This window comes from Bradyrhizobium sp. CCBAU 51753 (assembly GCF_015291565.1).
Lineage (GTDB): Bacteria > Pseudomonadota > Alphaproteobacteria > Rhizobiales > Xanthobacteraceae > Bradyrhizobium > Bradyrhizobium ivorense.
This window is the reverse complement of record NZ_CP030037.1, coordinates 6,547,000-6,662,342: the sequence shown is the minus strand read 5'-3', so window position 1 is coordinate 6,662,342 and position 115,343 is coordinate 6,547,000. Positions and strand designations below refer to the sequence as shown.

The 115,343-nt window shown below is 62.2% G+C and carries 101 protein-coding genes and 1 tRNA gene (2 of these 102 only partly in view); 47 read left to right on the top strand and 55 right to left on the bottom strand.

What is annotated here, in order from left to right:
- The 4 genes from XH93_RS30540 to XH93_RS30525 all read left to right on the top strand — a co-directional run.
- Positions 1 to 153 carry the 3' portion of an ABC transporter ATP-binding protein gene (locus tag XH93_RS30540; RefSeq protein WP_139485649.1) on the top strand. 669 nt of this gene lie to the left of the window's left edge, so only the last 153 of its 822 coding nucleotides appear in the window; its start codon lies off the left edge, out of view; its stop codon occupies positions 151 to 153.
- The gene (locus XH93_RS30535; protein WP_194470308.1) at positions 153 to 938 is read left to right on the top strand and encodes an ABC transporter permease; all 786 of its coding nucleotides are present in this window, start codon (positions 153 to 155) and stop codon (positions 936 to 938) included. Before XH93_RS30540 ends, XH93_RS30535 begins: the two co-directional genes overlap by 1 nt.
- 226 nt (positions 939 to 1,164) lie before the next feature.
- Positions 1,165 to 1,596 carry a hypothetical protein gene (locus tag XH93_RS30530; protein WP_194475385.1) on the top strand — a complete coding sequence of 144 codons (432 nt, stop codon included), beginning with the start codon at positions 1,165 to 1,167 and terminating at the stop codon, positions 1,594 to 1,596.
- A 35-nt stretch (positions 1,597 to 1,631) separates the two neighbouring features.
- Positions 1,632 to 2,450, top strand: coding sequence for a Crp/Fnr family transcriptional regulator (locus tag XH93_RS30525; RefSeq protein WP_194470307.1), 819 nt, complete (start codon positions 1,632 to 1,634; stop codon positions 2,448 to 2,450).
- Between the two features lie 178 nt (positions 2,451 to 2,628).
- Here XH93_RS30525 and XH93_RS30520 read toward each other — a convergent pair whose 3' ends face one another.
- Positions 2,629 to 3,462, bottom strand: coding sequence for a helix-turn-helix transcriptional regulator (locus XH93_RS30520; protein ID WP_194470306.1), 834 nt, complete (start codon positions 3,460 to 3,462; stop codon positions 2,629 to 2,631).
- A gap of 92 nt (positions 3,463 to 3,554) precedes the next feature.
- Here XH93_RS30520 and XH93_RS30515 point away from each other — a divergent pair, with 92 nt between their 5' ends.
- Positions 3,555 to 4,448 carry an SDR family oxidoreductase gene (locus XH93_RS30515; protein ID WP_194470305.1) on the top strand — a complete coding sequence of 298 codons (894 nt, stop codon included), beginning with the start codon at positions 3,555 to 3,557 and terminating at the stop codon, positions 4,446 to 4,448.
- Between the two features lie 307 nt (positions 4,449 to 4,755).
- Here XH93_RS30515 and XH93_RS30510 read toward each other — a convergent pair whose 3' ends face one another.
- Both XH93_RS30510 and XH93_RS30505 read right to left on the bottom strand, forming a co-directional pair.
- Positions 4,756 to 6,078 carry a 4Fe-4S binding protein gene (locus XH93_RS30510; RefSeq protein WP_194470304.1) on the bottom strand — a complete coding sequence of 441 codons (1,323 nt, stop codon included), beginning with the start codon at positions 6,076 to 6,078 and terminating at the stop codon, positions 4,756 to 4,758.
- Between the two features lie 276 nt (positions 6,079 to 6,354).
- Positions 6,355 to 6,804 (bottom strand): cupin domain-containing protein, encoded by a 450-nt coding sequence (locus XH93_RS30505; RefSeq protein ID WP_194470303.1) that lies wholly within the window; start codon positions 6,802 to 6,804, stop codon positions 6,355 to 6,357.
- 238 nt (positions 6,805 to 7,042) lie between these two features.
- Between XH93_RS30505 and XH93_RS30500 the strand changes: the two genes are divergently transcribed.
- A complete protein-coding gene (locus XH93_RS30500; RefSeq protein WP_194470302.1) occupies positions 7,043 to 8,068 on the top strand; it encodes an ABC transporter substrate-binding protein in 1,026 nt (341 codons plus the stop codon).
- A gap of 9 nt (positions 8,069 to 8,077) precedes the next feature.
- Positions 8,078 to 8,788: an NUDIX hydrolase gene (locus XH93_RS30495; RefSeq protein WP_194470301.1), complete on the top strand. Its 711-nt coding sequence runs from the start codon at positions 8,078 to 8,080 to the stop codon at positions 8,786 to 8,788.
- A gap of 36 nt (positions 8,789 to 8,824) precedes the next feature.
- Here the strand turns inward: XH93_RS30495 and XH93_RS30490 are convergent, their stop codons facing one another.
- The 5 genes from XH93_RS30490 to XH93_RS30470 all read right to left on the bottom strand — a co-directional run bounded on the left by XH93_RS30490 (position 8,825) and on the right by XH93_RS30470 (position 11,989).
- Complete coding sequence (locus tag XH93_RS30490; protein WP_194470300.1) at positions 8,825 to 9,595, bottom strand: SDR family NAD(P)-dependent oxidoreductase; 771 nt, start codon at positions 9,593 to 9,595, stop codon at positions 8,825 to 8,827.
- Between the two features lie 48 nt (positions 9,596 to 9,643).
- A complete protein-coding gene (locus XH93_RS30485) occupies positions 9,644 to 10,039 on the bottom strand; it encodes a cupin domain-containing protein (protein WP_210340522.1) in 396 nt (131 codons plus the stop codon).
- 121 nt (positions 10,040 to 10,160) lie between these two features.
- Entirely contained in the window at positions 10,161 to 10,391 is a 231-nt protein-coding gene (locus XH93_RS30480; protein ID WP_194470299.1) for a tautomerase family protein, read from the bottom strand.
- A 22-nt stretch (positions 10,392 to 10,413) separates the two neighbouring features.
- Positions 10,414 to 11,199, bottom strand: a complete 786-nt coding sequence (locus XH93_RS30475) for a carboxymuconolactone decarboxylase family protein (RefSeq protein ID WP_194470298.1) — start codon at positions 11,197 to 11,199, stop codon at positions 10,414 to 10,416.
- Between the two features lie 22 nt (positions 11,200 to 11,221).
- Positions 11,222 to 11,989, bottom strand: a complete 768-nt coding sequence (locus XH93_RS30470; protein ID WP_194470297.1) for an SDR family NAD(P)-dependent oxidoreductase — start codon at positions 11,987 to 11,989, stop codon at positions 11,222 to 11,224.
- A 146-nt stretch (positions 11,990 to 12,135) separates the two neighbouring features.
- Here XH93_RS30470 and XH93_RS30465 point away from each other — a divergent pair, with 146 nt between their 5' ends.
- The 12 genes from XH93_RS30465 to XH93_RS30410 all read left to right on the top strand — a co-directional run bounded on the left by XH93_RS30465 (position 12,136) and on the right by XH93_RS30410 (position 25,876).
- The gene (locus XH93_RS30465) at positions 12,136 to 13,035 is read left to right on the top strand and encodes a LysR family transcriptional regulator (RefSeq protein WP_194470296.1); all 900 of its coding nucleotides are present in this window, start codon (positions 12,136 to 12,138) and stop codon (positions 13,033 to 13,035) included.
- Between the two features lie 66 nt (positions 13,036 to 13,101).
- Complete coding sequence (locus XH93_RS30460) at positions 13,102 to 13,842, top strand: substrate-binding domain-containing protein (RefSeq protein WP_194470295.1); 741 nt, start codon at positions 13,102 to 13,104, stop codon at positions 13,840 to 13,842.
- 154 nt (positions 13,843 to 13,996) lie between these two features.
- Entirely contained in the window at positions 13,997 to 15,307 is a 1,311-nt protein-coding gene (locus tag XH93_RS30455) for an ABC transporter substrate-binding protein (RefSeq protein ID WP_194470294.1), read from the top strand.
- Between the two features lie 242 nt (positions 15,308 to 15,549).
- A complete protein-coding gene (locus tag XH93_RS30450) occupies positions 15,550 to 16,323 on the top strand; it encodes an ABC transporter ATP-binding protein (protein WP_194470293.1) in 774 nt (257 codons plus the stop codon).
- Positions 16,324 to 16,326: 3 nt separating this feature from the next.
- Entirely contained in the window at positions 16,327 to 17,031 is a 705-nt protein-coding gene (locus tag XH93_RS30445) for an ABC transporter ATP-binding protein (protein WP_139863043.1), read from the top strand.
- Between the two features lie 212 nt (positions 17,032 to 17,243).
- Complete coding sequence (locus XH93_RS30440) at positions 17,244 to 18,125, top strand: branched-chain amino acid ABC transporter permease (protein ID WP_194470292.1); 882 nt, start codon at positions 17,244 to 17,246, stop codon at positions 18,123 to 18,125.
- A complete protein-coding gene (locus tag XH93_RS30435) occupies positions 18,122 to 19,132 on the top strand; it encodes a branched-chain amino acid ABC transporter permease (protein ID WP_194470291.1) in 1,011 nt (336 codons plus the stop codon). Before XH93_RS30440 ends, XH93_RS30435 begins: the two co-directional genes overlap by 4 nt.
- A complete protein-coding gene (locus XH93_RS30430) occupies positions 19,098 to 20,045 on the top strand; it encodes a polyphosphate kinase 2 family protein (RefSeq protein WP_194470290.1) in 948 nt (315 codons plus the stop codon). Before XH93_RS30435 ends, XH93_RS30430 begins: the two co-directional genes overlap by 35 nt.
- A 299-nt stretch (positions 20,046 to 20,344) precedes the next feature.
- A complete protein-coding gene (locus XH93_RS30425) occupies positions 20,345 to 21,445 on the top strand; it encodes an ISAs1 family transposase (RefSeq protein ID WP_139480423.1) in 1,101 nt (366 codons plus the stop codon).
- 629 nt (positions 21,446 to 22,074) lie between these two features.
- Positions 22,075 to 23,637: a 2-isopropylmalate synthase gene (locus XH93_RS30420; RefSeq protein WP_194470289.1), complete on the top strand. Its 1,563-nt coding sequence runs from the start codon at positions 22,075 to 22,077 to the stop codon at positions 23,635 to 23,637.
- A gap of 151 nt (positions 23,638 to 23,788) precedes the next feature.
- Positions 23,789 to 24,205 carry a cupin domain-containing protein gene (locus XH93_RS30415; RefSeq protein ID WP_139863048.1) on the top strand — a complete coding sequence of 139 codons (417 nt, stop codon included), beginning with the start codon at positions 23,789 to 23,791 and terminating at the stop codon, positions 24,203 to 24,205.
- Positions 24,206 to 24,895: 690 nt separating this feature from the next.
- Positions 24,896 to 25,876: a LysR substrate-binding domain-containing protein gene (locus XH93_RS30410; RefSeq protein ID WP_194470288.1), complete on the top strand. Its 981-nt coding sequence runs from the start codon at positions 24,896 to 24,898 to the stop codon at positions 25,874 to 25,876.
- Here the strand turns inward: XH93_RS30410 and ccoS are convergent.
- From ccoS to XH93_RS30365, 9 genes are all read right to left on the bottom strand, one after another.
- Positions 25,866 to 26,060, bottom strand: coding sequence for a cbb3-type cytochrome oxidase assembly protein CcoS (gene ccoS / locus XH93_RS30405; protein ID WP_139863050.1), 195 nt, complete (start codon positions 26,058 to 26,060; stop codon positions 25,866 to 25,868). The genes XH93_RS30410 and ccoS overlap by 11 nt on opposite strands.
- Entirely contained in the window at positions 26,057 to 28,303 is a 2,247-nt protein-coding gene (locus XH93_RS30400) for a heavy metal translocating P-type ATPase (protein WP_194470287.1), read from the bottom strand. Before XH93_RS30400 ends, ccoS begins: the two co-directional genes overlap by 4 nt.
- A 32-nt stretch (positions 28,304 to 28,335) precedes the next feature.
- Positions 28,336 to 29,130: a DUF2189 domain-containing protein gene (locus tag XH93_RS30395; protein WP_194470286.1), complete on the bottom strand. Its 795-nt coding sequence runs from the start codon at positions 29,128 to 29,130 to the stop codon at positions 28,336 to 28,338.
- A gap of 4 nt (positions 29,131 to 29,134) precedes the next feature.
- Positions 29,135 to 29,389 carry a hypothetical protein gene (locus tag XH93_RS30390; protein WP_246799337.1) on the bottom strand — a complete coding sequence of 85 codons (255 nt, stop codon included), beginning with the start codon at positions 29,387 to 29,389 and terminating at the stop codon, positions 29,135 to 29,137.
- Complete coding sequence (gene ccoP, locus XH93_RS30385) at positions 29,386 to 30,264, bottom strand: cytochrome-c oxidase, cbb3-type subunit III (protein WP_194470285.1); 879 nt, start codon at positions 30,262 to 30,264, stop codon at positions 29,386 to 29,388. The genes XH93_RS30390 and ccoP overlap by 4 nt, the downstream gene beginning before the upstream one ends.
- Positions 30,255 to 30,425 (bottom strand): cbb3-type cytochrome c oxidase subunit 3, encoded by a 171-nt coding sequence (locus XH93_RS30380; RefSeq protein ID WP_139863054.1) that lies wholly within the window; start codon positions 30,423 to 30,425, stop codon positions 30,255 to 30,257. The genes ccoP and XH93_RS30380 overlap by 10 nt, the downstream gene beginning before the upstream one ends.
- A complete protein-coding gene (ccoO, locus tag XH93_RS30375; protein WP_194470284.1) occupies positions 30,422 to 31,165 on the bottom strand; it encodes a cytochrome-c oxidase, cbb3-type subunit II in 744 nt (247 codons plus the stop codon). The genes XH93_RS30380 and ccoO overlap by 4 nt, the downstream gene beginning before the upstream one ends.
- A 6-nt stretch (positions 31,166 to 31,171) precedes the next feature.
- The gene (ccoN, locus tag XH93_RS30370; RefSeq protein WP_194470283.1) at positions 31,172 to 32,827 is read right to left on the bottom strand and encodes a cytochrome-c oxidase, cbb3-type subunit I; all 1,656 of its coding nucleotides are present in this window, start codon (positions 32,825 to 32,827) and stop codon (positions 31,172 to 31,174) included.
- 193 nt (positions 32,828 to 33,020) lie between these two features.
- Positions 33,021 to 34,172, bottom strand: coding sequence for an AraC family transcriptional regulator (locus tag XH93_RS30365; protein WP_246799336.1), 1,152 nt, complete (start codon positions 34,170 to 34,172; stop codon positions 33,021 to 33,023).
- A 338-nt stretch (positions 34,173 to 34,510) separates the two neighbouring features.
- On the opposite strand from XH93_RS30365, the gene XH93_RS30360 reads away from it, so the two are divergent.
- From XH93_RS30360 to XH93_RS30325, 8 genes are all read left to right on the top strand, one after another.
- A complete protein-coding gene (locus tag XH93_RS30360) occupies positions 34,511 to 34,729 on the top strand; it encodes a hypothetical protein (protein ID WP_139485553.1) in 219 nt (72 codons plus the stop codon).
- Between the two features lie 121 nt (positions 34,730 to 34,850).
- Positions 34,851 to 36,098 carry an OpgC family protein gene (locus tag XH93_RS30355; RefSeq protein WP_194470282.1) on the top strand — a complete coding sequence of 416 codons (1,248 nt, stop codon included), beginning with the start codon at positions 34,851 to 34,853 and terminating at the stop codon, positions 36,096 to 36,098.
- 321 nt (positions 36,099 to 36,419) lie between these two features.
- A complete protein-coding gene (locus XH93_RS30350; RefSeq protein WP_194470281.1) occupies positions 36,420 to 37,424 on the top strand; it encodes a TRAP transporter substrate-binding protein in 1,005 nt (334 codons plus the stop codon).
- A gap of 101 nt (positions 37,425 to 37,525) precedes the next feature.
- Positions 37,526 to 38,101 carry a TRAP transporter small permease gene (locus tag XH93_RS30345; RefSeq protein WP_194475381.1) on the top strand — a complete coding sequence of 192 codons (576 nt, stop codon included), beginning with the start codon at positions 37,526 to 37,528 and terminating at the stop codon, positions 38,099 to 38,101.
- Positions 38,098 to 39,423: a TRAP transporter large permease gene (locus XH93_RS30340; protein WP_194470280.1), complete on the top strand. Its 1,326-nt coding sequence runs from the start codon at positions 38,098 to 38,100 to the stop codon at positions 39,421 to 39,423. Before XH93_RS30345 ends, XH93_RS30340 begins: the two co-directional genes overlap by 4 nt.
- A gap of 122 nt (positions 39,424 to 39,545) precedes the next feature.
- Positions 39,546 to 40,136, top strand: a complete 591-nt coding sequence (locus tag XH93_RS30335) for a Spy/CpxP family protein refolding chaperone (protein ID WP_139485548.1) — start codon at positions 39,546 to 39,548, stop codon at positions 40,134 to 40,136.
- A gap of 186 nt (positions 40,137 to 40,322) precedes the next feature.
- A tRNA-Lys gene (locus XH93_RS30330) sits at positions 40,323 to 40,398 on the top strand.
- 436 nt (positions 40,399 to 40,834) lie between these two features.
- Positions 40,835 to 41,335, top strand: a complete 501-nt coding sequence (locus XH93_RS30325; RefSeq protein WP_139485547.1) for a hypothetical protein — start codon at positions 40,835 to 40,837, stop codon at positions 41,333 to 41,335.
- 126 nt (positions 41,336 to 41,461) lie between these two features.
- Here XH93_RS30325 and XH93_RS30320 read toward each other — a convergent pair whose 3' ends face one another.
- The 7 genes from XH93_RS30320 to XH93_RS30295 form a co-directional block, all read right to left on the bottom strand.
- Complete coding sequence (locus XH93_RS30320) at positions 41,462 to 44,146, bottom strand: adenylate/guanylate cyclase domain-containing protein (RefSeq protein ID WP_194470279.1); 2,685 nt, start codon at positions 44,144 to 44,146, stop codon at positions 41,462 to 41,464.
- On the bottom strand, positions 44,143 to 44,265 hold the full coding sequence (locus XH93_RS42810; protein WP_256436492.1) for a hypothetical protein: 123 nt from the start codon (positions 44,263 to 44,265) through the stop codon (positions 44,143 to 44,145). The genes XH93_RS30320 and XH93_RS42810 overlap by 4 nt, the downstream gene beginning before the upstream one ends.
- Positions 44,266 to 44,400: 135 nt before the next feature.
- On the bottom strand, positions 44,401 to 45,114 hold the full coding sequence (locus XH93_RS30315) for a hypothetical protein (protein WP_194470278.1): 714 nt from the start codon (positions 45,112 to 45,114) through the stop codon (positions 44,401 to 44,403).
- Between the two features lie 108 nt (positions 45,115 to 45,222).
- Positions 45,223 to 45,954, bottom strand: a complete 732-nt coding sequence (locus tag XH93_RS30310; protein WP_194470277.1) for a DUF4384 domain-containing protein — start codon at positions 45,952 to 45,954, stop codon at positions 45,223 to 45,225.
- A 35-nt stretch (positions 45,955 to 45,989) separates the two neighbouring features.
- Entirely contained in the window at positions 45,990 to 47,678 is a 1,689-nt protein-coding gene (locus XH93_RS30305; RefSeq protein WP_194470276.1) for a caspase family protein, read from the bottom strand.
- A 19-nt stretch (positions 47,679 to 47,697) separates the two neighbouring features.
- Positions 47,698 to 48,660: an OmpA family protein gene (locus tag XH93_RS30300; RefSeq protein ID WP_139485542.1), complete on the bottom strand. Its 963-nt coding sequence runs from the start codon at positions 48,658 to 48,660 to the stop codon at positions 47,698 to 47,700.
- A 224-nt stretch (positions 48,661 to 48,884) separates the two neighbouring features.
- A complete protein-coding gene (locus tag XH93_RS30295; protein WP_371814819.1) occupies positions 48,885 to 50,708 on the bottom strand; it encodes a hypothetical protein in 1,824 nt (607 codons plus the stop codon).
- Positions 50,709 to 51,115: 407 nt separating this feature from the next.
- Here XH93_RS30295 and XH93_RS30290 point away from each other — a divergent pair, with 407 nt between their 5' ends.
- Complete coding sequence (locus XH93_RS30290; protein WP_139485541.1) at positions 51,116 to 53,068, top strand: autotransporter domain-containing protein; 1,953 nt, start codon at positions 51,116 to 51,118, stop codon at positions 53,066 to 53,068.
- 1,015 nt (positions 53,069 to 54,083) lie between these two features.
- Here XH93_RS30290 and XH93_RS30285 read toward each other — a convergent pair.
- Complete coding sequence (locus XH93_RS30285; protein ID WP_246799335.1) at positions 54,084 to 56,939, bottom strand: caspase family protein; 2,856 nt, start codon at positions 56,937 to 56,939, stop codon at positions 54,084 to 54,086.
- A gap of 327 nt (positions 56,940 to 57,266) precedes the next feature.
- Here XH93_RS30285 and XH93_RS30280 point away from each other — a divergent pair, with 327 nt between their 5' ends.
- On the top strand, positions 57,267 to 58,340 hold the full coding sequence (locus XH93_RS30280) for a DUF4424 family protein (RefSeq protein WP_371814818.1): 1,074 nt from the start codon (positions 57,267 to 57,269) through the stop codon (positions 58,338 to 58,340).
- A 62-nt stretch (positions 58,341 to 58,402) separates the two neighbouring features.
- On the opposite strand, the gene XH93_RS30275 is transcribed toward XH93_RS30280, so the two are convergent.
- From XH93_RS30275 to XH93_RS30235, 9 genes are all read right to left on the bottom strand, one after another.
- The gene (locus XH93_RS30275) at positions 58,403 to 60,178 is read right to left on the bottom strand and encodes a serine/threonine-protein kinase (RefSeq protein WP_244622423.1); all 1,776 of its coding nucleotides are present in this window, start codon (positions 60,176 to 60,178) and stop codon (positions 58,403 to 58,405) included.
- A 4-nt stretch (positions 60,179 to 60,182) separates the two neighbouring features.
- A complete protein-coding gene (locus XH93_RS30270; protein ID WP_139485539.1) occupies positions 60,183 to 60,977 on the bottom strand; it encodes a PP2C family serine/threonine-protein phosphatase in 795 nt (264 codons plus the stop codon).
- A gap of 19 nt (positions 60,978 to 60,996) precedes the next feature.
- Positions 60,997 to 61,683 carry a type VI secretion system-associated protein TagF gene (gene tagF, locus XH93_RS30265; RefSeq protein ID WP_246799334.1) on the bottom strand — a complete coding sequence of 229 codons (687 nt, stop codon included), beginning with the start codon at positions 61,681 to 61,683 and terminating at the stop codon, positions 60,997 to 60,999.
- 18 nt (positions 61,684 to 61,701) lie between these two features.
- Positions 61,702 to 65,244: a type VI secretion system membrane subunit TssM gene (gene tssM / locus XH93_RS30260; RefSeq protein ID WP_194470273.1), complete on the bottom strand. Its 3,543-nt coding sequence runs from the start codon at positions 65,242 to 65,244 to the stop codon at positions 61,702 to 61,704.
- Between the two features lie 25 nt (positions 65,245 to 65,269).
- Complete coding sequence (gene tssL, locus XH93_RS30255) at positions 65,270 to 66,490, bottom strand: type VI secretion system protein TssL, long form (RefSeq protein WP_244622421.1); 1,221 nt, start codon at positions 66,488 to 66,490, stop codon at positions 65,270 to 65,272.
- 341 nt (positions 66,491 to 66,831) lie between these two features.
- Entirely contained in the window at positions 66,832 to 68,169 is a 1,338-nt protein-coding gene (gene tssK, locus XH93_RS30250) for a type VI secretion system baseplate subunit TssK (RefSeq protein WP_139863072.1), read from the bottom strand.
- A 141-nt stretch (positions 68,170 to 68,310) separates the two neighbouring features.
- Positions 68,311 to 69,717, bottom strand: a complete 1,407-nt coding sequence (gene tagH, locus XH93_RS30245; protein ID WP_194470271.1) for a type VI secretion system-associated FHA domain protein TagH — start codon at positions 69,715 to 69,717, stop codon at positions 68,311 to 68,313.
- Positions 69,718 to 69,831: 114 nt separating this feature from the next.
- A complete protein-coding gene (locus XH93_RS30240) occupies positions 69,832 to 70,392 on the bottom strand; it encodes a hypothetical protein (protein WP_194470270.1) in 561 nt (186 codons plus the stop codon).
- A 121-nt stretch (positions 70,393 to 70,513) separates the two neighbouring features.
- Positions 70,514 to 72,439: a type VI secretion system Vgr family protein gene (locus tag XH93_RS30235; RefSeq protein ID WP_139863075.1), complete on the bottom strand. Its 1,926-nt coding sequence runs from the start codon at positions 72,437 to 72,439 to the stop codon at positions 70,514 to 70,516.
- On the opposite strand from XH93_RS30235, the gene XH93_RS30230 reads away from it, so the two are divergent.
- The 11 genes from XH93_RS30230 to XH93_RS30180 all read left to right on the top strand — a co-directional run bounded on the left by XH93_RS30230 (position 72,433) and on the right by XH93_RS30180 (position 85,408).
- A complete protein-coding gene (locus XH93_RS30230; protein WP_194470269.1) occupies positions 72,433 to 73,650 on the top strand; it encodes a hypothetical protein in 1,218 nt (405 codons plus the stop codon). The genes XH93_RS30235 and XH93_RS30230 overlap by 7 nt on opposite strands.
- A gap of 415 nt (positions 73,651 to 74,065) precedes the next feature.
- On the top strand, positions 74,066 to 75,487 hold the full coding sequence (locus XH93_RS30225; protein WP_194470268.1) for an ImpA family type VI secretion system protein: 1,422 nt from the start codon (positions 74,066 to 74,068) through the stop codon (positions 75,485 to 75,487).
- 160 nt (positions 75,488 to 75,647) lie between these two features.
- Complete coding sequence (gene tssB, locus XH93_RS30220; protein ID WP_139485529.1) at positions 75,648 to 76,187, top strand: type VI secretion system contractile sheath small subunit; 540 nt, start codon at positions 75,648 to 75,650, stop codon at positions 76,185 to 76,187.
- 14 nt (positions 76,188 to 76,201) lie between these two features.
- Positions 76,202 to 77,701, top strand: a complete 1,500-nt coding sequence (gene tssC / locus XH93_RS30215; protein WP_139863078.1) for a type VI secretion system contractile sheath large subunit — start codon at positions 76,202 to 76,204, stop codon at positions 77,699 to 77,701.
- A 116-nt stretch (positions 77,702 to 77,817) separates the two neighbouring features.
- Entirely contained in the window at positions 77,818 to 78,321 is a 504-nt protein-coding gene (locus XH93_RS30210) for a type VI secretion system tube protein Hcp (protein WP_172627061.1), read from the top strand.
- A gap of 126 nt (positions 78,322 to 78,447) precedes the next feature.
- On the top strand, positions 78,448 to 78,993 hold the full coding sequence (gene tssE / locus XH93_RS30205) for a type VI secretion system baseplate subunit TssE (protein WP_244626750.1): 546 nt from the start codon (positions 78,448 to 78,450) through the stop codon (positions 78,991 to 78,993).
- 5 nt (positions 78,994 to 78,998) lie between these two features.
- On the top strand, positions 78,999 to 80,963 hold the full coding sequence (gene tssF / locus XH93_RS30200) for a type VI secretion system baseplate subunit TssF (RefSeq protein ID WP_194470267.1): 1,965 nt from the start codon (positions 78,999 to 79,001) through the stop codon (positions 80,961 to 80,963).
- Positions 80,964 to 80,982: 19 nt separating this feature from the next.
- Positions 80,983 to 82,005: a type VI secretion system baseplate subunit TssG gene (gene tssG / locus XH93_RS30195; RefSeq protein ID WP_139485525.1), complete on the top strand. Its 1,023-nt coding sequence runs from the start codon at positions 80,983 to 80,985 to the stop codon at positions 82,003 to 82,005.
- The gene (gene tssH, locus XH93_RS30190) at positions 82,005 to 84,686 is read left to right on the top strand and encodes a type VI secretion system ATPase TssH (RefSeq protein WP_194470266.1); all 2,682 of its coding nucleotides are present in this window, start codon (positions 82,005 to 82,007) and stop codon (positions 84,684 to 84,686) included. The genes tssG and tssH overlap by 1 nt, the downstream gene beginning before the upstream one ends.
- A 65-nt stretch (positions 84,687 to 84,751) precedes the next feature.
- Entirely contained in the window at positions 84,752 to 85,039 is a 288-nt protein-coding gene (locus tag XH93_RS30185; protein ID WP_139485523.1) for a hypothetical protein, read from the top strand.
- A 186-nt stretch (positions 85,040 to 85,225) separates the two neighbouring features.
- Positions 85,226 to 85,408 (top strand): hypothetical protein, encoded by a 183-nt coding sequence (locus XH93_RS30180; RefSeq protein WP_194470265.1) that lies wholly within the window; start codon positions 85,226 to 85,228, stop codon positions 85,406 to 85,408.
- A gap of 217 nt (positions 85,409 to 85,625) precedes the next feature.
- Here XH93_RS30180 and XH93_RS30175 read toward each other — a convergent pair whose 3' ends face one another.
- The 9 genes from XH93_RS30175 to XH93_RS30135 all read right to left on the bottom strand — a co-directional run bounded on the left by XH93_RS30175 (position 85,626) and on the right by XH93_RS30135 (position 96,744).
- On the bottom strand, positions 85,626 to 87,683 hold the full coding sequence (locus XH93_RS30175; RefSeq protein ID WP_194470264.1) for a hypothetical protein: 2,058 nt from the start codon (positions 87,681 to 87,683) through the stop codon (positions 85,626 to 85,628).
- Between the two features lie 239 nt (positions 87,684 to 87,922).
- Entirely contained in the window at positions 87,923 to 88,780 is an 858-nt protein-coding gene (locus XH93_RS30170) for a class I SAM-dependent methyltransferase (protein ID WP_194470263.1), read from the bottom strand.
- A gap of 60 nt (positions 88,781 to 88,840) precedes the next feature.
- Complete coding sequence (locus XH93_RS30165; protein WP_194475378.1) at positions 88,841 to 90,673, bottom strand: caspase domain-containing protein; 1,833 nt, start codon at positions 90,671 to 90,673, stop codon at positions 88,841 to 88,843.
- A gap of 625 nt (positions 90,674 to 91,298) precedes the next feature.
- Complete coding sequence (locus tag XH93_RS30160) at positions 91,299 to 92,657, bottom strand: dicarboxylate/amino acid:cation symporter (protein WP_194470262.1); 1,359 nt, start codon at positions 92,655 to 92,657, stop codon at positions 91,299 to 91,301.
- A 22-nt stretch (positions 92,658 to 92,679) separates the two neighbouring features.
- Entirely contained in the window at positions 92,680 to 93,039 is a 360-nt protein-coding gene (locus XH93_RS30155; RefSeq protein WP_194470261.1) for a cupin domain-containing protein, read from the bottom strand.
- Positions 93,040 to 93,041: 2 nt separating this feature from the next.
- Positions 93,042 to 94,055, bottom strand: a complete 1,014-nt coding sequence (locus tag XH93_RS30150; protein WP_194475377.1) for a zinc-binding alcohol dehydrogenase family protein — start codon at positions 94,053 to 94,055, stop codon at positions 93,042 to 93,044.
- Positions 94,056 to 94,073: 18 nt separating this feature from the next.
- On the bottom strand, positions 94,074 to 94,979 hold the full coding sequence (locus XH93_RS30145; protein WP_194470260.1) for a 3-keto-5-aminohexanoate cleavage protein: 906 nt from the start codon (positions 94,977 to 94,979) through the stop codon (positions 94,074 to 94,076).
- A gap of 98 nt (positions 94,980 to 95,077) precedes the next feature.
- Entirely contained in the window at positions 95,078 to 95,833 is a 756-nt protein-coding gene (locus XH93_RS30140; protein ID WP_194470259.1) for an SDR family NAD(P)-dependent oxidoreductase, read from the bottom strand.
- An 8-nt stretch (positions 95,834 to 95,841) separates the two neighbouring features.
- A complete protein-coding gene (locus XH93_RS30135) occupies positions 95,842 to 96,744 on the bottom strand; it encodes a dioxygenase (RefSeq protein WP_194470258.1) in 903 nt (300 codons plus the stop codon).
- A gap of 131 nt (positions 96,745 to 96,875) precedes the next feature.
- On the opposite strand from XH93_RS30135, the gene XH93_RS30130 reads away from it, so the two are divergent.
- On the top strand, positions 96,876 to 97,904 hold the full coding sequence (locus XH93_RS30130; protein ID WP_194470257.1) for a LacI family DNA-binding transcriptional regulator: 1,029 nt from the start codon (positions 96,876 to 96,878) through the stop codon (positions 97,902 to 97,904).
- A 68-nt stretch (positions 97,905 to 97,972) separates the two neighbouring features.
- Here XH93_RS30130 and XH93_RS30125 read toward each other — a convergent pair whose 3' ends face one another.
- The 6 genes from XH93_RS30125 to XH93_RS30100 all read right to left on the bottom strand — a co-directional run bounded on the left by XH93_RS30125 (position 97,973) and on the right by XH93_RS30100 (position 105,001).
- Positions 97,973 to 98,587, bottom strand: coding sequence for a hypothetical protein (locus XH93_RS30125; RefSeq protein ID WP_194470256.1), 615 nt, complete (start codon positions 98,585 to 98,587; stop codon positions 97,973 to 97,975).
- Between the two features lie 196 nt (positions 98,588 to 98,783).
- Complete coding sequence (locus XH93_RS30120; RefSeq protein WP_194470255.1) at positions 98,784 to 99,608, bottom strand: ABC transporter permease; 825 nt, start codon at positions 99,606 to 99,608, stop codon at positions 98,784 to 98,786.
- Complete coding sequence (locus XH93_RS30115; RefSeq protein WP_194470254.1) at positions 99,598 to 100,326, bottom strand: ATP-binding cassette domain-containing protein; 729 nt, start codon at positions 100,324 to 100,326, stop codon at positions 99,598 to 99,600. Before XH93_RS30115 ends, XH93_RS30120 begins: the two co-directional genes overlap by 11 nt.
- Positions 100,304 to 100,519, bottom strand: a complete 216-nt coding sequence (locus XH93_RS30110; protein WP_194470253.1) for a hypothetical protein — start codon at positions 100,517 to 100,519, stop codon at positions 100,304 to 100,306. The genes XH93_RS30115 and XH93_RS30110 overlap by 23 nt, the downstream gene beginning before the upstream one ends.
- A 199-nt stretch (positions 100,520 to 100,718) precedes the next feature.
- The gene (locus tag XH93_RS30105) at positions 100,719 to 103,826 is read right to left on the bottom strand and encodes an efflux RND transporter permease subunit (protein WP_194470252.1); all 3,108 of its coding nucleotides are present in this window, start codon (positions 103,824 to 103,826) and stop codon (positions 100,719 to 100,721) included.
- Positions 103,823 to 105,001, bottom strand: a complete 1,179-nt coding sequence (locus XH93_RS30100; protein WP_194470251.1) for an efflux RND transporter periplasmic adaptor subunit — start codon at positions 104,999 to 105,001, stop codon at positions 103,823 to 103,825. Before XH93_RS30100 ends, XH93_RS30105 begins: the two co-directional genes overlap by 4 nt.
- A 41-nt stretch (positions 105,002 to 105,042) precedes the next feature.
- Between XH93_RS30100 and XH93_RS30095 the strand changes: the two genes are divergently transcribed.
- Positions 105,043 to 105,789 carry a hypothetical protein gene (locus tag XH93_RS30095; protein ID WP_194470250.1) on the top strand — a complete coding sequence of 249 codons (747 nt, stop codon included), beginning with the start codon at positions 105,043 to 105,045 and terminating at the stop codon, positions 105,787 to 105,789.
- 172 nt (positions 105,790 to 105,961) lie between these two features.
- Here XH93_RS30095 and XH93_RS30090 read toward each other — a convergent pair whose 3' ends face one another.
- The 3 genes from XH93_RS30090 to XH93_RS30080 form a co-directional block, all read right to left on the bottom strand.
- Positions 105,962 to 106,165 carry a hypothetical protein gene (locus XH93_RS30090; RefSeq protein WP_194470249.1) on the bottom strand — a complete coding sequence of 68 codons (204 nt, stop codon included), beginning with the start codon at positions 106,163 to 106,165 and terminating at the stop codon, positions 105,962 to 105,964.
- Between the two features lie 236 nt (positions 106,166 to 106,401).
- Positions 106,402 to 106,812, bottom strand: a complete 411-nt coding sequence (locus tag XH93_RS30085; RefSeq protein WP_194470248.1) for a hypothetical protein — start codon at positions 106,810 to 106,812, stop codon at positions 106,402 to 106,404.
- A gap of 338 nt (positions 106,813 to 107,150) precedes the next feature.
- A complete protein-coding gene (locus tag XH93_RS30080; protein ID WP_194470247.1) occupies positions 107,151 to 107,399 on the bottom strand; it encodes a hypothetical protein in 249 nt (82 codons plus the stop codon).
- Positions 107,400 to 108,080: 681 nt separating this feature from the next.
- Between XH93_RS30080 and XH93_RS30075 the strand changes: the two genes are divergently transcribed.
- Both XH93_RS30075 and XH93_RS30070 read left to right on the top strand, forming a co-directional pair.
- Complete coding sequence (locus XH93_RS30075) at positions 108,081 to 108,761, top strand: response regulator transcription factor (RefSeq protein ID WP_139485504.1); 681 nt, start codon at positions 108,081 to 108,083, stop codon at positions 108,759 to 108,761.
- 56 nt (positions 108,762 to 108,817) lie between these two features.
- Complete coding sequence (locus XH93_RS30070) at positions 108,818 to 110,185, top strand: ATP-binding protein (protein ID WP_194470246.1); 1,368 nt, start codon at positions 108,818 to 108,820, stop codon at positions 110,183 to 110,185.
- A 46-nt stretch (positions 110,186 to 110,231) separates the two neighbouring features.
- Here XH93_RS30070 and XH93_RS30065 read toward each other — a convergent pair whose 3' ends face one another.
- Entirely contained in the window at positions 110,232 to 110,531 is a 300-nt protein-coding gene (locus XH93_RS30065) for a hypothetical protein (protein ID WP_194470245.1), read from the bottom strand.
- A 471-nt stretch (positions 110,532 to 111,002) separates the two neighbouring features.
- Between XH93_RS30065 and XH93_RS30060 the strand changes: the two genes are divergently transcribed.
- Positions 111,003 to 111,365 (top strand): hypothetical protein, encoded by a 363-nt coding sequence (locus XH93_RS30060; RefSeq protein ID WP_194470244.1) that lies wholly within the window; start codon positions 111,003 to 111,005, stop codon positions 111,363 to 111,365.
- A 271-nt stretch (positions 111,366 to 111,636) separates the two neighbouring features.
- On the top strand, positions 111,637 to 112,134 hold the full coding sequence (locus XH93_RS30055; protein ID WP_139485500.1) for a hypothetical protein: 498 nt from the start codon (positions 111,637 to 111,639) through the stop codon (positions 112,132 to 112,134).
- A 214-nt stretch (positions 112,135 to 112,348) separates the two neighbouring features.
- Here the strand turns inward: XH93_RS30055 and XH93_RS42805 are convergent, their stop codons facing one another.
- Positions 112,349 to 112,477 (bottom strand): hypothetical protein, encoded by a 129-nt coding sequence (locus tag XH93_RS42805; protein WP_256436490.1) that lies wholly within the window; start codon positions 112,475 to 112,477, stop codon positions 112,349 to 112,351.
- A gap of 378 nt (positions 112,478 to 112,855) precedes the next feature.
- Positions 112,856 to 114,319 (bottom strand): catalase, encoded by a 1,464-nt coding sequence (locus tag XH93_RS30050; protein WP_194470243.1) that lies wholly within the window; start codon positions 114,317 to 114,319, stop codon positions 112,856 to 112,858.
- A gap of 423 nt (positions 114,320 to 114,742) precedes the next feature.
- Between XH93_RS30050 and XH93_RS30045 the strand changes: the two genes are divergently transcribed.
- On the top strand, positions 114,743 to 115,343 hold the 5' portion of the coding sequence (locus XH93_RS30045) for a LysR substrate-binding domain-containing protein (protein WP_194470242.1). Its footprint extends 308 nt past the window's final position; 601 of the gene's 909 nt are visible here — the first part of the coding sequence; the start codon lies at positions 114,743 to 114,745; its stop codon lies beyond the right edge, outside the window.

Below are 115,343 nucleotides of genomic sequence, written 5' to 3'. Positions count from 1 at the left end.
GGCGACTGGCGCATCACGCTGCCGCGGCCGCGCGACATTTCGGAAATCCGCATGGAGAAGGATTTCCATGCCCTGCACCGGGAGATCTGGAGCGTGCTGAAGGACGAGGTGATGAAGGGCTATGTGCAGTCGACCCAGGCGGGGGCTGCCTGATGTCGCGCATCACGCTGCTCGCGCTTCAAATCCTGGTCGCCGTTGTTGTGCTCGGACTGTGGCAGTTCTTCGCCAGCGTGCCGGTGTTCGGCAAGATATTGTTGCCGCCGTTTTTCTTCTCCAATCCCGTCGACGTCTTCAGCCAGATCATAAAATGGTTCTCGACCGGGGTGATCTGGAAGCACCTTGCGATCACGCTGTGGGAATCGATCCTCGCCTTCGTGATCGGCTCGGCCGGCGGCATTCTGGTCGGCTTCTGGTTCGCGCGGCAACCGCGCGTCGCCGCAGTGTTCGATCCCTATGTCAAGATGGTCAACGCGCTGCCCCGCGTGGTGCTGGCGCCGATCTTCGCGCTGTGGTTCGGGCTCGGCGTCTGGTCCAAGGTCGCGCTCGGCGTCACCTTGGTGTTCTTCATTGTGTTCTTCAACGTCTACCAGGGCGTCAAGGAGGTGCCGACCACGGTGCTCGACAACGGCCGCATGCTCGGCATGAGCGAGCGGCAATTGATGCGGCACGTCTACTGGCCATCGGCGCTGTCTTGGATGTTCTCCTCGCTGCACACCTCGGTCGGCTTCGCGGTGGTCGGCGCCGTGGTCGGCGAATATCTCGGCGCCGCCGCCGGCCTCGGCTATCTGATCCAGCAGGCCGAGGGCGTGTTCGACGTCGCCGGCGTGTTCGCCGGCATGTTCGTGCTGTCCGCCTTCGTGATCCTGATCGACATGGTCGTGACCATGGTGGAGAAGCGGCTATTGGTGTGGCGGCCGACGGCGGTGCGCCAGGATTAGGGTCGACCATACCCGTTGGCCGGACGTTGCATAGATGTTTTCAAGACGGCTGTTACGGCAACGTTATAGGAAAGTAGTAGGCGTGGGCGCTCACGTGAGAGCTGCGCAGGAGGCGAATCACCACGCGGTACTTGACGCCAGCCTGGATAGCTCGCACACCTAGGCGAACCGTTCAGCGTACGTCATGAAATGCCGCGATTTTGCATTGCAAGTCGATCAGATAATGATGGCCTCACGCCCGAGCATCAGGATCGCCCGAAAAGCCCACTTCAAAGCTGAGGCGGACTTTGCCACATGGCTCATGATGGCGAAGCTCGGAAGCTTCGATGACCTGCCCGCGAATGCGCAGGCGGTTTTGCTTGATTATAGAGCGAGGCTCGAGGGGATGAGCGAGGCCGAGTCGAAAGTAGCGGCAGTTCGCGAGGTTTACACCAGTTATTATCGCGAGATGGGAGGCCTTGGCACGGCGCCGGACCTGGAAGCCGCCGCGGCATCGGCGGCTAAAGGTGCCGCACGGTCTCCACCGCGTATGACTCCGCCGGCTCGGCTGGCCGCGGCCGCTCCCGACAGGCCCGCCGGCCGGAAATCCGTGCCGGCCCTGCTGATCTTCGCTGCCATGGTGGCTCTGATCGTCGCCTACACGTTTCTCAAGAATTGAACAGTTTTTAATCAGCTTCGCGAAGAGAAGATCCAATGGAGCTCAACAGCGCAGATATTTCGACGATACTCAACCGTATCCTCGATACCGCCGCGGACAATCTCAGGGTCGCAAAGATTCTGGTTCAGCTCGGACTCGATCCCAATAACGTGACCTACGATGCGCTGTTCAATCGGCTGCTCGAGATTGGATTGGCCAACATAACACTTGCCAACATGTTTGCATTGATCGGCGCGATCTTCTTTGTCGCGACCTTGCTGATGCAGACGATGGTGCCGCTGCGCGTCGCCAATATGGCTGGCTGCACATTCTTCGCGACCTTCGGCGCGCTGACAGGAAACGTCAGCACTTTTCTGCTCTATCTGTTGTTGCTGCCGATCAATGCCGTTCGCCTTCGTCAAATGCTCAGGCTGGTGAAGAAGGCGCGTACCGCGGCGCAGGGTGACATGTCGATGGAATGGCTCAGGCCATTCATGACCGAACGCCGATACCAGCGGGGCGACCGACTGTTCAAGAAGGGTGACGTAGCGACGGAAATGTTTCTGACCGTCACCGGACGATTCCTGGTCAAGGAAATCGACGTCGAGCTTCCGCCAGGGCGTCTCATGGGAGAATTAGGCTTCCTGACGCCGAATAACCGGCGAACCGGAACGGTCGAATGCATAGAGGACGGACAAGTTCTCACCATCACCTATGACAGGCTGCTTGAGCTCTACTTTCAAAGCCCGCAATTCGGCTATTATTTTCTCGTCCTGACCAGCCAGCGCCTGCTGGAAAACATCGCCCGGCTGGAAAAAACCGTCGCGCAGCAGAATGCCGGATCGCAGACGGTGGCTGTCAGTGATCCGCCTTGAGATTGTGGTCGATGCACGTCGTAGAATGACCAACGCGACCTGATGCGCGGCTGAAGCGCGCTGAGATTGGGTCGAATCGTCATCGCGCTTTAGCTCTTTGTTTGAGCATGATCTCCGCGCAAACGCGTTCCGCGTTTGTCGCGAGGGAAAACCGCTTCACACTTTTCCGGATCATGCTCTAGCGCGCCGCGTCGATCAGCCCGCGGATCTTGTCGACGACCTCGGCGTCCACGGGATTGTAGACCACCATGCTGAGATCCGGCCGGCCATCGACCGCGAATGCGGAGTACTCGAACGCGATCGGGCCGAGCAGGGGATGCCGCAGGTGCTTGACCCCATCGCCATGGCTGCGGACGTCATTGTCGCGCCACAGCGCCGCGAATTCGGGGCTGAGCCGGCACAGTTCGTCGACGAACGGTTGCACCACGGCGGCGGCGCCGGCGCGCGCCGCGTCCGCCCTGAACGCGCCGACCACGAAGCGCGCCACGCTCTGCCAGTCATGCTGGGCGGCGCGAACGCGCGGATCGAGGAAGATGAAGCGCAGGATGTTGCGCTCCGTCGGCGGCAGCGCGCCGTAATCCGTCAGCATCACGGTCGCCGCCCGGTTCCAGGCGACGATGTCCCATGTCGCGGTCCTGATCACGGCGGGGCTCGGCGACAGCGCGTCGAGCACGCGCTGCAGCCGCGGCGTCACGCCTTCGCTGCGCTGGTAGCGCACTTCGGGCGTGCGGCCGAGGCCGAGCAGGAACAGGTGCTCGCGCTCGATGCTCGTCAGCATCAGCGCCCGCGCGATGCGGTCGAGCACGTCGGCCGACGGCGCGCCGCCGCGGCCCTGCTCGAGCCAGGTGTACCAGGTCGGGCTGATATTGGCGCGCTGCGCCACCTCCTCGCGGCGCAGCCCCGGCGTGCGGCGCCGCTCGGCGGGAAAGCCGAACGCGGCCGGATCGAGCTTGCTGCGGCGGTCCTTCAGATAGGCGCCGAGCAGGTTTTCCTGCGGGGTGGGTTCGCTCATCCTGTTAGTTATTATACCATGATAATGTCACTACTTTACCAGGATAGCTCAAGCGGTGAGATTTGTCTCCAACGAAACCTGGAGAGACCTGCATGCGCGTGTTTGTCACTGGAGCCACCGGCTGGGTCGGCTCGGCCGTCACCAAGGAATTGATCCCCGCCGGCCATCAGGTGCTCGGCATGACCCGTTCGGACCAGGGTGCGGCAGCGCTCGCCGCCGCCGGCGCCGAGGTTCACTACGGCACGCTCGAAGACCTCGACAGCCTCAGCAGCGGCGCGGCACGGTCGGATGCGGTGATCCATTGCGCCTTCAATCACGACTTCTCGAAATTCGCCAAGAATTGCGAAGATGACCGCCGCGCCATCGAGACGCTCGGCGCCGTGCTCGAAGGCTCACAACGCCCGTTGATCACGACGTCCGGCGTGGCCCGCGTGGCGCAGGGCCGCGTCGCGACCGAGCAGGATCCGCCGATCCCGGTCTCCGAATCCTACCCGCGCGCGTCGGAGGCGACGACGATGGCAATGGCAGCGCGCGGCGTGCGCGCCGCCGTGGTGCGGCTACCGCCGTCGGTGCACGGTCATGGCGACCATGGCTTCGTGCCGCGCCTCGTCGCGATTGCGCGCGAGAAGGGCGCCTCCGCCTATATCGGGGACGGGCAAAACCGCTGGCCCGGCGTGCACCGCCTCGACGCGGCGCGCGTCTATCGCCTCGCGCTCGAACGCGGCGTCGAAGGCGGGCCGTTCCATGCCGTGGCCGACGAGGGCGTGCCGTTCAAGTCGATCGCCGAGGTGATCGCCCGCCGCCTCGACATTCCCTTGGTGTCGAAGTCGCCCGAGGCGGCGGCCGAGCATTTTGGCTTGTTCGGCCGCTTTGCAAGCTTCGATGTGCCGACCTCGAGCGCGCGCACCCGCGCGCGGCTCGACTGGCAGCCGCAACAACCCGGGCTGCTCGCCGATATCGATCATCCGGCGTATTTCGCGGTGTAGCGCGTGGCGCGGACAAGAGCGTAATCGGGCACAATGCCAGGGTTCCCTCTCCGCTTGCGGGAGAGGGTTAGGGAGAGGGGTGCCACACGGCGTGCTCTCTCGATATGCGTATCGATGCATGCATGACCTTGGTTGCGAAAGCAGCGGCTCCATCCGCGATCTCGCCCGGGGCTTACCCCTCTGCCCAACCTTCGCCGCAAGGGGTGAGGGAGCCTCGCCAATGTGCTCACCTCACCAAGGTATAGCGCGCGTTAGCTGGTAATCGTGGCAAAGCGAACCACGCAGCTAATCCGCATACGCAGCTCATTCAGAGCGGGAAGCACCGCATGAAGGCCACGAACAATTTTTCATCGCTCGGGCTCACGAGGCCCGCGTTGATCGCGTCGGCAAGCTCAACGTCGCGGTTGAGAACGCCGAGCCATGCCTTGGTGTCGGCCGTGATGCGCAGGGACGCCTCTCCGACGTGACGGCCCGGCACCACCTGGAGGTCCTTTCCCTTGATGGTCACCGTTGCATCGAGCGTGGTTGCGCCGGTGAAGCTCAGATGAGCTACCAGATCGAGGCCCCTTGCCCGGCCGCGCTGAAATCCGAGCGAGAGCGAGAACAGGTAGCCCTGAATGCTGCCGGTGTGGCGCCCGGACTCGACGTGTTGCACCTTCTTGTGCGGAAAGCGCCGCGTCACCGTGTCTTCGGCGTCGGTATCGGGGATCACGTAGACGAACTCGTCCTTGTCGATCAGCGGCTTCACCACGTCGGCGAAATGGGCGTCGCGATCGTGCAGGAACGGGCCGATCACGTCTTCGCCGGCCGGGCAGGCGGAGATGCAATAGGCCGCCTTGTAGCCCGGCTTGAACGACAGCGACTGCCAGACGTTCATGGTCTCGCTGCGGGGCACGCGGGCGCGATAATCCTTGGCGTCCTTGGCGTCCGCGACCTTTTCCACCCACTGTGAGAAGTTGCCGAGAAAGTCGTGATAATTGTGGGTGAAGCAGGACATGAAATCGAAGCCGCCATCCGGCTTGATGGCGCCGACCGGGCAGGCCGCGACGCACAGCTTGCATTCGAGGCAGGGATTGTAGTCGAGCGGCCGGTCATAGGCGTCGACCTCGCGCCCGAGCAGGATGGTGCCGAGCAGGACGAAGCTGCCGAATTTCGGGTGGATGATGCTGCGATGGATGCCCATCCGTCCGAGGCCGGCTTCCACCGCGATCGGCTTGTGCTGGACCATGAATATCTTGGGCAGGTCCATTTCCATCGGGAACGCGGCGACCGAATTGCAGGACGGGATGCCGTGCTCGTCGAGCGCGCGAACGATGGCGCGTGCGGTCTCGTTGACGTGATCGTAGGTGCCGTGAAATTCCTCGTTGGCGACCGAGCGGGTGGGGGAGCGCACCGGCTCCCGGTTCATGTGGCAGGCGATCGCCAGCAGCGCGCGGGTCCGGCCATAGACCTTCCGGATCGAGTCCCGCTGCGGCGCGATCGCCGCCCGATCGAACTCGATGATGCCGACGTCGTCGGCGCCGCAGTCCCGGGCGATCTGCTTGATGAATTCCGAGGAGATCGGAGTGTCGTGGACCGTGTGGCTGCGGGCGCGCACGGCCCTGACCGTGGGATGATCGTCCAAGCTCATGGCGTTGCCCTGTATAAGATGTCGATCGTAATCTTATGAGGGAGCGCGGTCCGGAGCAAGTCAATTATATGCTACGTGTCATCTAACGATGGAACCGCAGGCCGTACGCGGCCGTGTCTAACCGGACCGGTTCATCTTGCCGTCGTTGCGAGGGGCGAAGCGACGAAGCAATCCATCGGCCCGCGTATGTGGAGGGATGGATTGCTTCGCGGAGCCTGTCATCGGGCGCGCGTTCGCGCGACCCGTTGGCTTGCAATGACGTGGAGAGGCCGCCTCTCAATCCAGCATCTTGGTATCATCCGGCGCCTGGGGCGGCGTCTTGATCGCGATCGCTTTCAGCGGCCGGCCGTTCGGCTTGGTGCCGCCATGCGGCGTGCCCTTCGGGATCACGACGAGATCGCCCGGCTTCACCGTCACTTCCTTGTCGCCGAGCCAGATCGTGCCGGTGCCTTCGAGAATGTACTGCAGCTCGTTGGTGTTGGGATGCAGGTGCTTCGGCACGTTGCCGTCCTGGAGCGAGACGGTGGCGCCGTCGGCCGACACGAACATCTTTGAGCGGAAGCCGACCTTGTTGGCATCGCCGAGCTTGTCGCCTTCCATCTCGCCGGTGTGGATGATCTGCGCGCTGATGTTTTCGGCAGCGAGCGCCGGCCGCAGCACGTGGGTGACGGCGCAGCCGGCGGCGAAAGCGGCAACGATCGACAGCGTCGTGGCGATGCGATTCATGGAAATCCTCCCCTGGTGTTTTTTTGTGACGGCGATGCTATGCGGCGGCGCCGGCCTTGGCCAGTACTCGGGCGCGCCCGATGTGCTCGATGCGACGAAAAGATCGCATGGCGCGCGCGGAATAAACCGTCACCGGCCGAACATGGCAGCCATTCCTTCGCCGAACCTTGGCACCAAAGTCGCCTTCTCAAGCCGGGCTCGCTCCTCTATCTTGCCGGCCAGTCGAACGGAGGACGTCATGAACAAACTGCTTGGCAAGCTGGCCGGAACGCTGCTGGCGCTCGCAATGTCCACGGGCCTTGCCGCAGCGCAAACCAAGATCACGGTCGCGGTCGGCGGCGGCGCCTGCCTGTGCTATTTGCCGACGGTGCTGGCCAAGCAGCTCGGCGAGTATGACAAGGCCGGGCTCGCGGTCGAGCTGGTCGATCTCAAGGGCGGCTCGGATGCGTTGAAAGCCGTGCTCGGCGGCAGCGCCGACGTCGTCTCCGGCTATTTCGACCACTGCGTCAATCTCGCGGCCAAGAAGCAGGAACTGCAGTCCTTCGTGGTCTATGACCGCTATCCCGGCCTGGTGCTGGTGGTCTCGCCGAAGCACACAAGCGAGATCAACTCGATCAAGGACCTCGCCGGCAAGAAGGTCGGCGTCAGCGCGCCGGGCTCCTCGACCGATTTCTTCCTGAAGTATCTGTTGAAGAAGAACGGCGTCGATCCGATGAACACCGCCGTAATCGGCGTCGGCCTCGGCGCCACCGCGGTCGCCGCGATGGAGCAGGGCCAGATCGATGCGGCCGTGATGCTCGATCCGTCCGTCACCGTGCTGCAGGGCAGCTACAAGGACCTCAAGATCCTCAGCGACACCCGCACCCAGCACGATACGCTCGAAGTGTTCGGCGGCGAATATCCTGGCGGCGCGCTCTATTCGACCACAGCCTGGATCAACGGCCACGAGAAGGAAGTGCAGGCGCTGACGAACGCCATCATGGCGACGCTCAACTGGATCCATTCGCACTCGGCCGAGGAGATCATGGCCAAGATGCCGGACGAGCTCGTCGGCAAGAACAGGGATCTCTATCTCGCCGCGCTGAAGAACACGATCCCGATGTATTCGCAGACCGGCAAGATGGACCCGAAGGGGGCGGAAGCCGTGCTCGCGGTGTTCAGCACCGGCTCGCCCGACGTCGCCAAGGCCGGCATCGACGTGACCAAGACCTACACCAACAAGTATGTCGATCAGGTCAAGAAGACGACCGGAAACGCGAAGTAGCCAAGCACGATGAGTGGCACGCAGGCTCCGGTCATTCATCGCGTCAGTGCGCTTGATCTGGCGTTGCAGCGGCGGCCGTGGCCGTTCGCGGACCAGCGGCGCGCCGACATCGATGCGCATTTCGAAGCCGAGCAGCGCGCCAAGCCGAGCCTGTGGAACGGCCGCGTGCTGCTCGGCCGCGATCCGGTGTTTTCGGACGGGCGGCTCAGCGCCAGCTATTTCGAGACCGACTTTGCGAGTTTCCTCGCCTGGCGCGATTGGGGCTTTCCCGACCGGGAGATCTTCAACGGCTTCGGCATGGGCGCGCTGCTCGCCGACGACGGCGCCTTCGTGCTCGGCGAGATGGGCGAGCACACCTCCAATCCCGGCCGGATCTATTTTCCTTCCGGCACGCCCGATCTCGACGACATCAGCGGCGAGACCGTCGATATCGCCGGGAGCGTGCTGCGGGAACTGGAGGAGGAGACGGGGTTGACGCCGGCGGATTGCCGCGCCGACGCCGACTGGCATTGCATCTACACCGGGCCCGCGCTCGCGATGATGCGGATCCTGCGCGTCGGCATGTCCGGCGAGGCCTTGCGTGAGCGGATCGAGGCCAACCTCGCGCAGCAGGACGATCCCGAGCTCGCCGCGATCCATTTGGTGCGCAGCCGCGCCGACCTCACCGCCGCTATGCCGCGTTTCGTCACCGCCTTCATCGAGGCGCAGCTGCCGGCGTAGGCGTGCGCTCGTGGCGGCCCGCCTCTGACGATGAAGCTACGCCGGTAGTTTAACTCCGGTCAGCTTGGCCAACTTGTCGATGAGCGCGTCCTGAAAACTCGGATCGGTCGCCTCATTGGCCGGCTCCTGCTGCCGGAGATGATGCCAGTAGCGGCCGCTGACCAGCGCGGCGGGATCGTCGCTCACCGCCAGCCAGGTTTGCGTCTTCTGACCCGTTTCGATATCGACCGGGGCGCCCGCGCCGCCCATCTTCGTGCGCGCCCAGCCGGGATCGACCGCATTGCTGAGGACCCGCGGCCAGCGTCGCGCCAGCACGGACGCCAACGCGACGATGTGCAGCTTGCTCTCGGCGTAGGCCTTGGCCGAATCCCAGGACCTTTTCGTCCAGTCGAGATCATCCAGCGAGCCTTCGCCGCCGCGGTGCAGCCCGCTGCTGAGATAGACCAACCTGGCGGGGCGCTCGATCAGTGCCGTCAGCATGTACGGCGCAATGGTATTGATCGCCAACGTGACGGCATGACCTTCCGGCGTTGAGCCGCGGCTGCGCTGCGTGTAGACGCCGGCATTATGGATGACCGCATCCATGCGCCCGATCGCGTTCACTTGATCAGCGATGCCTTTCGTCTCGGCGCCGCTCTGCAGGTCGCCGACCACAACTCCCTCGGAGCGCGAGGCCAACTCTCCGAGCGCAGCGGCGCGATCCGCCGAACGTGCGTGCAGCACCACCCGGTGCCCCTGATCGAGGAGCGACTGCGCCGCCGCCCGGCCGAGACCGTCCGTGCTGCCGGTGATGAATACGATCGCCATGCGCTGCTCCTCCGGATGTTTCGGAACGCACTCTACAGCGCCCGCGCATCACTTCCGATACTGCTCGTCGCTCACTTTCTCCAGCCAATCCACGTTCTTGCCGCCGGAGGATTCCTGGACCGCAATGTGAGTCATCGCCGTCGTCGGCGAAGCGCCATGCCAGTGCTTCAATCCGGGAGGAAACCAGACGACGTCGCCGGGGCGGACTTCCTCGACCGGACCGCCTTCCCGCTGCACCCAGCCGAGTCCTGCCGTAATGATCAGCGTCTGCCCGAGTGGATGCGTGTGCCAGGCGGTCCGGGCGCCGGGCTCGAACGTGACTTGACCGGCGCCGGCACGCGCCGGATCCTGCGGCTGAAATAGCGGGTCGATGCGAACGGTCCCGCTGAACCAATCTTGTGAGCCCTTCTGGGAAGGCCGAGACCCGTTTCTCTTGATGTCCATTTCCATGCGAAAACCTTTCGAACTGTCAGTCGTCTGCGCCGACGACCGGCCGACATCTGTCAGGGCGGCGGCGCAGCCGCCGATGAGCATGCCTCTGCGGGTGATCATCGCCTTGCTCCGCTCAGCGAGGATCGTAGCCGGGCTGCTTGAAGATGGTCTCGGGCTTGTCGACGATGTCCGGCTCGTAGACGCGGCTCGCCCAGTCCTTCGGCTCCACGTCTTCTATGCCGACTGATACGGACTCTCCGCCGGAGCCGAGCGTGCTCATCACCGCTTTGGTAATCGCCTGAGCGAGCGCCTGCTTCTGTTGATCTGATCGTCCCGGGTAAAGCTTGACGACGACGTGCGGCATGACGCTTTCCTTCCGCCTTCCTTCAATGCGCGCGCTTTTCGACGACGTCCTTGACGACCGGCGCCGCGGAGAATGCGTTGGGCCAGCCGGCGTAGAAGGCGAGATGGCCGAGCACCTCGCCGGCTTCCTCGCGCGTGAGCCCGTTGTCCATCGCGCGGTTCAGGTGATAAGTGATCTGGGCGACCTGGCCCGTCGCGATGAGAGCGCTCACGGTGACCAGGCTGCGATCACGCGGAGCCAGCGCCGGCCTGAGCCAGAGATCCCGGAACAGCACATCGGTCGTGTACTGGACGAGGCTCGGCGTGACCTGCCCGAACTGCTCTCCGACCCGCGTCGCCCGCTGCTTCTCCGCCGCCTCGTCGAGCGGAGGCTGGGGCCCGGAGGCCGGTGGAAGCTGATCGGCTCCGATGTTGCGGCTCGCAAACGCGTCCCGCGCCGCCGGGATCGCATCCATCGCATTCGCCCAGCCGGTGTAGAAGGCGAGATGCGTGATGATCTCCGAAATCTCCGACGGCTTCACGCCGTTGTCGAGCGCGAGGCCCAGATAGTATGGCAGTTCGACGGTCTGATCGCGGGCGATCAGCGCGGCGACGGTGACGATGCTCCTGTCGCGCGCCGATAATCCCGGCCGCTTCCAGAGATCGCCGAGCAGGACGTCTTTGCCATACTTTTCGAGGGCGGGCACGGTGGCGCGAATGTCTTCCATCGTTGGCATGACCTTGTTTCCTTCCATTCTGGTCGCTGCCGTCTGGGCAGAGGCCTGTAGCGCCAGGCAGAGCGAAAGGGCGATTGCTGCAACGACTCTCATTGGAAACGCCTTGCTATGATCTTCAGTGCGCGGTGAAGCCGCCATCGACCGGCAGGCCAACGCCGATCACGAAACTTGCGGCGGGACTACATAGCCACAAGACGGCGGCCGCGACCTCCTCGGCCCGGCCGAGGCGGCCGATCGGCTGCTGCTTCATGATTTCGGCCATCGCGGCGGCCTGGCCTTTGAGCATGTCGGCGACCATCGGCGTGTCGATGGTGCCGGGGCAGACCGCGTTGATGCGGATGCCGCGGGGGGCATATTCCACACCCGCGCTCTTGGTCATTCCAAGCACGGCGTGTTTGGTGCCGTGATAGGCCGCGCGTTGCGGGAGGCCGACGAGACCGCCCAACGAAGAGCAATTGACGATCGCGCCGCTCCCTTGATCGCGCATCACGCGCAGCTGATGCTTCATGCAGGCCCAGACGCCCCGCTGGTTTACCGCTGCGACGCGCTCGAAATGCTCAATCGGTTCCTCGGCGGCGTCCGATGGCGGCACCTGGATGCCGGCGTTGTTGAACGCCATGTCGAGCCGTCCGTACTCTGCGACCGCGCGGTCGACCATCGCTGCCACCTGCGCCTCGTCGGCGACGTCGCAGGCGAGGCCAATGGCCGTGCCGCCGTCCCGGACGATCCGCTCGGCCTCCGTCGCGGCGAGATCGCCGTCGAGGTCGGCCAGAACGACGGAGGCGCCGCTTTCGGCGAACATCCGTGCCGTCGCCAGTCCCATGCCCCTGGCGGCACCGGTGACCAGGGCCACCTGTCCTTTGAAGTCATAGATCGGGTTCATCCAACTCCTCGCTTCATGTTGCAGGATCATTCGATCCGTTCGGTCGTCACGCGTGCTGCGGATCGATGGCTGATCAGAACCTAGGTCTTCCGCGCCCGCGCGATTAGGTGATAGATTGTGAATGCAGTCATTAGTCAGGCTTATGAATGAATCGGGACAACGCCAGCGATCTCATCGCCTTCCTCGCGGTCGCGCGGGAGCGCAGCTTCACGCGCGCCGCGGCGAAGCTCGGCATGACGCAGTCCGCGCTCAGCCAGATCGTGCGGAATCTGGAGGAGCGGCTCGGGGTTCGATTGCTGAACCGGACGACGCGCAGCGTCACACCAACCCAGGCCGGAGAACGGCTGTTCCTGAGCGTCGGCCCCAAGTTCGCGGAGATGGATGCCGATCTCGCTGCACTCAGCGAGCTGCGCGAGAAGCCCGCCGGAACCGTCCGGCTGACGGCGACGGAGTTCGCCGCCGCCGAGATCCTGCTGCCGGCACTCGGGAAGATCCTGCCCAAGTACCCCGACATCCATGTCGAGGTGATCATCGATTACGGGCTCACCAATATCGTGGCGCAGCAGGTCGATGCCGGCATCCGCCCCGGCGAGCTCGTCGCGAAGGACATGATCGCCGTGCGCATCAGCCCCGATCTCAGAATGGCCGTCGTCGGGTCGCCGTCCTACTTCGCCGACCGCAAGCGGCCGAAGACGCCTCAGGATCTAACCCAGCACAACTGCCTCAACCTTCGACTGCCGACCCATGGCGGCCGTCTCTATGCATGGGAGTTCGAGAAGAATGCGCGGGAGCTCAACGTTCGGGTGGAGGGACAGCTCGTGTTCAACAGCGCCGGCCTTCTTCTGGACGGGGCGCTGAAAGGCTTGGGCCTGGCCTACCTCACCGAGGGACACGTGCGGCCGTACGTCTCGGAAGGCCGGCTCATTCGCGTGCTGGCCGATTGGTGTCCGCCGTTTTCGGGCTATCACCTCTACTATCCGAGCCGTCGGCAAGCCTCACCGGCCTTCACGCTGCTGGTCGAGGCTCTGAGATACCGCGGCAAGTAGGACAACATGACCGCGTGGCCCTCAGGGGTCATGCTAGCTTCACCTCGAAGGCCAAGGAAATGCGCAATGACCGAGCAAGCCGCCACCGCCGATACCCCCAAAACCATCAAGGTCATCATCTCCGGCGGCTTCGCTGCGGTCTACCGCGAGGTGCTGCCTGAATTCGAGCGAAGCACCGGCATCGCGGTGGAGACCGGATCCGGCGCGTCGGAGGGCACCGGTCCGAAAACCATCAGGCACCAGCTTGCCAACGGAACCAAGGCGGATGTGGTGATCCTGTCACGCGAGGGACTGCAAAAACTGATCGAAGACGGACGGATTCGTGCGGGATCGGAAGCAGGGCTGGCGACGGCGGCTTTGGCCGCGGCGGTGCGGGCAGGCTGTCCCAAGCCTGATATCGGCGACGCAATCGCGCTCAGACAAGCCTTGATCGACGCAGGCCAGGTGGTGGCGCCGAGCAGCACGAGTGGGCAGTATTTTCGCGACGAGATTGTCCCAAGGCTGAACTTGCCCGACACGGTGACGCTCAGCTTCGAGGCGCGTGGAACCGAGGCGGTTGAAGCGCTGAGAGCAGGCAAGGCAAATCTCTCGATTGGGCCGACCAGCGAGCTGGTGCAGGAGAGTGGCATCGAGGTCGTTGGCCTGCTGCCGCCAAACTTCCAGCTCGTCCAAACCTTCACAGCCGCGGTTGTCAGCGACTCCAGGGCGCCTGAGGCAGCCAGGCGCCTGATCGACTTCCTCTCCGCCGACACCGACCTCATGCGCGCGGCAATCAAGCGAGCGGGGATGGAGCGGCCGCGCGGATAAACTGCGTCGCATCTGCGACCATCTGATGAAGCTTTGATCAGCCCTGCGCCGCGCGGACGCAGCCATGACGCTTGACATCATCGACGGCTCCCCCTGTGATAAGGCGGCACGACAAACAATAAAATGCAGTGCACAATCTCTGGGGAGGGATTTCATGCCGGTCATGAAGGCTGCCCGCTGGCTTGCGGGTCTGTCCGTCGCGGTTGCAGCGCTCGGCGCGACTGACACCGCGCAGGCGCAGGACAAGAAGATCAAGATCGGCGTGATCTTCGACCTCACCGGCCCGCTCGCCGGCGGTGGCTCCGAGCTGCAATATACCGGCGTCAAGATCATGCTCGACCATTACGCCAAGACCGGCGTCGAGGGTTACAAGGTCGAGGCGGTCTATGCCGACGCCCAGAGCAAGCCGGACATCGCGATCAACGAGTCGGTCCGTCTGCTCGAGCAGGAGAAGGTCGACCTGGTGATGGGCTTCTTCTCCTCGGCGCAGTGCGTGCCGGTCGCAGCCCGCGTCGAGCAGCTGAAGAAGTTCATGTGGATGACCACCTGCATCTCCTCGTCGGTGTTCGACGGCAAGAACTACAAATACGTGTTCCGCCCGCAGGCCAGCGGCGACCAATTCGGCCAGATGACGATGGATTTCATCGCCAACCAGGCGCAAGCCAAGTTCGGCAAGGAGCCGAAGGATCTGCGCGTCGCCATCATCCACGAGGACGGCGCCTATGGCGTCGACGTCGCCAAGGGCAACGAGGCCGGCGCCAAGAAGGCCGGCTTCAACATCGTGCTGAAGGAGGGCTATTCGGCGACCGCGCCGGACCTGTCGGCACTGGTAACCAAGCTGAAGCGCGCCCGGCCCGACGTGATCTTCCACACCGGCTACAATCCGGACATCACACTTATGTTCCGCCAGGCGCGCGAGCAGGGGCTGAAGTTCGGCGCCATCGTCGGTCACGGCGCCGGCTACGGCGTCTATGAAAAGCTGAAGGAAGGGCTTGGCGGCGACGCCAACTATCTCTTTAACACCGACCCGATCTCGATCTGGCTCGCCAACCAGAAGAACATGGATCCGAAGCTGCCGGCGGTCATCAAGATGGTCGGCGAAGAGTTCGACAAGCTCAAGCCCGGCGTGCCGATCCGCTCCGCCCATGTCGGCATCGGCGCGTCGAATGCCTTTGTGTTCATGGACGACGTGCTGCCGCGCGCGATCAAGAAGTATGGCGGCGTCGATCCGGACGCGCTGCGCAAGGCCGCGCTCGACACCGACATTCCCGAAGGCGGCACCATGCTCGGCTTCGGCGTCAAATTCTACGGCGAGGGCGAGCAGTTCGCCGGCCAGAATTCGCGCTCGTTCCCGGTGGTGCTGCAATATATCGACGACAAATCCTATGTGGTGTGGCCGAAGAGCCAGATGCAGCGCGAGACCGTGCTGCCGCTGCCGGCCGGCACCACCTACAGCTACAAGTAAGCAGCGTATAATGAGATCAGGTCGAACAGCAGCCGCGAAGAAACTGCGCTCCCTCTCCCGCTTGCGGGGGAGGGCTGGGGTGGGGGCTCTTTCCACGAGTCACATCGTGGAAAGAGCCCCCACCCGCATCGCATCTTTGATGCGATGCGACCTCCCCCGCAAGCGGGAGAGGTGCAGCCAGTCTGCGGCCAGGCTGATTCGGCCTAGTTTCATCCCGCTCTAGCGTTTCGGAAAGGATCGCCGTGCTCGCCGTCGAAGGCCTGGTCAAGCGGTTTGGCGGCTTCCGCGCCGTCAACAATGTCTCGTTCCGCGTCGAGCAGGGCGAGATCCTCGGCCTGATCGGTCCGAACGGCTCGGGCAAGAGCACGATCTTCAACATGCTCTCCGGCACGCTGCCGCCCACGTCAGGCTCGATCATGTTCGACGGCCGCGAGATCGCGGGGCTCGCGCCGCACCGGATCATCAATGGCGGCATCGGCCGCACCTTCCAGATTCCGCGGCCGTTCCATCGCCTCAGCATCTTCGACAACGTCTCGCTGGCCGGCTTCTACGGCCAGGGCCGCCACAGCCGCGCCAAGGCCGAAGAGGCCGCCGAGCGCGCGCTGGCGATGGTCGGCCTGCCGACCGATCGCGACGCCAGCGTCGAGGGCCTCGGCGCCGCCGGGCTGAAGAAGCTCGAGCTCGCCAAGGCGCTCGCCACCGGGCCAAAACTGTTGCTCGCCGACGAAAGCCTCGGCGGGCTCGACGAGCACGAGATGGACCAGGCCGCCGACATGCTGCGCCGGATCCGCGACGAGCTCGGCATCACCATCATCTGGGTCGAGCACATCATGGGCGTCTTGATGCGGGTGGTCGATCGCGTGATGGTGCTCGATCACGGCGAGAAGATCGCGGAAGGTCTGCCGGCCGATGTCGCCGGCGACCGCCGCGTCATCGAGGTCTATCTCGGGACCGATGCGGACGCGTCATTGGCGGCGGCCGCCGCGGCGCAGGCGCGCCGCCGGATCGGGGCCTGACGCATGCTGGAACTAAAATCGATCGATGCAGGTTACGGCAGTTTTCAGGCGCTGTTCGACGTCAGCCTCGACGTCAAGGCGGGCGAGGCGGTCGGCGTGATCGGCCCGAACGGCGCCGGCAAGACCACCCTGATGCGCCTGATCTCCGGCCTGATCCGCCCGCTCAAGGGCCGCATCGCGATGGAGGGCACCGACGTCGGTGCGACGCCGCCGCACCGCATCGTCAGCCTCGGCATCGCCCATGTGCCGGAGAACCGCCGGCTGTTTCCGCGGCTGACCGTATCAGACAATCTGAAGATGGGCGCCTACATGCAAGGCGCGCGCGCCAAATATGCCGAGCGGCTCGAGTTCGTGTTCGACCTGTTCCCGCGCATGAAGGAACGCCGCAACCAGATGGCCGGCACCATGTCCGGCGGCGAGCAGCAGATGTGCGCGATCGGCCGCGCGCTGATGTCGAATCCAAAATTGCTGTTGCTCGACGAGCCCTCGGCGGGGCTGGCGCCGGTCGTGGTGCAGCAGGTGTTCGAGCTGGTGAAGCGCATCCGCGCCAGCGGGCTCACCGTCTTGATCGTCGAGCAGAACGTGCAGCAGGTGCTGCGCGTGGTAGACCGCGCCTATCTCTTGGAAGCCGGCAGCATCCGCGCCGCCGGCACCGCCGCCGAGCTCGCCGCCAGCGACACCATCAAGCAGGCATATTTGGGGGTGTAGGGCATCATGAAAGCGGGCGCGCTCACACACAGTTCCGTCATCCTGAGGTGCGAGCCTAGCGGCGCGCCAGCGCCACTAGGCGAGCCTCGAAGGATGAATCGGCCACAGACAGGCCGTGCATCCTTCGAGGCGCGCAAGAGCGCGCACCTCAGGATGACGGTTCCGCTTATTCAGCTAGACGACGACGTCGCGATCTAAGGCAATGTGACAGCATGCAATCCTTCCTCGACGTCTTCGACATCTACCTGCTGGAGGCCGTGATCAACGGCATCCTGCTCGGCGGCGTGCTGGCGCTCTTGGCGCTCGGGCTCAACCTGATCTTCGGCGTCATCGACGTCACCTGGATCTGCTACGCCGAGCTCGTGATGATCGGCATGTACGGCATGTATTACCTCGTGCAGGTCTTCCATCTGCCGTACTGGGCCGCCGCGCCGCTCGTCATCCTGCTGGTGGCGCTGCTCGGCGCCGCGCTGCACTACCTCGTGATCGCGCCGCTGCTCACCGCGCCGCCGATTAACCAGCTGCTCGCCACCGGCGGCGTGCTGTTCATCCTGCAAAGCTTTGCCACCGTCGCCTTCGGCATCGATTTCCGCAATCTCGGCATCCGCATGCCGGTGCTGGCGCTCGGCGAGATGAACTTCTCCTACGCACGGCTGCTGTCGTTCGCGGCTGCGTTGCTCGGCATGATCGGCGTCTACCTGTTCCTGACCCGCACCTTCACCGGCACCGCGATCCGCGCCATCGCGCAGGACCGCCAGATCATGCCGCTGATGGGCGTCGATGCGAAACGGATCTACCTCGTCACCTCGGCGATCGGCGGCGGGCTCGCCGGCCTTGCCGCGTGCCTGCTGGTGCTGCAATACGACGTGCACCCCTTCGTCGGCCTGTCGTTCGGGCCGATTACCTTCCTGATCTGCGTGCTCGGCGGCCTCGGCAATTTCATCGGCGGCTTCATCGCCGCCTTCGTGTTCGCCGAGATCATCTCGCTCGGCGGCCTGTTCTCCGATCTGGAATGGGGCTACGTGCTGGCGTTCGCCTTCTTCATCATCATGATGTTCATCCGGCCCGCGGGCCTTTTGGCGAGGCGCTCGTGAACAGGCAACTGGCCGGCTGGATCATCGCGCTGATCGTGCTCGTCGCGGTGCCGTTCGTGCACCGCGATCCCTATCATCTGCACATCATGGTGCTGATCCTGATCTGGTCGTTCGCCTATACGTCGTGGTCGATCATGGGCCGCTTTGGCCTGGTCTCGCTCGGCCATGGCGGCTTCATGGGCATCGGCGCCTATGTCACCGCGCTGCTCTGGAATCACCTCGGCATCACGCCGTGGATCGGCATTCCGCTGAGCATGGTGACCGCGGGCGTGCTGGCGCTGATCGTCGCCTATCCCTGCTTCCGCTTCCGCATCACCGGCCATTACTTCGTGCTGGTGACCCTGGCGCTGTCGGGCATCGTGCTGCAGGTGATCACTGCGACGCGCGACTACACCGGCGGCTCGCTCGGCTACACGCCGCAGCGTGCACCGAGCGGCAGGGGCCTGATCGCGCTGCAGTTCGACGACAAGGCGACCTGGTACCTGATCGCGCTCGCGGTCTGGGTGGTCGGCCTCGTGGTCTGGCGCGCCATCGACCGCAGCATGAGCCGCCACGCCATGGAGGCGATCTCGGAGGATGAGGACGCCGCGGCCGCGGCCGGCGTCAACGTTACCGCCGAAAAGCTCAAGATCACGCTGATCTCAGCGCTGATGACGGCGCTATCAGGCGCGCTGTATTGCCAGTACCAGATGTTCATCTCGCCCGACACGGTCAGCGGCATCGCGGTCTCGCTGCAGATGGTGTTCGCGGCGATCGTCGGCGGCGTCTATGTCGCGCTCGGGCCGACGGTCGGCGCCGTCATCACCATCCTGCTCGCGGAGGTGCTGCGCATCTCGTTCGGCACCAAGGCGGTCGGCTGGGACAACCTCGTCTATGGTGTGCTGCTGGTGTTGTTCATCATCTTCCTGCCTAAGGGCATTCTTGGTAGCGTGATCGACCTGGTCAAATCGCCACGCAAGCAGCCGAGAGATCATGAGCAACAAACCGTCCCCATCGCTCGCCGATGAACTGAAGCCTTATGTCGCGCCGTTCCGCTATGACGGCGCGGGCGAATTCCACCTCAAATCGTTCCCGACCGCCGAGAAGGGCGGCATCGACAAGGACGCCGGCAGCAGGATCATCGAGGCCAACCGCAAGCGATTGTCCGATTTCCAGGAAAAGCTCTACGCCCAGGACCGCTGGTCGCTGCTGCTGATCTTTCAGGGCATGGATGCCGCCGGCAAGGACAGTGCGATCAAGAGCGTGTTCGAGGGCGTCAATCCGCAGGGCTGCGAGGTGTGGTCCTTCAAGCAGCCGTCGACCCGCGAGCTCGATCACGACTTCATGTGGCGCGCGATGATCGCGCTGCCGGAGCGCGGCCGCATCGGCATCTTCAACCGCTCCTATTACGAGGAGTGCCTGGTGGTGCGCGTGCATCCCGAGGTGCTCGCCAAGCAGAAGATGCCGAAGAAGCTGGTGACCAAGAACATCTGGCGCGAACGCTTCGAGGACATCTCCGCAATCGAGCGCTACCTCGCCCGCAACGGCACGGTGATCCTGAAATTCTTCCTCCACGTCTCCAAGGAGGAGCAGCGTCAGCGCTTCCTCGATCGCCTCGATGAGCCCGCGAAAAACTGGAAGTTCTCGATGGCCGACATCGCCGAGCGGAAGTTGTGGGCGAAGTACCAGGCCGCCTACCAGGACATGATTCACCACACGTCGACGAAAGAGGCGCCCTGGCACATCGTCCCTGCCGACCACAAATGGTTCGCCCGCGTCGTGATCGGCTCGACCATCGTCAACGCGCTCGACAGGTTCGACCTGAGATTCCCCGAAGTCGACAAGGCGGACTTGAGCGAGTTCAAGCGCGTCCGCGACGCGCTGCTGGCGGAAGGGAAGGGCGAGGCGGAGGGGAAGAAGACGGCGGCCAAGAAAAAGTAGCAAGCGATCAGTCCGTCGCGACGGACATGTAAGGTGAGCACGCTGTTCGGGCTCCCTCCCCCCTTGCGGGGGAGGGCTGGGGAGAGGGGTGGCCCGGGGCGAGATGATCGATGCAGCGCTGCGCTCGCAATCTCGCGGCTACTGCTCGTCGCGACGCACGATCGAGCGACCACCCGTGTGGTACCCCTCTCCCTAACCCTCCCCCGCAAGGGCAGGGGAATCGCATATGAGTAAAACGCGGCTTGCGGATCGCCGTTTGAGAGATTCTGTTGTGGCTTTCTCTTTGTGGAGAAGGCCCGATGCAGTCTTACATCTCGATATTGCGAGAAGTGCACGATCCTCGCGACATCAATGCCCGTCACCCGATCGGAACTATACTTTTTCTGACTTTGGCGGCGACGCTGTGCGGAGCCAAGAGCAGCGCCGAAGTGGCCGACTTCGTGGAAGCTCGTGTGGAAGAGCTTTCCGCGATCGTCGATCTGCCGCATGGGGCACCGAGCCACGATACTTTCAGTCGCCTGCTCCGCCTGCTCGATCCGGACGAACTGGCGAAGGCGTTTACGGCCTTTATGACGGCGCTGCGGGCGGAGCTCGGGTTAGGGCCGGCACCGGGGGTTGTGGCAATCGACGGCAAAAGCCTACGGCGCGGCTACGAGAAGGGGCGGGCCTACCTGCCGCCATTGATGGTGAGCATCTGGGACACCCAGACACGAGTGGCCATGGCCCAAGCGCGTGCGCCCGGCGGAAACGAGGTGGCCGCAACCCTGCAATTGCTGGGCAGCCTTGTCCTCAAGGGCTGCACCGTGACGGCGGATGCACTGCATTGCCACCCGGCGATGGCACAGGCGGTATTGGACGCCAAGGCCGATTATGCTCTCGGTCTCAAGGCCAACAACGGTCCGCTTTACGCGGAGGCCGGGCGCGCCTTCGCGAAGGCGGGCGAGGCCGTTCCTGCGCTGGCCACCGAGGAGAAGGCTCACGGCCGGATCGAGCGGCGCCGTGCGAGCGTGGTGCCAGCTCCGGCCGCAGCCCGCGCCTTGCTGCCTGGCCTCAAGGCGTTTGGTCGCATCGAAGCGGAACGCACGCTGGCCAGCGGCAAGCGCGAAACCGCCACGCGCTATATTGCGCTCTCGCGCAAGCTCCCGCCGGAAACACTGGCCCAAGTCGTGCGTGCACATTGGAGCATCGAGAACCAGTTGCATTGGATTCTCGACGTCGTATTCGACGAGGATGCCGCGCGCACTCGCAAGGATCATGGACCGGAAAACCTTGCTGTGATCCGCCGCCTTGCTCAGAACATCTTGCGAATGCATCCCTCCAAAGCATCCATCAGCAGCAAAATGCGCCGCGCCATGTGGAGCAAAGACTTCTTCTTCGAACTCTTTACTCATATGCGATAGCCCTGCCCGCAAGGGGGGAGGGAACCCTTCCGCCGGGGCTTCCTTACGCGAGCAAAGCGGCCGGCTTCCTCCTCATGTCCGCCGATTCCAAAAACCCGAAAAACAACCCCATGCAAAGTAGCCCGCCGGTATTCCGCAACCGCAGCTTGACACGTCGGGCAACTCACCGGTATTCTTCCAAAATTCCGAAATCGTGCAGACGCTGCTCACCGGACGTGGGAGCGCCGCAGATCACCGGGGGGCCAGTGGTCGCGCATGGGTTAGGTCAGCCCTGCTGCCCATCTTTCCCCATTGCGGCGGCTTGCCATAATCGTCTAGAACGAGCCCACCAAGGCGCGCCCCGGCAACCAACCGTCAACGGTTTTGCCCGAGGATCTGGCGCTCAAAGGGTCTGGCAATGCTGATTCGCGGCCAAATTGATGGGATTTTGCGGGAGGTGGCCTCGGCTACCGCCACGATCCCGGCTGCAGCGCCCACCCTCCTGATTGGCGGCCTGCTTCTTACCTGCCCCTGAGGGCCGGCTGGGCATTTGCGCCTGGGCACTCAGGGGTTTGACGAGACACCAGACCCTGACATCGCCCCAAAGGGACCGACCCGAACGGGCGCAAAGCTTTAAAGGAATTTCTGACATGGCCACCCAGAACAAGTCCGATAAGGACCGCGTCATCATTTTCGACACCACCTTGCGCGACGGCGAGCAGTGCCCCGGCGCCACCATGACCTTCGAGGAGAAGCTGGAGGTCGCCGAGCTCCTGGACGACATGGGCGTCGACGTCATCGAGGCGGGCTTTCCGATCACCTCGGAAGGTGATTTCCAGGCGGTCAGCGAGATCGCCCGCCGCTCGAAGAACTCCGTGATCGCCGGCCTGTCGCGTGCCCACCCCGCCGACATCGACCGCTGCGCCGAAGCGGTGAAGTTTGCAAAACGCGGCCGCGTCCACACCGTGATCGCGACTTCGCCGCTGCACATGCGGGTGAAGTTGAACAAGACCCCCGAGGAGGTCATCGAGACCTCGGTCGCGATGGTCGCCCGCGCCCGCAACCAGATCGACGACGTCGAATGGTCGGCCGAGGACGGCACCCGCAGCGACATGGACTATCTGTGCCGGATCGTCGAGGCCGTTATCAAGGCCGGCGCCACCACGGTGAACATCCCCGACACCGTCGGCTACACCGTGCCGGAGGAATACACCCACTTCATGCGGACGCTGATCGAGCGGGTGCCGAACTCCGACAAGGCGATCTTCTCGGTGCATTGCCACAACGACCTCGGCATGGCGGTGGCCAACTCGCTGGCCGGCATCATGGGTGGCGCGCGCCAGGTCGAGTGCACCATCAACGGCATCGGCGAGCGCGCCGGCAACGCCGCGCTGGAAGAGATCGTGATGGCGATCAACGTGCGCAACGACAGGTTTCCGTACTGGAACAAGATCGACACCACGCAGCTGACCCGCGCCTCGAAGGTGGTGTCGGCCGCGACTTCGTTCCCGGTGCAGTACAACAAGGCGATCGTCGGCCGTAACGCCTTCGCCCATGAGAGCGGCATCCATCAGGACGGTGTGCTGAAGGACGCCTCGACCTACGAGATCATGCGGCCCGAGATGGTCGGCTTGAAGCAGTCGTCGCTGGTGCTTGGCAAGCATTCCGGCCGCCACGCCTTCATCCACAAGCTGGAGGAGATGGGCTACAAGCTCGGCGCCAACCAGCTGGAGGACGCGTTCACGCGGATGAAGGCGCTGGCCGACCGCAAGAAGGACATCTACGACGAGGACATCGAGGCGCTGGTCGACCAGGAGATGGCGGCCGCGCATGACCGCATCAAGCTGACCTCGCTGACCGTGATCGCCGGCACCCACGGCCCGCAGCGCGCCACCATGAAGCTCGACGTCGACGGCCAGATCCGGATCGAGGAGGCTGAGGGCAACGGCCCGGTCGACGCCGTCTTCAACTGCATCAAGCGCCTGGTGCCGCATGAGGCAAAGCTCGAACTGTATCAGGTGCACGCGGTGACCGAAGGCACCGACGCGCAGGCCGAAGTCTCGGTCCGCCTCGCCCATGAGGGCCGCTCGATGACCGCCCGCGCCGCCGATCCGGACACACTGGTCGCGTCCGCAAAGGCCTATCTCGGCGCCCTGAACAAGATCGTGATGAAGCGCCAGCGCGACGTCCCCGCGGCGGCCGCTGCGAGCTGACGATTGGCTGCATGGATGCGACAGCAAACGCGGCGCCTCGGCGCCGCGTTTTTCGTTTGAGCCGCCCAGCTAAGGGGCAATTTGAGACATGGCAGGGGGCTGAAGATTTGATACTATTCCGCGTATTCTATTATGTATTTTGGAGGAAACGATGCTTGTCAAATTCTTGCTTTGCACTGCCGTAGTCACGTTGTCGATGACCGGTATCGCCGCGGCCCAGCAGAATTTGCCTGCGGCAACCCAGCAAACCGCGACGATAAAGCGGACGCCGCTACAAAAGTTTGACGTGCCCGGCACAAACTATGAGACGATCATTGGAATAGCTGAAGTCGGGCCCAACGTGAATATCGGGCGCCACACGCATCCCGGTCCGGAGTCAGGCTTTCTGCTGGAAGGCGAGATGGTGCTCATGGTCGATGGTCAAGCAGACAAGACCTTGAAGTCGGGTGAGAGCTATCAAATTCCGCCAGGTGCCGTTCACGACGCCAAAACTGGTCCGATCGGCGCGAAAGTAATTGCTACTTATGTTGTCGAGAAGGGAAAGCCGATCGCTTCTCCAGCCCAGTAGTGATGTCTGCATCGGGTCGGTCCCGGCTTTCGCCGGGACGACGCGTGGAGAAACGGTGCTGCCATCTCCGTCACCCCGAGGAGCGCGGCACGCGCGTCTCGAAGGATGCACGGCCCGGATGCTTCAGCGCACCCATCCGCTTTCTTGCGGAGAGAGTCGGGCCGTCGCCCTTCGAGGCTCGCCGAAGAGGCTCGCACCTCCTGCGACAAAGGCGAAGCCTTTGCGCGGGGGTGACGGATTGATTTGCTCAGCTTGCTCAGTGTCATCACCCGCGCATGCGGGTGATCCAGTATTCCAGAGGCCGCAGTGCTTGAGCCGAGGGGCCGCGGCGTACTGGATCGCCCGGTCCATGTGCGCAATTGCGCACAGGCCGGGCGATGACAGCGATGGATGAGGATATAGCCTCACATCCTCTCAGGGTGACGGTCGGGAAGGTTCGGGTATACAAAGGCGCCTTGCGCCATGTCCACATCACCAGCACGCCGGGAAGGGTGGGCACCTCCGCGGTCGTTTTTTCGACGGTAGGCTGCCTCACTGACGTGAGCGGGCCGCGTTGGAATCTGCCGCGCATTTTCGCGGCAATATTGGAATGGCGTCCCACACGGCGCTCCGGCCGGCGTCGCAATTGGGATTTTTTGCGCTCCCGCCGGCGCTAACCTTACTGGCGTCCGTGCCCGAAGGACGCCATCGATGTCGCTTGCCTCCATTGTCTCTGACCCCCAGCGCAGCCCGACGGCTGCGGAGACCGCGCTGACGCGGCGCGTCGATCTCACTACGCTGCGTCTGTTCATCGCCGTCTGCGATGAGCAGAACCTGACCCGCGCCGCGCAGCGCGAGGGCATTGCGGCGTCCGCCGTGTCGAAGCGGATGAACGATTTCGAGCTCGCCTTCGGCGTCACGCTGTTCAAGCGTCTCGCCAAAGGCATGGCGCTGACGCCGGCCGGCGAGGCGCTCTTGCATCACGCCCGCGTCACGCTGCTCAATGTCGAGAAGATCGCGGTCGAGCTGTCGGAATATTCGCAAGGCGTGCGCGGCCATGTCCGCATGCTCGCCAACCTGTCGGCGATCGTGCAGTATCTGCCGGAGGATCTGTCCGCCTTCTTTGCCGCGCATGAGCTATTGCGCGTCGATTTACAGGAGCGGCCGAGCGGGCAGGTGGTGCGCGGCATCGAGGAGGGCGCGGCCGAGATCGGCATCTGCTCGGCCGAGGCCGACAGCCGCGGGCTCGAAGCTTTCCATTACCGCTACGACAATCTGGTCGTGGTGATGCGGCCGGACCATCCGCTGGCCGGCCGCGACAATTTGCTGTTCACCGAGACGCTCGATTTCGATCACATCGGTCTGCACACCGCGAGCTCGATCTATCTGCGCTCGCAATATGCGGCGACCCAGGCCGGCAAGACGATGCGGCTGCGCATCAACGTGCCCGGCTTCGATGCGGTCTGCCGCATGGTGCAGGCCGATATGGGCCTCGGCCTGATCCCCGACCGCGCCTTCGAGGTGGTCGGCGCCGGCATGGGGCTGTCGGCAATTCCCTTGCGCGACGATTGGGGCCGTCGCGAACTCAAGATCGTGGTTCGCGACGCCGCGCATCTGTCGGCGAGCAGCCGCCTGATGCTCGACCATCTCTGTGCGATCGAAACCGGGCGGGTGGGCAGGATTACGTCCTGATGCCGGTGGGGGGCGCGGGACGTTTCTCCTCGACGACAGGCCCTTCATGACCCTCGAACAGGATGCGCTGGGCCGCGCCTTCGAGATCGTCGTATTGCCCGCTCTTCAGCGTCCACATGAACGAGGCGAGGCCCGCCAGCCCCATTCCGATCGCAATCGGGACCAGAAAGAAGAAATCGATCATGGCACCAATCCCGGCGTCAGAGGCGGCGTGAGCCCGGCGCGAACCGCTGCGGGCGGTCGCCACCGGCGTTCGCCGAGGCGCAAAGCGTTGGCGATGACGACGAGCGACGATGCCGACATCGCAACCGCCGCCATCAGCGGCGTGACCTGGCCGAGAACCGCAATCGGAATTGCCACCACATTATAGGCGATCGCCAGGCCAAAATTCTGCCGGACCAGTCGCGCGGCCTGGCGCGCGATCGCGACGGCGCGCGGCACCGCATGCAGGTCTTCGCGCAGGAATACGAGATCGGCGGCGTTGCGGCCGATATCGGCGGCCGACGCCGGCGCCATCGAAACATCGGCGGCGATCAGCGCCGGGGCGTCGTTCAAGCCGTCGCCGACCATCAGCACCTTGGCGCCGGTCTGCCTCAGCGCGGCGACGCGCGCGACCTTGTCGGCAGGCCGCGCATTGGCGGTGAAGCGCACGCCGAGCCGCCCCGCGATGTCGCCGACGCGCGCCTCGCTGTCACCCGACAGGATCTCGATGCCGAGGCCCGCCGCCGTCAGCGCGGCGATCGCCTCCGGCGCGCCGCTGCGCAATTGATCGTCGAGCCGGAAGGCGGCGAGGCAGGCGCCGTTGACCGACAGCACGACGGCGGCATCCGGGGGCACGGAAAGGGGAGCGGCGGCCCAGTCCGGCCGTCCCAGCCGATAGATGGTCTCGCCCGACTGCGCTTCCAGGCCGGCGCCCGGAACTTCCGCCACGGCATCAAGCGCGACTGGTGTCTGCGCCTCACCGAGCGCGGCCAGCGCCTGCGAATAAGGATGCCGCGAATGCGCGGCGATCGCGGCCGCCAGCGCGCGCGCCTCAGTGCGGCTCTCGGCCACCAGGGTGAGACGCGGCCGGCCGGCCGTCAGCGTGCCGGTCTTGTCGAGGACCACGGCATCGACATTGGCGAGCCGCTCCAGCGCGCTGCCGTCCTTGATCATGATGCCGTGTTCGAACAGGCGCCCGGCGGCGACGACATGGACCATCGGCACGGCGAGCCCGAGCGCGCAGGGACAGGTGATGATGAGCACGGCGATCGCGATGGTGATGGCGCGGTGGGCATCCCCGGTGGCGATCATCCAGCCGACGAAGCTCAAGAGCGCGGTGGCGTGGACCACCGGCGCGTAGAGTCGCGCCGCGCGGTCGGCGACGCGGCGATAGGCCGAGCGGCCGGCTTCGGCCGCCTCCATCATCCGCACCATGTCGGCGAGGAAGGAGTTTTTGGCCGCCGCCGTTGCGACCACCGTGAGCGGAGCGGTGAGGTTGAGGGTTCCTGCCTGCAATGCTGTGCCCTCGATGGCCAATTGCGGCGCGCTCTCGCCCGACACCAGCGAGCGATCGAGCTCGGAGCGGCCCTTGACCACGCGGCAATCCACCGGCACGCGCTCCCCTGCCGCCAGCAGGATGGTCATGTCAGGTTCGATCTCATCGACCGGCAGGTAGATCTGCGTGCCGTCCGGCCGGGCCACCAGCGCGCCGCGCGCGGAGAGCCGCGCCAGCCCCGCGACCGCTTGCCGCGCCCGCGCCCGCATCACATGGTCGAGCGTGCGCCCGATCAAGAGGAAGAACAGCAGCGACACCGATGCGTCGAAATAAGCGTGCCGGCCGTGCTGGGTCGTTTCATAGAGACTGAGGCCGAAGGCCAGCAATACGCCGATCGAGATCGGCACATCCATGTTGGTGCGGCCATTACGCAGGCTGCGCCAGGCCGTGTGGAAGAACACCTGGCCGGAATAGGCCAGCGTCGGCAGCGCGATCGCCGCCGAGATCCAGTGAAACAGGTCGCGCGTCTGCGCCTCCGCGCCCGACCAGACCGACGCCGACAGCAGCATGATGTTGCTGGAGGCAAATCCGGCGACCGCGAGCGCCAGCAACAATCTTGTCAGCTCGGGATCGCTGCGGTCGGCGGCGGCATCGTGGAGATGGGCCTGGTAGCCGATCTGCTTCAACGCTGCGATCAGCGGCGGCGGGCGGTCGCCGCGCCATTGCACGGAAACACGCCGGGTCGACAAATTCGCGCGCGCGAAGGCGACGCCGTCGAGCCTGCCGAGCACGGCCTCGATGCGTTGCAGGCAGGCGCCGCAGTGAATGCCGGGCACCGAGAGGTCGGTCTGGCGCAGGCCGTCGCGCAGCGTCCGGCTGGCCAGCAGCAGTTCCTCGTTCGAGGTGCCGGCGTCGGCGAGACATTCGGCGCCGGGTGCGCAGCAACTCATCGATCGGCTCCCTTTCGCAGCCGGCGCCGGCGCTAGCCGGCGGGCGGCTGCATCGCGCGATAGGCGTGCCAGGTGGCATGTCCGAGCAGGGGGTAGATCACGATCAGCCCAAGCATGCCGGTCGCAAGGCTCACCAGGAACAGCCCCAGCACGATCACCGCCCAGATCAACAGCACGCGCAGATTGGCCCATACCAGCGCCATGCTGCTGGCCATCGCGGTCAGCGCGTCGGTGTCCTCGTCGAGCAGCATGGGAATCGAAAACGCGCTGATCGCGAACGAGAACGCCGCGAACAACCCGCCGACCGCGGTGCCGACCACCAGCATCGCCCAGCCGGTCTGCGTTGTGAACAGCATCGGCACGATCCGGCCGAGGCCGGGGAACGGCACCAGGCCGAAGAACAGCGCGTAGATGATGACGGCCGCGCGCATCCACACCATCATCAGCAGGCAGAGCAGCACGCCGGTAAACAGGATCTGGCCGCCCGAGCGCGGCCTGACGAGGAAGATGTCGATCCAGTGCAGCGGTTGACCGGCTTCGATGCGGCGGCTCTTTTCGTAGAGGCCGATGGCCAGGATCGGCCCGACCACCATGAAGCCGGCGAAGGCCGGAAACAGGATGTAGTCGCCGCCGAGCGCGATCAGGCCGCCGACAAAGAACGCGGACACGAGGAAGACGAGGGCGCCGTAGGCGATGCTCATCGCCGGCTGGGTCATGAAATCGCGCCAGCCCAGGGCGAGCCACTTCATGGGATCGTCGGTCGCAAGCGGCCGCGCCCAGCGGTTGGGGATCGGGAGCGGCGATACGACCGGAGGGATTACCGGCATAGGGTCAATCCGTTGCTGGGGAGTGAGGGACGGCCGGCGGCGCGCATGACGACACCGCGGCGCTGAACTGCCCGCGCGCCGCATCGCCCTGGCCGTGCTTGAGATGGGTCACGCAGGCAGGCTGCGACATGGCGGCGACGTAGATCAGGTGGGCGTTGGCCGCGACGAAGACCAGGACGACGGCGGCAGCGAACAGCATCCAGAGCAGGAGAAGGGCCCGTCTGCGTGGTTGTCTGCCGGTCATGGCGAGCTCGTTCATGGTGCCTCGGTCCGCTTGTCGAGCAGATAGAGCGTGAGGATCTTGCGGTCGAGCTCGGACAGGCGGCCTTCCCAGCTCGGCATGTGCCCCTGCCGGCCGCCCCACACCGTGGTGTCGATGGCGTCGAGACTGCCGCCGTAGATCCAGAACTTGTCGGTCAGATCGGGCGCGCCGAGTTCGACATTGCCCTTGGCGTTGTCGCCGTGGCACGACGCGCAATTGTCGGCGAAGATCTTCTTGCCGGCCGCGACCGCGGCGGGATCGAGGCTCTTCGCGCCAGGGTTCGACAGCGAATAGACGAAGGTTGCCGCTTTCAGCACGTCGCCGCGCGGCAGCATCGCGTCGCGGCCGAACGCCGGCATCTGCGACACATGGGTGTCCTTGTGCGCGGCGTTGATGCCGACGCGGATGGTATTGAAGACGTCGTCCGGCTTGCCGCCCCAGAGCCACGACGACGTCGTCAGGTTCGGGAAACCGGGGCCGCCCTTGGCATCGCGGCCATGACATGCCGCGCAATTGTCGCCGAACAGCGGGCGGCCGACTTCGCGCACGATCGCCATCATTTTCGGATCGGCCAGCAGCGCGGCATAGCTTTCGGTTTGGATTTTGCTGGTCCAGACGCTGCGATCGGTCGCCGCCTGCTTCAGCGATTGCGCCACGATGTTGCGCTGGTCGATGCCGAGCAGTCCCTTGGTGTAGGTCACCCCCAGCGGCCACGCCGGCATCAGGATCCAGTAGCCGACCGAGAACAGGAAGGCGATGATCAGGAAGAAATACACCGCGCGCGGCACCGGCGTGTTCAATTCCTTGATGCCGTTCCATTCATGACCGGTGGTCAGATAGCCGGTGTAGCTGTCGCGTTCCTCTACCGCCATGGCGTGTCCCTGTCGTCGAGGATGGACTGCGCGGCGCGATCGAACCGCTGCTTGTTGGACGGCCAGCAGGCATAGATCACGACCGCGATCGACAGCGCGATCAGGTAGAACAGGCCGAAGGATTTGGAGAAGCCGACGAGCACGTCGTGTTCGATGGTCATTGCACCGCTCCTGCCTGCGCCACCGGCTTGCGGGCCGCGTCGGTGAGGCGACCCAGCACCTGCAAATAGGCGACCACCGCATCCATTTCGGTGAGCCGCCCGGGCAGCCCGTCGAACGGGCGCACCGTGGTCGCCTTGCCGTAACGCTTGGCAACGCCCTCGGCTCGCGCCGAATCCGGATTGGCCTGGCCGTAGGCGTCGAGCGCGGCATTGGCGATCATGTCGTCGGTATAGGGCACGCCGACCGCGCGCTGCGCCTTGAGGTGCGCGGACAGATCGTCGGTGCGCAGATCGGTCGACAGCAGCCAGTCATAGGCCGGCATCACCGACACCGGCACCACGTCGCGCGGATTCACCAGATGGGCGACCTGCCACTGGTCGGAGTATTTTTCGCCGATCCGCGCCAGGTCGGGGCCGGTGCGCTTGGAGCCCCACAGCATCGGGTGGTCGTATTTGGATTCGACCGCCAGCGAGTAGGGGCCGTAGCGGTCGACCTCGTCGCGCAACGTCCGGATCATCTGCGAATGGCAGGCATAGCAGCCCTCGCGGATGTAGATGTTGCGGCCGGCGAGCTCGAGCGGCGTGTAGAGCCGCATGTCCGGGGCGTCCTCGACGGTGCGGTGGATGGTGAACAGCGGCGCGATCTCGACCAGCCCGCCGATGCTGGCGACCAGCACGATCCCGAGCACGAGACCGATCGCCTTGCTTTCCAGCCGGTAATGAAATCCGAAGATCGACATGACGGTCTACTCCCCCGGCTGCGCGGCGAGCCTTGGCTCGGGCACCCTTGGCTCGGGCAGGTCACCGGCCCGCGCCGCCTCGCGGGGCTCCCTGATCGTCATCCAGATGTTGTAGGCGCCGATGCAGCCGCCGATCAGGAACAGCAGTCCGCCGAAGGCGCGGGCGATGTAATAGGGCCGCATCGCGATCAGGGAATCGACGAAGGAATAGGCCAGCGTCCCGCTATCGCTGTAGGTCCGCCACATCAGTCCCTGGATGATGCCGGAATTCCACATCGCAAAGACGTAGATCACGGTGCCCGACAGCGCGAGCCAGAAATGCGCTTCGATCAGCCGCGCCGAGTACAGGCCGGTGCGCTTCCAGAGCCAGGGGACGATGGCGTAAATCGAGCCGAAGGTGATCATCGCGACCCAGCCCAGCGCGCCGGCATGCACGTGCCCGACGGTCCAGTCGGTGTAGTGCGACAGCGAATTGACGGATCGGATCGCCATGAACGATCCCTCGAAGGTGCTTAAGCCATAGAACACCGCCGCGACCATCATGAAGCGCAAGGTCGCGTCGTCGCGAACCTTGTGCCAGGCGCCGTTGAGGGTCAGCAGGGCGTTGCCCGCGGATGCCCAGGACGGTATCAGCAGCATCAGCGAGAACGTCATGCCGAGCGTCTGCACCCATTGCGGCAACGCGGTGTAGTGCAGGTGATGCGATCCCGCCCACATGTAGAAGAAGGTGATGCCCCAGAACGAGATGATCGACAGCCGGTAGGAGAAGATCGGCCGGCCCGACACCACCGGCAGGAAGTAATACATCATGCCGAGGAAGCCGGCGGTGAGGAAGAACGCCACCGCATTGTGGCCGTACCACCATTGGGTCATGGCGTCCTGGACGCCGGAAAACGCGGAATAGCTCTTGGCGTGGCCGAGCGAGACCGGGATCGCGAGGTTGTTGACGATGTGCAGGATGGCCACGACCAGGATGAAGGCCATGTAGTACCAGTTGGCGACGTAGATGTGCGGCTCCTTGCGCCGCGCCAGGGTCCGCAGATAGATCAGGAAATACACCACCCAGACGACGACCAGCCAGAGGTCCGCGTACCATTCCGGCTCGGCATATTCCTTCGACTGGGTGATGCCCAGCATGTAGCCGGTGACGGCGAGCAGGCAGAACAGATTGTAGCCGATCAGCACGAACCAGGGACTGAGCTGGTCGGGCAGCCGTGCGCGCGAGGTTCGCTGCAGGACGTAGAGCGAGGTCGCGATCAGGGCGTTGCCGCCGAAGCCGAAGATGACGGCGGTGGTGTGGACCGGGCGGATCCGGCCGAAGCTCGACCAGCCGCCGCCGAAGGTCAGGTCCGGATAGACCAGTTGCCACGCCACCCAGTCGCCGAACGCAAGCCCGACCACGACCCATGCCATCGCCAGAACGATGCCCGCCTTGCTGGGATCGTCATAGTAATGGGTGAACCGTTCGGCCGACGGCTCAGGGGCGTAGTAATCCTTGCCGATGCGAAAGATGATGAGGACGCAGAATAAAAGGATCAGCGCACCGTGAATGCCGATCGGATCGTCCCGGCCGGCCACGCCAAGCAGAAATCCGAAGCTCGCGACCATGAGGCAAATCAGAATGGCGGTCTGCCGTTCGTTCCGGGTGAGTTGGGCGATCATGGCAGCCTGCGAGCGGTCAGGAATGGACGCATTTGCCTTCACTCCACGCGGTAAGACGCCTGCCCAGGCTGGCCAGGCGCAAGTCCTTCATTCAGCGATTTGAGGGAGTGCTTCGTTGACCTAGATCAAGGCGGCGACTTTCGTGCACACCGCGGATTGCCCGGCGATGCAGATCGGGCGCAACCTGCGCTTCTCAGATCGAATTCCGTCCGGCGGCGCGGACGCCGCTCGGCGAGTCGCCGAAGCGCGCCCGGAACAGGCGGTTGAAATGCGAAACGTCCGAGAAGCCGACCTCAAGCGCGATGTCGGAGATTCGCTGCGGACCGGACTTGAACTCGGACAGCAGCTTGAATGCTTGTTGAAGACGCAACTCGTTGACATGCCCGGTGAATGAGGATCCCGATGACGCCATCAGGCGCTGCAGGTAACGCGGCGAGATGCCCTGGCCGCGGGCCGCAGCCTGAACGCTGAGCCCCGGGTCCTGAAAGTGTGCGGCGATGTAGGCGAGCACGGCGCTGTGACGCGCGGCCACCACTGCGCTGGCACCGCTCTCGCCCAGGGGAGCATACTCGCCGATCGAGAGCGCCACGAGATCATGGATGTGAGCCACGACCGTGCCGCGCAGGTTGGGTGCGGCCAGCGCTCGCTGCTTGAACACCGACCTCAGATACGCCATCAGGAGTCGAAACGCTTCAGTCCTGCGCGAAATGGGCCGCATCGCGAGGCCTTCGACGTCGGTCACGCGCTGCGCAAGCGCGTCGCGCGGCACGGCTAGCCCGAGCAGCAAGCCGTCGACATAGGTAACAATGGCGGGCTCCGAATGCAGGATTGCGATTGCGTCGCCGCCGCGAAGCTCGACGTCCTGGCCGCGCTGCGCGAGCTGACTTCTGCTGCGGGAGCAGACGATGAATCCGATCGAATCGTCGCCATCGGTGATGTTCGGCCGCAAGCGCTTGAAGCGCATCGCGGAGCCTTTCAGTGCGAGCGTGCGCAGGCCCTGGATCGCCTGCAGCCTTGCTTCGGCCTGAAACGGTGCGCTCGATAACGGCTCGATATCGGCGTGAACGATCCCTCGCACAAAGCTCTCGCGCCATAGCGGGAGTCGCATTGGTCCCGGAAGCTCGCGCGTCGAGAATCGATGCGATACGAGATCGGCTGCGTTCGTAGACATCGGGGACCTCCCGCCTTGACAGGACAACGGGATGAACGCTTGCGACTGCTGTCTGGTATCCGCATTTGCAATTCGCGCACCGCCTCCCTCGCAATGTGCGCATGAGTCCAAGAAGCTACGCCTTTCGCCTGATAGTCTCAATGATCTGTGATCGTGCGGTGTGAGCTGGTTCACGTAGCCGGTCTGAAAATTCAGGCATACTGACTGTGCAAGTCGTGCCAAAAATCTCCTTTAAGAGGAGATGGTCGTGATGGCTCTATTTGTAATTGCTGCTTTGGAGGTCAATTTCGGCATCCCTTGCAGAATGCGAGCGCAAATGCAGCTTCACGACGCCGTTCGCGACTGATCGAACTCAACGATCTGCGGGCGGACTGTTCTGCACAACTTGGCTGGCCCCTGACACCGATTTCGTGTCGCATGGCCGCCACATCGTCATTTGAGAACTGCGGACACGCATTACTCCCGGCTCTGCTGCCGGGTGAAATCAGCAATTCTTGTCAGGTGCGACGTCAATGGTGATGATCAAGTGTGAGGGTTCGATCATGCCCACCATTTTGGACATACTGTACCGTGAGTTCTGCCGTGCTCGCCTCGCCGAAATGCGCAAGGCGCTTCTGATCCCGGTTGACAGCGACGACATCCTGCAAGCGCCTCGGGAGGACGGCGATCCTTGCGACGCCGGCGATCAGGCGAACGATTGGGCGACGAAAGAACTGCCAATCACCGGATAGGTGGGAACGTAACCGCATCCTCTTGGTCGGCGACCCGCGCGGCACGCAACTGCCGGCGCACCCAGACGCGTCATCGAAGCGCGCCTGATGAAGGCGTGCGGGCATACGGACAGGTCGACAGATGCATGATCGAACGCACGGCCCGCAGCGATTGCTCCGCGAAGCCCCGCCGGAGTTCGAAGGGGCTGGCCGCGACCTGCGCCTCGATGTCTGTCGCGGCATCGCGCTGTGGTGGATATTTCTCGATCATGTTCCCAACAACATCGGAAGCTGGCTGACGCCCCGCAACTACGGCTTCTGCGATGCCGCCGAAATATTCATGCTGATCTCGGGCGTGACCTGCGCGCTGGCTTACGGCAGGGCGCGCCAGCGCGAGGGCTGGAGGGGCATGATCGGACGATCGCTGCGGCGCGGATGGGACATCTATGCCGCGTTCCTGCTGCTCACGCTCGCTTGCGCCGTTCTCGTCTACTTCTCGGGCAGCGATGATCTTGCCGACGACAGCAACACGCGGATTCTGTTCGAGCAGCCAGGCGCGACGTTTGCGCATGCTGCGATGCTGCAATATCGCCCCGTCAACACCGACATCTTGCCGGTCTTCGTGCTCGGTCACGTGTTGTTCGCACCGCTGCTCTGGCTGCTGCTGCGGGCGCCGAACGCGACGCTTGGCGGGTCGCTGCTGCTCTATGCGCTCGTGCACCTGTTCGGCTGGAGCGTTCCAGCCTGGCCGAGCGGCACCTGGTACTTCAATCCGCTGGCCTGGCAACTGCTGTTCGTGATCGGCGCGTGGTGGGTCGTCGCGGGCGACAGAGTCCGGCCGTGGCTGACCTCGCGCGCGGCGCTTGTTCTCGCGGTTCTCTATCTGGCTCTCAGTCTGGTCCTTGCATTGAGCTGGGGCATCAAGTCCGTGGTCCCGCACGCGTTGACGGACCTGCTTTTCCCGCTGGACAAATCGAATCTCAGTCCGTTGCGGCTGCTGCATTTTCTGGCTCTCGCAATTGTCGCGCTACGGCTGGTCCCGCGGGATTGGCGAGGGCTGTCGACGCCGGTGCTTCGCTGGGCGAAGAGCTGCGGCGCGAACTCACTGCCGATCTACTGTCTCGGCGTTCTGCTGGCGCTCGCCAGCCACCTGACGCTGCTCGACATCTCGGACCGGCTCGCGATGCAGATCGCGCTGAGCCTTGCCGGAATCCTGGTGATGATCCTCGTCGCGATGCTGCTTGGCGCAATTGGCGGCAATCGTGAGCGAGGGTCCCGGCGGACGGAGTCGACCGAGAAGGTCAAACCGGCGTCTCCTGGCAGCGGCGACCGCGAAGGCGTCAACTCGGACAGGGTCGACCCGCGACTTCCCACAGCGCCGTGCCTTTGATGTGCGTGCGCCGATCGAGATCAATCCGGATGTTGTCTGCCTTCACACGGCAACCGCCGCGAGCGTTCGCGTTCCGCGAATTGGTCATTTCCGCACCCGTCATTGACCTCGCCGCCACGACCGGGCACAGCGGGGTGTCATCGAACGGTCGCAACGGCCGACGCAGATACCGTCGCGATGTATTGTGCGTCGCAGCAACGCGGCAAATCAGACCCTGCTAAAGGGGCAATGGCATTCGCCGCCGCTTCTCTGTAATGGTGCGGCCGGCATACAAAGTTTCGGGGCCGGCGGTTCGCGCTCCGCAATTACGCGGGAGGAAAGATGCGTAAGATCATTCTGGCTGCGGCTTCGATCGCAGCCTTGACTTTTGTGGGACCGGCCTCGGCCCAGTCGCCGATCGTGATCAAGTTCAGCCACGTGGTGGCCACCAACACGCCGAAGGGACAGGCGGCCGAAAAGTTCAAGGAACTTGCCGAGAAATACACCGCAGGCAAGGTCAAGGTCGAAGTCTACCCGAACTCGCAGCTGTACAAGGACAAGGAAGAGCTCGAGGCGCTGCAGCTTGGCGCCGTGCAGATGCTGGCGCCGTCGAACTCGAAGTTCGGCCCGATCGGCGTGAAGGAATTCGAGGTCTTCGATCTGCCCTATATTCTCCCCGACCTCAAGACGCTGCGCAAGGTTACCGACGGCCCGCTCGGCGCCAAGCTGCTCAAGCTCCTCGACGCCAAGGGCATGACCGGTCTTGCCTACTGGGACAACGGCTTCAAGCAGATGAGCGCGAACAAGAAGCTGGTCGCACCCTCCGACTACAAGGGCCTCAAGTTCCGCATCCAGTCGTCGAAGGTGCTGGAAGCCCAGTTCCGCTCGCTGGGTTCGATCCCGCAGGTGATGGCGTTCTCGGAAGTCTACCAGGCGCTGCAGACCGGCGTCGTTGACGGCCAGGAGAACACCTGGTCGAACATCTACACCCAGAAGATGCACGAGGTGCAGAAGTACATCACCGAGACCAACCACGGCTATATCGGCTACGTCGTGGTCGTGAACAAGAAGTTCTGGGACGGGCTGCCGGCCGACGTCCGCGAGCAGCTGAACAAGGCCATGAAGGAGGCCACCGACTATGGCAACGGCCAGTCGGCAAAGGAGAACGAGGACGCGCTCGCCGAGATCAAGAAGAGCGGCAAGAGCGAGATCGTCAAGCTGACGCCGGAGCAGGACGAGGCGATGCGCAAGTCGATGATGCCGGTCTACAAGGACGTTGCATCACGCGTCGGTCAGCCCTTGATCGACGAGTTCCTGAAGGAAACGGGCCGCGGCCCGATGAACTGAGCGGACGGCAGAAACCGTAATAGGGATGGCCAGCGGCCCGCAGGGCCGCTGGATGGGACACGGTGCGGCGCTCCGTCCGGCCGTGAGGGGGAGTTTTGATGCTGCTGCTGCGCATACTGGACCGGCTCGAAGAGATACTGATCGCGACGTTGATGGCGGCGGCGACGCTCCTGATCTTCCTCGCCGTCATGCATCGCTACCTGATCGGCATCCCCTTCCTCTATCCGATCCTGTTCCCGATCAACCTGTCCTGGGCGCAGGAGCTCTGCATTTACATGTTCGTGTGGGTTGCCAAATTCGGCGCCGCCTACGGCGTGCGGACCGGCATCCATGTCGGCGTCGACGTCGTGGTCAACCAGCTCAAATCACCCTGGAAGAACGCGATCGTGCTGTTCGGGCTGCTCTGCGGCGCGTTCTTCACAGCGGTGATCGGCACCATGGGCGCCAAGTTCGTCTGGGGCCTGATGCACACCGACCAGGTTTCGCCCGATCTCGAGATCCCGAGCTGGTTCGTCTATCTCTGCATTCCGCTCGGCTCCTACCTGATGTGCTTCCGCTTCCTGCAGGTGGCGTACGCCTATTTCCGCACCGGCGAGCTGCCGCATCATGATCACGCCCATGTCGAGGGCGTCGATATCGATGCGCCCGGCGCCGGCGCCGCGGAGGTGACGCGATGACCAGCCTCATCATCTTCGGCCTCCTGATCGCGCTGATGCTGACGGGTATGCCGATCTCGATCGCGCTCGGCCTCACCGTACTCACCTTCATCTACACGATGACCAACGTGCCAACCGAGTCGGTGGCGCTGAAGCTGTTCACCGGCATCGACAATTTCGAGATCATGGCGATCCCGTTCTTCATCCTCGCCGGCAATTTCCTGACTCATGGCGGCGTGGCAAGACGCATGATCAACTTCGCCACCTCCATGGTCGGGCACTGGTATGGCGGGCTCGGGCTCGCCGGCGTGATGGCCTGCGCGCTGTTCGCCGCGGTGTCGGGGTCGTCGCCCGCAACCGTGATCGCGATCGGTTCGATCATGATGCCGGCGATGGTCAGGCAGGGCTTTCCCAAGCGCTTCGGCGCCGGCGTCATCACCACATCGGGCGCGCTCGGCATCCTGATCCCGCCCTCGATCGTGATGGTGATCTACTGCGTTGCCACCGGCGGCAGCATTGCGCTCGATCCCGCCGGCCACCGGGTGTCGTCGGCCTCGGTCGGGCAGATGTTCATCGCTGGCGTGATCCCCGGCCTGATGCTGGCGACACTGCTCGGGATGACGACCTTCTATCGCGCCTGGCGCAATGACTATCCGCGGCTGCCGAAGGCGAGTTGGAGCGAGCGGTTCACCGCCTTCCGCAAATGCATGTGGGGCCTGCTGCTGATCCTGATCGTGCTCGGCGGCATCTATACCGGCATGTTCACGCCGACCGAGGCGGCCGCGGTCAGCGCTGTCTATGCCTTCGTCATCGCCGTGTTCGTCTATCGCGACATGTCGCTGAAGGACGTGCCGAAGGTGCTGCTCGGCTCGGCCAATATGAGCGCGATGATCCTCTACATCATCACCAACGCGGTGCTGTTCTCCTTCCTGATGGCAAACGAGAACATCCCGCAGCAGATCGCGACCTGGATCACCTCGGTCGGTGTCGACTGGATCATCTTCCTGTTGATCGTCAACGTGCTGCTGCTGATCGCCGGCAACGTGATGGAGGCATCCTCGATCGTGCTGATCATGGCGCCGATCCTGTTCCCGGTGGCGGTCAAGCTCGGCATCCATCCGGTGCATCTCGGCATCCTGATGGTGGTCAACATGGAGGTCGGCATGTGCCATCCGCCGGTCGGCCTCAACCTCTATGTCGCATCCGGTATCGCCAAGATGGGCATCACCGAACTGACGATCGCGGTGTGGCCGTGGCTGCTGACCATGCTGATCTTCCTCGGCGTCGTCACCTACGTGCCGGAGATCTCGCTGTGGCTGCCGCGATTGTTGGGAATGATTTAGAAATGTTTCTGAAGGCCATGAACGGCGTTACATCTTGGTAACAGAGGTCTGCCTGACCAATCTGTAAGTTGAAGACGGGGGCAAGACGCATCATCTTCGAGCAACCTTCAAAGGAGGTTGGTATGAAGAAAGCTCTGCTCGCCGGCGTCGCGGCGCTCACGATTGCCGGATCGACCGTGGTCTATGCCCAGCATCGTCCCTGGTTTCATGGTCCGATGCGGATGAGCCCGGAGGACCGGGCGGCCTTCCTCGACGCGCGGATCGCCGCCGTGCATGCCGGGCTGAAGCTCAGCCCGGATCAGGAGAAGCTGTGGCCGCCGGTCGAGGCCGCGGTGCGCGACTTCGCCAAGATGCGGATCGATCGGGCCAATGCGCGGATGGAAGCGGACAAGTCCGACGCCGGCAAGGCCGAGACGGGGGATAATCCGGTCGCCCGCCTGCGCGAGCGCGCCGACAGCATGGCGGCGACCGCGACGTCGCTGAAGCAGATCGCCGATGCCGCCGACCCGCTCTACAAGACGCTCGACGACGGCCAGAAGCGGCGGCTGAGCCTGCTCACCCATCTGGAGGGGCGGGGGTTCGGCGCCGAGGGCTGGCGCCGCCACCGTTTCGAGCGCGGTTTCGACCGCTGGGAGCGCGGCGGCCGCGGCTTCGACCATGACCGCTACGACCGCGACGGCGGCGGCGACCAGGAGCGTTCCGGCCGGCTCTGAGCAGCGGGTCGCGGCGGCCTCGCCAGGAGGTCGGTCAAGTGGCTGAAAGGTCGCCGAAATCCGGCGGCCTTCGGCGCGTCCGCAAGGCCGGTAAAAGTCAGGAAAAATCGTCCAGCTTGCTGGACATACCGGAATCGCTTTGCTAAACGACGGCCCTCTTGCGAGGGTCATTTCCGGACAAGTTCCGGGCGCATAGCTCAGTTGGTAGAGCAGCTGACTCTTAATCAGCGGGTCCCAGGTTCGAGCCCTGGTGCGCCCACCACTCGTAAAGGATTGGCCCTGCGGGGCTTTTTACATTTTAGCCGATGGAACAAACTGCGCTCATGCGACGCTTTTCGTGGTCGCACGGTGTGCGACGCGTCCTCGTCGAGAGAACATAAGCTGCCGCGCCAAGCCTGGTCGTGCTTCTGGTCAAGTTCGCCGGCACCATCGACGAACATTAACGACCGGCACGGCCTCAGGCGCCAGGCTCCGTCATCGCCATTGCTATCGCGCGCCGCTCCTGCGAAGGGGCGTGGCCGAGCCTGTCGGCTATTTTGCCTCGGGCCACGGACATGGGAATTGTCGCGACCACTGGGATAATCGCCCTCCGCTCGCATTATTGATACAGTCGCGGGGCGCTGTACCGGCCACACACGGATTACAGTGAAGTGCTGTTTGATGCATGAAACCAGACGGACAAATTTCGGAGTTCGCAGATGTTTCGGCCGGCTTTCGGTATTTTGACAATCAAGGGCAATTTCACGCTTTGGAAGTATCTGAAGGATCTCCATGATTTTTCTACCATCGAACGAACAATCGGCTTTCACCAGGGACGTTTGACCCACGGCTATCGACTGGTCGTTTTGGCCGCGGGCGAAAGAATTGACCCTGATGATATCGATTTGGGCGGTTCGACTCGGACGTCAGGAGGCACAAATATTTTGCCGACGTCTCCTGGGAGTTCAATTGAACTATTGCTGACTGAAAGAGGGCAGGACGTTCAGGAGCTGAAGAGAAAGGTCTGTACGTTCTTTGCCGCCGCTAGTGATAACCGCCCCGCGAAAATTCTCCCGAACCTGAGGCACAACGAGCATATGGAGTATCCTGACGCGGAAGCGCTGGCTCCGGGTGTGCGCAGCGGAGTGCCGCAATTCAATTTAAGCAATCCGAAGAAGTTCTCGGTGGTTCGCGAAGTCGGTTACCAGCATCGTGGGTAATGAGAAGACCGGGCATCGGCGGTGCTTGCGGGTGACCGTCGACCTCTGCGTGTCGCTCTGGCGCCATTATCAAACATCGGATGGCGACCGACTCAACCTTGGTTTGGGAATCGCCGCCAAAACGGATCAGCGAGTTGCTGATGCGGCGCTTAGCGGCTCCTTCAGCCGTCTTGGAAGTACAACCTGATCGTCGACGGCGTAGAGCCAGCACGGACCATCCTTGCCATCCCTTGAGGGATCACTATTGCAATCCGCAAGAGCCGCGACCTGGGCCGTGCGTTGCGAACTTGCGCCTGTCGCAATGAAAACTCGTCCCCACGGGTGAACGGCCACGGCCTTGGGATTGCTGCTTGTTCTATAATTGACAACGTCCTGGCGCTGACGCGTTGCTTCTCTCACAAATGGAATTTGTTGCGGATCAAATAGACCGTCATAGGCAACGCGCGGCATCGATCTCGGGCGTCGATACCCAGTCGATGACAAGTCTTGAACTTTTTCGTTGATTGCAACGAGAATGCACGGGTCGCCGTAGCGCATCTGACACGCTTCGAGCGTGTTCTGCTCGGCTGCCGCCTCGTTTGGCCAATCCGACGATCGCCAGCTGTCGGCGGGTGGGTGGACAGCAAGGGCTTTATGACTCGTCGCGGCATGGTAAAGCATGATCTGCTCGAGACGGCGATTATCCGGCATGGCAGGTGCCAGATCCTCCGTCAACGACGACAGTGCGGCTTGGAATATTTCGGCCGGACTCTTGCGAGGCACTGCGTCGGGTTTGACGCTGTTGCTCGATTGCGGAGCATCCGGGGCCGAGACCGCGGGCGTCATTGCTGATTGCAGACGCTTCCGTAGTACGACCTGATCGCCAACTGCGTAAAGCCAGCATCGCCCGTCTTGGCCTTTTCTCGTCGGATCAGAATTGCAATCTGCGAGCGCAGCGACCTCCGCATCGTGCTGCGAGGCTGCCCCCGTTGTGATAAAGATGCGCCTCCACGGGTGAACGGCGGCGGCCTTCGGACCGTCTTTCTTCCTGTAGTCGACAACGTCCTGGCGCTGACGCATCGCGTCCCTCAGAAGAGGAATTTGCTGCGGATCGAAGGGGCCATCATAAGCAACGCGCGGCATCGGCCGCGTCTGCCAGTAGCCGCCCGAAGGCTTACTCTGAATCCTGTCATCTACCGCCACCAGGACGCAGGGATCGCCGTATCGCAGCTGGCACGCTTCGAGCACGCCTTGCTCGGCCGCCGACTCGTTCGGCCAATCCGCCGATCGCCAACTATTGCCAGGGGGATGGACTGCGAGTGCCTTGTGACTGGTATCCGCGTGGTAACCTGTGACTGTGGCCAGTCGACCCTGCTCGGACATCGCGGGAGCAATGTCCGTTATTGCTGCGGACAATGCCGCTCGAAAAACATCGGCCGGGCTCTGGCGGGGGGAGATCACGGGATTGGCGGAAGCAACGTCAGCGGTCGGCGAAGGGGCTGCTGTTGAGTCAGGCGTCATTGGCGCTGTAAGCCTCAGCGGTAGCACGACCCTGTTTTGGACGGCATACAGATAGCATGGTCCACCCGGAGGATTGCGAGCGGGGTCGGCGTTGCAGTCCTTCAACGCCTTTTCCTCCGCCGCTCGTTGGCTCGCCGCTGCAGTCACCAGTATCAATATTCCAGTCGCATGAAACGCCGCAGCCTTTGGACCGGCGAGCGTCGTGTATTCGGCGACCTCCGGACGCAGCAAGGTTTCCTGGCGTAGAGCGGGAACACGCTCGGGATTAAACACTCCGGCATAACGGACACGCGGCGCATCGCGAACTGGCCAAATGCCATTGTCGGCCGGCGTAACGCCGTCATCTGCGGCGATCAAGGCGCAAGGCTCATCGTAGAATTGGAGGCATTTTTCCAGCACCTTTTCTTCAGCGATTTCGCGCGAGGGCCAATTGGCGGTATGCCAAACTCCCGACCGGCCGCGGGGCGCGGCAAGCGCGCGATGCAGCGGCGAGGCCGCATAGGCCGAAACCACGTCGGCATTCGCAGGACTTCCTGGACTGTGTCTCTGCAACGCCAAAAGCAGCTGGGAAGCCAGTGGCGAGGGTACCGTTGTTGCGGCTTCGCGACGTATCCACCACGCGCCGAGGCATGCTGCAAGAGTCACCAATGCTAAACCGGCGAAAGCCAAGCGGCGCCAGGGATAAGCAACGGGCGCAGCTGCAAAAACCGTCGACTTGCTCGGTCCGGCGGGAAGATTGCGATGAGATCCGCGAATTTTCGGTTCCGGCAACGCGGCAATATCCTTGGCTGCCAAGCCAAAAACGCCAATGGCGCGCGCGATATTCTTGACGGTATGCTCGCCAAGATCGGCGAACGAGAGGCGTAATTTATCGCGAATTTGTTCGTTGGCAGCGCGCGAAATACATACACCGCCGGGCTCGCACAGTGCTTCGAGCCGGGCGGCGACATTGACGCCGTCGCCCAGGATGTCATCACCGTCGATAATGATGTCGCCGATATTCACTCCGATGCGAAAGACGATTTGTTCGGTTGCGGGCACCGATGCGTTCCGCGCCAGCATGCCTTGCTGGATCGCTATCGCGCACCCGATAGCATCGACGATGCTCGCGAACTCAAGGAGGAGTCCGTCGCCGGTAGTCTTGACGACCCGTCCCCCGTTATCCTTTATCGTGGGATCGAGAAGCTCGGCACGATGGGCCTTGAGAGCCATCAGCGTGCCGACTTCGTCAACGCCCATCAAGCGGCTGTACCCGACCACATCCATGGCGATGATCGCTGCCAGTCGCCGTTCTACGATTGAAGAGCTCATGCGCAATGCGCAAGTGCTGGGCGTTGCCGGGCTGCGCGGATAGATTTGCTGCGTGTCGGATTGGCCGAGATTGCGTGGATGAACAGCGAGATAAAAAATGCTGCAATATAATCACTCATGAAATCTCTCCAGTTTGTCGAAAGCCTCTCTAACAAAATGGACTAGCTTATGTTGTTAAGCTGGCCGAAGCACAGCGCGGTCTAGCTTCACGGACGCCACGGTCTGCGCGGCTGCCGACAGGTGATGGGCCGAACCTACCCTCTGGCAGCAACACGCTCGAATCTGATGCCTTGCTCTTCCTCCATGACCTTATCGCTGATGCCGAGCAGTCCGCGATACGGTGCGATTTTTGGAAGATTGATGTCTTGAGTAAGTATATGCGTCTTGATGTCGGAAGGGAGTTGCGGAAAGTTTTTGTGCACCTTGAGAGCGTCTCTCAAGTGGCTGCTGGCGAGACTATCGACAATTCCGGCGCTGCTGACATGACCGCCCAGATTGAAATAGCTCGCTTTCGACGTGACTATGACCCGCCACTGGACGGGAACGGGACGTGGTTGCGGTTCAACGGCGGCCGGCTTGACTTCCAGAGCGGCCGATTTCGTTTCCTGTGCGACCGGCTTTGCCGTCTTGGGATCGCCGCGAGCTTCCACCTTCGCTGGAGCCGTTGAAGGAGACGTCTTCTTCGATTGCGTCGGCGGCGGGGGTGGATCAAGGGGAGGATTTCCGCCTTCGATCGAATAGGTGCGATCGGGATCTATCAATCGCATGAGCGGAAAACTTGGCGGCGGTTCGGTCGAACCGCCAGTGCCGAAGCCCGGAAGTTCATAGATCGATCGTTCGACGGGCCTTTCATACCGTGAAAGCTGGGGTTGTTTCCTGACCGGCTCCGTCCCGGACCTGATCAAACCACTCACTTCGAAGATCGCGAAGCCAGCAACGACCGTTAGCGCCGATACGGCGCCTATCATGGGCCAATCGAGGGGGCCCGCGAATTTGATACTCGGCAGTCTCATCTTCTTCGTGCCGTCCCGCCAAGTGTCCATCCGCTGTTGGCACCGGCCGTTGCGGCTTCGGGACTACTGAATACTGTACGGCTTTGCATTGAAGGACCAGCGATTTTCCCGCAACCGGCTTGTCGCGTCGTCCGGAATGCGTAGTTCGCTTGTCCGTTCGACAAGATAAGCCAGTACGTCGGATTGGCTGCGGGCTCCCGGCGGCGCGTCCGGCAAATCGAGAAGTTGAACCGGTTGAGCGCTCAAGACCGCGACGACCATGGCGTTACCCTTCGGCGGTGTAACCACGTATTCGGTTGCGCCATTCTGGCCGGTTGCAAGGGGTATGGTCAGCGTGCCCGCCTTCATGAAGTTTCCGTTGGGCTTGGAGGTTTGTACGAGCGAGGCGGTGGTCGGATAAATTTGCGACAGGTGTCCGTTGGCATCGATGTCGATGAGGACAAGATACCCGGGCCGCTTGCTGGTGATCCGGAAGGAGACGCGCGATCCGATGCTGACGGTCTGGCCAGGCAACATGTCGATGGCAATTTCGGCGGGGTTGGTCAGCTTCACCGTGCTGAGGTCGCTCGGGCTTGCCGGCGGGGGGGCGACCGCCTCAGTGGAGGGCGGCGCAGCTTCTACCGGAGCAGCCGCGGGTCTGAGGATTTCCTGGTTTGCTGGAACGGGCTCGCGCTGCGCGGGACTCGGCGTTGTCATGGCAGGGCCAGGGTTTGCTGGCTGCGGAGCCGCTCCCTCGAGGATGAGAACAGCCGCAACGGCGTTCTGCGCGAGGACCATCGCGACGAAGCCCGTCATGCACCTGAGAGAACTTAAGCCTCGCATAAGCCACCTCACGGTGCAGTGAAGAAACCAATTGATCCCACACGCGCGTCGGGGGAGAGATATGTGTTCAATATCTTGATGAGCTGGCCAGGGGCCTTTCGCCGATCCAGTTGAAGAATTGCCTGCTCGAGGTCGGGCAATCGCTTTGTCGATGTGACCGCAACGACCTGCTCCGCACCGAACGGTTCGCGCACCTTGAGCTGCAAACGCAGATTTCCGGTTTGAGAGATCGGAGCGTCCGAACCGAGCGGGTACAGCATCTGGATTGTACCATCCCCTGATATGTCGAACAGGATGATGGCCCGGCTTGTGACGTCGGAAAGTTCGATCTGAACCGTGCGGCCCTTGTGATACTGGCCATCATCGGGTGCAACGCGAAGGGTCTGCGGGGTCTTGGTCGCAATTCTCTTCAATTCCCTGATGGCGGCAGTCCGGTCGATGACCGACACGAGGTCGCGCTCATCAATCCCATAGGCGACCACATCACCCCAGGAAATGACATCGCGGGACTTCGAATCCCAAATGAGATCCGGATTGTCGACGGGCGGAACGATCTCGATCGCGGCATTCCGGGAGGTCAGCTTGGCAAGATTGTTGGTTCTGCTGCCGAGTGCGGCCAATCGTATCGGTGCAGAGATTTCCGTGGGGGCTGGAGCAACGGCAAGGTCACGCGACAGCGCAGCGGGCGGCGCGGGAATCATTGGTTTGGGAGGAACGGTCGGGCCGGGCGTCGCGGCCAAGGTCGGTCCCTGCGCCAGCTGGAATACGACGTCACTCTCGACTGAACGACCTGGGGAAGCCTTTGTCACCACGTTCTGGCGCTGGTCGGACAACTGGTAGACGACCTGTCGGACGTTGGCGAACAATTCCTTCAACGTAACCTTGCCGTCGTGATTGGCATCGGCACCGCCTTCGAATGCGCGCGCCACGGCGTAGCTCAACGCGCCGCGAAGTCCGTCGATTCCGGGTATCTTGACCTCGGGCGCCTTGGTGTTGCGATCGACGGCGGCAAGAAACGCCGTGCGGTCGAGATCAAGGTCACTGACCGGATCGGATTCGTTTGTCACCGGAACGAGCTTGTCGACGGGCAGCGTATATTTCGACACCTGTCTGAAGCTCATCTCTGCCGCGCGAGGATCGATGTCCCGCGCCATGCCGCCGCCGTGACACGTGTCGGCCACGAACAGAACCTTTGCACCGCGCAGTTCGAACTGCCGGATGAAGTGGTTGAACTCGCTGCCCAGAATGCGTTGCCGCGAACCTTCCGGAGTAGGCGCAAAACCGGGCAGCAGAAAAACGTCCTGAAGGCCGTCAGGTTCGGACCCTTTGATGGTTTCCGGCTCCTGAGCGCCGTGGCCGGCGATCGACAGAATGATGAGGTCGTTGGACGTGGTCCGTTGAACGAGATCGCTGATGTGTTGCAGCACGCTGCTGCGATTTGCCTGCGCATCGGTCAGCGTGATGACGTCGTTGGTTCCCATCTGCCGAAGCGACTGTTCAATATCCCTCGCATCCGCGACGGATCCCTTGAGGGGACGAACATGCTCATAGGCATCGATGCCGATGATGAGGCCTCGAATGGCCCCGCCGTCGGGATTTTGCAGGTGCAGGACGATGGGCGAGGCGGCCAGGCTCGCCTGCGTCGACAGCAACAACCAGGCCATCGCGACCAGGAGTATCGTATTTAAAGCGCGCATAGCTGGCACCCCGCATGCCCTACCTGCGGATGAACTCGACGCGACGGTTCAGCGCATAGATGTCCTCTTGGCTGAGCCCCCCGGAATCGAGAACCTTGAACGGTTCACTTGAGCCCACCCCTTTGGTTTCGATCGTTGTGCCAAGCCCGGTCTCCTTGAGATAAGCAGCAACCGCTTCCGCACGCGCCGCGGAGAGTTTCATGTTGGTTTCATCGCTGCCGCGGATATCCGTGTGGCCGACGAGAACAATGCGCTCCGGACGCTGCTCCTTGAGGGCATCGGCGAGTTCTCGGACCGCCCGTTCACCGATCGGGGTAAAAGTGGTCTTGGCATATTCAAAGGTGATTGGGATCGGAACGACTTGCGGCGTAATCCCGCGTACCGAGCGTGAATAGATGCCGCCGATCGTGCCATCGCGCTGGTCTCGTGCGGTTTCGACAAACCGTGTCGTTCCATCCGCCAGCTTCACGTTGGCGGCCAGCAATCGGGCCTGGGCCGAGCGGGCCAGCAGGCCCTCGATCTCGAATTTCTCGGGCTTGTCAGGTGTCAGGGTTTCGTTTTTGACGATCGCGATGGCCCGGTCATAGGCTTCTGCAGCTTCGGCAAAGCGACGCTCGCCGAACCTGACTTCGCCGAGCGTGGCGGAGGCCTGCCAGACGACTTCGGTTCGCTCGGCGCTGGTGATGAGCCGCTCGTATTCCGTGGTCGGCCGGCCCCGCGCCATCATGATCTGGGCTGCGGAGAGGCGGAGAACGGCCAGCCGCTGCTGAACCCGGGTCTGGAATTGGCCGCAATAGGGACTGCCAGCGATCTTGTCGATCATCGCCTGTGCATTGACTTCCTGCGCAGTATCGATCGCGTTATTGAACTGTTCGAGAAGAGCGCTGCAGTCGTCCGCGCGCGCCGGGCAGTTTGAAGCAAGCAAGAACGCCAACGTCACGGCGCCCCAGCGGTACTTTCTTTCAAAAATGATCCGGATCATCTTGGGCTCCGAACGACCGATCAATGGGTATTCATTCGCCAGGTGGCAAAAAGGCTTTATACTATACAGGTGAAACAGCGACAAATGCGGTAGTTCACATACCGACGGAAGATCTGGCCGTAAGCTGGTGTCGAAGCGCGCTGCGGCAAGCAAGTCACCCGGTAAACAAGCTGCCCGGGCAAACGGGTGCCCGAGATCGGGGTGCTCACCGAACTCGCGATCGTCTAGTTCCGTGCTTTGCTCGCCTTGGACGCCGTCTTCTCCTTCCCTGGCTTGTCCGTTTGACCGGACTTGTCCTTCTGACCTGGTTTGTCTTTTTGGGCCGACTTGCCTGAGGTGGCGGTCTCCGCTTCATAGCGGCCTTGCGCGACGACAGTCGTGTCGTCCGCCAGACCCTTGAAGCGCACCGGCTGGTATCCGCGAGCCAAAAGCGCTGCAAGAGGGTAGACATTTCGGCAGACTCTGCCGTTGCAACCGCCGGTGGATGATTCCATCACCTCGGCTTTGCGGTCAGGAGTGAAGCGCAGGAATAGCATCACATGCGAGCCGGGCTTGTTCAAAGCATCGCCTGGGCGCAAATCCCACGGATTTTCGACCGGCCTTGCGATCGCAGGAATCGCCGCAGTCGTGTAGTGGACCGAAAGACCCCAGGTGGCGCTGACGAATGCCGAGCAGTCCACGCCAGCAACGTCGTTGCGTGGCGCGTTGCGGGTGCAGACGTTTCCGGCCTTGACGCCGCGCCCCATTTGCGCCCTGAAATTCTCCAGAGAGCCGTGGCAGCCCCAGCAGTAAGGTACCCCGCGGACCTGCTGTCCGACCTTGCCCTGCAGATACCATGGTCGTCTGATCCGGCTGAAGCCGGAGCAGGCTGTGTCAGGGTCGCTGCCATAGTTCTGCGGCGTGAGCAGCCACTGAACTCCCTCGAATGCGAATGCGGTCTCGATCGCCTGCTGGCGGTTCGACGGGCGCACGGCAGCGATCGCGGTGAACTTGCTGTTCGGTGATGCCGCGGGATTCTGATTTCGCGGCGGGCGGACATCGATAAGCTTTGCGTTGCGAAGCGGCCGGAAGCCGACGCCGACGACGTCGACCCCGGAGCGTTCGGTGCGCAGGAAATAGACGTCGCCATCGCCTGAGATCGTTACAAAACGGCGGGTCAATGGCGTATTGGCCAGCGGAAGTTCATAGATGCCTTCCAGCTCACCGCTTGGCGAGAAACGCGCGACAAACGTCGCAGCGCGAGATGCTGCGTCCGGGATATTCTCGCCCAGGATATAGAGGCGGTTGCTATTATCTATTTCGAGAAATTCGACGGCCCCCAGTTTATCACGAACACGCAGGCGTATCTGGGCGACCACCGCATTGTCGTCCATCGAGCGGACTTCGACGAGGACGCTATTTTCCGCTTTCTCGGGAGTGATGTCGGCGATAACGGAGCCACGGCCTCGCGACGCGATATATTGCCGGCTCGGCTTGCGTCCTTGCTTGAGCGTGACCGCGCGCGTGTTCTGGTCGAGCAGTTCGAGCGCATTTCCCGGGGGCTGTGAGCCCATTTGCGCGAATGCGGACTGCGCAAACGTGTCGTCGACGGCGCGCGTACTAACCTCTTCCAGCTTGGTCGTCGTGCCGCCGACGCCGCGGGTCGATACCGGATCGCCGGACGCCTTGAGGGTGCGAATGCCGTTGTCCCATACCAATATCTCGTCTTTCCGAACCACCAGATCGTTCGGCTGCACGCTGTCCGGCAGCACGAGAATGCTTGGCTCTTCGGCAGGCCGCTTTGGATCGAAACGCACTATTCGCTGGTTGAGCTGATCGAGCATGAAGAGGTCGCCGCCGCCGTCGGTCGTCAAGGCCTGGGGGCCGGTCAATTCGACATCTTCGCTCGCCTCGGCGATTCCTACGGAGTTCGGCGAGTCTCCGCCACTGAAGCGCTTGACGACAAGGTCGTCAGCAAGAGCGGCGTACGGTAACAGCGCTGCCAAAATAGCCAGCAGATAATGCGCCGAAAAGCCATTCCGCGGCTGCAACATGATCTGGCCAACCAACTGATAAAAAATCAGCCGCCAGCTTACATCGCGCCCGAATAAAAGTCAGCAATCGGGGCGGACTAACGGCGATTTGAACGCCGCTTCGCGCAGGCGCCGTCAAGCCCGGTTTGCCGGTGGGAAAGCCTTCGGATAGCCAGAAGGGGCATCCTGGACGTCATTCAAATACAATTAACCATGTCCCGGTGGTGGATCGGTGTCGGGGGGCGTTCAGGCGCAAGGAAGGCAGGCCCGAGCGCGCGCCCGGCGCCGCTTCGGTCTGCTGCGAATTTCGGCTGTTTGGCTGTGGCTAGAAGAGCACATCGGCCGGCGAGTTTGCTGTCCGGGAGGTAAAACTGGACGATTCCTCGTTGCTCGAATCCGCAGGGAGGAGCTAACTAGAAGGAATTTTTGTAGGGGCAGGACGCATGCTTCGAAAAGCGATTTTAGTGCTTGTGGTAACGACAGCCTCGTCCGGGGCCTATGCTCAGTGTGTGCCGTCCTCCGTGACGGGCAATCAAGCGGTCGGTACGTTCCTCGCGGGGGTCCAGTCGACGGCTGGGCAGGCAGCGGGAGCGTTCTCGGGAGCAATCGGCAACGTCAACACCGCCTTTCTGACCCAGCAGGGAAGCGCCTTCGTTTCGGCGCCGGCGGATCCGGCACCGAACCAGCCAGGCGGCGGCGCATGGGTGCGCGGAGTGGGCGGCGAGGTCACCTTCAAGAACACGTCGAACTCGTCGAGCTCATTCACGGCGCCTCCGGGGCTTGGCCTGAATGCGGCCGTTACCACCCCGAATTGCGCGAGCAGCGTGCGCGAGACGTTCGCGGGTGTGCAGGTGGGGCAGGACATCGCTCGGCTCAATTGGGGCGGCTGGAATGTCCATGTCGGTGCAACGGCGGGCTATCTCGGATCGCATGCGACCGACAACAACGGTACGACCAGCGACTTTGAAGTCCCGTTCCTCGGCGGTTACCTTGTCGCAACCTACGGGCGCTTCTTCGCCGATGTCATGGTCCGCGGAGAGTTCTACAACATCAAGGTCAATGATCCCGGACTGGGATTCTACAACCAACCGCTGGGCGGGCGCGGCGTTTCAGTTTCCACGTCTGCTGGCTACAACTTCGCTCTTGCCAACAACTGGTTTATCGAGCCGTCGGCCGGATTCATCTGGGCCAGGACGAGCATCGATCCGTTCAATTTCGGGGGCGTTAACGGCATCGGGACCGGAGGGACGTTCACCGCAAACGACATCGAAAGCGAAATTGGTCGGCTAAGCGTACGCGTCGGAACGACCGCCACTTACGGCAATGTCGTTTGGCAGCCGTTCGCATCCGCCAGCGTGTTCCATGAGTTTGCTGGCAATGTGATCGCGTCCGCGACGAACCTTCCGAATGGCCTGTTTACGGTCACTGGGCAGGCCAGCACTTCGCGGGTCGGCACCTACGGGCAGTATTCTCTCGGACTGGCGGGACAGGTTGTGAACACCGGCTGGCTCGGCTTCGTCCGAGTTGACTACCGGAACGGCGAAAACATCGAGGGATGGACTGGTAATGCCGGTCTTCGCTACCAGTTTACGCCCGAGATGATTGCGGCCGTTATGCCGACAAAGGCTCCGGTCAAGGCCCGCGGCGCGGTTGTGGTGGGGCCGACCAACTGGACCGGCTTCTACGTCGGCGGCTTTGCGGGCGGGGCTTTCGGACGAACCGACATCGGTTTCGTGGGCGACCCAACCTCGGGCAACAAGCCGTATACGGTTGGCGCCTTGGGCGGAGGACAAATCGGCTACAACTACCAGGTCAACAACTGGGTGTTCGGCGCCGAAGGCGATGTTGGGGGAGCAAATGTCAATGGGGCGCGGCCGTGCGGCACCGCAAACGGTTTGGTGCCGACCCCGCCCTTCGGTCTCCCCGGCGCCGGTGGTGGCTTTAGCCCGGCTTACTTTACCTGCCAGGATCGTATGGACTGGATGGCGACCGCTGCCGCCCGTCTCGGATGGACCTACGAGCGAACCCTCTTCTTCGTCAAGGCCGGTGGCGCTTGGGCCCATGACACCGTGTCCGCCAACTGCATTCTGGGTCCGACGGCGACGGTCGCTGGCTTCCTTGGCAGCGCCGCCTGCGTCAACCAGGCGGGTGTCGTCACGCCCGGGTTCAGCACCGGAGGTACCCGTACTGGATGGTTGATCGGTGTTGGTACCGAGTTCGATCTCGGCAGCAACTGGTCCGCCAAGGCCGAATACAACTACATCTCCTTCGATCGCAATACGCGGCTGGCATCGGACGGGACCACACAGCTTACGGATCGGTCCGAGGTTAGTCAGATGAAGATCGGAATTAACTACAGGTTTGGTGCGCCGGCGCTCGTCGCGGCCAAGTATTAGTCGCCGCCGCCATATCGATCCAAGCAAGGACCCCGGGCGGTTATGCCCGGGGTCTTTTTACATCGGCTCATTGTTGCTCGGCATAATCAGGGTACGTGGCTTTCCTTGCTGACACGGGACCTCGCGTGATCCGGCTTTCTCCTTCGGCTCTACCTCTGAGGCCGGCTGAGGTCGGTCGATCTGTCGACCCAGACGGGCCGCGAACAGAGATCTCGCGGTCAAAGTGGGGATGCGGACAAAGTGACCGGCCGGCAAGCCCCAAAAGCATGATGAAGTTAGGTTGAACTGGCGCGCCATCGGAGGTTCACCTCTCGCTTGGGAGAGGCGTAGGCCGCCTTTGGCGGCCGTCCTCAGGAACGCCGAAGCGAAGCTTCGGCTATGGCGCAGCGCCGGGTGAGGGCTTACGTCCCTCGATCGCACCAGCCCCCACCCGATTTGCTGCGCAAATCGACCCCTTCCCGCCGGGGAGAGGTGAACCGGGAGCCAAACCAATTCAACCCGACTCCATCCCGCCTTAGTACGCGATGCCCACCATCAAGACGAACCTGACCGGGCTTCGCGAAAATGGAGCATCACTGGCTTGGCGATATCTGGGCAATCGCGCCGATGCGGACGGCTGCGAGCCGCGAGAGTGCCGGGCTGCAGTGCGGGTTTCCGCTGGCAAGGCGCGACTACCCAAGTCTGTCGCAGAGGAGGTTCGTTGCGGTTGCGGGGCTGGTTCCTCCTGAACGGAGGCGGTCGCAGACGGCGAGGGCTCCGAGAGGGAGGGGATGGTTATTGCGGAAGAACCCAAAGCCGCCTTCACGTCCTCTGCAGGTGCGGCCGTCATACTCTCGGCTGATCGAGCAGGTGCGATCAAGATCGCAGCCGCAATCGTGCTGCCCAGGAGGAGTCCTAGTAAACGCGCCGAAACCATGATCCACCTCTTCCTTGCCTGGTCAAAACCACACGCCTTAGCTTGCTGTTCGAGCATGATCGGTTCTGAAAACCGACCATGCCTTTCCGGTTCCTTGCTTTAGAACCCGACGCCGATCATGGTGCGCGCGCCTCCGCCGCCTCCACCTCCACCTCCGCTAAATTCACTCGGCGGGCGCGCAACAGCTTGTTGCCGCGCCTGAGGGGCTGGTGCAGCGCGCACTCGTTTTGGCGTTTCGGCCACGACCTTCGGCGCAGCTCGCCGCCTGGCTCTTGCGTCGTCGTCCTCGTCCTCGTGCTTGCGACGCGATGCGGTGGTGGGCTTGGCCGGCTTGTCCGCCGCGACGCAGATTTCACCCTTGGCTGTCTCTCCGGACTTGCATTCGAGCGGACAGATACGCCCGGTTTGCTTGGACAGGGTGGATACGACGTCTTCCGAGATTTCCGCGGGGCTCGGAGATGAGCCGGTTATCGCTGCGTAACGGCCGAGTGCCTTCTTGGCGGTCTCCAGCGAGCCATCGATCTTGCCCGACAAGCATCCGATCCTCGCAAGTTCGTTCTGCGCAGCCCGAACGAGCTCGGGCGAATTCGGAGAGGTCATCGCTCGCTTGGCGACCTCCGCCTTGAACCGATCGACCAGCGCCGCGACCTGGGAGCGCAGTGGATCACAAGTAACAGTCTTCGCAAAAGCCTGAACATCGGTGACGCCGGTGCCGCCGCTGCCCTTGGCATCCAGTTCTTCGAACCGGGTCTGTTCCTGCTTGCAAGCCTTGGCTTGGGCCGCGGCCAGCTCCGCCTTCTTCTGTTCCGCCTCGGCCTCTCGATCCTTCTGTTCGCGTGCGGCGCGCAGAGCGGCGGCTGCTGCACGCAGCGCCTCAGCCTCTTGCTCCGACTTCCTTCTCTCCGCTTCCTCAGCCGCCTTCTTGGCCTCCGCGGCCTTCATCTCGGCAGCCTTCTCCTTTGCAGCCCGCTCTGCCTCAGCGGCCTTGGCAAGGCGCTCTTCTTCTTCACGCTTCTTTGCGGCCGCGAGCTCGGCCTTCTTCTGTTCGGCCTGAATGCGCGCATCCTCCGCGGCCTTCTTGGCTGCCTCACGATCCGCGCGAGCCTTGGCTTCGCGCTCCTCGGCAGCCTTGGCAAGTTCTGCCTTCTTCTGCTCAGCCTGAACGCGCGCATCCTCGGCAGTCTTCTTGGCCGCCTCGCGATCTGCCTGTTCCTTTGCCTCACGCTCCTCAGCGGCCTTCTTGACGGCCGCTTCGCGGTCCGCGCGGGCCTTTGCTTCGCGTTCCTCAGCGGCTTTGGCAAGCTCTGCCTTTTTCTGCTCGGCCTGAAGGCGAGCTTCATCCGCAGCCTTCTTGGCCGCTTCGCGTTCTGCACGGGCCTTCGCTTCGCGCTCCTCAGCGGCCTTGGCAAGCTCTGCCTTTTTCTGCTCGGCCTGAAGGCGAGCTTCATCCGCTGCCTTCTTGGCCGCTTCGCGTTCTGCACGGGCCTTCGCTTCGCGCTCCTCGGCGGCCTTGGCAAGTTCTGCTTTTTTCTGCTCAGCCTGAATGCGCGCATCCTCGGCGGCCTTCTTGGCCGCTTCACGATCTGCGCGTTCCTTTGCCTCACGCTCCTCGGCGGCCTTCTTGATGGCCGCTTCGCGTTCCGCACGCGCCTTTGCTTCGCGCTCCTCTGCTGCTCTATTCAACGCATCCAGCCGCTGCCGGGCGGTTATCGATAGTGGCGAATTTGGATAGCGCCTTATGAAGGATTCCAGCGCGGATTGATCGGTGGTGTTCTTCACCGATTCCCAATCAACGACTTCCTTGGCCAAGGGCTCTCTGCCTGGCGCAATGACTTTGGGGCTGACGGCAATCTTGCTGTCGCCCGGCGCATCCTGCGCGGGGAGGGGGAGTTGATCCTTCAGGTTGGCAACCTTTAGCTTGCCCTGTCCGCCGTTCTCTTGTGAGGGGTCGATCGGCTGCTGAGCGGTCGCAGCTGCAGGAACGCGCCCCTTTTCCGAGAAGTCATTGCGCGCAGCGCCGGCGGCCAGCTTGTTGCGCTGAGCTTTGGCGAGATCCGAGTAAAATCCGCTCTTGTGCGCGGCGATAAAGTAGTCCCAAGCTTCTTCAGTGCCTACTCGCTCGGCAAGCTGGTAGTCTGCACGAACATCCGCCAGATTGTTGGAACTGAGGGTCGGCTCTACGATGGGGGCGGGTACCAAAGCCACGTCCGCGCCGCCCAGGGATCCGAAGACAAATGGCTCTTGGCGGTTGTTGGTGGAGCTCATCACCTCATCGCGAACCAGTCCAAGCGCCCGGCGCACGTCAAGCCCCGGGACAGTTAGATGTTTCAGCAGCGATGTTGTGAATGGACTGTGCTCGCCGACGCCATCCTCTGCCGTTGCCCCGGCTTTCGCGGCGAATGCGACGAGCGTATTGGGAGTATCGGGGTCGACGCGCGCCAGCCCGCGCGAAATTCCGCGGGCGGCAACCGATCTGCGCATGCTCTTCGTGAAGGGATTTTCGCGGCAAGCGTCCAGAATAACGAGACGAAGCTTTCTGGCAGGCTCAATCGATTGGACTATACGGTCGAGAGACACAGCCTCGTCGTATACGTCCCGGTCCCGTTCCAAAACAGCGTCGACCGGAATAATGTAGTTGGAGCCCTCGATCTCGATGCCGTGACCCGCAAAGTACACGACCGCAACATCCGCATCCCGAACGCTGTCGAAGAAGCTGTTGAGCGTCCGCCGCAGGGCTGAGTTTTTCAGGTCTTGATAGACCTGCACAACATCAAATCCCGCTCCCTTGAACAGGTCGGCCATGGCCGCGGCGTCATTGACGGGATTGGGGAGCACAGGCACGTTTTGATAGGCCGAATTGCCCACCACCATGGCAACGCGCTTTCCGGCCAACGCTTCGGGGCTGACGAGGAAAAAGAAGAAAAAAATAAGCGCTAAACGAATCTGAGAGCGCACCGCAGGAGCCCCTGAGACCGCAATCACAAGTAAACCCCGCAAAATTATCAATTCAGCCCGGCCCGGACAAGCATCCGCCGGAAGTATTTCGCAAGTATGCCAAAAAAACGCCGTTTAATCAATGTGTTGCCTGCAGGACACATCTTCGCGACGCCCGCTACTTTCCGATTGTCCGGCTCCGCTTTCCGCAGACGGGTCGCGGTAGCCGGCATCCCGTCGGAGTGAGCCTTAACCACAGAGCGTTTTGACGGTGCGAAAGCGGATACAGGTCGGATTGCCGATGCTGAGTCCTGAAGCCGGGCCGAATGCACAAGACGTCGCCCGCCGATGGGCCGATGTGCTATTGTAGGCGGCCGCACCGATTTCAGGCCCGCTCGCTTGTCGGGATCGATTATGACGCCAGCAATTTGGAAGGCCACGCTTGGAGCGCTTTCGATAGCAGCGACCATTAGTCCAGCGCTATCGAACGATACTGCGGCGGAACTCGCGGTCGGAGGCCTCCAGTTTACGCGTTCCGGAAGTGTTACGATGAAGAGCGAACTCCTTCAGATTTCGCTCGCGCGAGTAAGCGTTCGATACGAGTTTGCCAACAATGGGACCGCTCCTGTCCCTCTCACGATAGCCTTTCCTCTCCCCGACATTGATTTGTCGGAGGGGCAAAACATCGCGTTCCCTTCGAGCGATCCGGTCAATTTCGTCGATTTTGCAACCAAGATCGACGGCGTGCCCACGAGCTTCAAGATTGATCAGCGCGCATTTGTGGGCAAAGACGATGTCACCTCTCTTTTGAAAGAGCTGAACCTGCCGGTGTTGCCCATTGGCGCGCGCCAATTTCGGACCCAGGACCTGACCGAGGCGACGCGTAGCAAGCTCGTCAATCGTGGGCTTCTCATGCAGATGGGCAGCGACGAAAGGGGGCGTCCGCTCTATGAGACGGCATGGCTCGTCAAGACTGCAGTGCTTCGCGAACAGGAATTCCCGACCAATCGATCGGTTACGGTCGAGCACGTTTATCGACCAAGCGTTGGCAGCAATTCTGACACCATATTGCGCAAGGCACTGCGGCAAAATAAAGCGATGTCGAACGAGTTTGAGAGGTACCGAAAGGAATACTGCGTGACGGACTCGTTCCTGAGTCAGGTCGACAAGATTGCGGGTGGAGGTCAAGCCAGCAAGGCGCCAATTCAGGAGCGGCGCGTCAGTTATGTTCTCAAGACCGGCGCAAACTGGGCAGGACCGATCAAGAATTTCCGGCTTGTGATCGACAAGCCCGCCAAAGATCAACTGGTCAGTTTCTGCGCGGGCAATCTGAAGCAGTCGCCTGACGGGGCACTTGATTTCAGCGCGGCTGACTTCGTCCCGGATCGTGACATCAAGCTCCTCTTTGTCGGCCGCTTCTAAGCTGACCCAGGTTTCTCCTCGAGGTAGGCTGCGGAGCCGCGCGTCTCGGTCAAACGACCGGGTTACTTCTGAACCGTGATGTACCGCGCCGTTGCATTCATTGCGATGTTGGTTCGTTGCGCCTCGCTAAGCACCTGCAGGAAAAACTGGTCAGCAGGCGTCGGACGGGGCTGCCTGAGCGAGTCGAGGACACGAGGTGTTGTCACCGCCATGAGCAGCTGTGGTGAATTTGGACGCGACGCCTCGTCCGTGCGCGGAATCTCGCTTGAGAACGACAGGGCATCGGTGCCGGGCTTCAAGAGATAGGAGACATTCTGGACCTGCCCGTCGTCGCCGATCAGCAGGAGCTCAACGACGCGGTTGGCAAAGTTCTCGACGTTTCCGGCAAGCACTTCGCCCGGACGCAATTTCACCGAGCCTAGCGAGATTCGGGGGGTACGGGAGCTTTCTCCACGGAGCCGGCTCAGAAACGACACAGCTGGGCATTGTGCTGACGTAACGAGCCTGACTCCGATCGAGGGCTCAAAACCCTGGCTCTTCTTGAATGCCCTGTCCAACGCCTCGAAGGGCGCCGTCGAGGCGCCCATGCCCTCGAGAACGGCCGCGCTCGCGCCAATCGCGACGGGGATCACGAAGAAGCAATCACCACCGTCGTATTGCGCAACAAACTTGCGGACTGCATCGCTCCGGACCGGAGCATCATCCGGCGGTTTCGGCGGCGCCGTCTCTGCCTCCTTGCGCGTATCGGGCGGAGGCCGTTGCTCCGGAGCTGTCGTCTTCTCAGCCGATGGTCCTTTGAGCTCTGCTGGAGGAGGCGAGTCGACCTCAGTCGGAGCCAGCCAGATGTACTCGTAATAGGCCACACTGGATGCCACGATCACGCACAATGCAAGGGTAGCCAGCAAGCCATATCGAACTCCTGGCCGCATCGCTCGACTTGGCTTGTCTTCCGCGGCAATGCTTCCAGTCGGTGACCCCGGCATCGCTCTCGCTGGGCCAACGTTCCAGTTCTCGATTTCAGCCATCGTCGGTCGCGCAGCGGGATCAGGCTGAAGCATTCTCTCGAGCAGCGGGCGAATTCGAGCATCGACCGCGCCCAAATCCGGGACCCGGCGTCGCTTCTCCACGAGCTGAAACTGGGTTCCTCCCATATCGAGTTTCGTTCCGGTCAGGGCATGAAACAGCACCAATCCGAAGCTGTAGACGTCGGACTTGCCGGTGACGTCGCCCCCGAACAAGCCGACCTGCTCCGGCGAAACGTAGTTGTGTTTGCCGGCAAAGCCACTTCCAATGATCGTTGCATCATTGAGCTGCGTGGAACGGGCGATGCCGAAATCTATGATCTTGGCGCGGGCGACGTCGCTTCGTGGAACGATGATGTTATCCGGGGACACATCGCGATGCGTGATACCCCGCTCGTGGGCTGCGTTCAGTCCGGAAGCGACCCTGCGCATCAATCGACGCAGTGCCTCGAATGAGAGTGGCCCGCCGGACAGCATGTCGGCGAGTGACTGGCCATCGACGAATTCCATGGCCAGATAAGGCCGCTGCAAAGTCGGCTCGACCGTGAAGACGAAATACCGGACGATTGCGTCATGCATGAGATAGTGGAGTGCGGATGCCTCCCTCCGAAACAGCGCTAGCGCCGCCTCGTTCTCGGACATTTCCGGCAGCAACATCTTTATCGCGACCGCCGTGCCGGTCTGAATCTCGTGGCTCTTGTAGATTTCGCCCATGCCGCCGGCGCCAATCATACTGTCGATTTCGTAGATGCCGTTGAGCCGCGTCCCGGGCGACAGTCGGTAGTGCGGCAACCGAGTTGGTTCTTCCTGGTTCACGCGTTTACTCCCATACTTCTGCGGGAGGCGCCTGCAAAATTGCGGCTGGAATCGTGCGTTCCTGCTTTGGCGTCTGATTGGTCGTTCGAACAACGATGACGGTCACATTGTCGAGGCCGCCTCGTTCCAGCGCGAGGTGGACGAGGGCCGTGGATGAGGCTTGCGCGTCGCGGGTCGAAACGCACTCGAGAATTTCGTCGTCTGTCACATGCCTGGTAAGTCCGTCGCTGCACAGAACGAAAATGTCGCAAGCCTCGAACGCGCCACTCACGATCTCCAACTCGGGATTGTCGCGGACTCCCACCGCGCGCGTGATGACGTTGGTCGGCCAATCCCTGGCTTCGTCGATCGTGACGCCGCCGCTGGCGAGCAGTTCTTCAATCTCGGTGTGATCTCGCGATACTTGTCGGATAGCGCCGCGGCTTGCCAGGTACAGGCGACTATCTCCGGCCCACAGGCACGCGTAGTGGTTCTCCGAGATCAGCAGGACCGTGACGGTAGACCCGATGACAATGCCGCCGCGCTGACGCCTCAACTCGAGGATCTGGCGATTCGCAAGCAGTACCCGACTTTGGACCTGCTCCAGAAATTCGGCCGCGGATTTGGAGGTGGAGACGGTGTCGAGGGCCGCAACAACGAGCTCGCTTGCTACATTCCCGGCTTCGTGCCCACCCATGCCGTCGGCCACGGCCCAAAGGCCCGCATCGCTCCGCACGAGATGAGAATCTTCGTTTCTCACCCGAACCTTGCCCACGTGGGTGGCAGAGCCTGCATCAAAGGTGAAAAGCGGCTCGTTCATCGATCCTCCCCGCACCGGCCTAAGACGGTTGCTCGATTGCATCGACTCCGAACGGACCCGTCAGCATGACTGAACAACAGGACGGGTCCGGCATTCCCCGCGAACATAGCGCCATTGGAGGAAAGCTTCCGCCACCTTCCGTCCACCAGAAGCTCGCAGCTGCTGAAGCATCCGGATGGCTCTGACGCAGCAGGGGTAACGAATCTTCAAATGTCGTTCCGGCCGTAACGATGCCGCGTATCGTCTCGCTGATTGCGAACGTGTTGGCAGGATTGTCTGCCCTGGCGGCAATTTGCGGCAAAGGCATCGCGTCGAGAGCGGTCGAGATATCGTCGAACGATTTGGCTTGATCAAGGGTCGAAAGCAGAAACGTCTCCGCTGCCGCGAACCATTGCTCCTGCGTATCTTGGTCCGGTGGCGGAATGCAATACGACGGATCAGCCATCGTCAGTAACGCCAGCGGATAGTAACGTCCGACTCCATCCACCGATGGCATCATTGCGCCGAGCACCGTCGCACCGCAAATGTCGGCACCAAGCCAGAAGCGCCACACGGGTGCGGTGAGGAACGCGTTCTGCCACTCGGCTGCGAGCTGATGACGGCTGGCCGACATGCAAGCTTGAATCCAGGGTTCCCAGACCTTGAGAAAACTGTGCGGTGTTGCAAGCGCGATAAAATCGCGCTTGGCACTGAGTTTTCCGAACAAGCCACACCGCATGGCCTTTCATATTCCGCTGGGGCAGCGGAACTCCCTCAAAGCGCTGAGGTTCAGAGGGTTCTTGATCGATCCGGTCGTAAGCTGATACTTGAGCTCTCGTCCGGCTACAATGAACGTGCTGCTGGCGGTTTCGGCGCGAACAGTCATCGAACCAGCCTCCAATATCCTGAACATCGACCATGGTCCGGTGCGTTCAAGTACGGATGGTTGGCTCGCAGCGTCATTGGTGACGGAGATTGCCGTCCTCATCGATGGCCCGGGCCATAGCACATTCGTCGGAGCTGCGGTCTGCGGCTGGGCCGGCTGCGTCGATGAGGGGGGGCCGCTACCGGCCGCCGGCGTAACGGGGCTTACGACGGCGGTGCCGGCCAACTCGATCTTGGCACTGGCGCCGTCGCCGGTGAGGGCGGGAGGCAGAACGGAGAGCGCCACCATTGGTTGATTCCCTCCGTTCTGAAAAAACGCGTCGCGAATAAAGGCCGCGCGCTGGAACTGCTTCAACGTGTCGGCCGAAAGCGTATTGCCCACCGGGCTTTCCTTCCTCCATGCCCACTCGGATTTTGAGGTGTCGGCATAGGGGGTGAGGGACTGAGTGAAGAATTTGTCCAGAATGCCATTTGGGGCAAACAGTTTGGCAAAGTCTCCCAACGGCACGTCCTGATTGCTGCTGCGGGTAAATGGATAGCGATTGGTGATGATCTGCTGACAAATCGGCGTGACCTGATCGCGAAGCGCCACGAGCAATTGGCCCGCCGTCGAAGCTGCCATATCACCTTCGAACTCCGTCGCCGCGCCACGCAACATGTCCGAGAACGGCGGGGGCATCCTTGCCGCGTTGTTGCGGAGCGCCGCGACCTGAACCTGCAGGGCCGCATTCGCCTGCGCCGTCATTTGGGGATTCTCGACCATCAAGGTCAGGCTTTGAGCGATATCGTTCAGGTTCGCGACAATCGAATCGATGGGCCTTCGTGTGCTCTCGCCTTCGACAACGGCATGGAATGGCTTGAATTGGGCCTCGATCTTGGCGCCCGGGGGACCGTCCTGGGTATTGAACAGCAAGGCCTGTGACGGGGGCTTGGCCGGCGGAGAGGACGTGTTGCCGGTGTTTGCAGGCTTCGGCCGTTCGCGGGTCAAGACCGTTTCGTCACGGATCGATTCGAGTATCAGTCTAAGTGGCGAGTTTGGCGCCGAAACCGCACGCAAGGCCTGATATTTTGGCTTGTCGGCGAGCAGCTTCTTCATCTTCAGCTTTGTCAGAGCACTACGCCATGCTCCGATGAATTCGTTTCCGTATAGATCGAGGAGATTGCTAGCCAGATTTTCATACTGTTGATTGAGCGCCGCTTGTTGGCCCGCTTCGCCCAGGACCCATCGATCGCGCTTCATCCGCTCTGCCAAGTCGGCCAATTTGGCGATGAACTTGTCTTGAAAGCCGTTGTACGTAAAAAACGCGGGGACACTGATCGAATCGAGCGGCTGGCCCTGGTCCGCTTCGAATACGCTGGATGCATCAAGCCCACCCTTCCGCGATGCCACCCAGTCACCTTCTGCCGACCCTCGCGCTTCCGATTTCAATAGCTGGTAGGCTCGCTGGGCGACGCTCAAGCGAGCCAGGGTCTTCTGAGCCTCTTGGACGAGACGACCATCAAGCTCCACCAGTGGCGGCGCTTCGGTTTCGAGGTCCAATAGAGCTTCAAGGTGCTCTTCGAGCAGCCGCCGGCCTTCGGCGTTCGTCGGCCCAGGATAGAGATTCTCGGCCCAATCACGGTGCATCCACGATTTGATGAGCTCGCGGTCAGGCGGCTGAACTCCGCCGAGCATCATGTACACCTTCAGAGGCTCATAGACGAAGCCCGCGTCGGCAAGCCGGGGATTGAGCTGCTCTTCGAGACGATACAGGAGACGGGGTCGAAACAATCGCTCGAGCGCGACGTGGTAGGCGTTCTGCGCGGATGACTGCAGGCGATCGCGCTGGCTGAGGCCAAGCTTTGCCGAAGTCGGGGTGGACGAAGCCCGGTTGCCGTATCCGACCGGCGTGTTCCGGAGGCGGTGGAGCAGCGGCAGGACCTTGTGTAACTCGCGGTCATCGATGACGGTCTGCTGCACCAGAGGCCCTGCAGCCGTCGCATATTCCTGGTCGGCCTGCTCGTTTTGCGCGATCAGGTCGCGGTTGTATTTGAAGCTCGTGAGCCAGGCGATTGACAGGCCGACAGAGACGAGGCCGACGATCGTCAACGCGATGGTCTTGAGGATCAGGGCGCGCCTGATGGCGGCCCGGTCCGTCGAAACCCAGTCGGCTTCTCCGATGATCACCTTGGAGATCAGATCGGTCAGAAAGAAGCTCTTTCCGACGCCGGAATATCCAGCGCTCGCGACCTGTTCTGCCCCGAAGGTTCGAGCGAGCGAGCCGATCAGCTGGTCGATCGGAGTGCCCTGCTGGGTTCCGGAGGTAAAATAGAAGCCGCGCAAGGTCGCGTTCACATGATAGCGGGTCGGCTCGAAAATCTGGTTGAGAAAATTGAACACCACATGCTTGAGCCGGGCCATCTGGGTCGGAAAGCCGAACAGCAAGACCCGAAAGCCGGGCGATGGCTCTTCCTGGAGGCGATCGATCGTGCCCTCGTTGACCCATTCCAGTAGCTGATCGAACTGGTTGGGTACCTCGCTTACAAGGTTCTTCTTCTTTATCGCGGTCTGGAAGGTGGCTCCAAAAACCTGACGGCGGCCGATCTCGTCGAGATAACTGAAATACTCCGCGAAGCCTGCGATCAGATCGGTCTTGGTGAAAAGTGCATAGACGGGAAAATCGACCTTGAGACGCTGGTGCAACTCAAGCAGGCGAGCCCGGATCGCATTGGCATGCGCAGTTATTTCAGCCGCAGGCAAGGTCAGGAGATCTTCGACGCTGATAGCAACAATAACGCCGTTGATCGGCTGACGAGGACGGCTTTTCTTCAGAAGGTCGAGAAAGGACTGCCAGCTTTGCTTGTCTGAAGCTGCGTCGGAGTCCTGGGTGGTGTAACGGCCGGCGGTGTCGATCAGCACCGCTTCCTCGGTAAACCACCAGTCGCAGTATCGGGTGCCGCCAACGCCGGAGACAGCGGTTGGCGTCGCGCCGTGAGACAGCGGAAACTTCAACCCGGAGTTCACCAGCGCCGTGGTCTTCCCGGCGCCCGGCGGGCCGATGATGACATACCAGGGTAGATCGTAGAGATAGCCCGACTTACCGCCGCTGGCGGACTTGAGCGTCGCCAGGGCGTCCTTCATCCGCTCCTTGAGGATTGGCTCATCGTTGACTGGCGCACTCCCGCCGCCAGCTACCGCTTCGCCCATTTCTTTTGCGGCTTTGCGCTTCCGATAAAACGAGAAGCCGGCGAAGCTCGCCACTCCGGCCGTAAGCAACAGGAGCACGATGTCGCGAATGATCGGATTTCTGAGAGGCTGCCAGCCGCCGATCGCGACCAGCGGACCGGCGAAATAGACCAGGGACGCGAGCGACCCGAGGCCGATCCCGTAGAGGACGATGCGAGTGATGTCCTTGGCGATCATGACCCTCCGCCTTCCTTCATCCCCCTCAGTCCTCGCTTCGCGCGATGAAGATTTCGACGCGGCGATTGTTTGCGCGGCCTGCCGGAGTGGCATTCGTGTCGATCGGTGCGTCAGCTCCCTTTCCTTCGACCTCGACCCGGCTCCCGTCGGAAAGGCCACGCTTCAGCGTCGCCGCCGCGGCCTTTGCGCGCTCCAGCGAGAGTTCGAAGTTCGAAGGAAACCGCGCGCTTCTCATCGGAGTGTTGTCGGTATGACCGACCACGCGGATCTTCCCCGGTTCCTTGTCCAGCGTCACGGCAAGGCGGGCGGCCACAGGCTTGAATTGCTCCAGAACTGTCGCCTGCGCCGACTCGAACAGAATCAGGTTGCAGACCCGGATCACGATGAAGTTTCCGGCGTAGTCGGCGGTCATCTTGCAGGCCGTATTCTCGGCCGCCAGGGCGTTGCGAATTCGTTGCAGCTGCGTGATCCGCTCCGGTGGAGGCGGCGGAGGCGGCGGGGGAGGGGGCGCGATGATCTTTCGCTTCAGTTCGATCTTGTCGGTGGGGTGCAACGAGGAGGCGACCTGCGCGGCCTTCTCGGCGCTCGACGTCAACCAGGCGCGCAGTGTGATGAAGCCGGCAAATAGAAGCGCAGCAGCGACGGAAGCCACCAGCCAGGTCGGAATTCGAATCCGGAGCCGGCGGCCGGCCAATGCCTGGCCGCGCCAGTGCGGCGATAGATCGCGTATGACCTTCGGATGAACCTGGCGAAGCAGCTCATAAAGATTGCGCTGGATCGTTTGCAATCCGGCCACGCCGCCCGCTGTGCTGCGGTGCATGCCCTGGAAGCCGAGTGCGAGGCAGGCATGCTGGAGTTCGAGTATCGGATAGTTTGTCAGCGGGTCCAGTTTCAGGCGGTCCAGAATTTCAAAGAAGCGCACTCCGCCGACCCGTTCACCGAAGAACCGGCTCAGCATGCTGTACTGGGCCCAGACGTGCCGCTCGTCCGTTGGAATGTGCTGAACGATATCGTCGGCGGTCGCACACAGGATGTATTTGGCGGTGTTTGCCTGCTGTTCCGAGACGCCCGCTGATCTGATCTCCGTTTCGAAGAACTTCACCGCGTCCGCGACCTGATCCATCAGACTTGCGAATGACGCGCGCATCAGCGCCACGCGAAGCCGTCCCAGCAGTTGGAGGAGTGGCCCGGCGGCGCGCATGATCGGGTTGGAGTTCGGCGCAACGAGGTCGTCGACGCGCAGCACCGGGGCCGCCGGCAGATTCAGCTGGGACGATGGCTGGTTCTGCGAAGAGATCCACTCTTCCGGCTGGGGGCTTGTCGGAGCCGCAGCGAACGGCGAAGGCGTCGACAGTAGCGGCGCCACGGGTGGCGGGACTGGTTGGTGCTGCGGCGCAGGCGGCGGTGATCCAGGGTTGACGGGAAGCGGGGTTGGTGAGAACGGACTCCGGGGATCCGGAACGCTCGGTCTCGACTCGCCCGGCGACGGCAGTGGAGAGGGGGATTGCGGCAACCTTCCGCCCGGGTTGGGACGGATAACCGTCCGCTCCTCGCGCCCGAATGGGTTTACCGGTTTGTCCCTGTCGCTCATCGCCGGTCTTCTAGAATGGCCCAGAGGTACAATTCGAGCTCCGGCCAGTCTCCAGAAAAATGCATGCCTATGGAGGGAGCAGTGCTGAAATCAGGCCAGAGCAGTGACTTTCTGTCCAGATAAAAATACACGTGGTCGGTGATCGCGCGGATATGCGGCGGAGGGGTTGGCAAATGCACCAAGGGAACGCCTGGAAGATTGGCGTGAACAATTTCGTTCATCTTGGTGTTCGGTCCGACCTTGAACAGGTGCGGAAAGTCGTTCTGAATTTCGACGAGGGGACGCCGTGCGGCCACCTCGAGCACGAACGTTGCATTGCGAAACAGCGTTCGATCGCGGATTGGGGAAATAAAGGCGTTCGCGGCGCGCTCGATAATTTCAAGACGAATTGCCCTGCGCCCAAGACGAGCGCTCAGGAAATCCTGCAAATCCCGCATCACAGGTCCGAAGACGTTCTCAAGGTCGTCCTGGTCATAAGCCGGATAGGATCGCGCGCGACGCTCGGGCGTCGCAAATGTCGCGAGCTCGCCGACCAGACGCAAAAATTCCTCGAACAATCGTTCAGGGTGCAGATACCCGGAAGAGCTGAAATGCTTCAGGACTGCGATATGGCGGTTCAACAATTGCAGAACAAAATAATCGGCGCTCTGCAATCCTCCTCCGGCGGTCGGGTCGGCGGCATAGCGCGCCAATTCCTCGAGCTTGTTGTCAATCCATCCAATCGCGCGGTCGATCCAGCCATTGACCACCGGATGGGCGCTGCACAGCAGCACCGGTGGTACGTATTTTTCGTCAAATACGATCTGTTTGTCCCTGACCTCGAGAATGCGGCTCACGCCGAGCCCGACGTAGCCGGGCTTCGCGGATTTCCGGAGCTCGTAGCCCAATCTGGGAAACGCGATATCGATCTCTTCTTCGAGACGGAGGGCCGAGCTGGAATCAACGAACGTTTCGGCGTTCAAAACGAAACGAGATGCGCTTTCGACGTCTCGATCGTCGACCTCGCGGGTGTTCGCGGCCGCAACCGGAATCGATAGCCAGGCGATTTGTTGGGACGCAGTGTCCGGGATCACGATCGGCGGCGGCAGCGGACTGTCGGCCGGAATGTCGAACGGCGTACCATCCGGCATGACGCCGGCCGCCCGCCGCAACCCGAACTTGCTTTGCTGCGCCAGGTCCCGGTCGATCTCCAGGTAGGAGAACCCCCATGGATAAGGAGTGGCGTAGCGGACCCGCGATGTTAGGAGATGCTCATGGTAGCGGTCATTCTGCTGAAAATGCTGGGGCCGCAAGAACAGCCCCTCCGTCCATGCCACCTTGGTGTACCAGGACATTCTCGACCCATGTCAATTTCGCTAGGTCCAAGAAAATAGCGTGCTGGACCCGGTTTGCGTTATCGTCAGCTTACGCCAACATGCCATATTGAACTATCAGTCGCGTAAGTATCAATTCTCTCGGTGCTTGCTAAAACCAGTTTATCCTACATCGTTTCCGGCTCGGTCGTAACATTCTGCGAAGTAATCCATGAAGGCCCGGAGCATGCCGTCCTTATGATGCTGAGTCCGGGCCTGCCAACGCGCTACGTGAATGTCCCACAAGCGCGCCTTGTTGGAACTGACCATGGCGACCAAACCACGGTCGCTGGTGGATTTTGCTTCGATGTTGGCAGGGTCGAATTCCTCAATAACCAGCTTGAACGCCTGCTGCATGGCTATGTAGGTCTTGACCTGATGACGCTTCACGTCGTCAAAGCCTTGTGTCAGTGCGCCCCGGGCATCGAGGAAGCCGCGATTCTTCGAGCCGAACATGATGCGCAAGGCATCTTCGACCGTCGGGGCGAACTTGAGCGGATTGTTATCGAACGCCTGAACCGTGGTTTGGTCCGCACTCCGGGCAAGCCGCTTGGCTTGCTGACGCGCATCGAGAAGTTGTCTCATGTTTTCAATGACGAGAAGCGTCAATTGACCGAGCTGTTCGGCAAACTCGGCTGGATCACGCGCCGCGAACGGGTCATCGGACAGTCCCGCCCCGCGGGCAAACATTCGGTTGAAGTCCGCTCCTGCCCCTGAGGGTTTGCCGGTTCCCTTCTCGGCGACTGCTTCGCTATTTTCATTCGGAGCCGGCACTTCTCGCGGCTCCGGCCGCGTCGGTTGCGCCTGAATTCCGGAAGGCAGCGAAGCCGCTGACGGTTCGATCGACTCCGCACCCCACACGTTTGGTTCGGCGGGAGCGGGCGAGGCACGCCGCGGATTTGGCAGGGGATTGATGGCTGGTTCTGCCGGGGGCCGCTTTGCAGGGGCATCGGCCCAGCTCTCGGCCGGTTCTACTTGTGGCTGCGCTGGTTTCAGACCTCGTGGCGCGCCCTGCGGACTGGAAGGCGGAACTTGGGCCGAAGGCACGTCCACGGCCCAGTCGAGAAAGTCCGGCCCGACGGGCCGAAGGTCACGAGGTCCCCGCAACTCCTTGCGGTCTATGGGAGGCGCGGCATCCTCGGTTGAAGTCCATAGCCCACCGTAATCCACGGCTGGAGCGCCCGGTGCCGGCGTGCCGGCCGGCGTCGCGTCTTCATCGAGTTCGACCGCGATAATATAGTGCCCAATGGCAAATCGATCACCGTTGCGCAGCAGGTGCGGCTCCTTTAGCCGGTTGCTGTCGCCTTGCAGAAAGGTACCATTGGATGAGATATCGTGCAGCCAATAGCCGCCTTCCCGCCATCGCACCTCGCAGTGTCTTCCTGAAATGAGACGGCTCGGATCCGGGAGGGTCCAATCGAGATATTGGTTGCGACCGATATCAATGCCCCGCTTGCCCTGAATAGATATGCTGAGCGGACCGCCGTCCGGCAGACTCGTTTGGTTCTCTATCTTGAGCGTGAGTGCCATAACCGGCTTCTCTGCAGAGGATTAGTCTTTGGCATCGCGGCTAATTCTCGCCTGCCATTGACGATTTCGTCCAGTGGACTTTGAGCGCATGTGTCGTTGCCCATTGTCTGCCGCTCATCCGTCCTGAACAATTCCGGTTTCAGCCAGCTTGATTCCATCCGTGATACATGACCGCAAACGTGCCAGGCGTTCGGAACTTCCGATCCGCGCTGCGCTGAGCAAGATTGCGATGCGGACGGCTCGCGCCGTCATGTACTGCGGAGTGGGGACCTGCTGGTCTCCAAGCACCTGAAATCCGCCGGCCCATCCCGCCGCGCGCGCCAACCAGGTCGAAGGGTCGTTTTGGTCGCCATCGCTCCCAATCTCGAATGCCTTCTGCCTGTTCTGGTCGTCGGGCTGATAGGCCCACGCTTCGGCGGCCAGCAATCCGACGGCGGGCTCCCGTGCGATGCCGCTGGCCAGGGCCCTGACACTCGCGCAGGCCCACCAGACCGCCTCGCGCCGCGGCAAGAGGTAGGCGCAGAACGCCACCGCCTCCGGAAGCTTGTCGTGCGACGACAATGCTCTCGCGAAGTCGACGGGAGGCTGGTCGGTCGGTTTTACGCTGACCTTCTGCGATACTTCGGGAAATGCGTCGAACAAGGCCTGAGCGGTCGCGAAACGGACTCGGGACATCAATGACCTCTGGCGTCAGCTTCCGGAGGATACGCAAAAAAATCAATGTATAACAAGACATTCGCATATTGAGCCCGACGTCACAAGAGGCATCGGACCACTCGCGGCGCAAGGGACGGTTCTACAAGGGTATGCCGCTGACGACAGCGGCGCCTGCAACCAGAAGTGGTGTGTTGAGCGTGGCGCCGATGTTGACCGCAGGAGCCATGATGTTGACCGCGGCCTCTCCATTGATGTTGATCACGGGCGACAGCATCGAGATCGACGCCGGCGTGATTTGGATGCTGCTCATGCCGAAGCACACAGTGAGGTTGATCCCCATCATCGCGTCCACGGTCTGCTGCCCGATATCGAGAGTGATGGTTTGATTTCCCAGCAGGAGTTCCACGGTGTCGTTGCCCTTCTGGATCGTCCATGACCGGTTGCCGCCAACCGTCCAGGTCTGGTCGCCTCCCAGGGCAGGTGAATCCAGCTTGACCACGCCCACGGTACCGGTCTGGTTGGCATTGATGGTCACGAGGTGATCCGCCTGGGCATGCATGCGGATGAATTCGCCCCCCTTCTTGTCCTCGAACATGAATTCATTGTAGCCGTGGTCACCCTTTGAGGATTCCGATTTGGTCCCGGACTGCGTCTTCTTGCCCGGCAGATTGTAGGGCACTTTGTTGTCGCCGTTGTAGACGCATCCCGTAACCAGCGGCCTGTCAGGGTCGCCTTCAAGAAATTCCACAACCACCTCCATGCCGACCCTTGGAATAAACTGGGTCCCCCATTTCTTGCCCGACCAGGCATGAGCCACGCGAATCGGGCAGGACTTCTGCGGCTCGCGATCCCAGAAGAACTGAACCCAGATGTGCGCGTCCTCGTCGGTCGAGATTTCCTCGCTTTCCTCGCCTTTCTTGCCGACCACTTTGGCTGTCTGAATGCCGCAGATGACCGGCTTCGGGGTCACGGGGAGCATACGGAAGGGGCGATCGCTCGGCTGCAATTCATAATTCCCATAATAGACTTGCTCCTCGGGGGCCCCGCCTCCGAACCCGGTGCGGTAGTGCTGGGTGCCATATCGATGTGAACATCGGACTGCGAGGAATTCGCGATTCTCCGAAGCAATTGGATGTCGTTCGACGGTGAAGAGGGTGCCTGGAAACAGTGAAGCGGCGTCGCCATCGACATAGCGGCGGTGATCAAATGACTGTTCGGCCTCGAGCCTGAACTTCGAAAACTTGTTTCCCTTGCTCAGCTCGTCGTATTTTCCCGGATAGTCATAGACCTCGAGCTTTGAATGCTGGTACCGCTCCGATCCTTCATTGGGAGCTCGGAGCTTCTTGCTGGGCTTGGTCGGGTCGTAGTCATTGAATTCGATCTTGCCGGTGCGAAAGCGGCGCTCTGAAACCCAGGCGCCGAGCAATTGATCGAGGTGCAGTTCGGTCCCTTGCAAGGGCAGGTAGGGTAGCGTGGGAACGTCCGGGTTCTTCCGGTGCGAGGAGCGTGCATCAGCCATCACCATGGTGTGCTTGCCCTCACGGTGCTCGAAGAAATAGTAAATGCCGTACAGCTCCATCAGGCGGGAGCAGAATGCCAGATCGGACTCTCGATACTGAACGCAGTAGGGGATCTTGTCGTAGTCCGCGGTGAGACGGAATTCGAAGTCGGGAAATCCGCCCTTCGTGAAAACCTCTTCGATGATGTCCTTGACTTTCTTGTCGAGAAAAATGCGGCAATCGGCCTTGTAGCCCAACAGGTAGAACCACGGGCGCAGCACCAAACGGTAATGAAAGAAATCATCCGTCTTTCCGACCCATTGGGCTCGTGTGAGAATGCCATCGAAAAAGCGGAACTTGCCCTTATAGGCCTTGAGCTTGATCGTGCACGACTTGCCGAGCGCCGCGTCGAAGTTGATGTCGCCTTGCTCGCTTAGCGCGTCGATCTGGAATTCAAATAGTTCGCCAAGTCCTTCGACCCCGGTGAATTGGGTCAGCACTAGCTTGTCCTTGCCCAGCGGTGTGGTCAGTTCTGCGACGACGTCGGTTTGAGTAAGCGGTGCCATTGAAAAATCCTCGTCTCGTCTTCTGCGCCAATATCGGCGACGATATCGAACTGCCAATTAGTAGTCGAGCGGGCGTCAATCGCCGCGTCAAAACCGATCAAGGCAAAGCGGCGCGGCGGCTCGACTTTGTCGTCCACAAACTTGAACCAATCCTCAAGTTCGCCGACATAATTCAAGGTGATCTCTACGAGCTATCGCGAGACGTCGTGTTTCGCGCCTGTGGGGGAGCTATGGAGTTCCAGACACCCAAGGGACGCAAGCTTACCGAGCTTTGTATCGATTCGTCGGCAGACGGTTCAGGAAGGGGCAGGAGGATTGCATTGCGGTGCAAATTTCCGCCCGGCGACAAGAACCCTTCCTTGTCCTGCTCACCCAGCCTCAAGATCGTCAGTCAGAAAGTCCACCGGCACGGCATCATCGATTTCGTCATCGAGGTGGTTCTGCTCGGTGTGAACCAGCGTATCTCATACGTCATCATGCAGTACGATACGACGTCGTTCGGAACGAGCTATCGGGCGGACGAGACGTTGAGGATCACACTGGGACAGGTGAGCAAACACGCCAACTTTGAATCCGACCTGTTGGCTCAAATGCTTGGAATGAGCTCGGACGCGGACCATCTGCTTGCCTACTACCGTGTTTTGAATGCCAACAATAATCAGGAACTGCCAAGGGATCAGTGGGACGCGCTGAGCGACAATCCGCTGAAGCAGAACACTGGACCGGATCCAAAAAAGTGGAATTGTGGCGGCGCGCTGATGACGTTTGGGGCGGTGTATGCCCCGCGGCATTACGTCAGCGGCGCTCAATTATATTACAGGACCCCGAGTCCATCGAAGCTCTCGGCAGTTCATTTCAAGAAGGAAACGGTCGCTGCCGGGGCGAGGAAGATCAGGCAGCAATTGAAAAACGGCAATTTCGTGCAGGTGTTCGTCGGCCACAACGAGGACTTGACGGTCGAGGGTGGCATCATAAAGCCGAGCAGCAACACCCATTACATCACTCTGTTTGGGGCGAGCGCGAGTGGGAACGAATTCATCTTTTTTGATCCCTGGCCGACGGGCTCGATCATGACCTATCAAAGCGGCATCATGGGACCGGTTAAGTCGGTGTTTATGGGGACGATCAATTTCGTGGAAAGCGAGGGAAAGATCCGATCGCCAGACGTCGTTTCGGGCCGTCATAAATACGTGATACTCACCGGGCCCTAGCGTCAGCGTACCGGTCCGTTTGGCTCGTCGTCTTGCATCCATAGCCTCTGCGCTCGCGGACGTTGAGTCTCGAAATACGGAAGCTCTTGGCAATGTTCTGCATCGGGCAATCCGGCGTTGAGTGTTCGCCACGATGCACGGGTAATGTATTGAGGTGCTATTATACCTCTGCTGTTTGCTTGCGGTCTTCCGCCGAACCCAGGTCGAGCGTGCATGGACGTTACCGCCTCGCTCGAACTTTGGTGGAGGCGCTTAACCTGCGTTCTGTCGGAACGGCAATGACCCGTGGCAAATGTTTGTCGAAGAGGGTATTGGTAAGCAGTATTGCCGTTCTAAGATCATACGCGTTGGAATTATTGATTTCAGTTAGGTAGATTGCGTTTGCATCAAGCCAAAGCCCGATGGGGGCGCGCCGGTGTCGGAATTTGATTCTTCGGCCTTATTGGAGCGCGACGATGGCGCTGCGCCGTCGAGCGCCATACCGGCGGGAATGCCCATATCGACTTCGTCCGCTCCACTGGATCCCGCGGTCGCCGCGATCTGTCGGCCGATCTCGGCCGAGGACCCTTGCGGACCGGACTTGGACATCGCAGAGGATGCGGCATACCTCAACTACTTCGCCGCTGTCGAAGGGATCTTGCCGCCGTCGTTCTTCTCCAGCGAGGATGGCAAACCGTTTGACCGGACTACGGTCGACCTGCCCGGGCAAATCGATGCGCTTGAGCCGTTGTTGAGACGTACCCGCGATATCCGGTTGATGGTCACACGCGCTCGGTTGATGGTTCTCAACAGGGATCTGAAGGGTTTCGTAGTCAGCATAGCCGCCATAGCCGAGTCGCTCGATTTGTACTGGGATGCGGTGCATCCGAGGGTTGTGGACGGCGAAATGACCGCGCGACAATCGGCGCTGGCGGCGCTGGAACTGCCGACAGTGGTGTTCGCGCTGCAATATACGCCCCTGTTCGAGGCGCGTCGGATTGGACCAATCAGCTATCGCGCCTGGATGATCGCGAATGGGGGAGCCAAGGCGCGCGACGGCGAACCTGCCCTGAATCTGGCCAGCATCGTTTCGGCAAGAGGCGATGCCGAACCGGCGATGCTCGAGGAGACACGCGGGAACATTCGGCTGCTCAAGGCCTCCCTTAGCCGCATACGCGATGCATTCGCGAAGCAAGGCGGCTCCGCCGGCCTCGAGAATCTGCCATCACTGACCAACAATATCCTCGCGTTCGTGGATCCGCGCGCCGCGGAAAGTGCCAAACCGGCAACTGCCGATGGCGAAGAGCCGGAAATGGCGAGCGCATCATCCCAGTCATCGGGCTTCTCGGCGGGCTCGCTGACCGACGCAAAGGAAGCACTGGCCGCGATTGCCGATTACTACGCCAGGTCGGAGCCTTCGAGCCCCACGCTTCCGCTGGTTCGGCAGGCCCACCAGCTCGTCGGCAAGTCGTTCTTCGAGGTGATGAGCGTGTTGGTACCCACGCAAATCGAGAAGGCGGCGTTCCAGATAGGCGGCGACCAGGTCTTCGAATTGCCGCTTGGCAAGCTTCCCAAACCGCCAGAGTTGCACATGCCGGCCGAGAGCCCGAACCCACAGCCGGGCGAGGTCTTGGATGGTGCAGCAGACATGCCGCATACCCGCAACCGTATCGAATCGCGTTCAGAAGCGATCGGGCTGCTGGAACAGGTCGAGCGCCATTTTCGCCGCACCGAGCCCTCGAGCCCGGTGCCGTGGCTTTGCGAGCGCGCGCGGGCCTTGGCCGAACGGGATTTCATGGCAGTGCTTCGCGACGTATTGCCGAAGGCGGCGCTGAGGAACATCGGCGCCGAAAGGTAGAGTTTGGTTAAAACGGAAGGATGGCCGGATATGTTCTTGACGATTGACGGGATAACAAAAATTCCGTCTAATCTAGAGCATTAGTCGACCAATCCAACGGACTTGATCGGCTGTCGCGGTTTTTTGGTCGACGGCCTGCATTTTTAGATTGGGGCTGTATATGGCACGAGATAGCGGCCAGAAGTTTATTCGCCGAAATCGCCCGCCTAGGGTGCATATCACTTACGAGAATCCGTCGAACGCCGAGGAGAAGATCGAGCTCCCCTTTGTCATGGGAGTGTTGTCCGATTTGTCGGGCAACGCGCCGGGCGTCGAAAAGCCGGAACTCAAGGACCGCAAGTTCCTGGAGTTCGACATGGACAATCTCGACGCTCGAATGGCAGCGATTCAGCCTGGCGTCAGTTTCCGTGTCGAAAACAAGCTCTCCGAAAACTCCGACGAAAAAATGGGCGTGAGTTTGCGGTTCGACAAAATGGCGGATTTCGAGCCGGCGGCGGTCGCAAAGCAAATTCCGGCGTTGGCAAAGCTGCTGGAAGCGCGGCAGCAGTTGGCCAATCTGCAGCGTTACATGGACGGCAAGGTTGCCGCCGAAGCGCAGTTGCGCAAGCTCCTGTCGGACCCGCAACTCATGGCCGCGGTCAAGAACCGTGCTTCCGAGCAAGCCGGCCCGGACGACGACACGACTGAAAGCAAATCCTGATCGGAGACTGGGCCATGGCCACCGAAACCGCGGCGACGCGCACCGTCCAAGAAGGCGTCTCTGAAACTCGAGAGGTCGATGAATTCGCGGCGCTGCTTAAGCAAAGTTTCAGGCCGCGAACCGAACGAGCCGCCACCGAAGTTGAAAACGCGATCCAGACGCTGGTTTCACAGGCTCTGGCTGACACGAGCCTCATCAAGTCCGATGTGCTGGATACCATCGAGGAGATGATCGCCCAACTGGACAAGAAGCTGTCGGCGCAAATGAATGAGGTTCTTCATGCGCCCGAATTTCAGCAGATCGAGAGCGCGTGGCGAGGTCTGAAGTATCTGGTATTCCAATCTGAAACGGACGCGATGCTGAAAATTCGCGTTCTGAACACGTCCAAGAACGAGCTTTATCGACACTTGCGGCAGTATCCCAACGCCGCTTGGGACCAAAGTTCGCTATTCAAGAAAGTGTATGAAGAGGAATTCGGGCAACTGGGCGGTCACCCATACGGGTGTCTGATCGGCGATTTTTACTTTAGTCATTTGCCGACTGACGTGCAGTTGCTGCGAGATCTCAGCAAGATCGCCGGCGCCGCCCATGCGCCATTCTTCGCTGCCGCGGACTCGACCCTGATGGGAATGGATTCGTGGAACGAGTTGATGAATCCGCGGGATCTGAGCAAATTGTTCGACACTCCCGAATACGCGGCATGGAAGTCGTTGCGGGATTCTGACGATGCAAAATATGTCGGCCTGTGTTTGCCGCGGGTGCTTGCCCGTCTGCCGTACGGCGCCAAGACCGAGCCGGTCGACGAGTTTGCATTCGAGGAGGATACCGACGGCCACAAGGGCGAGAAATACGCCTGGATGAACGCGGCCTATGCCATGGCGGCCAACATCAATCGCGCCTTCAAGGAGTACGGATGGTGTGCGCGTATCCGCGGCGTTCAGTCGGGTGGCGAAGTTGAGGATTTGCCCTCCCACACCTTCCCAACCGACGATGGTGGCGTCGACCTGAAATGTCCGACCGAAATAGCGATCAGCGATCGCCGCGAGGCGGAACTCGCAAAATCAGGTTTGATTCCGCTGATTCATCGCAAGAACACCGATCGGGCCGCGTTCATAGGTGCGCAATCTCTCTGCAAGCCGAAGGCCTATCAGAACAATCCCGAGGCGACGGCCTCCAGCAATTTGGCGTCGCGCTTGCCCTACATGTTCGCGGTCAGCCGGTTCGCGCACTTCTTGAAGTGCATGGTGCGCGACAAGGTGGGCTCGTACTATGAGAAGGATCAACTGCAGAAGTGGCTGAATAACTGGATCATGGAATACGTTGATGGTGATCCGAAGAACTCCAGTGAGACCACCAAGTGCCGAAGGCCGCTGGCCGGCGCCAAGATCACGATCGTGGAGAACGAGGAGAATCCGGGATACTACTCTGCGACGTTTGAACTGCGGCCGCATTTCCAGCTCGAAGGGATGGATATCGGCCTGCGCCTGGTGTCACGATTACCTGTCGCGAAGTGAAATTGCATTGAACGGCTGAGGCCATACGAAGACAAATTTTACAGGGTGCCTTGTCTTGCGTCGGGTCATGGTGACCACCGCGTGCGATGGTGCCCAGCACCATGGAGGTAATTCAGATGGCTGGCGACATGTTTCTGAAGCTCGACGGAATTAAGGGCGAGTCCATAGATGACGCTAAACCCGCCCACAAGGACGAGATCGATATCATCGGTTGGTCCTTTGGAGTAAGCAATCCGGCCTCCTTTGCGCTGGGGCAGGGCGGTCAGCAAAGCAAGCCCACCTTCTCCGATTTTCACATCAGCAAGTACGTTGACAAGGCGAGCGCTGCTTTGATGAATGCTGCCGCAACCGGAAAGCACTTCAAGGACGGCAAGATTACGTGCCGCAAGGCTGCCGGCGAGAGCAAGCTCGAATACCTGATCATCAAGCTGGACGAAGTTCTGATAACGAGCGTGCAGCACAGCGGGTCGGGGTCCGAGCAATACGTTCACGAAAGTGTAACGCTGACCTGTGGCGCCATCGATTTCACCTACCAGGGTCAGGCAGACATCACCGGCGGCGCGGAAGGCAATTTCGAGTTCACATACGACCTGCAGAAGCAGACTTCCAATCTTAAATAGCGGCGCCTGATTCCTGCCATTCAACGTGCATCCTCATCGCAATCACGGCCTCGAGCCGTGTATTGCGGTCTGGATCGGAAGCGTTGGACTGCATTCTCGCAATGGGCTGCTGCGGAAAGCGAGGCGATGGCCGACCGAGACATCAAGACTCGTCTCAGCCCACCGCTGATGCACGTGTTCCGTTCGGCGCACCTCGCCAAGGACGCCCAGAAGACGGTGGACTTGCGCGATGAAGCCGGCGAACGCGTCATCGCGGGTCGCAGGCTGCGAGCCCGCCAGGTTATCACAGAGCCCGCGCTCCGCCGCGAGGTCGCCCGCGATCTGGATTCATTGCTCAATACGATCGCGATGGCATCGACAATCGATATGAGCGAGGTGCCACATGTGCGCAAATCGATCCTCAACTTCGGGATCGCGGATCTGGCCCGCCTCTCGATCGACGAGGCTGCGGTTGATGACATTCCGGAGGAGATCCGGACCGCGATCCTTAACTACGAACCTCGGCTAGCGCCGTCTTCGTTGCAGATTGAGCGCGATACGACCGTCAACGTGACCGAGCTCAAGGTGCGGTTCGTCGTTCGGGCCGAGTTGGTGTGTCATCCGGTGCACGTTCCGGTCGAGTTTATCGCCGACGTGATCGACGCCGGAAAAATCGTTATCAATCGTGTGTAGCTTCCATGGACCGAGAATTTCTCGATCTATATAATCGGGAACTTCAGCTGCTTAACGAGCAGGCGCGCGAATTCGCTGGCGAGTATCCGGGTATCGCAGAGCGGTTGGGCGGTCTCCTCGACGACCGCATTGACCCGATGATAGGCGGGTTGTTGGAGGGGGCTGCTTTTCTAGCAGCGCGTGTACAACTCAAGCTGAAGCACGAATTTCCGGAGTTTACCAACAACCTCCTGGAGCAACTGGCGCCACACTACCTTGCCCCAACACCGTCGATGATGCTGACGAAGGTCATCCCGGTGTTTGGTGACAAGGCGTTGCGCGACGGGCGTGCGATCGGCCGCGGAGCTTATCTCGACGCCACCTTTCGCCAGCTCGATCGTCAAATCGCGTGCCGTTACCGGCTTTGCAGCGATATCGTGGTGTGGCCGTTTGAGCTGACTGGTGCGGAATACTTTCCATCGCCAGCGCCGCTCCAGGCGCTCGGCCTTGCGGTTGGTGCCGAGGGGCTGGCAGGCATGCGGCTGACCTTGACGCATCGCACGACGCCGCGCCTGGAGGATGAGCCGCCCGACGCCGAGGGAATCCACAAGGACGAGATGCAGTTTGCAGGCTGTGGTACGTCGAATCTGCCGTTCTATTTCATCGGTCCCGAGGCCGATTCGATCGCCCTCTATGAACAGCTGTTTGCTCACTGCAAAGGTATCTATTTTCGGTGTCTTGACGAGTTCGGCGACCCGGTCATCCATCGCGCATCGGCGAACTGTCTCGAACAGATTGGTTTCGAACGCGACGAAAGGTTGTTTCCGAACGACCATCGCCTTTTCGAGGGATTTGATCTCCTTCGCGAGTACTTCATGTTTCCGCGAAAATTCCTCGGCTGCAATCTGACCGCCCTGCGCGAGGTATTGCCACTGCTGAAGGCCAAGACGGTCGACATCCTCTTTGTGTTCGGCGAAGTCAATGCGCGACTGACCGCCGCGATACGTCCCGAAATGTTCGCGATGTATGCAGCGCCCGCCATCAATCTGTTCGAAAAGACCACCGATCGCATCGCGCTCAAATCGAACCAGCACGAGTATCACGTGATACCGGACCGCAGTCACTACCTTGACTTCGAACCGCACCGGCTGCTCGATGTCTATGCTCATTTTCCGGGCGGCCAGGACAAGATTCCGGTCCAGCCACTCTATGCGGCATCGCTCGATGGGTCACAGCATGCGGCGGGTCTTCACTATACGACACGACGGCTGCCGCGGCGGCGTACGGTAGAAGAGAAGCGCATAGGCCTTTCTTCCGACTACGTCGGGACCGACATGTTCATCTCGCTGAGCGAGCCGAATGTGGACGACAAGCAGGCCTCCGTCGCGGAGCTAAGCGTGCGCGCGTTGTGTTCCAATCGGCATCTCACCGAGCATCTGCCGATCGGCGTTGGAGGCGCCGATTTTCGCTTACTCGATGATTTCAGCCTTGATCTTGTATGTGTGGCGGGACCTACGCCTCCACGCGAGCCCGTGGTGGCGCAATTGCGAAGCCGGAGCGAAACAGCACACACCGGCACGGTTACGTGGCGGCTCGTCAACTTGCTGAGCACCAATCACCTTGGCCTGGTCGAGCGCGGCGCTGGTCGCAATGCCCAGGCGCTGCGCGAAACCCTCGCGATGTTCGCGGACATGGCTGACAGCATCACCGAGCGCCGCATTCGCGGTGTCCGGGATGTTGACAGCCGGCCGATTGTTCGTCGCATTCGCGAGCGCACCGGTATTGGAGTTGCACGGGGTATTGAAATCAGCGTGACGATTGATGAGAGGCCGTTCGAAGGCGCTGGCATCTTCCTGCTCGGCGCGGTCCTCGACCGGTTCTTTGCGGAGTACTCCGGGTTCAATCATTTCACTCAGACCGTAGTCCGCTCCGTCGAGCGCGGTGAGGTCATGCGCTGGCCGCCCCGAATGGGAAAGCGCAGGTCGTTATGACGCCAGTACCGAGGTGGCCATGACCTTCCTCCGAGACCTGCAAGAAGAGCCCTGGCGATTCGACTACTTTGCCGTGTTGCGGCATCTCGAACGCAAGCACAGGGATCGGCCCCGGATCAGCGACAGTGCGGCGAGGCGGGATGAGTTCGTCGTCTTCGGGCAGGATCCATTCATGGACTTTCCCGCGTCCAACATTGCGCGCGTGGTACAGGACGAAGACAAGCCGCTGAAGATATTTGTCAAGTATCTTGGCCTGTTGGGGCCGCAAGGCGCGTTGCCGCTCGCCATTACCGAAGAAGCGCATCATAACGTGATCGCGCGGGATGACGCCTTTCCGCGCTTTCTCGATATCTTCAACCACCGTTTCATTCAGCTGTTCTTCCGGGCCTGGGCCGATTCCAGGCCGATCGCTCAGCATGACAGGCCCGAGCAGGACCGCTTCGTCGCCTATATTGGTTCCGCAATAGGTGTCGGATCGGCACCCTATGGTAACCTTGACAGCGTTCCAGACGCAGCAAAGCTCGGCCTTGCCGGTCTTCTGGGGGCAAAAGCCAAATCTGCCTCGCGTCTCGCCGCAGCGATCCGAGGCCTGTTCGGCGTCGAAACAGAAGTGGACGAATTCGTCGGTACGCGGCTGACGATCGAGTCGTCCGAATGGACCATGCTCGGGGCTCGGTATAACATTCTTGGCGGCGACGCACTGCTTGGTCAACGTATCTTCAGCGTGCAGGACAAGATCCGGATCAGGATCTTCACGAGAAACCTGGCGCAATACATGCGCTTCCTGCCGACCGGTGATCTGTGTGAGCCGCTGGCTGACCTCGTATTTTTCTACAATGGCGAGCAACTCGACTGGGACGCGGAGCTGGCGATACCGTCGGGCGCAGCGGAGCCGATCCGTTTGGGCCAGTTCGGCCAGCTCGGATGGACCACCTGGATGTCGCCAAACTGGACGTTGACGGATGCATTCCGCCGCGACGCGCGTTTTCATCCCGCCGAACGAATGCGACACAAGCGCGCGGGAAGGCGAAGGGGGAACTGATGGTCGATATCAGTATCGAGGCAGTCGCGGGCAAGCTCAACAGGCTTGGATATGAGGCGTTTTTCAAGGCGCTGCGCCAGGCTAAGGGCGCCGGCAACCGCAACGTCGAGCTCGCGCATTGGCTAGCCCATATCTTGCAAAGCGAGCGTACCGATATCGGGCTCACGGCGGATCATTTCAAGCTCGATCGCGGCAGGCTGTCCGCGGACATCACTTCGGTGGTGAACGGCTTCCGCAAGAACGAGACCGAGATGCCGGCGGTCTCGAATACGGTCATGGACACCCTTGACCGCGGGTGGCATTACGCGACCTTGTTCTTCGGGGAAACCCAGATCCGGACCGGCCACATCCTGGTCGGCGTATTGCAATCTCGCGAGCTCACGCGGGCGCTCGTCAACGTGTCGCCGGAATTCGCAAAGATCTCGGTTGATTTGTTGACCGCCGAGCACCGCAAGATCTGGGCCGGATCCGAAGAGGAAACCTTGCGCCCGATGGACGGTTCGGGAGCGGTGGCGTCAGGCACGCCGGGAGCCGAGCATGCGGCGGGCGCAAAAGGTACAACGGCTCTTGACCGGTTCTCCCAGGATCTCACCGCCAAGGCGCGGTCGGGCGAGATGGATCCAATTCTCGGGCGCGACGACGAGGTCCGGCAAATCATCGACATTCTGATGCGACGGCGTCAGAACAATCCAATCCTCACCGGCGAGGCGGGAGTTGGAAAAACCGCGGTGGTCGAAGGATTTGCCCAGCGCATCGCGGCGGGGCAGGTACCGCCGCCATTACGCAACGTCAGGCTCTGCGTGCTGGATGTCGGCCTTATGCAGGCGGGCGCCTCGATGAAGGGTGAGTTCGAGCAGCGGCTACGTTCGGTGATCGACGAAGTGCAGCAATCGCCAACTCCCATCATCCTCTTCATCGACGAAGCGCATACGCTGATTGGAGCCGGCGGGTCGGCGGGCACCGGTGATGCAGCCAATCTGCTCAAGCCGGCGTTGGCGCGGGGAACGCTCCGGACGATCGCGGCGACGACCTGGTCGGAATACCGGCAATACATCGAAAAAGATCCGGCGCTGACGCGGCGCTTTCAGCCCATTCTCATCAACGAGCCGGACGTCCAGAAATGCTGCGACATGTTGCGCGGCATCCTGGGTCCGATGGAGAAGCATCATAAGGTGCGGATTTCGGACGCGGCAATCGTCGCTGCTGTGAGACTGTCGCATCGCTACATTCCTTCGCGTCAGCTGCCGGATAAGGCCGTGAGCCTGCTCGACACCGCTGCGGCGCGCGTGGCCATCAGCCAGAGCGCAGTCCCCGCGATGATCGAAGATGTGACCTCTTCCGTCGCCGCGCTCGAAGGTGAGAAGGTTGCGTTGACCAGCGACGCCGAACTCGGTGTTCGCAGCGAAAGCCGAATTGCCGCAATCGACGCCGAGATCGCGGCGTTGCAGGAGAGATTGGCGGCTCTTGATTCAGGCTGGGCGGCAGAGAAGGGAATTGTCGACGAGATTGGCAGACTGCGAAGCAGTCTCGATTCGTCCAAAGATCCTGCCGCCGACAAACCCGCAGGGACCACGCCGGACACGCCATCCGACAAGGACGAGGTCCGAAAGCAGCTGCAGGACGCGTTCAGGCGGCTGGAGTCGCGGGATCCCGAAAAGCGGATGGTCTACGCACATGTCGATGAACATGTTGTTGCGTGCGTGGTCTCCGACTGGACGGGGATTCCCGTCGGGCGAATGCTGAAGGACGAAATCGAGAACGTGCTTCGATTGCCGGAAATTCTGAACCGCCGCGTGGTCGGGCAATCCCACGGGCTCGCGATGATCGCCCGGCGCATCGAGACCAACCGCGCGCGTCTCGACAATCCGAACAAGCCGATCGGTGTTTTCATGCTGTGCGGACCGTCGGGCGTAGGAAAGACCGAAACGGCGCTTGCCCTCGCCGAGGCGCTTTACGGCGGCGAGCAGAACATGATCACCATCAACATGTCGGAGTTTCAGGAGGCGCATACCGTCTCCTCATTGAAAGGTGCGCCTCCCGGTTATGTTGGCTTCGGGGAAGGTGGTCGCCTCACCGAGGCGGTTCGCAGGAAACCCTATAGTGTGATCCTGCTCGATGAAGTCGAGAAGGCTCATCCCGATGTTCATGAGATTTTTTTCCAGGTGTTTGACAAGGGGTTCATGGATGATGGCAATGGCCGGCGAATCGATTTCAAGAATACGCTGATCATCCTGACCACCAACGTCGGTACCGACCTGATCATGGGGCTCTCGGCTGACCCGAAATTCCGCGAGGATTCCGAAGCATTGGCGAAAGAGCTCAGGCCGGAGCTGCTGAAGGTGTTTCCGCCGGCATTGCTCGGCAGAATGGTCTCGATCCCGTACTATCCGCTGTCGAACAAGATGTTGAGTGGAATTGTGCAACTCGCCCTGGATCGGATCGGCCGACGGGTCAGCGAGAATCACGAGGCTGCGTTTAGCTACGATCCGGCTGTTGTCGATCACATCGTGTCGATGTGCAATGATCCCGATTCCGGCGGGCGCATGATCGACAACATCATCAACAACACCTTGCTGCCGGCGATGTCCCGCGAATTTCTCAAGCGATCGCTTTCCGGCGAGGAGGTAAAGGAGATTTCGGTCTCTATCGAGAATGACGAGTTTGCGTATGCATGGAAGTGACAGTCTTTCGCAACGGGCCGTGACGGCTGCATTTGCGCGATCGCGAGCCAAGCACCGGTGAACAGATGTCCAGAAACCGCTTCGAGCGAGTTGATGAAGTCCAGCCAGATGCAATCAGCTTGACGCTTTTCGACAAGGATGGATCCCACATGGGGATCGTGCATTGTCCAAAGACGGCGGCTCCGGATCGGTTGCCGGCGGACATGACAAGCCAGGAGGGGCCCGCCCTGCACGCGCTGGCGACGGCGATCCAACTCGCAAACTCGAAGAAAATACCGATAGTGGTTATCGATCCCGACAACCTGTGGAATGCCGAATGGGGTGATCTGTGGCGCTATGAGGAAGAGGCGTAGCATTCGACGGATGCCGCCGGGTACCCTGGCCAGCAACGAAAGCGGCGGGCGTGGACGAGGGATTATCTTCGCAATACGCACCGGAATCGAGACAAATGGAGGAGGAGCGCTGTGAGTGGTTACGTTATTGCGAGAGAGAATTTCAAGGAGGCTGCAAAGCATGTTTCCGCCGAGACGGATCCTGTCATGTTCAATCTGCTCTCTGGATTGCAGGGTCTGACCGATCAGATCGAGGAAGACTTGCGGTCGCTCCGGACCGAATTGCGCGGGCCGCAGCAGGCGCAACCGAGCAAGAGCGGAAAAAAGCCGGTGTCGAAGAAAAAGCCTGCCAAGGCGACCCGGAAGAACACCAAGAAGCGGGGTCGTTGAGCCAGAGATTGTGCTTCGAGGCGTTCTGTGCGCCGGTGCCCCGAACGGCGAGGCCCTACACGGCCAGTGTCTGGCCGGCTGTTTTCTTTCGACTTTAGCCGCGGTCGCCGCCATCGTCTCCGAAAGCGGCCGCGCAGTTGTCACAGCATAAGATCACTGAAAGTGTGACCCGGATATCCCGTTCCAAATAGGCCGCATCAAGTGCGACCTGACGTCATCATACTGCTGCCAATATTCGTCGCGCTATTTCGTTCATCACCTCATCGCGGACAATGTTTTGGACGGCAGTAAAATTCGGAAGGCCTTTCTGGATACGACCTAATGCTGCCTTGGAAAGCGACTTTTCTGCGGGCGTTACACCCATCCAGGCGGTCGAGTTTCGGTGCACGATAACGTCTCGTGGCTGGTACCAGTGTTCGCCAACTTTCGTGGGGACTTGCCGAAGTCTTTCAAAATCCCACTCGGCTTGTCCCAGGAACTCCGCTTTCCCGTCTACCCTCTTTGCGGCCAATTCGGCCATGTTCGACGGAGATTTCGACTCGACAACGCCAAGAATGTGTAACTTCCCGTCGCGCTCGGCAACGAACATGCCGTCCGTCAGTTCTCCAACTGATCCCATGCTCACGCGCGTCGGAGTGCGTCCACTGGCATCGCCCACGAAGCGAATGGCGTCCTCGGGGATGCCGCGCTGTTTGGCAAGTTGAAGAACCTGCTGTTTGAACTCTGCAAACTTATTGCTCACCCTGAATATTTCCTCTCCGATCTTACCTTTCACGGAGAACGGATTCTTGTTGCTTTTCGCGTAACCCTTGATTCGGTTCCAGGCAGCCTCATCCAGGGCCTCAACTGCTGCACGCTCGGTAGAGTTGATTCCGGTTATCGTTTCCAATTGGAGCGAGGCTGCGGTCCCTTTGGTAGCGGCGGCGGCAGCCACTGGTGCTTTCGCCTTTGCAGCTGCCGCTTCGGCAGCCTCTGCGGCGGACTTCGCCTTGGAAGCTGCCTCGGCGGCTTCCGCGGAGGTCTTCGCATTCCTCGCCGCCTCCGCGAACTTGAATGCTTCCGCTGCCTTCGCTGCGGCTTCAGCCGCCTCGGCCGTCCCTGCCGCAGCCTTTGCCGCTTCCGCGGCCTTGCTCGCGCGCGCCGCCGCTTCCGCGGCCTCTGTGACCACCTTGGCCAGAGCCGCGGCTTCTGCGGCGGATTTTGTTTTCGTCAGTGTCTTGACGAACTTTTCCAACGCCGGGAGGCTCTTGAGAACCTCCTGGATCTTTGAACGCACGCGCGCAAACAATTCGGCGGCTTCGCCTACCGCCTGAACGCCTTTTAATCCCTGGCCGCTAACACTTGCGCCCTTCACAACCTCGCCGATGCCTTCGGTTGCAAAAATCACAATGACCTCGAACGCGATGCGGCCGACTGCCCAGCCAATCCACTGGCCATACTCGATCGGTCCTCCCAGCCCGGTCTTTTTGTCGATCTCAGCAGCGAAAGCCTCCCCGATCTTGCGACCAGCATCTCTCGACGCATTTAGATACCTGGCAACCGATCCTGCCTTATCGTGGTTGAATTCCTCCACCACGCCTTTTGCGGCCTCGGCGACCGATCCAACCCATTCAGCTTTTTCCTTAGCCTTCTTCTGGAATTCAGGATCGGAAAGTTTCCATGCAATCACCGCCGCTCCAACACCAGGCACCATTGCCAGCCCTACGTACGGAGCGATCGCGCCCAGTGCGACGAGCCCATCGAAGAGATCCTTTACGCCAGCCCACAAGCCCGACACCGCACCATCAACATAGCCCGCGTAGAACTTCCCGGGGTTTGTCCTGATCGCCGTGATCAGGGCCTTAACGGCCGCCGTGCCATTGGCCGTCGATAATCCTTCGACAAAACCAATCTCAAAGTTCGCCAACGGATCGACAGCAAGAACTTTCGGTGGTGATGCGGCGGATTGTGGTTCCGTTACAAGGACCGACAGACTCGCCATGACCTGTTTGGAGGAAGGCTCACGTGCGTCTATGATCGTGCTTCCGACGTTTGCTCCGGTCAGCCGGAATACGCGAAGGTCTGGTGGTGCAGTGAGAAATGCGCGTTCGATCTTGACAACATTTGCGCCGGCGAGATCGACCTCGACTTCCAGTTCCCGATCGATCATTACGCCGCCGCGCAAAGCGACATGTACAGCATTCAATGGACCGGAGATTATCGAGAGCGATGCGTTGTTGCCACTCGACAAGAACGTCGGGTTTGGATCACGCGGAAACATTTCGAAGCTCGCCACGTCGCGACCTCCCAGAAGATTCCATGCAACCCTTGGTCATTTTCACCAAGCGCATTGCAGCATAGCAGGGTCGTCGAGATGCGTCCACAAGACCCGCATTCGAGTGGGGCCTGCTATGGCAGACGCCGGTTCTTGCTGGAGCGGCATGATGGGGTACACAACTTCAGCTCTTCGGCACGTGCGACATGGCATTCGAATCGAGCGCCTTGCCTGATGAAAAGCCTGGCAGACCCGGTTCGTCAGCCGGTCGCCGCGCGCATGATGTGGCAGCCGCTTAGAGAACCGCCACGACCCGCATCGGGAAACAAGCGGGCCGCAATTTGCTCGGGACCCATGTTCTCGACAGTTCGGAAGCTGGTCATGCTGAGCTTCGAGCAGAGGTCCGTCGTCTCAAGATAGCTCCGGATCTGTTGTCCCGTCGCTGGCGCTTCGGCGATTGCCCGCGGTGGCGCACAGGTGATCGGGCGAAGCGAACCGGTTGAACAGACATAGTCAAACACCACCTCAGCACCACCGCGCAGTTGCGCCACATAATCAAAAATTGCGAAGATTGCCTGTTCGGTGAGATAGGGCATCACGCCGAGGCAGCTGAAAAAGCTGCGTTCGGCGGCTTCGAAGCCGGCCGATTGAAGCGGGGCCGCGAGCGTTTGCTCTTCGAGGTCCATCGCGACGTAGGAAAGCGTTTCGGGCACTTCGATTGCGGCCATCGCCAATCGCTCGCGTTTGCGCGCCTGCGTCGCGGGATGGTCGACCTCGAAAATGCGTATATTGGACGAGCGCGGCATTCGATATGGCAGCGTATCGAAACCGGCGCCGAGCACCACCAGTTGGGTCGCCCCGTTGCTTATTGCAGTATGCAGGGCGTCTTCCGCAAGGCGCGAACGGGCGGCAATGAACCAGCGCAACAGCGGCCCGGACAATTCAGCGCGCGAGACCAATGCGGACAGGCGCGCGTAATCGAGCGAAAACCTGGCATCGGGTCCGAGAATACGTGCGGCCAAGGGGTCGGCCAGAATGGACGCTCCATCCAGCACCTGATGCGCCGCCCGCAAATGCGCGGCGCTCAGAGCTGTCAGACTTGGTCGCCCCGGTTGCATCGCTCCAATCGTTATAGCATTCCCGGCAAGGCGGGCAGGAAAGTGGGAAAAGAGCCTGTTCTAATTGCAGACCTCAACATTGCCGGTGCCGCCGCCCGGACCGCCGCCGCCGCGGTACTCGAGATGACATCCGTGACGGACCGGGCGGCAGAGATAGGCATCGCACATGATCTGACCACTGCCGCTCGGCGTCCTGGCGGTCGCCTGTCGTCGGGGAACATCCGCCTTCGGCTCGGATCTCTCGCGGACCGGACGGGCCGCTCGTACCGGGCGCTCGTCCGTGTCGCGCTTTGCGAGCGGCTTTCTCGCGCGGCGCTTCTCGCATTCGTTGTCATCGTTGAGAAACGAGCCCTCGGCGCAGGTGATCTTGCTGCACTGGTCGCCGTCTCGTTGGTAGCCATGCTCGCAGATCAGCGGACAGACGCGCGACGGCTTCAGCTTGATGGCATCGAGGGCATCGAGGGTGGCAAGTTCGACGGCGAATTTGGTTCCGGCGTGCCGGTTAAACAGTGTCAGTGAGCGGCGGGAAGCCGCGCCCCAGTCGCCATCGATCGTGCCGCTGAAGCAACCAACCCGGTTCAATTCGCTCTGAACCGCCTTGGCAAGATTGGCCTGCGGCGGCACTGCGCTCAAGGCGGCAACCTTCGTGCCCTCCGTATTCTGGGCAGGAGAAGCGACTTCGGAATTATTCGGCTTTGCGCCGTCAACGAGGGGTTCATTGGTGGAGGGCACGGCGACCGTTGAGGCGACGGCTGAAGTCCGCTTCCGTTCGGCGTCGGTCGCTGGTTCCTGCGCTGCCTGTTTTGCTTTTTCGGCAGCAATACGGGCGCCATCTGCAGCTTTCGCACCTGCAGCCGCATCCACCTGCTCGGCGCGCCGGGCGTTTTCCGACAACGGCTGGGATTCTTTCGGCTCGGCCTGCTGAGCTTTATCGATCGCCGCAACGCGTGCGTTCTCAGCGTCGATCTGATCGAGTCGAAGCTTGGCCAAATTCGCGTAATAGCCCTCAGGATATTGGGCGAGGAATGCGCTCATGGCGGCCTTATTGCCGACTTGCAGGGCCAGCTCGTAGTCGCGACGAATGTCAGAAGAGGCGTTTATAGGTGGCGCCGCTTCCTCTGGCTTGGGTACGAGTGCCACGTCGTCGCCGCCCAATGAGCCGTAGACATAGGGCTCCTGTCGATTGCCCGTGGCTTGCAAAACGTCATCGCGGACGAAGCCGAAGGCCCTGCGCAAGTCGAGCCCAGGCTTTGCGATATACTTTACAAGCGCCGTTGCGTATGGACTGTTCTTGCTATTGCCATCGAGTGCCGTCAATCCCGCCTTTGCGGCAAACGCGATCAGCGTATTGGACGCGGCGGGCTCGACACGGGCGAGCCCCCTGCTGATGGATCGGGAAGTGACCGTTCTTTTCATCGTGTCGGTGAAGGGATTATTGCGGCAGGCGTCGACTATCACGACACGCAGCCGCTTTGCGGGCTCGATCGCCAATAGGATCCGATCGAGCGAGAAAGCCTCGTCATAGATATCGGTGTCGCGTTCGAGCCTGGCATCTGTCGGGATCAAATAATTCGTGCCGTCAATTTCGATGCCATGACCTGCATAGTAGACGATGGCAATGTCGGCGTCGCGGACTTGATCGGCGAAATCCCTCAGTACCCGCCGCATGCCGCTCGAGGCCAGATCCAGCCGAGCGTCCACCACATCGAATCCAGCCTGTTTCAGAGTCGCGGCGATAGCGGCAGCATCATTGGCTGGATTTGTAAGTAATGGTGCGTTTTGATAGGTGGAGTTTCCGATCACCAGCGCGACTCGCTTGGTCGCCCACGCTGGCTGAGAAGCGAATAGAATTGAACCAATAAGGAGAATGAAAACTCTGAGGAGTCTATCCATGTCCATGGCGAACCTCCAACAAGATCACTTGCTTCGTTGAAAAGCGGCAAAATCCCACGCATCGAGCAATGGCGCCGGCCGCGTTTCACGAAGTGGCGATCTCGACCCCAATTTGTCAGTTATGAGGGGGCGGACGTTCAAGCCCATGGAAGATTTCGGGAATTTCTCGAGAATCCTTCTCGTGGTCATAACATATTGATATAGCTAATATATTCTCGAGGCGTGCGTCGTCGGACACGGTTATTTGTTGCGCGGCGATGCCCAAATCCCGGCGTGGCGGCGAAGCCGCAAGGCGTTCCGTCAATCGGGGAGAGGACGGCTAATCGCAGCCAGGTTTCGCTGTTTGGCCGAGGCTATAGGCGCGGCTATCGTGGACCGCGGTCAGGATCCAGTGAGCGCTGCCAGAGTCTGCGGAAGCGAACCGAAGCAGATGGGTGGACGACGATGTGTGGACCTCGCATCGAGGCACCGATCTCCTCCTGCTAACGCCGGAAAATTCGCGCGATCGCATACGTGCTCGGCAACGCCATGCCGGCTGGCTTGGAACCCACATCGCGAGCGCTGTCAGGCCCTGGCGGATTGGCGGATCGCGCCGGAGCAGATCGCCGCGCTGCTGGCGCAGCAGCTAGGCCTGGTTGCGGGCAGGCAGCGGGCTGTCATCGATCAGAGCCGCCGGAGCTTCCTCCGGTTCGGCGCCGGTCGCCCTGCCTTCCAGCACGGCGTTGACGCGGGCCAGATCGAGTTCGCCCTCGGTTCTGGAGATCACGATCGTTGCCACACCGTTGCCGATCACGTTGACCAGCGCGCGTGCCTCGCTCATGAAGCGGTCGATGCCGAGGATCAGCGCCATGCCTGCGACCGGGATGGTGGGGACGACCGAGAGCGTTCCGACCAGCGCGATGAACGACGCGCCGGTCACGCCGCTCGCGCCCTTCGAGGTCAGCATGGCGACGGCGAAGATCGCGATCTGCTGCGAGATCGAGAGGTCGGTGTTGGTGGCCTGTGCCACGAACAGGGCGGCGAGTGTCATGTAGATCGACGAGCCGTCGGTGTTGAACACATAGCCGGTCGGAACGACGAGCCCGACCACCGGCTTGGAGCAGCCCAGCCGTTCGAGCTTCTCCATCAGGCTCGGCAGCACCGGATCGGAGGACGAGGTTCCCAGCACGATCAGGATCTCTTCCTTGATGTAGACCAGGAACTTCCAGATGCTGAAGCCCGACCACCAGGCGATCGGGCCGAGAATGCCGAACACGAACACGGCCGAGGTCAGGTAGAACAGGCCGACCAGCTTGACCAGCGGGCCGAGCGAAGCGATGCCGTAGCGGCCCACCGTGAACGCCATGGCCCCGAACGCGCCGATCGGCGCAAAGCGCATGATCACGTTGATCGCGCCGAAGATCAGCATCGATCCGCCGTCGATCATGTCGCGGACCGGCCTCGCGCGCTCGCCGAGCCGCGACAGCACGCAGCCGAACAGGATCGAGATTAGCACCACGGGAAGAATGTCGCCGCGTGCGAAGGCGTCGATGACGGTATTCGGGATGATGTTGAGCAGGAACTCGACGATGGTCTGCTCTTTCGCCTTGCCGGCATATTGCGCGACGGCCTTGGCATCGAGCGTTGCCGGATCGACGTTGAAGCCGGCGCCGGGCGTCGCCACATGGGCGGCAATGAATCCGATCAGCAGCGCCAGGGTCGAGAGGACCTCGAAGTAGAGCAGCGCCTTGCCGCCGACCCGGCTCACCTTCCTCATGTCCGACATGCCGGCAATGCCGGTGACCACCGTGCAGAAAATCGCGAGCGCAATCACCATCTTGATCAGCTTGATGAAGCCATCGCCGAACGGCTTCATGCCGACCGCAAGACCCGGCCAGAAATGGCCGAGCGCGATCGCAACGGCGATCGCCGCCAGCACCTGCACGTACAGAATTGCGTAGAAGGGCTTCTTCTTCGGTGATCCCTGGCTTGCGATCGTGCGCATTGATGCCTCCCTGGCTATTGAGTTACTGGTCGCGCTGGCGCTCTTGCTCGGAGAGCGGCATCACTAGAAGAACGGTCACCGGCGAATTCGTTCGGTTGGTGAGGCGGCGGTCCTCGCCGCCCGCGATACGACAGGAATCCCATTGTCCGAGCTCGACCTCGGTCTCGCCGTTCGAGACGCTGAGCCTGCCGTCAAGCACCACGTACATCTTCTCTTGCGGCGACGCGGACTGGCTCGTGCCGCCGCCCGGCGCGATCACGGAAACGCCGATCCACAGGTCGGAGGAAGGACCGGCCTCGCGTCCCTGCACACGCACCATCGCCATGTCGTGATGCCCCGGCGCGGCGTAGGCCGGCGCCTCGGCGAAGCGGACGACGTGCATGATCAGGCTCCCGGGCGCAGCACGATGCGGTCGCGCGACGATCCGATCACGGCGTCGTAGGCCGCCTTGGCGTCGGCGAGAGCATAGATCGAGCGATCTGCGATCGGGTAAGGACGCAGCAAGCCGGCGGCGAAGCCGGGCAGTACGCTGCGCAGCACGTCGGCGCTCTCGACCGAGGAGAAGGCGAGGGTGTCGATGCCGAGGTAAGTGTGCCGTCCCCGGTAGAACTCGAGGATGTTGAACTGCACGATCTTGTGCACGGCCGCGATCAGGATCTGGCGCCCGCCTTTTGCCAGCGAGTGGTGGGCATCGTCGAAATAGGGATCGCCGACCGTGTTGAAGATGATGTCGGCGCCCTTGCCGTCGGTCAGTTCGCGGACGCGCTTTGCAACGTCGGTTGCGGCGGAGTTGACGATCTCGATCGGCGCGTTGGCGTGACCCTCGTAGCCTTCGTCCTTGCGCACCACGCCGATCACCTTGGCGCCCTGCCAGGTCGCAAGTTGCACCGCCGCCTGCCCAACCTTGCCGTTGACGCCCATGACGAGAACGTGCTCGCCCGGCTTCGGCATGCCAGATCTGCGGAAGCCCTCGATGGCGGTGACGAACGGCACGCCGATGCCGGCGGCCTCATTCATCGACATGCCGTCCGGCTTCTCCACCAGCGCCGCCGCTTCGACCACCAGATGCGAGGCGTGCGTGCCGTCGCGGCGGATGCCGAGGTCGCCGGAGGAGCCGAATACGGATTTGCCGATCCATTGCTGCGGGCCGTCGACCACCCGCCCGGCGAAATCGCGGCCCGGGGTTCGGGGGAATACCGCATAGGGCATCAGGCCGGTGGCGGCCTTCACGTCGGACGGGTTGACGCCGGCGGCCTCGATGGCGACCACGACCTCGTCCGGTCGTCGCGACAGCAGCTGCCGCTCGATGACGGGTTCAATCGATGCGGTATCGCTCGCCTTGGCATTGAGCCGCACGCTGGTCGCTTCGATGGTCAGGTTTGTGTTCGATCCGGTCATGATGTTCATCGGCCGCTCTTAGGCCGCACTCTTGGATGGATGCGGCACACCGACAATGCGGCGTGCCTCTTCGATCGTCGCGATCTCCCCTCCGAGGTCTTCGACGATGCGGCGCGCCTTGCTAACCATCTCGGCATTGGATGTCGCGAACCGTCCGCGGGAAAGATAGACCGCGTCCTCGAGCCCGACGCGCACGTGACCGCCGGCGAGATAGGATTGCGCCACCGACGTGAATGCCGCCTTGCCAATGCCGATGGCGGTGAACTCCGCATCGTGCGGCAGCAGATCGCGCGCGTAGAGCACGGTTTCGGGCGCCGGCTGAAAGCCGTAGCGCACGCCCATCACGAAGGAGCACAGGACCGGCCCCGTCAATGTGCCGTCGGCGAGCAGATCGCGCATCAGCGCGATGTCGCCGGAATCGAACAATTCGATCTCCGGCTTGACGCCGGCCTCAGCGATCACCTTGGCCATTCGCCGCACATTGGATGGGGTGTTGATCACGACCTCGCGGCCCGAATTCATGGTGTTGAGGTCCAGGGTGCAAATATCCGGCCGCAGCACGGCGATGTGCTCGACCCGCTTCTCCGGCACCATCAGGGTGGTGCCTTCGGCGGCGACCTTCGGGTCGTCCTTGGAGGGCACGAAGCGTCCGCCGGGCCCGGTCGTGATGTTGAGGATCAGCGCGGGATTGCGGGCCCGGATGCGCTGCACGACGTCGACATAGTGATCGAGCAGCATCGAGGGGCGCCCGGTCAGGGGATCGCGGACGTGGATATGGACGATGGCGGCGCCCGCATCCGCGGCGCCGAGGCAGGCCTCGGCGATTTGCTGCGGGGTGATCGGCAGATGGGGGGTCTGTTCGGGCGTCGTCAGATTGCCGGTCACGGCACAGGTGATGATGACCTTGTCGCGTGGAGATCGCATGGACTGTCCTTCCAGAGCGTTTTCGAGCGAAGTGGATACCGGTTCGCGTCAACACACGAATCCAGAGCTTCGGTTCTGATTCAATCAGAACCGAAGCTCTAGAGCGAGCGGCCGCCGTCGACCACGAAGGTCGTGCCGGTGGCGAAGCCAAGTTGCGTGGCGCAGGCGAGGATCGCCGAGGCGATGTCGTCCGCCGTTGCGATCCGCTTCAGCGGCGTCGTCGCCGCGGTTTTGGTATTGAAGTCGGCCCCGCGCCCGGGAACGAAGTTGGTGTCGACCACGCCGGGCGCGACCGCGAGCACCCGCACTTCCGGCGCAAGCACGCGGGCCAGCGACTTGGTCATCACATCGATGCCGGCCTTGGCCGCGCAATAGGCGATCGACGAACCGATGCCGTTGCTGCCGGCGATCGACGAGATCGAGACGATCAGGCCGTCGCCCGACGCTTTCAGCAGCGGAGCGAAGCTGCGGATGGTCGCGAACTGTCCGCGCCAGTTGACCGCAAACATCCGGTCAATTAGGTCGTCGTCCAGGGCGTCGAGATCGGCGTGGGGCACCGGCTTGGTGAAGCCGGCCGCGTTGACCAGAACATCGAGGCGTCCAAAGCGCCGTTCGATCTCGCTGCGCAACGCCGTCAACGTCTCGGTCCGCGACACGTCGGCGACGAGCGCCGCGTGGCCTTCTCCGGGCAGGGATTGCACCACCTTCGCGGCCGCCGCGGCTTCCTCCGGAACATCGCGATGACTGATCGCGATGCGGGCGCCAAGCTCGGCAAATTTTTGGGCGGATACGGCGCCGATGCTGCCGGCGCCGCCGACGACGAGGACGACCTTGCCGTCCATGGACTGCTTCATGGTTTTGCTCACTGGATCGGAGGTTTGGGGAGGATCGCTTCGCCGGATTCCATCGCGAAGCGGTAGTTCAGCGTGTACCAGGGCGCGCGAACGCCGGCCTCAGGCGGCTCGCCATCGTCATGCCGGCGATAGTCGCCGATCAGCGCCCGCGTCACACCGAACACGACGTCGCTTTCCAGGTGCTCGTCGTCGTCGACGAAGACTTGCGTGATCAGGGTTTTGTGGCCGGGCTTGAAGCCGAGGAAATGGATATGCGCGGGCCGGTAGGGATGCCGGTTCTGCGCCCGCAACATGTCGCCGACGGGGCCGTCGGTGGGGACGGGATAACCGGCAGGCTTGACCGATCGGAAGGCGAAGCGTCCGGCGGCGTCGGTGGTGAACTTGCCGCGCAGGTTCATGTCCGCCTGCGTATCATCCTGGTTTTCGTAGAGCCCGACCGGCGACGATTGCCAGACGTCGACCTCGACGCCGGCGAGCGGTCGCCCCGCGGCGTCCACGACCTCACAGCTCACGAACAGCTCGGGGCCCGGGGTCGGCGAGCGAACGATCGAGCCGCCATTCTTGGTTTTGGGGGAGTTGGCCCGCCAGAACGGGCCCAGCAGCGCCGCAGCGGTCTCGGTCGCGCCGGCGTTGCCGTTGTTCAACAGGCAGACGAGCGTCGAGAAGCCGACCGCGTCCGCGAACAGAATTCCTTCGTTGTGGCTGGCGTGGGTGGCCTGTCCGATCCGGTTGAGGAAGTCGATGCCGAGATCGTACTCGGCCTCGGTGAGCTTCACCTCGCGGGCGAAGGCGTGCAGGTGCCTGACGAACGCTTCCATGACCGTCCGGAGCCGGGCGTTGTCGGTCGCGCCCATCGCCCGCAACACGGTCGGGGTTACGTCCTCAAGTTTCTCGATGATGCCGTTGCCCATGGATTTCTGCCTCTGCAATCGATTGCTGAACTAGCTGCAATCGTTTGCAGTTGATATTGCAATCGATTGCAAAAAGTCAACCCATCCCATATCATGATCGCCTGAATCGGCTAACCGACGGGAATTGCTGCGTGAATCGGCCCATCACCACGATCAAGCAGATCGCTGACGCGACCGGGGTCCATCCGTCAACGGTGTCGCGCGCGCTCGACCCGAAGAAGCGGCACCTGGTTGCCGACGACGTCGCCAAGAGGATCGTGGCCCAGGCCGAGGCGCTCGACTATCAGCCCAATCGCCTGGCCGCCAATCTGCGCCTGGGCCGATCCGATCTCATCGGCGTGCTGCTGCCTGACATCGCCAACCCGGTGTTCGCGCCGATCCTCGGCGGCATCGCCGAGGTGCTTTCCGCGCAAGGCTATGCGCCGATCGTCGCCGATGCCGGCAATGCATCATCGCAACAGATCTGCTTCGTGGAGCGACTGCTCAGCCAGCGGGTCGATGGCTTGATCCTCGCCACCGTTTCGCAGGACGATGAACTGGTCGGCTTCTGCATCCAGCGCGGTCTGCCGGTGATCCTGGTCAACCGTTCCGAAGCGCGCGATCGGGTCTCCTCGGTTGTCTCCGACGACGACATGGGAATGCGCCTCGCGGTCGATCATCTCGTCGGCCTTGGACACCGGCGGATCGCGCATGTCGCCGGCCCATTATCCACATCGACCGGCGCGCTGCGGCGCGACGGCTTCGAACGCGCGATGTCGCATCATGGACTGCGCGGCGTCGTGCGCGAGGCGACGGGTTACACCCGCGAGGCGGGCGCGCAGGCAGCGGAGCACCTGCTCGCCGCGACGCACGACGTCACGGCCATCGTCGCCGCGAATGATCTGTTGGCTCTCGGTGTCCTCGATGTGCTGAAGCAGCGGGGATTGCGGTGTCCGGAGGACATCTCACTGGTCGGTCACAACGACATGCCGTTGATGGACGTCGTCTCGCCGCCGCTCACGACGGTGCGGATCGAGCACCGGGAGATGGGGCGGATCGCCGCCAAGATGCTCGCGGAGCGGATCAAGAGCGGATCGCCGGAAATCCGGCACGTCGTGCTGCGGCCGGAGCTTGTCGTTCGAGGATCGACCGCTCTCAGAGCAGTCGAAGCTGACGCCTGAAATCGCGCCACGACGGCGACCGTATCCCGGCGTCGATGGTGACCGCGGTAAGCCAAACGTGAGTTGGGTTATGTCGGCCGGCTGCCTACCTCCGACCGTAACAGTTGAACGCCGGAGATCGGAATGCGGACGCTGCTGGGCGTGATGGTGCTGCTGCTGTCGGGCAGCAGCTGCCTGGCGCAGGTGTCGACCATGGGTACGACGGCCATGGGGCTGCCGACAACGCCCGGCGCGATCGTGTCGTCGCAACTGACCGGACCGAGTCCGTTCACCAGCCAGTTTTCCGCCGCGACGGTGCCCGGCGCACCGGTCACCACACTGGCGTCGCCTGCGCTGGCAGACGATCCGACGATTCCGGGAACCAGTCTGAACTGCTCGCCGGTGACCGCCGAGTTTTCGCCATCGGTCATGACCGTGACTCCCGCAAGCCCGAGCGTATCGGTGAGCATGAGCGCGCCGACGACGAGCGCGAGCGCCACGCCGGCCTTGCCGACGGCCATGCCGGTCGCCATCCTGGGCTCGGTCACCGGCAGCACGACCGGGACGATCGCGCCGGCGCCGGCGCTCGGCAGCGCCACGCCGGGGAGCTCGTGCACCTCGGCGCCCGGCAATACGGTCACCGATGCCGCGGCCTTGCCGGTCTCGACGCCCGACGTCCCGGCAAACCCGTCGCCCGGAACCATTCAGCCGCCAACGGCCGACCTCGACACGACCGACACCAGCATCAGCGCGGCGCCGGCCACGATGCCGACGCCGAACACCGCCGCATGCAGCGAGAGCGTTTCGATGAATCTCGCCAACCCCGCCGCCATGGGTCCCTATGGCGCCTACGGTACCGCGACGCCGGGTTCGTCGCTGCCCGCCGGGTGCTAGGCAGGCTTAAGCGGTCGGGCCGCTCGAGGCCGCCGGGTCCGCCGGTCGAAGCAGCAGCTGTGCTGCCGGCGAGAAGGCGCGCGACCGCATCAAGGTGGTTGCGACCAGGCTCGTGATCCCGGACGACGCCAGGATCATCGCCACGATGATGAACTGGTAGATGCCGGCGTAGACCGGGCTCGCGCCTGATACCACCATGCCCGCCATCACGCCGGGGATCCACACCAGCCCGAGCGACTTCATCATGTCGAGCCGGGGCAGCAGGCTGGCATAGACCGCGCTCTGCAGATAAGGCGCGACGGTCACCGCGGGCTCGGCCCCGAGCGACAAGGCCGCTTCGATGTGACCGGTGTGGGCGACGATCTCGGCCCGGAAGCGCTCGATCGCCTGGGCGCACGCGTTCATGGCGTTGGCGATGATCATGCTGCCGACCGGGACCAGGATCGAAATCTCCGGCTGCAGACTGCGCGTTGCAAGCATCACGGCGATGATGGTCCCGGCGCCTGCGACGATCGACCAGAAACACATCAGCAGCGCGCCGTTCATTCCCTTGAGGCGGCGCGAGGCCGTGACCGCGGCGGCGATCGTCATCATGAACAGGATGAGTGACCCGATCAGCAGGCTGCCGTGCAGCAGCACTGCCAGCACAACGCCGACCAGAATCATTTGCACGAGGCCGCGGACCATCGAGATCGCCGCCTCGCGCTCGACATGGACGGTTTGCCACGCGCACAGCGCCACGACCACGGCGCACAGCGCGATCGCGGCGGCGGCCTGCATCAGGCCGACCAGCACGTCATTGCCGATGCTGCCTTGAAGCTCAGCCAGCATGCAACACCTCCCGCGTTGGGCCGATCGCAGCCAGCCGGCCCGCCTCCATGACCATCGTTCGTCCGGCGAGCCGCATCGCCTGGGTGCGATTATGCGTCACGATCACGCAAGTCATCCGCCGCTCTCCGACGATGCCGAGGATCAGCTCCTCGATGCCGCGAACCGAGGCCTCGTCGAGTGCGGAGGTCGGCTCGTCGAGCAGCAGGGCGTCGGGCTCGTTGGCCAGCGTCCGCGCCAATGCGACGCGCTGCGCTTCCCCGCCGGAGAGATTGCTGACGTGACGATCGGAAAATCCGGGCAGGCCGACGCGCTCCAGCAATGCGGCAATCCGGTCCGGCGCCGGTGTTTCGCCGCGTTGCCGCGGCCCAAAGGCGATGTTGTCGGCGACCGTGCCCGGGAACAGGTAGGCGGTCTGCATGACCATGCCGACGCGCCGCCGCAGATCCCGCGGGGCGATCGAGCGGTAGTCGGTGGACTTGAGCAGCACGGTGCCGGAGGTCGGCTCGTCCAGCCGATTGAGCAGCCGAAGGAACGACGACTTTCCCGCCCCGCTTGGTCCGACGACGGCGAGGATCTCGCCGGCCATCACCGCGACGCTGACGTCGTGAACAAGAATGCGATCGCCCGACTTGCGCGACAGCTGCCTGGTCTCGAGCTCGGCCGTCGCGCGGCCCGCGATCGAGATTGCCGCGCGGTCAGGCGTCTCCCTTGGCAACATATGGCCCCATCACACATTTGTAGCGCTGCAGCTTCCATTCGCCGTAAGGATTCTGCGCCATCCAGTCCGCAATTGCGACCTGCGATCTGGCCTGACAGTCACGCATGGTGATGCCGGATTGCTCGCTATTCGTGACCACCTTCTCCAGACAGAGCGGTCCATGGCATAGAACTGCGACGAGTGTGACGAGCATGTTATCACCAGGATGGCGGGATATCGATCGGAAGTCTGCGACGCGGCGGCCGCCAAGCTCCCCGTGCCTTAGCATCAGATAGGTCGTGCTGCGGGAATCCCAATAAATTCGATGACAGGGAGACGCCGGTCAGGTCTGCATCGACGGCCTGCCGGGCAAGTGGCGACCGGCCGTCTGCAGCCGGTCGCCACCCGCAGGCTCATTCCGCGGGCGTCGGATAGGCCCCGCGCGGCGCCGCTTCATGGCGCCTGAACAGCCAGATCTGCAGGCGGTCGAGGTAGAGATAGACCACCGGCGTGGTGTACAGCGTCAGCACCTGCGACAGCGCGAGGCCGCCGACGATGGCATAGCCCAGCGGCTGGCGGATTTCCGATCCGACACCGGTGCCGACCATCATCGGCACCGCGCCGAGCAGCGCCGCCATCGTCGTCATCAGGATCGGCCGGAAGCGTTTGATGCAGGCCTGGTAGATCGCCTGTTCGGTCGGCAGGCCCTCGGTCTGCTCGGCCTGGATCGCGAAGTCGACCAGCATGATGCCGTTCTTCTTGACGATGCCGATCAACAGGATGATGCCGACGATCGCGATCACGCTGAGGTCGAAATGAACAGCCATCAAGAGCAGCAAGGCGCCGACGCCGGCCGATGGCAGCGTCGAGATGATGGTGATCGGATGGATCATGCTCTCATAGAGCACGCCGAGGATCAGGTAGATCACGAACAGCGAGGCGCCGATCAGGATCGGGGTGCTCTGCAGCGACGCGCCGAACGCCTGCGCATTGCCCTGGAAGCTGGTCTGCAGCGACAGCGGCGGATGCAGCGCCTTCTCGATGCCCTGAATACCGCTCACCGCGTCGCCGATCGCCGCACCCGGCGCCAGGTTGAACGAGATCGTCACCGAGGGGAATTGGCCCTGATGGTTGACGACCAGCGGCGAGACCTTCACGACGGAATCGACCAGCGTCGACAGCGGGACCTGCTGGCCGCTCGAGGACTTGACGTAGATGCCGTTGAGCGCCTCCGGTCCGTACTGGAATTTCGGATTGACCTCCAGGATGACATGATACTGCTGCAGCGTCGTGTAGATGGTCGAGACGATGCGCTGCCCGAAGGCGTCGTCCAGCGTATTGTCGATGGTGAAGGGCAGGATGCCGTAGGACGACGCCACCTCGCGCTTGATCTTGATGTCGAGCAGCGGCCCGGAGTTGAGCTGATCGGTGGTGACGTCGGCGACGCTGGGCAGCGCCCTGATCTTCTCGAGGAACTGGTCCGCCCAGTGACTCAGCTCGCCGGCATCGGCGTCGCTCATGGTGTACTGGAACTGGGTCTTGTTCAGCCGGGCGCCGATGATGATGTCCTGCGCCGGCTGCATGTAGAGCGTGATGCCATGGACCTTGGCGAGATTGCTGCGCAGGCGTGCGATGACCTTACCGATCGGGTCACGCTGGTCGGCCGGCTTGAGCTGAATGAACACACGGCCGTTGTTGACGGTGTAGGTGCCGCCGCCGGCGCCGACCGCCGAGCCGACGGTGGCGACGGCGGGATCGCGCAGGATCGCGTCGAGCATGGCCTGCTGGCGCTGCGCCATCGCCTGGAACGAGATGTCCTGTGCCGCTTCCGACTGGCCTAGGATCAGGCCGGTGTCCTGCTGCGGAAAGAAGCCCTTCGGAATGATCACATAGAGATAGCCGGTCACCACGATGGTGCCGAGCATCACCATCAAGGTGATGAAGCGATGTCGCAGCACGATCTTCAGCCCGGCCTCGTAGAGGCCGAGCAGCGCGTCGAAGCTGCGCTCCGACCAGCGATAGAGCCGGCCATGCTGCTGGCTTTCCGGCTTCAGCAGATAGGCGCACATCATCGGCGTCAGGGTCCGCGAGATCACCAGCGAGAGCACCAACGCGACGCTCACCGTGACGGCGAATTCGCGGAACAGCAGTCCGACATAGCCGCCCATGAAGAACAGCGGAATGAACACCGCGATCAGCGAGAAGGTGATCGCCATCACGGTGAAGCCGATCTCGCCCGATCCCTTCATCGCGGCATCATACGGCGACATGCCTTCCTCGATATGCCGCGTGATGTTCTCGATCTCGACGACGGCGTCGTCGACCACGAAGCCGACCGCGATCGACAGCGCCATCAGGGAAAGGTTGTCGAGGCTGTAGCCCATCTCATAGAGCACCGCGAACGTGCCGATCAGCGACAGCGGCACGGTGACCGCCGGGATGATGGTCGCCCAGAAACTGCGCAGGAAGATGAAGATCACCATCACGACCAGCGCGACGGTCAAGAGCAGGGTGAACTGCACGTCGGTGATCGAGGCGCGGATCGTCTGGGTGCGGTCCGAGATGACGTTGATCTTGATTGCGGCGGGGATCGATGCCTGCAGGGTCGGCATCAGGTCCTTGATCCGCTGCACGGTCTGGATGACGTTGGCGCCGGGCTGGCGCTGCACCGCCAGGATGATCGCGCGCTGGTGGTTGTACCAGCCGGCGATCAGATCGTTCTCGCCGGCGCTGACGGCGCGTCCGATGTCCTTGATGCGGACCGGCGAACCGTTGCGATAGGCGATCACCAGGTCGGCATACTGATCGGGCTTGAACAGCTGGTCGTTGGTGTTCAGCGTATAGGTCTGGCGCGGGCTGTTCAGCGTTCCCTTGGCCAGATCGACATTGGCCTGGCCGAGAACGGTGCGCACGTCCTCGAGGTTGATGCCGCGCGCCGCCAGCGCCTCGGGATCGACCTGGATCCGGACCGACGGCTTCTGCTGACCACCGATGCCGACCAGGCCGACGCCCTGGATCTGCGAGATCTTCTGCAACAAGATGTTCTCGGCATAGGCGTCCACCGTGGTGAGGGGCAGGCTGTCCGAGGTGAGGCCGAGCACGAGGATCGGCGTATCGGCCGGATTGACCTTGTGGATGGTCGGCGGATACGGCAGCCCGGTCGGCAGATAGGGACTCGCCGCATTGATCGCCGACAGCGTATCGCTGACGGCGCCATCGATCTGGCGGTTCAGGTCGAATTGCAGCGTGACCTGGGTGTAGCCGAGCGCGCTCGACGACGTCATCTGGCTGAGACCCGGAATCTGGCCGAACTGCAGCTCGAGCGGCGAGGCGACGGACGAGGCCATGGTCTGCGGATCGGCGCCCGGCAATTGGGCGGTGACGGTGAGCGTCGGATAGTTGACGTTCGGCAGCGCCGCCACCGGCATCAGCGGATAGGCGATAAGGCCGGCCGCCAGCAATCCCACCATCAGCAGGGCGGTCGCGATCGGCCGTTTGATGAAAGGCGCGGAGATGTTCATGGGATCGGTGCCTGCATTGCATCCTGTGCGGCGGCTTCCTGCGCCGCCTTGCCGTGCAGCAGCGTGACGTGCGTTCCCGGCTGCAGCTTGTACTGTCCGTCGACCACGACCTGCTCATTGGCCGACAGGCCGGAGTCGATCAGGGCCTGGCCGTCGCTGATCTGCGCCACCTTGACCTGGCGGATCGAGACGGTGTCGTCGGCATTGACCACGTAGGCGTAGGAGCCGGTCGGCCCTTGCTGGATCACCGCGGCGGGCACCGTGAGGCCGTTGTGCCGCGTGTCGAGCAGCAGGCGGGCGTTGACGAGCTCGCCGGGCCACAGGCTTCTGGTCGGGTTCGGAAAATTCGCCTTGAGCTGGATCGAGCCGGTGGTCTGCAGGATCTCGTTGTTGACGAGACCGAGCTGCCCCTGGCCGAGGCGGATCGTATTGTCCTGATTGTAGGCGAGCACCGTCATCGGTGAATTCGTCTTCTGCTGTTGCTGCTGGATCTGCGGCAGCACGGTCTCCGGCAGGGTGAAGATCAGCGAGATCGGATCGAGCTGCGTGACGACGCAAAGCCCGTTGGTGCTCGAGGGGCTGATGATGTTGCCGACGTCGATCTGACGGATGCCGACCACGCCGTCGATCGGCGATGTCAGGCGGGTGAAGCTGAGCTGCACCCTTGCGGCATCGATCAGCGCCTGGTCCGCCTTGACCGCCGCGGTCAACTCGCCGACCTGCGCATTCTGCGTTTCAATCAGTTGCGGCGTGGCCCAGCCCTTGTCGCCGAGCTGGGTGTAGCGAAGCTGGTTGGCCTTGGCGTTCATGAGCTGCGCCTGGTCGCGCTCGAGATTCGCCGTGAATTGATCGATCTGGGCCTGGTACGGCCGCGGGTCGATCTGCGCCAGCAGGTCGCCGGCATGAACCTTCTGCCCTTCGGTGAAGTTGATGCTGATGATCTGTCCCTGGATCTGGGCGCGAACCACGTCGGTGTTGTAGGCGATCGCGGTTCCGACGCCGGTCAGATAGATCGGCACATCGTGCTGCGTCACGGTGCCCGCGACGATCGGCACCGGGGCCGGCGGAGCAGCCTTTGCTGCGGCTTGCCGCAGCGGCAGCACATGCGCCGCGTACAACAGCCCGGTGCTCGCGGCGATCGCCACAGCCACGGAGGCGATGATTGTTTTCTTCATGAACGTTACTCCGACAGGAGATGGTCTAGCAGCTGCCTGCGATGGTCGTGGATGTCGATGTCCCCAATGCGGAACATCCAAATGTCGTCGGCGCGGTCGAGGTCGTGGATAGGTTGCCGAGCGCCGGCAGCGCCGGCGCCGCCGTCGCGACAGGGGTCTGGCTGCCGGTGATGGGCAGCACGCCCGGCGTCGGAACGAGGGCCGCGGAGCTGACGCCGAGATTGCCGATCTCGGTCGAGCCCAGCGGAATGCCGGTTCGCGCGGCGCCGCCCGGCGTGATCGGCGTGATCGCATTGGGGGTGGATGAAGCGGCGATGCTGCTCGCGCCCGCGCCGCACATGCCCGACATTCCGGCGGTGTCCAGCACGCCGGACGAGGTCGTCATTCCGGAGCCCTGTGTCAGCCCCGGCGTCGGCGAAATTCCAGACGAGGAGTCCATGGCCGACCCCGGGGCCGTCGTCATCCCGCCGCCGTCAAACGTCGACGTCGCGCCGAACATGGCGGACGGTGACGTTCCGAGGGTCGTGCATGCGGTGCCGGTGATCGGCACCGCGATGCTGCCGGTAACGGTTGGGGCCGGACTGATACCGGGAGAGGCGAGCTCGGTTGCGCCGAGGCCAATGCCGACCGGTGAGACGGCCGAGCCCGTCGCGCTGGTGAGCGGTGACGTGGCGTCGATCATGGGCGTCGGGACAGCCATTCCGGTGACCTGGGCCGATGCGGCCCCGCCCGCCGAGAGCGCAAAACAGACGGCGATCAGCCAACACCTCATGTGCATGCTCCGTTGAACCGGTTGGACACTTCAAATCTAGGCAGACCGCGCCCGCCGTTGTTGCGTCTTCGCACGAACTTCGCCGCGTGCGGCGATCAGGGGTGCAGATACAGAACGACCCGCCGGAGCGGGTCTGCTTCTGGTTGGTTGCCTTTGCCGGACGCCCGCGGGCCGTTCGACCAACGCTATCACTCGTTGCCTTTCGGACCGCCGTGATAGGCGTAGGGATCAGGCGCTGCCGACCGTTCCGCGCCTTGCTGGTCAGATGTCGAATAGCTGCCCGCGTGGGTCATCGCCACGTGAGGCCGATAGGACGCGGCGCTCGCGACGGCTGGCACGGCGAGTGCCGCGAGCATGGCGGCCGCTGCGATGGTGATCGAAGTCTTTCTCATGGTCGTCTCCTGTTGTGAGCCCCGACGGATGATCTGATCGTCCAGCCGCGACATGAATCGCGGCGATCCGGCGGGCTCCGAAGCTGCAGTTAGGGCTGCCCCGGATGCAATCCCAATGAATTGGAGTTCAGAGATGTCACTTTGAATTGACGGTGGTCTGATCCGCCGCCGGTCCGGATCGGCTTGATGAAATCCGGACCGAGGCAGCGAACAGCAGGCAGCGAACAGCAATGAGACTAGCTGCAGCTCAGCGGCAGCGGCGTATCGGGGTGCAGGTCGTACCAGTCGTAGCAATCCGAATCGCCGTAGAAGCCGTAATAGCCGGGCGAGTAGCGACCGAAATGGTGAATGGCATGGTGGACCCCCGTGCCGTAGGCATGCTCGCCGCGGCCGATGCGATCACCGCCGAGCCCGGCGGCGCTGCCGACATGCATGCCGCTGCCGAAGCCGCCGAGATGCGCACCGCCGCCGCCGAAACCACCCATGTGGCCGCCGCCGCCAAAGCCGCCGCCGAAACCACCGACGTGGCCGCCACCGAAGCCGCCGCCATGGCCGCCACCGCCACCGCCGCCACGTGCATCGGCCGCACCCACCGCCACGACTGTCGCAACCGCAGCGGTTGCCAGGATCATCAGCACTCGTTTCATCATGACACTCCTTTCCGTGTCGAAGCGCCCGGCGATTGATGTGGACCTGCGTGTCGCAGTGTCGCCGCGCCTCGTGATGATCGGAAAGTAGGAGCGGCGAACAGCCTCGCCATTAAATTCGCCATCAAGAATGCATGAGGCAGGCGGCATCCCGACAAGTTGAGGCCAGTGCACCTGTGCAGACTTTGATGCCCCTCACCGTCGGTTCAAAAACAACGAGCGGGCCGGAACATGATTCCGGGCCCGCTCGTTCGGACAATTCCGCTAAGCGATCGGCGCCCGGACCGGCAGTTGCTCGCATGCGAGCAGAGTGCGGAACGGGCGCGTGGAGTCTGCGGTCAGTAGGCGCCCGTATAGGGCTCGCAGGGCACGTTGTCGCCGGTCCACGGCGCGGTCGCAAACGCGCCGACGCGCGGCGCCGGAACGCAGGCACGGCCATCGACCACGATGGGCGCATCCGACGCATCGACATCGGCCGCCATCACGGCGTGGTGGCGGTGAGCGACGTGGACCTCGCGAGCCATGACCGGCGTCGCCAGCATCGCTATCGCAATCATTCCGGTGGACAGCAGTTTGAGTGTGGTCATTGAATTTCTCCGTTGAAGACAGCAGCCCGCATCAAGGCGAGGCCCGCAGCAGCACGTAGGGGCGATGGCTGCGCAGCCCAACGCACGAGCGCCTCACGCCTCTTCAATGCCGTGTGAGTTCGTGCTGCATGAGCGGGATGACGATCACGGCATGTCGCGCGCGAAACGCTGCGTCGCCTGGCAAGATGCTGCGGCAGCCACGTGTGCGAATCCGGCAAGCGAGGATCGCGCTGCTCGCGCCGGGCAATGCCGAAGGCGGCTCTGCCCATCGCAGGGGCAGACGCGCGGGATGCGTCAAGCGGATCGCCGATGGTCGGGCGCTTCGATCCCGGCCTCCCCGGATGCCTGGCCAAGCCTTAGGTCGGTATCCGGGAGGTGTCGTCTAAAATCGATTTTAGCCTCGGTCCGGGCGGTCCGCGAACGTCCGCCAAGCTCTTTAAACTGCTATTTAATGGCCGGTCGCGCGAAAGCGGGCTAGTTGTGCCGCCGGGATCCCGCCGCGCCTGACTGAGGCGGCACCCCCCGAAGCGGACGCGCTCTCGCCAGGTCGGCGGGCGCCGCGATCCGGCTCACGTCTCTCGCGGCGTCCTCGGGGCCTACCGGACTATGACTTTGCCAAGCAGCGCGCATATGCTGTCCTCCCCGGGACCGACATGCTCTGGAGTATTTGAGATCGAGCAGATGACAAAGGTTCTCCTGATAGAAGACGACGACGGAACGGCCGAGGAGGTTGTCGCCGAGCTGAGCGGGCTCGGGTTCGACGTCGAGCGGGCGGCGAACGGTATCGATGGTCTCGCCAAGGCGCGTGCGAACGACCCCGACGTCATGATCGTGGACCGCATGTTGCCCGGAATGGATGGCCTCAGCGTCATCGAGACGCTGCGAAAGGATCAGGTTGCCACGCCGGTCCTGGTGCTCAGCGCGCTCAGCGCCGTCGACGATCGGGTGCGCGGCCTGCGCAGCGGCGGAGACGATTATCTGACCAAGCCGTTCGCGGTCGTCGAACTGATCGCGCGCGTCGAGGCGCTGCTCCGCCGTCCGGTCGACAGTCGTGAGACGACGCTGCGGGTGGGGACGCTCGAGCTCGATCTGATCGAGCGCACGGCACGGCGAGGCGACCGCAGCATGGATCTGCTGCCACGCGAATTCCGGCTGCTCGAATACATGATGCGGCGGAGCGATCAATTGCTGACGCGGGCGATGCTGCTCGAGGAGGTCTGGAACTACAAATTCGTGCCGGCCACGACCAATCTGGTCGATGTGCATATGGGCCGCTTGCGGCACAAGGTCGATGGTCCCGGCGAACCGCAAATGATTCATAATGTGCGCGGCTCCGGGTTCATCCTCAGAGCCCAGTCATAATCCTTCCGGTGCTCGACGTGCTCACGGCAGACATCAAGAGGGGGCCGGCGGGACCGATGCGCCAATTGCAGTTCATGCGCTCCAACACGTTCCGCTGGACCGCGGCGGTATCGGCGCTGTTTGCGCTGTTCGTGATCGTGCTGTTCGGGTTCATCTACTGGAAGATCGATACTTACCTGATCGCGCGATCGGATCGCATGATCAGCGTGCAGATGAACTACATGGCGGAGCTGCCGCACGATCGCCGTATCCACGCCATTGAAAGTCATCTTGCGCAGGACTCCAGGCGGGTGCAGTTCGCCGGGTTGTTCGACCCGAGCGGCGGACGGCTTGCCGGAAATGTCGAAAGCGTGCCCGCCGGGTTCGCCCTCGACGGATCGGTGCAAGCCGCCAAAGTGGCGCGCGTGGGCGCCGCCGATGACAGCGGCCCGACGATCCGGGCGGTGGGCAGGCGCCTCGATCACGGTGACGTTCTGTTCATCGGACGAAACGTCGACGAGACGCGGGAAATATCGAGCGTGGTCGGCGAGGCGCTTGCGCTCGGTCTCGTGCCGGCGCTCTGCCTCTGCCTGGTGGCGGGCGCCTGGCTGAGTTTGCGTGCGCAGCGACGCGTCGAGAACGTCAACCAGCGGGTCCAGCGGATCGTCGCCGGTGACCTGCAGGAGCGCCTTCCGCATGATGGCGTCGACGATCCGTTCTCTCGGCTGGCTGTGATCGTGAACGGCATGCTCGATGAAATGGAGTCGATGATCACCGCGTTGGCGGGCGTCGGCAACGACATCGCCCACGACCTCCGGACCCCGCTGACGCGGGCCCGGCTGGCGCTGGAGCGGGGCCGCACCCACGCAACCACGCTGGAGCAGCTCCAGGAGGTCACCGACAAGGCCGTCGCCGGCATCGACCAGTCGCTTGCCATCGTCACCGCGCTGCTGCGGCTGACCGAGATCGAGAACAGCCGGCGTTCCGCGGGCTTCGGCAACGTCGCCCTGCATGAGATCCTGCGCGAGATCTGCGACGTTTACGAGCCGATTGCCGAGGACAAGCAGATCGCGCTCGGCGTCGATATCGACCGTAAGCTTCACGTTTGGGGCGACCGCGATCTGCTGTTCGAGGCTGTCGCCAATCTCGTCGACAACGCCATCAAGTTCACCCCGCCCGGCGGCAAGGTGAACCTCGCTTTGTTGCGGGGCGAGAACGCATCGATCGTGCAGGTGACCGACACCGGACCCGGGATCGGCGAGCAGGAGCGCGAGGCGGTGCTGCGGCGCTTCTACCGCTCCGACAAGATGCGCCACACGCCCGGCGTCGGGCTCGGGCTGAGCCTGGTCGCCGCGATCGTCAAGCTGCATGGTTTCCGCCTCGTGGTTCAACCCGGTCCCGGCGGCCGCTTCGATATCGTGTGCGCTGATCGGCAGAGCAGCTAAGGGCGCAGCCCGATGCACTTTTTTCGCTTTGCCTTGATCGCGGCTTTCAATCCCAATCCATCCCGGCAATGACGCCAAGAAACCAGCCGCCGGAGAAAGAGATACCAAGCATCATGAGATTGGCCGTTGCGGAGTGAACAAGCTCGTTTTGAACATGATTAAATCCGATCAGCACCAGCAGCGTGAAAATTGCAGCGCAGAGTCCGGGCCAAAGCGCCCGCCGCCGCACTACGAGCCGCTGGGCCGGGGCAGCCCACTGAGAGTTCCGTGATAGATTCCAGGCTCGACGAAACGATACCTGGAAACTCAAGGCGACGACGATCAGACAGGCGGTCAGGAAGTACATGGACATAATCCTTCGTGCCCGAAGGGTTTATCGGCTCGCTCCAAAGAAAGACTTGCCGAGCAGATCGAAGTTTATCAATTGCGATAATGGTTCCGTAAGTGGGCTCGATGGGCACGAGGCCCGCTATATGGGTCAAAAGCCGATCGCGACCGAACCCAGGGATTTCCGGTTCACATCGGAGAGCCACGTTCTCGAAAGTCATTCAGACCATCAGCTATGAGCCAATAGCGCCGAACAGTGCGAGCACGGCTCATTCGGGCAACTCGGCCTTGCGAAAACCCCCGATCATCAGCTTCGCATTGATTGATAGCCGGCTCCGAGCGATCCATCCACCATCCATCGGGCAAGACCCCGGACGAACCAGTCCGCCGGCCGATCGAGACCTGGCTGAAGGCCGGGAACTCATCAGCAACTAAAATGGACGTGAGACGTTCTCCAAATCGGGCTACTTTCTAGAACTGGGAGAGTCCGATGCGTAGGAAAATCCTGATCACATTAGCGGCAATTACGGCCGTGGCGTTTGCACCGACGGCGGCTTCCGCGCGGGGAGGCTTCGGCGGCGGTGGCTTTCATGGTTTCCACGGTGGATTTGGTGGCGGCGGCTGGCGCGGCGGCGGCTGGCGCGGAGGCGGGCTTGGAGCGGCCGCTGTTGGGGTTGGGATAGGTCTCGGCTTGGCAGGTGCCTACGCCTCCTACGGTTACCCCTACGAATACGGCTACCCGTACGCATACGGTTACGACTACGGTTATCCCTATGCCTACGGCTACCCGTACCGCGCCAGTTACGGCTACTGCGTCGCAACAGCCAGTCAGCAGGAGGCCGCCTGCTACTAGCGGCCGGCCGACGGCTCACGCCCGATTGGCGTTGTGATCAATCACTGCGAGCCGAACGAACAACCATCGTGCTCGGTTGGAGCACCCTTGAATCCGTAGGTTCTGCGGTCGTAAACTCGGGTCGACTGGCCGCGACCATGCTGCATGGCTGGAGAAAAGGACAGCTAGCGGGCGGAGGACCGGAGATCCATCGCTAAGGTCAAAAAATGCTTGGAGGAAAAGCGAAACCATTTCGAACTCTTACGGGTTGCATCGGCTAGGAGAATTGCCAGTGAAGCGGATCCTGAAACCGGTCACTTATGTTCTGGCCACTCTGTATTTTTTGGTGGATGCGGCTTTCATGGCCATCGCCAAGCCGATCTCGGACTGGCTTGCAAGGCACGTCGTGTTGAGGCGATTGCGCGTGTGGATCAGGTCGTTGCGGCCCTATCCGTCGCTGGCGCTGTTTTCGGTACCCGTGATCATTCTGGAGCCGGTCAAACCCGTGGCGGCTTATCTGGCTGCCACTGGTCAGATGGTCAGTAGCGTTGTGACGTTGATCGTCGGTGAACTTCTCAAGCTTGTGCTGGTCGAGCGTCTATTCAGCCTCACCCGGGATAAGCTTATGAAGATTCCAGCGTTTCTCTGGGCGTACACAAAATTCCGCGAAGCCAAGGCATGGCTGGAAGCCACCGAGGCTTGGCAAGTCATTCGTGCAATAAGCAAGGCTGCCCGCCAGTATGTGAGTGAGATGAAGAAATCCGCTGCGGTGGCGTTTCGGCGGTCTTGAACACGACTGTTAGGCGCCAATCCGAGGGGCCTTCGATCTCGGCGAGAAGATAGCAATCCCGCGATCTCGCTGTCCGCCGATACACTCGTGCCCCGAAGCGCTATATTGCGCCAAATACGAAACCCATGAACAACAGCGCCAACAGAACGGCTGCTCCTGCCACCATCTGTAGCACTTTGCCCGTTACTCGCAGCTTTGCGAATTGGTTCACGAATCAGCCCGGGAACTGGGGGTGAATAAGCGATGCAATCATCATCGCGGCAATCAGCAACGCGGGCGCGCAGCTGACTGCAGCAGCCAACCAGAACTCCGCGTCGCGAGAAATACCGTAACCGTCTTGCATAGATGGCTCTCCAATAAGCCATTTGATCAACGGACAGGTTCGAACGACGTTCCAACCGATGGGTGTTCCCTGCCGCTACAGCCGACATTCCGATGGCGAAGGGAACGGAAATGTAAGCCGCTGCCGCCCTGGGCACGCCCGGCCGACCTGAATTCGTCCCGCCGTGCTGCGGGCGAGGAGATGCGCAATTTCGGAATTTTGGAAAATTACCCCTGAGTTGCCCGACGTGTCAAGTGCCTTGTCGCGCGCCGGCAGCCGCCGGCTACTTTGCATGGGGTTGTTTTTCGGCATTTTGCCAGCGCCCAACTGCGGCGGGGAGTTTCGCCACGTCACCCGCGCCGATCCGGCGCGGGTCTTGTGCTTGAGGGAGTTGGCCGCCTAGAGCTTGCCGGCGGCGAACCGGGCGAGGGCGTCGGCAACGCCCTTGCCGTAGGCCGGATCGGCCTTGCTGCAGTTCGCCACGTGGCGCTCCTGGATGTGCCGGGCCGCCTTGCCGACCTGGCGCGCGGTGTTGTCGAACAACGCCTGCTTCTGTGCGGCATTCATCTTGCGGAACAGGTCGCCCGGCTGCTGCCAATGATCGTCGTCGACGCGATGATCCCAATGCGCGGCGGCGCCGGTGATCTCGAGCGGCGGCTCGTTCATCTGCGGCTGGTCGGTCCATTCGCCGTGGCTGTTCGGCCAGTAGCTCAAGGTGGCGCCCAGATTGCCGTCGGTGCGCATCGCGCCGTCGCGGTGAAAGCTGTGGAACGGGCATTTCGGCGCGTTGATCGGGATCTGGTGATGGTTGACGCCGAGCCGGTAGCGCTGCGCGTCGCCATAGGAGAACAGGCGGGCCTGCAGCATCTTGTCGGGCGAATAGCCGATGCCGGGCACGACATTGGCCGGCGTGAACGCCGCTTGCTCGGTCTCGGCGAAGAAGTTTTCGGGATTGCGGTTGAGCTCGAAGGTGCCGACCTCGATCAGGGGATAATCCGCCTTCGGCCAGACCTTCGTCAGGTCGAACGGATTGAACGGAAACGCCGTCGCCTGCTCGTCCGTCATCACCTGGATGAACAGCGTCCAGCGCGGGAAGTCACCGCGTTCGATGCTCTCGAACAGGTCGCGCTGGTGGCTCTCGCGGTCCCTGCCGACCAGCGCCTCGGCCTCGGCGTCGGTCAGGTTCTCGACGCCCTGCTGGGTGCGGAAATGGAATTTCACCCAAACGCGCTCGTTATTGGCGTTGATCAGGCTGTAGGTGTGGCTGCCGAAGCCGTGCTGGTGACGGAAGCTCTTCGGGATGCCGCGCTCGCTCATGACGATGGTGACCTGGTGCAGCGCCTCCGGCAGCAGCGTCCAGAAATCCCAGTTCATGTCGGCATCGCGCATCCCGGTGCGCGGATGCCGCTTGATGGCGTGGTTGAGGTCGATGAAGCGCAAGGGATCGCGGAAGAAGAACACCGGGGTGTTGTTGCCGACGACGTCCCAATTGCCTTCATCGGTGTAGAATTTGAGCGCGTAGCCGCGGATGTCGCGCTCGGCGTCGGCCGCGCCGCGCTCGCCGGCCACGGTCGAGAACCGCGCGAACATCGGTGTCTGCTTGCCGATCTTCGAAAAGATGCTGGCCTTGGTGTAACGCGTGATGTCGTGGGTGACGGTGAAGGTGCCGTGGGCGCCGGCGCCCTTGGCGTGCATGCGCCGTTCCGGAATCACTTCGCGGTGGAAGTGCGCCAGCTTCTCGATCAGCCAGACGTCCTGCAGCAGCGCCGGCCCGCGCGGCCCCGCGGTCAGGATGTTAACGTTGTCGGTCACCGGCGCGCCCGAGGCGTGGGTCAAAAACGGCGGTTTGGTCTTGTCAGTCATTCGAGACTCCTGGTTGGCTTGTTGATGGGCAGCACTTCGCTGTCCGGCGCCGCAGGGCGATGCCGCTAAAAATCGTCTTGCGTTCCTGTCTGGGTTACGACTTACGGTCGCGCTGGCGGAGACGACCTTGTCACTTCGGATTCGATCGGAGAATGACAATGGTACTATGCGATTGAGAGGCAGTGCCTCTTAATCTCAGTGACGTCAATGCATGGGCCTCCCTACGCGCTGTCCGATGTGACAAGTAAAGAGCTGGGCGCCGGGCAACAACGCGAGAGGTCCGTCGATCCTGGCCAAAGGTCCGTCGATCCCGGCCATCGCCACGTCCAGGCTCCCTCAAACCGGACAATGCCGATTGATGGATCAGGCCTAAGGTCCTATCTGCCTTCATAAATGATGCCTATCAATCGAGGACCTTGCGGCATGAACCTGAGCGGGATGTCTCTCCGCGACCTGGAATACGTGGTCGCCATCGCGGACCACGGCAGTTTTGTCCGGGCTGCCGAGCATTGCCGTGTCGCCCAGCCATCGCTGTCGGCGCAGGTCCGCAAGCTCGAGGCCTGGCTCGGGATCGCGATCTTCGAGCGCACGACGCGGCGCGTGATCGTGACGACGGAGGGACGTGCCTTCGTCGAACAAGCCCGCCGGGTCCTTGCCGAAGCACGGCGTCTGCTGACGATGGCCCAGCACGCCGATGAGCCATTCGGCGGCTCGTTGCGCCTGGCGGCGATCTCAACGCTCGGCCCGTACCTCTTCCCGCGAATCCTGCAGGGGCTGCGGCGGCGCTATCCCAAGCTCGGCCTCATTCTGAGCGAGGGCCTGACGAGTGAACTCGTGCCGAAGCTGATCGACGGCGATCTCGACGCCGTGCTGCTGTCCTTGCCGCTGAATGATCCTGCGCTGGCGACAGTCGCATTGTTTTCGGAGCCGTTCCTGCTGGCCTGTCCCAAGGGCCATCCTGCGTCGAGGAAGAGTGGGCCGACCTGGGAAGGGCTCGATGCCCAGGATCGTCTGCTGCTGGAGG

What these genes read in the sequence shown, in the direction of transcription:
- XH93_RS30525 (WP_194470307.1), top strand. Translation starts at nt 1,632, where the DNA reads ATGGAGCTCAACAGCGCAGATATTTCGACGATACTCAACCGTATCCTC.
- ccoN (WP_194470283.1), bottom strand. Translation starts at nt 32,827, where the DNA reads ATGATCGCCCAACTCACCCGGAACGAACGGCAGACCGCCATTCTGATT.
- XH93_RS30420 (WP_194470289.1), top strand. Translation starts at nt 22,075, where the DNA reads ATGGCCACCCAGAACAAGTCCGATAAGGACCGCGTCATCATTTTCGAC.
- XH93_RS30170 (WP_194470263.1), bottom strand. Translation starts at nt 88,780, where the DNA reads ATGCAACCGGGGCGACCAAGTCTGACAGCTCTGAGCGCCGCGCATTTG.
- XH93_RS30390 (WP_246799337.1), bottom strand. Translation starts at nt 29,389, where the DNA reads ATGAACGAGCTCGCCATGACCGGCAGACAACCACGCAGACGGGCCCTT.
- XH93_RS30470 (WP_194470297.1), bottom strand. Translation starts at nt 11,989, where the DNA reads ATGAACCCGATCTATGACTTCAAAGGACAGGTGGCCCTGGTCACCGGT.
- XH93_RS30075 (WP_139485504.1), top strand. Translation starts at nt 108,081, where the DNA reads ATGACAAAGGTTCTCCTGATAGAAGACGACGACGGAACGGCCGAGGAG.
- XH93_RS30410 (WP_194470288.1), top strand. Translation starts at nt 24,896, where the DNA reads ATGTCGCTTGCCTCCATTGTCTCTGACCCCCAGCGCAGCCCGACGGCT.
- tssB (WP_139485529.1), top strand. Translation starts at nt 75,648, where the DNA reads ATGGCACGAGATAGCGGCCAGAAGTTTATTCGCCGAAATCGCCCGCCT.
- XH93_RS30340 (WP_194470280.1), top strand. Translation starts at nt 38,098, where the DNA reads ATGACCAGCCTCATCATCTTCGGCCTCCTGATCGCGCTGATGCTGACG.
- XH93_RS30110 (WP_194470253.1), bottom strand. Translation starts at nt 100,519, where the DNA reads ATGCTCGTCACACTCGTCGCAGTTCTATGCCATGGACCGCTCTGTCTG.
- XH93_RS30500 (WP_194470302.1), top strand. Translation starts at nt 7,043, where the DNA reads ATGAACAAACTGCTTGGCAAGCTGGCCGGAACGCTGCTGGCGCTCGCA.
- XH93_RS30475 (WP_194470298.1), bottom strand. Translation starts at nt 11,199, where the DNA reads ATGAGAGTCGTTGCAGCAATCGCCCTTTCGCTCTGCCTGGCGCTACAG.
- XH93_RS30210 (WP_172627061.1), top strand. Translation starts at nt 77,818, where the DNA reads ATGGCTGGCGACATGTTTCTGAAGCTCGACGGAATTAAGGGCGAGTCC.
- XH93_RS30095 (WP_194470250.1), top strand. Translation starts at nt 105,043, where the DNA reads ATGGTCGTGGATGTCGATGTCCCCAATGCGGAACATCCAAATGTCGTC.
- XH93_RS42810 (WP_256436492.1), bottom strand. Translation starts at nt 44,265, where the DNA reads ATGAGTGATTATATTGCAGCATTTTTTATCTCGCTGTTCATCCACGCA.
- tssC (WP_139863078.1), top strand. Translation starts at nt 76,202, where the DNA reads ATGGCCACCGAAACCGCGGCGACGCGCACCGTCCAAGAAGGCGTCTCT.
- XH93_RS30445 (WP_139863043.1), top strand. Translation starts at nt 16,327, where the DNA reads ATGCTGGAACTAAAATCGATCGATGCAGGTTACGGCAGTTTTCAGGCG.
- XH93_RS30120 (WP_194470255.1), bottom strand. Translation starts at nt 99,608, where the DNA reads ATGCTGGCTGAGCTTCAAGGCAGCATCGGCAATGACGTGCTGGTCGGC.
- XH93_RS30310 (WP_194470277.1), bottom strand. Translation starts at nt 45,954, where the DNA reads ATGACGGGCTTCGTCGCGATGGTCCTCGCGCAGAACGCCGTTGCGGCT.
- XH93_RS30085 (WP_194470248.1), bottom strand. Translation starts at nt 106,812, where the DNA reads ATGAAACGAGTGCTGATGATCCTGGCAACCGCTGCGGTTGCGACAGTC.
- XH93_RS30240 (WP_194470270.1), bottom strand. Translation starts at nt 70,392, where the DNA reads ATGTCCCGAGTCCGTTTCGCGACCGCTCAGGCCTTGTTCGACGCATTT.
- ccoP (WP_194470285.1), bottom strand. Translation starts at nt 30,264, where the DNA reads ATGGCGGTAGAGGAACGCGACAGCTACACCGGCTATCTGACCACCGGT.
- XH93_RS30335 (WP_139485548.1), top strand. Translation starts at nt 39,546, where the DNA reads ATGAAGAAAGCTCTGCTCGCCGGCGTCGCGGCGCTCACGATTGCCGGA.
- XH93_RS30485 (WP_210340522.1), bottom strand. Translation starts at nt 10,039, where the DNA reads ATGGACATCAAGAGAAACGGGTCTCGGCCTTCCCAGAAGGGCTCACAA.
- XH93_RS30100 (WP_194470251.1), bottom strand. Translation starts at nt 105,001, where the DNA reads ATGAAGAAAACAATCATCGCCTCCGTGGCTGTGGCGATCGCCGCGAGC.
- XH93_RS30140 (WP_194470259.1), bottom strand. Translation starts at nt 95,833, where the DNA reads ATGAAGCAGTCCATGGACGGCAAGGTCGTCCTCGTCGTCGGCGGCGCC.
- XH93_RS30135 (WP_194470258.1), bottom strand. Translation starts at nt 96,744, where the DNA reads ATGGGCAACGGCATCATCGAGAAACTTGAGGACGTAACCCCGACCGTG.
- XH93_RS30280 (WP_371814818.1), top strand. Translation starts at nt 57,267, where the DNA reads ATGGGCCGATGTGCTATTGTAGGCGGCCGCACCGATTTCAGGCCCGCT.
- XH93_RS30125 (WP_194470256.1), bottom strand. Translation starts at nt 98,587, where the DNA reads ATGGTTCCGGGCGACGGGTTTGCCGGGACGTCGGGCGTCGAGACCGGC.
- XH93_RS30150 (WP_194475377.1), bottom strand. Translation starts at nt 94,055, where the DNA reads ATGACCGGATCGAACACAAACCTGACCATCGAAGCGACCAGCGTGCGG.
- XH93_RS30520 (WP_194470306.1), bottom strand. Translation starts at nt 3,462, where the DNA reads ATGAGCGAACCCACCCCGCAGGAAAACCTGCTCGGCGCCTATCTGAAG.
- tssM (WP_194470273.1), bottom strand. Translation starts at nt 65,244, where the DNA reads ATGATCGCCAAGGACATCACTCGCATCGTCCTCTACGGGATCGGCCTC.
- ccoS (WP_139863050.1), bottom strand. Translation starts at nt 26,060, where the DNA reads ATGATCGATTTCTTCTTTCTGGTCCCGATTGCGATCGGAATGGGGCTG.
- XH93_RS30430 (WP_194470290.1), top strand. Translation starts at nt 19,098, where the DNA reads ATGAGCAACAAACCGTCCCCATCGCTCGCCGATGAACTGAAGCCTTAT.
- XH93_RS30155 (WP_194470261.1), bottom strand. Translation starts at nt 93,039, where the DNA reads ATGCACGTCGTCCGCTTCGCCGAGGCGCCGGCCTACGCCGCGCCGGGG.
- XH93_RS30415 (WP_139863048.1), top strand. Translation starts at nt 23,789, where the DNA reads ATGCTTGTCAAATTCTTGCTTTGCACTGCCGTAGTCACGTTGTCGATG.
- XH93_RS30065 (WP_194470245.1), bottom strand. Translation starts at nt 110,531, where the DNA reads ATGTACTTCCTGACCGCCTGTCTGATCGTCGTCGCCTTGAGTTTCCAG.
- XH93_RS30495 (WP_194470301.1), top strand. Translation starts at nt 8,078, where the DNA reads ATGAGTGGCACGCAGGCTCCGGTCATTCATCGCGTCAGTGCGCTTGAT.
- XH93_RS30300 (WP_139485542.1), bottom strand. Translation starts at nt 48,660, where the DNA reads ATGATCCGGATCATTTTTGAAAGAAAGTACCGCTGGGGCGCCGTGACG.
- XH93_RS30060 (WP_194470244.1), top strand. Translation starts at nt 111,003, where the DNA reads ATGCGTAGGAAAATCCTGATCACATTAGCGGCAATTACGGCCGTGGCG.
- XH93_RS30395 (WP_194470286.1), bottom strand. Translation starts at nt 29,130, where the DNA reads ATGCCGGTAATCCCTCCGGTCGTATCGCCGCTCCCGATCCCCAACCGC.
- XH93_RS30460 (WP_194470295.1), top strand. Translation starts at nt 13,102, where the DNA reads ATGACCGAGCAAGCCGCCACCGCCGATACCCCCAAAACCATCAAGGTC.
- XH93_RS30320 (WP_194470279.1), bottom strand. Translation starts at nt 44,146, where the DNA reads ATGAGCTCTTCAATCGTAGAACGGCGACTGGCAGCGATCATCGCCATG.
- XH93_RS30440 (WP_194470292.1), top strand. Translation starts at nt 17,244, where the DNA reads ATGCAATCCTTCCTCGACGTCTTCGACATCTACCTGCTGGAGGCCGTG.
- XH93_RS30530 (WP_194475385.1), top strand. Translation starts at nt 1,165, where the DNA reads ATGGCCTCACGCCCGAGCATCAGGATCGCCCGAAAAGCCCACTTCAAA.
- XH93_RS30305 (WP_194470276.1), bottom strand. Translation starts at nt 47,678, where the DNA reads ATGCGCGCTTTAAATACGATACTCCTGGTCGCGATGGCCTGGTTGTTG.
- XH93_RS30480 (WP_194470299.1), bottom strand. Translation starts at nt 10,391, where the DNA reads ATGCCGCACGTCGTCGTCAAGCTTTACCCGGGACGATCAGATCAACAG.
- XH93_RS30455 (WP_194470294.1), top strand. Translation starts at nt 13,997, where the DNA reads ATGCCGGTCATGAAGGCTGCCCGCTGGCTTGCGGGTCTGTCCGTCGCG.
- tagH (WP_194470271.1), bottom strand. Translation starts at nt 69,717, where the DNA reads ATGGCACTCACGCTCAAGATAGAGAACCAAACGAGTCTGCCGGACGGC.
- XH93_RS30160 (WP_194470262.1), bottom strand. Translation starts at nt 92,657, where the DNA reads ATGCGCACGATCGCAAGCCAGGGATCACCGAAGAAGAAGCCCTTCTAC.
- XH93_RS30535 (WP_194470308.1), top strand. Translation starts at nt 153, where the DNA reads ATGTCGCGCATCACGCTGCTCGCGCTTCAAATCCTGGTCGCCGTTGTT.
- XH93_RS30400 (WP_194470287.1), bottom strand. Translation starts at nt 28,303, where the DNA reads ATGAGTTGCTGCGCACCCGGCGCCGAATGTCTCGCCGACGCCGGCACC.
- XH93_RS30115 (WP_194470254.1), bottom strand. Translation starts at nt 100,326, where the DNA reads ATGTTGCCAAGGGAGACGCCTGACCGCGCGGCAATCTCGATCGCGGGC.
- XH93_RS30465 (WP_194470296.1), top strand. Translation starts at nt 12,136, where the DNA reads ATGAATCGGGACAACGCCAGCGATCTCATCGCCTTCCTCGCGGTCGCG.
- XH93_RS30505 (WP_194470303.1), bottom strand. Translation starts at nt 6,804, where the DNA reads ATGAATCGCATCGCCACGACGCTGTCGATCGTTGCCGCTTTCGCCGCC.
- XH93_RS30185 (WP_139485523.1), top strand. Translation starts at nt 84,752, where the DNA reads ATGTCCAGAAACCGCTTCGAGCGAGTTGATGAAGTCCAGCCAGATGCA.
- XH93_RS30350 (WP_194470281.1), top strand. Translation starts at nt 36,420, where the DNA reads ATGCGTAAGATCATTCTGGCTGCGGCTTCGATCGCAGCCTTGACTTTT.
- XH93_RS30180 (WP_194470265.1), top strand. Translation starts at nt 85,226, where the DNA reads ATGTTCAATCTGCTCTCTGGATTGCAGGGTCTGACCGATCAGATCGAG.
- ccoO (WP_194470284.1), bottom strand. Translation starts at nt 31,165, where the DNA reads ATGTCGATCTTCGGATTTCATTACCGGCTGGAAAGCAAGGCGATCGGT.
- XH93_RS30270 (WP_139485539.1), bottom strand. Translation starts at nt 60,977, where the DNA reads ATGAACGAGCCGCTTTTCACCTTTGATGCAGGCTCTGCCACCCACGTG.
- tssH (WP_194470266.1), top strand. Translation starts at nt 82,005, where the DNA reads ATGGTCGATATCAGTATCGAGGCAGTCGCGGGCAAGCTCAACAGGCTT.
- XH93_RS30145 (WP_194470260.1), bottom strand. Translation starts at nt 94,979, where the DNA reads ATGCGATCTCCACGCGACAAGGTCATCATCACCTGTGCCGTGACCGGC.
- XH93_RS30105 (WP_194470252.1), bottom strand. Translation starts at nt 103,826, where the DNA reads ATGAACATCTCCGCGCCTTTCATCAAACGGCCGATCGCGACCGCCCTG.
- XH93_RS30360 (WP_139485553.1), top strand. Translation starts at nt 34,511, where the DNA reads ATGGTGATGATCAAGTGTGAGGGTTCGATCATGCCCACCATTTTGGAC.
- tssE (WP_244626750.1), top strand. Translation starts at nt 78,448, where the DNA reads ATGGCCGACCGAGACATCAAGACTCGTCTCAGCCCACCGCTGATGCAC.
- XH93_RS30515 (WP_194470305.1), top strand. Translation starts at nt 3,555, where the DNA reads ATGCGCGTGTTTGTCACTGGAGCCACCGGCTGGGTCGGCTCGGCCGTC.
- XH93_RS30080 (WP_194470247.1), bottom strand. Translation starts at nt 107,399, where the DNA reads ATGACCACACTCAAACTGCTGTCCACCGGAATGATTGCGATAGCGATG.
- XH93_RS30235 (WP_139863075.1), bottom strand. Translation starts at nt 72,439, where the DNA reads ATGGCACCGCTTACTCAAACCGACGTCGTCGCAGAACTGACCACACCG.
- XH93_RS42805 (WP_256436490.1), bottom strand. Translation starts at nt 112,477, where the DNA reads ATGCAAGACGGTTACGGTATTTCTCGCGACGCGGAGTTCTGGTTGGCT.
- tssG (WP_139485525.1), top strand. Translation starts at nt 80,983, where the DNA reads ATGACCTTCCTCCGAGACCTGCAAGAAGAGCCCTGGCGATTCGACTAC.
- XH93_RS30070 (WP_194470246.1), top strand. Translation starts at nt 108,818, where the DNA reads ATGCGCCAATTGCAGTTCATGCGCTCCAACACGTTCCGCTGGACCGCG.
- XH93_RS30510 (WP_194470304.1), bottom strand. Translation starts at nt 6,078, where the DNA reads ATGAGCTTGGACGATCATCCCACGGTCAGGGCCGTGCGCGCCCGCAGC.
- XH93_RS30490 (WP_194470300.1), bottom strand. Translation starts at nt 9,595, where the DNA reads ATGGCGATCGTATTCATCACCGGCAGCACGGACGGTCTCGGCCGGGCG.
- XH93_RS30315 (WP_194470278.1), bottom strand. Translation starts at nt 45,114, where the DNA reads ATGATAGGCGCCGTATCGGCGCTAACGGTCGTTGCTGGCTTCGCGATC.
- XH93_RS30050 (WP_194470243.1), bottom strand. Translation starts at nt 114,319, where the DNA reads ATGACTGACAAGACCAAACCGCCGTTTTTGACCCACGCCTCGGGCGCG.
- XH93_RS30325 (WP_139485547.1), top strand. Translation starts at nt 40,835, where the DNA reads ATGTTTCGGCCGGCTTTCGGTATTTTGACAATCAAGGGCAATTTCACG.
- tssF (WP_194470267.1), top strand. Translation starts at nt 78,999, where the DNA reads ATGGACCGAGAATTTCTCGATCTATATAATCGGGAACTTCAGCTGCTT.
- XH93_RS30165 (WP_194475378.1), bottom strand. Translation starts at nt 90,673, where the DNA reads ATGGATAGACTCCTCAGAGTTTTCATTCTCCTTATTGGTTCAATTCTA.
- tssK (WP_139863072.1), bottom strand. Translation starts at nt 68,169, where the DNA reads ATGTCCTGGTACACCAAGGTGGCATGGACGGAGGGGCTGTTCTTGCGG.
- XH93_RS30425 (WP_139480423.1), top strand. Translation starts at nt 20,345, where the DNA reads ATGCAGTCTTACATCTCGATATTGCGAGAAGTGCACGATCCTCGCGAC.
- XH93_RS30355 (WP_194470282.1), top strand. Translation starts at nt 34,851, where the DNA reads ATGCATGATCGAACGCACGGCCCGCAGCGATTGCTCCGCGAAGCCCCG.
- XH93_RS30380 (WP_139863054.1), bottom strand. Translation starts at nt 30,425, where the DNA reads ATGACCATCGAACACGACGTGCTCGTCGGCTTCTCCAAATCCTTCGGC.
- XH93_RS30290 (WP_139485541.1), top strand. Translation starts at nt 51,116, where the DNA reads ATGCTTCGAAAAGCGATTTTAGTGCTTGTGGTAACGACAGCCTCGTCC.
- XH93_RS30090 (WP_194470249.1), bottom strand. Translation starts at nt 106,165, where the DNA reads ATGAGAAAGACTTCGATCACCATCGCAGCGGCCGCCATGCTCGCGGCA.